The following is a 115,343-nucleotide window of genomic DNA, read 5'->3' on the forward strand; positions in this document are numbered from 1 at the left end:
CAGAATTGTTTTATCTAAAAAAATATACTTCTATTTTTGAGTTAGCTAAAGATATTAGAGAATATATAAAGTATTATAATAACGAAAGAATACGAATTAATTTAAATGGAATGAGCCCGGTGGAATACCGAGCTCATTATATCAAAAACATTGTATAAAGTCGTCCAACTTTTGGGGGTCAGTCCATTTGAAAGCCTTTTTTATTTTATTGTTTGTATAGAATCCTGAACTTAATTGAATTCTCAATTTCCTTCAATTGTTTGATAAGCTTTTTATCATAATTTGCATCAATATCTGTAACTACATAACCCAAATCGCCACGTGTCATTAGGAATTGAGATAAGATGTTGATATGATTATCAGCGTATATATTATTGATCTTAGCCAAAATACCTGGAACATTTTTGTGAATGTGCAGTAGACGGTGACCTTTTAATTTTTTAGGTAGTATTAGATGTGGGAAGTTACGACTTTGGTCTGTATCCCCGTTGTTGATAAAATCAGCCATACGGCGTGGTACAAATTCAGCATTTGTCTGTTTTTCTTTTTTATCATCAAAAATAACAATCCCCTTTTGTGCACATAATGTTCGGCTTACATAACCCTTCACGTCACCTAAATAACCTAGGGTTTTCAATTTGTCAGCACGAGATAATTGTTCATTAGAGATTTGTATACCATTACCTAATAGTAACATGCCTACATCTTTGGTGTATTTTTCTTCGAATGTATCTTTAATACGAATAGAAAACCCATCACGCTTTAATATGTGTGCTGATATTTCTGGAACATCACCAACGATAAGACAAAGAATGCGGTTTTTGGGGTATGATATAGCAGATGGTAAATGATTGACGTATAAGAATTCATCAAAGCTTGGGGTTACGTGATCCGCTTTATCGGTTACACTTTTGCGCGATATGTTTTCTGTGAAAGCGAAAAACTTCTCTATCAAACCTGATTCTTTCAGTTGAAAATCTGAGTATCCGTCGCCGATACCGAAAATTCGACCTTGAATGTTCAGGTCTTTTAATAACTGTACTTTTCCTCCTTCATTAGATAAAGGGTTTGTATCATCGTATCCAATAATATTTCCTTCTTTATCGAATTTAAATGTGTTCGCGTAGATATTCTCTTCTTTGATTCCATAAGGTGATACTACAGGAATAATGAATTCTTTGAAACCACCTGAAACAATCCATGCGGTATCTGAATTCTGTTTGAAAAACTCACGATTTCGATCAAATGATTTAGAAACTTTTTTCTTTAAATGCTTGATAAGCAATTGTAAGTGAGATTTATTTGCCTTAAGTAGAGCAATTCTACCAGCAAGAGCTTCTCTGAATGAAATCTTACCTTCCATGGCTAAGTTGGTAAAGCGCTCGATCTCCTTGTAAACCTTTTCTTGATCTGGACTACCTTCTAATGATATACGAGCCAATTCATCTAAGGCTTCCACCTGTGTGAATGTGCTATCGAAATCAATGATGTAATAATTTTTCACGATGTTTAGATTGTTTGTGTTTTGTTATAATATGTGTTAGCTATTTCTTTCAACGTACTATCCAATGGTATGAACGTATAATCAATAGCAGTGGTGATTTTTTCATTCGAGTAGGCTAGTAATTCGGATGCCGCTCGCGCAGACTCTTCAGTGATTACTGGTTTTTTGCCTGTTATTTTAGACATTATTTTTGCAGCTCTCCATGCTATAGAAAGCATCAGGCTATTTGCCTTGATTGTTGGTGGTTTTTTGTCAATTAGTACTGCAATACGACTTAATAAATCCTTATTGCTGATGTTTTCAGAATTTAGAATAAAGCGCTCGCCTGCGACACTACTATTCATCAATTGAATCATGATGTTTGTCACATCTACAACATCCACAATGCCTACAGAACCAGCTGTAAATATTTTTATACCATTGTTAACCAATTCGAAGATAGCTCCCGAACCTTTTTTATAGGATCCAATTCCCATAATGACAGATGGATTGACGATAACTGCCTCTAGCCCTTCATTGATACCACGCCAAACTTCCAACTCTCCTTTATATTTTGAAAGGGCATAGTTGGACATTTTTGGGTCATATTCCCATTTGTCGGCTTCGTTTACTGGTTTTTTATTTTTGCTTGAACCTAATGCTGCAATAGAACTTACATGTACAAGCCTTGCTCGGTGCTCAAGACATAGGTTGACAATATGTGAAGTACCATCAACATTGACAGAGTATAATTCTTGAATATCTTCTTTCTGATAGGACACCTTGGCGGCACAATGATATACTTGTGAGATGTCGTGAAATATATCTGCTAAAGCAAAATAATCAGTTACATCTGCATCTACCCATTGTATAAGCGACGAAGATTTCAAAAAATCTGGAATAGCAGAAGATGCTCGTTTAGTCGCCACAATGGCATTTCCTTGTTCGATTAACAATTTTATGAGCGTCGATCCTAAAAAACCTGTTCCTCCTGTTACTAATATCACGTGATTTTTGAATTATTTTTTTAGCTATTCAAATATAGATTTTTAGGCTATGGAAAGCAAACGATGGTGAAAGAATGTTAAATCTTAAAGTACGAGTTTTTTATTTCGTTTTTCTTAGTATTTTTACCTTAAAATCAAATTATATGAACTTAAGGTTTTTTCTGTTACTTTTTGTATTAATTCAGTTTAGCTGTAAGGATGATAAGGTTAAACCCAAGGAAGATAAAAAAGAACCAGAAGAATTGAATATTGAGCTTGCTGAAAAAGTGGTGACTTCAACCGAATTATATCCAGATGAAGAAACTTTTGAAAGCATATATCCTGGAAGTATACTAAATTTAAAGTCAAACAATAAAAGGTTAGAAATTAATGCGTTTAAAGATTTTAGTCCTCTTCCTGTTCGTTTGGTTTCTATGAATTCAAATAATAGTTTAGAAATTATACCTTCATTTATAGGAACGCAGGAATTTTTGAAAGGGATAAAGAAATCTTCTTATCCATTCTCTATATCTAGTCGTTCTTGGAGTAAAATAGTGGATTACAGGGTGTTGTTAAATGCCCAAATGCCAAGTAGTGATCTAGTAAGTTTTTTTAAGTTATTAGATCATAATGAACCAACTTATATTATCAAGCATGCAAAGACAACTTTGCTGAGTTTTGCGAAACAGATTGATAATACATTAATTATGGAGCTTCCACGAAAAACAGAATTAATTTCATTAGAAGAACAGAAAAAAAATGCGGAAAATGATTTGTATTATATTTCAATCGTGTCTTATGGATTGAGTTATGTTAAGATTGTAGAGTCTGATTTGCCTGAGGACAAACTAAAATCAGCTTTAGAAAAGCTAAGCTTATCGGAGATTTTAACGAATGATGATATTAAAGTCATTGAAAAATCATCCATGACAATATTACTTCGGACAAGTGCGTATAAGCATCCTTTGTTAAAAAAGGCAAAGGGATATAAGGAAATTCAAGCGCTCACTGCAGATTTCAACGAAATGCTTAAGAACTCTGTGGGTGTGCATACTTATCCAATTTATTATTTTGCTAGAAGCTTGAAAGATTTTTCTCCATTTAGTCATACCTACGCGAATCAGTTTTTTGTAGAAAAATAGTGATTAAAAGTTCTGAATACATATTTTAAAAAACAAGCTATTAAATGCATATTTGTATAGCTATATACCATTATATAGTTATCGTTATTAATAATTTCCAAATATGTCATTAGCAGATTTTTTTTCACCTATACAATTGTCTAATATTTCCTCCAAAGGGCAATACCTTAATTCTCAATTTGGCCAAGTTTTTCAAATCTATGAGGATGAGTTTCCAAATTGGGAGGAAGAAGAAAACAAACCGAATTTGGTAATTATAGGGATCGAGGAAGATCGTGCTGCTGTAAATAATAAGGGTACAGCTAAGGCACCAAATGCTGTGCGTAAACACTTGTATGATTTATATCAAGGGGATTATAAAATCAGAATAGCTGATTTCGGTAATATAAAAGCAGGTGAAACTGTTAACGATACTTATGCTGCCTTTAAGTTGGTTGTTGAAGAGCTAATTAAGAAGAATATCGTTCCGATTATTATTGGTGGTGGTCAGGATTTAACGTATGCACAGTACAGGGGGTACGAAAACCTCGAACAACGGGTGGAGGTTGCTGTTGTAGATGCAAAGTTTGATTTAGATCAAGAACATACTGAAGATATGCCGTTGAATTCGCAGACGTATTTGAATCATCTGATATTACATCAACCTGATTATTTATTCAATTTAAATAATGTCGCTTATCAGACATATTTAGTGAGTAAAGAATCTATCAATATGTACGACAAGTTGTTCTTTAATGCACAACGTGTGGGAATGATCGCTGGAAAATTAGATCAGGCAGAGCCAATCATTCGCGCAGCCGATATGGTAAGTTTTGATATAGGCGCAATACGTGCTTCTGAAGCTCCAGGGAATGCTAATGCGGTACCGAATGGTCTCTTTGGTGACGAAGCATGTCAATTGGCTCGTTATGCTGGTATGTCAGATAAATGTAGTTCAATAGGTTTTTATGAATTTAATCCTACATTTGACCCTATGGAGCAAACAGCTATGTTGGTTTCACAGATGATCTGGTGTTTCATAGATGGCTATTACAACCGTAAAAATGACGCTCCTTTAATTCCGAAATCTGCCTATATCATATATCGTACACCATTAGAAAATGAAGATCATGAGTTGGTATTTGTGAAGAGCAAAAAATCAGATAGATGGTGGATGCAAGTTCCTTATTTTGGTACTAAATCTGTCAATGAACGGTTCTATTTAGTACCTTGTAGATACGAAGATTATCAAATGGCGGTGGCAGGCGAAATGCCAGACCTATGGTGGCGAACTCATCAAAAATTACAATAATGCGGAGTGGTCTTAATTAAGACCATTTTTTATTTGTCTTATACTAAAAGTAATTTCTTGTCCAGAATATGGGCATCTAAAACATTCTCTGATATGGATACTATCTTAATAGCTATAATTATCGTATTAGCTTTACTTAATATTTTCTTGTTGTTGCAAAAGGCTAAATCAGTTTCAAGAGGTGAGCATGAGAATTTACGTCAGCAGAAACAAGAATTGGATATTGAGCATGCGAAAATACAACAGTTTGCAGATATACAAATGAAAGAAAGGGAAGACCTCAAACGTTTATTAGAGCGTGAAAAAAATGAACGTAATGCACTAGAACGTACATTGGAGGGAACGAATGCTTATTTGCAAGCGCAACAAGACAAATTTGAAGAACAAAAAATAGAAATAGAACGTACCAAATCTCAATTCAACAATGAATTTCAGTTATTGGCCAATAAAATTCTAGAAGAAAAGACACAGAAGTTTACGGCGTTAAACCAAGAATATTTGGGTATAATATTAGATCCACTAAAAGAAAAAATTAAGACTTTTGAAGAGAAAGTTGAGAAGTCATATATGCAGGAGTCTGCTGAACGGAATGTGTTAAAGGGAGTAGTAGAACAATTGATGCAACAAAGCTTGCAAATAAAGGATGAGGCTAATAATTTGACACGCGCACTGAAAGGAGATTCTAAAAAGCAAGGAAATTGGGGGGAAGTCATCTTAGAGCGTGTATTAGAGCGTTCAGGATTAACCAAGGATCAAGAATATAGACTACAAGTTTCTTTACAAGATGAGCACGGCAGAAGATCACAGCCTGATGCTATCATTGATTTACCCGATGATAAGCATTTGGTAGTAGACTCTAAAGTTTCTTTGCTGGCTTATGATAATTATATTAATGCTGAGTCGGAGGAAGAATTAAATATGCACTTAAAATTGCATGTGCAATCTATAGAAAATCATGTAAAAGAGCTTTCTGCTAAGAATTATCATACTTTGTACGGTATACATTCACCAGATTTTGTGTTGTTATTTATGCCTATTGAGTCCGCTCTGAGTTTGGCAGTCATGCACAGGCCGGAGCTGTTTTCAGATGCTTGGGATAGGAGGGTAGTAATTGTGAGTCCTTCGACTTTATTAGCAACATTGCGGACTATTGCTTCGATGTGGAAGCAAGAGCGTCAAAACCGTAATGTATTGGAAATAGCACGTGAAGCTGGGGCATTATATGATAAGTTTGTAGGGTTTTTGACGGATATGCAACAAATACAAATGCACCTGAATAAAGCATCCGAAAAGCACGAAGAAGCTATGAAAAAACTATCCACAGGCGCAGGAAATGTGGTGAGACGTGTGGAAAATCTAAAATCTCTTGGTGCAAAAGCTAATAAGCAAATTGATGATAAATACTTAGACTCTTAAATTGTCTAATTACGAACAATAGGACATATTGTGTTTCGTGAATATCGTTATATTGTAACTTTATGGTTGTTGACTATAACAATTTAGGCAATAGGAGTTTGAGTAGTCTAGTATAATAATATTACTTCTCAATAGAGATAAAGGAGAGACAGAGTTTCTCCTTTATCTTGTGTTTTTTAAGGATTTAATAATTTTTAATTAGTTCCCTGTAGATAAACTGAAACTGGAATATACCCTTGATTTTCTGGAAATGTAGCTTTTTCCACAAGAATTCTAAACGTATGAGTGCCAGCATTTATATTTCCAAGTTCAATTACTCTAATAGGAATAGCATCGCCAGGACACCAGTTGCTAAAAGAAGCCCACACTTCGTCTGTTCTTGGAAACTGGCTATATATACCATTCCCTTGGGTATTGTATTTACGGAAAGGTTCACACGATTTTCCGCCAGGTATGTAAGTCAATTTTAATTGATTATCGAAATAGATATTGTGAACACGTCTAGTATATTCTTCTCCATTTGCGTTTGCACCATGGTTAGAGGTGATTAAATAGAGTTTAGCATTTTTAATATCCTTATCCAATGTAATTGAAATAGTTTTTTCAGCACCTAATGATGTTTTGTTTTTGTGATTTAATTCATTGTCATTGCCATCTCCTTCCATTTTAATATAGGATAAACTGGTTAACTGTACAGCTGGGCTTTTTACAGCTGGACTAGGAGTAGAGCTGAATGTTAAGGTACCATAGAAAGTAGAATTATCGCCTTTACACCCTGCAATTTCATTATTGGCGGCATAGCTTACACCAAATACAGAAAAACCAACCCATATATCATATGTTGAGCGAATAATTTCGTCTTTTACGAGTTGACCAATATTATTAATACTGAATGAATAGGGTGCATAATTTGGTGTTTTATTTTTGTCCATGAATGGTGTGATAAATCTACCAACCTCGATATTTTTAGCTTCCGTTTCGCTGTATGGCTTGCCCTTTGGTACTAGGGATAGATATACACGTCCTATTCTATCATAATTATCACATGCAGCGACGATGCCAATGTCCATCTTTAAATCGTTGCCAATTTTGGTAAGTTCATCACTTGATAGTTTTTTGACATATAATGAATTATTTATTCTCTGTACTCCATTTGGGACAGCAGAAGTATTTAGTGCATCATATCCTGTATAGAACAAAATGTTGTCAAATACCTTGAAGGTTCCTCCTTTGCCTTCTAGCTGTCCTGTGGATGGTGTTGTGGCATCATTTTGAATTGTTTTGCCCTTCTCACATGAGAAAAGTAGCGTCAAACATACTGCATTGAAAATTGCTATCAGTCTTTTCATAATAAAAATTGTTAATGTAGTTAATTAAATTACTTGCTAAAATAATAAAAAAGTTAACTTTATGAAAAAAATATTTTATTATGTTATTATTTATAATTCCTTGTGGTTAACTGTTTTTTGTCAAAAAACAGTTATGGTATAAAGTGTTTAATTATGTCTGATTCTTCATTTTATTTATGATGATAGATTGCATAATGCAAAAATTAGAGATGAAGTGTTTTGTTGCTAAGGAAAAAATAAAAAACGAGTCAATGGTTATTAACCATTGACTCGTTTTTTAATAAAATTTGTACTGTTTTTTTAGTATCCCATTGCTATATCATCGCCACGGTGATCAGCTCCAGCTTGCAGCTTTCCATTAGGTAATACAATAATGTTTTCTACACGGCCGATATTGCCACGTTTTTGAAGCTTGTAACCATCTTTTTCAAGACTCACACGTGTTTTTTCGTCAATTGCCTTTGCTTCTATATCAATACGGTCAGGTTTCCATTGGTGGTGAAAACGTGGAGCGCTTACAGATTCCTGAGCCGTCATCCCAAACTCTAATACATTTAATATTGTTTGAAATACAGAAGTGATAATTGTCGAACCTCCTGGGGTGCCGACTACCATTTTCAATTTACCGTCTTTCTCTACAATTGTAGGTGTCATAGCAGACAACATACGTTTACTTGGCTCTACTGAATTAGCTTTTCCGCCTAGTAAACCATACATGTTAGGTGTTCCTGACTTTACTGAGAAATCGTCCATTTCATTGTTCAACAAGAAGCCTGCACCATCTACCCATACCAACGATCCATACGAACCATTGATGGTTGTAGTCAATGAGACTGCATTACCATCTTTATCGACGATACTAAAGTGTGTAGTTTCTTCAGATTCGTAACCTGGGAATTTACCAGCTTTTATAGTTTCACTATCTGTAGCTCTAGCAAGAGAAACATTCGCCATGCGTGATTGATTGTATGATGCTGAAGTCAAGTGCTCTATTGGTACTCTATAGAAGTCAGGATCACCCAGGTGTGTGGCTCTATCTGCATATACGCGTCTTTCGGCCTCAACCATAGCTCTGATTGTGCTGTCTGATTGGAATCCCCATTGTGCCAATGGATATTTTTCTACGGATTGCAACAGTGCAATCAATGCTATTCCACCACTAGATGGTGGAGGCATAGAAATGATTTTGTGACCTTTATATTCACCCACGATAGGTTTGCGCCATGTCGCTTGGTACTCTTCCAGATCTTTGTGCGTAATGATACCGTTTCCTCGCTTCATTTCTGCTACGATATAATCGGCAGTCTTTCCTTTATAAAAACCATCACGACCTGCTGTCGAAATACGCTTTAATGTTTGCGCTAATTCCTTTTGTATGAAGATATCACCTTCTTTCCATTCTGTATCTTTTATGATAGCTGCACCATTTGGATTGAATTTAATAAATCGCTCTTTATACCCATTAAACTCATGTGCTTGCATTGCTGTTATAGCAAATCCATGCTCTGCTAATTCAATACTAGGTTGTACTAACTCTTGCCAAGATAAAGTACCGTATTTTTTGAATGCTTCATCCATGCCTGCTACTGCCCCAGGTACTCCTGTTGCTAACTGACCATATAAGCTCAAATCTGTAATTGGGTTACCATTCTTGTCTAGATACATGTCCTTATGGGCTGCCAATGGTGCTTTCTCACGAAAATCTAGTGAGTTAATTTCCCCAGATTTGCTGCGGTATACCATGAAACCACCGCCTCCTAAGTTACCTGCATTAGGGTAAACCACGGCTAAGGCAAATTTTACCGCAATGGCTGCATCGACAGCATTTCCACCTTTTTTCAATATATCTACGCCTACTTTTGAGGCTACATGATGTGCAGTTACCACTGCGCCATTATCGTAGACAATAGTATTTATCGGTTTTAGTTCGCTTCGTTGAATAGATATACAGCTATGTAATGCTACAGCAACAAAGAATAAATAGATTAATTTCTTCATGGTTAGATGATACATTGTTTTGCAAAATATAAATACTACTAGATGTACTTTGGAAAGTAGTTCCTGCTATTCATAGTTCTAATATGAAATTGTTTTTTTTATAAATCTTACTTCAGTTTCTCATTATTGCGATGCCTATCCGTATCTCGTTTTGTTTTCTTTTCTAAGTTTTTGTGCAGAGCTTCTGTCAAGTTTACACCTGTCTGATTGGCTAGACAAATCAATACAAATAATACATCTGCCATCTCGTCTGCAAGATTGACGTCTTGATCTGATTTTTTGAACGATTGCTCCCCGTATTGACGAGCCATTATACGTGCGACTTCACCGACTTCTTCCATCAGCATCGCTGTATTAGTTAATTCATTGAAATAACGAACACCGGTTGTCGTTATCCATTTATCTACTATCTCTTGTGCTTCTTGTATCGTCATGGTTTTAATAATTGTCTTTATCTTTTGTATTCATTATAATGGTTACAGGTCCATCGTTGCGCAAGTCTATTTTCATATCTGCACCAAAAATTCCTAATTGTACTTTTTTACCGAGTAAATCACTAAGCAGCTTTGCCATGTTTTCATACATAGGTTTTGCTTTTTCAGGTTTACCCGCACGTATAAAAGAGGGTCTATTGCCTTTCTTAGTCTGTGCAAATAGGGTGAATTGGGAGATTAGAAGGATATTTCCGCCTATATCCTGAATGGATTTGTTCATTAAACCATTCTCATCTGAAAAGATACGTAAATTGGCAATTTTGTTTCCCAACCATTCCATGTCTTCTTTGGTGTCTTCATCTTCCACACCTAATAACACTAAAAAACCATCCTCAATCGCTCCTGTAATTTGATCATCTACAGTGCATGAGGCCTGTGTCACACGTTGTATAACTGCTCGCATAGTGTAAAAGTATAAATTTCAGCAGTTACAAAAAAGGACGGAATCACATTGATTACCGTCCTCTAAAAATATTTAGGGAATTCTTAAAATCTTAAATTCAAGCCGAACATAAAGTTTGTAGTCGCTTGAGGGTAGTAGAAGTTGTAAAAATCACGTTTACCTTGTGATTCGAATATCTGTCCCCATGTATAGCCAGACGTTTCATACTTTGCATTGAAAATATTATTTATTGAAGCCAATACATCTATGTTTTTGATACCTAACGCACTGAAAGAATACTGTGTCTTTAGGTTAGTGTAGGTAAATGGATCTATAGATCGCTCTTTGGCTGAGCTATTGTCCAAGTATACTCTCGATACATACTTACTCATTAAGGATATAGACCATTTATCAGTCGGCAAATATGTTAAGTTGTTAGACAAGATTGTGTTTGCGGCTTTAGCAATTTGGGTGCTTTTATAGTGAAACTGTTCTTCACGTACAAATTCCCAGTTGTCATCCAAAACGGATACATACTCCACAAAGTTCTTGATTTTATTGTCACTTAGTGCAGCTGTAGCAGACCAGATAAATTTCGGGTGTATAATCCAGGAGGCATCTAATTCCCAGCCTATACGGTAACTGTCCGGAATATTCATACGCAGTTCGCTACCTGTATCGTTCAATTGACCTGTAGGAACTAATTGATCTTTGTACAACATGGCATAGAAGTTGGTTCCAATATTGAAAGTTTCATTTCGGTATCTATAGCCAGCTTCTATGTTTTGCATACGTTCTGGTTTTGGGAATTCACTGCGCGGATTTTCGACATAATCCTTACGTACGGGCTCTTTGCTAGCGTAGGCATAAGAAGCATATAGATTAGCATTTGCGGATAGGAAATAGGTTGCACCCACTTTTGGATTGATGAAATGAAGGTTATCTTTGAACCCAAAATCTTTGATTTTGTCATCATCACCTTGCGATCTGTAATTGACATTTCGGTATTGTACATCAAGATTTATTAACCAATTGTTTCTTCTGTAATCCGCTTTTAGGTAAGTGTTGAAGTCTTTTTTTGTTGCATCGTTCAAGTAATATTTATCATTGAAAGAAGTATTAGGGTAGATGTCAACTTTGATGACTTCACCGTAGTGATCACCTTTGTATTCGTTGTAGGCACCTCCAAATGTTAAGTTCCACGTAGTAGAAGGTTTGAAATTGGCGGAGACTGTAGTGCCATAGAAATGATTGTCGAGCCACCTTCTACGCACCAAATTTGATTTTTCTATTGTCGTACTACCTTGCACTAAGTTAGGAATGCTATAGCGTGATAATCTGTCGTCCTCACGAAATTCTTCGTAATAACCTGCGCCACGTGTATAATGCAATGCGGCATTGAAATTCCATGCGTTGTTCATTACATAGGTATAATGGAGGTGTGAATGTGTTTGTTTGTAGTTGTCTGTTTGGTTGTCGTAAGTGTAATAGTTGTAGCGTCTATCTGCATTCATTAAACGCTCAAACTCAGCTCCAGAGTATAAGCCAAAGTTATTGTTAGCATAGCGTTCTAAATCCGTACGATCACCTTTTATTAAAGGCTCCGGCGTACCATACCAAGCTTGGTAAGTTTTTTCTTTACCTGTGAATACTGTCGCTTTCAGGATATGTTTGTTGGTATAGAGCCCTCCATCAAAATACATGGACTTTAGGTTTGATGTGGCTCTTTCTACATAACCATTTGAACTAATTCTAGACAATCTTGTGTTAAATGCAAATTTGTTGTTGATGAGTCCTGTCCCCGCTTTGATCGTGTTTTTCCATGAATTATATGACCCGTAGCTGTTATTGAACTCTGCATAAGGTTTAGTTTCTAAAGCATCGGTCTGAATATTCAATGAAGCGCCAAAAGCTCCAGCGCCATTAGTCGATGTACCAATGCCGCGTTGTATCTGTATACTCTCGGTACTCGAAGCAAAATCAGGTAAGTTGACAAAGAAAGATCCCATACTTTCGGCATCATTTAATGGAATACCATTTAAGGTCACATTTATACGTTGATTGTCCGAGCCACGGATTGTCATGCTCGTATAGCCAATCCCTGCGCCAGCATCAGATCCAATAATAACGCCGGGAGTTTGATCCAGTAAATATGGTACATCTTGACCTAAGTTATTTTTTTTGATTTCTTCTTTGTTTAGGTTTTTGAATGTTGTAGCAGCATTGTCTTTTGCACGTGTGGCATACACAAATACAGCATCTGTTTGAATCGTTGTGAGCTCCAGATGTATAGTCTGATAAGGAGGAAGTAGGTCATACTTTTTAGTATATTCCTTGTACCCTAGGTGTTTGACGCGAACTGTATGATCTTTGCGAGAATCGGTACTGAAGACTACTTCACCTTGATGGTTTGTCTTTTGAACTTGATTATGCAATATAACAGTTGCATTAGTTAGTGGTGAAGATTTTTCATCTACGACCTTAAACGTGGTTTTTTGTTGGGCAATAGCTACAGTCATCATCTGACAGATTGCCACAGAAGCAAATACATGCTTGAACATAAATTAATTAGTTTTTTGAGTTAAACCTTATTACTGCAAGGGGTTACAGTAACGTATATTTAACCGCCCTTTCCCTACGCTGGCATTATCCAGATCAGGTGTGTTTAATTTATTTCAATAAAATTAAACTGGGTATAATCTCAGCCCGTATTTGTGTTGCAAAACAAGGCACCCCTATTCGATAAAGCAAATCTAGTGTTTTTTTATGGTATCACTAAAAAAATGATATAATTATTGTTAAAAAATTGTATCTTTCTCAAAAAAATGAATATTTTCTTTTTTTTTACTAAAAATCACACAACACACAAAGATTAATGATACAATACTTTTCGGCTGATTATGTTATTCCTGTAACGTCAGATCCTATAAAAAATGGTATAGTAGCTATAGAGGATGGGAAGATAATAGGCGTCTATAAAGATTTGGACGCGCCTATTAAAACTGATGTTAAAAAATTTTCTGGAGTATTAATTCCGGGCTTTATAAACACGCATTGTCATTTAGAATTATCCCACTTATTAAATATTGTTCCTGAAAAGACTGGTTTAGTTGGCTTTATTAACAAAATCATGGAGTCAAGAGGCAATACTGATGAGACACATGTTATTAAGGCAATGGAAGATGCGGATAGCTATATGTTTGAAAATGGGATTCAAGCAGTAGGAGATCATGCAAATACATCGATATCTGCAGATGTAAAGAGTAAAAGTAAAATGACTTACCATACATTTGTGGAGGTTATTGGTATCAAGGAAGAAGTCGCATTGAGTAAAATCGATGAGGCTAAGGATATAGAGTTTTTCTTTAATCCAAATCATTCTTCTATTACTCCTCATGCTCCATACTCTTGTTCGAAGGCATTATTCAAAGCATTCAAGAAATCAGTTAGTGAAGACAATATAATTTCCATACATAATCAAGAGAGTGAAGAGGAAAATAAATTGTTTAGGTATAGAACTGGAGATTTTATAGATTTTTATAGCAATATAGGTATTGATATAGAGGAGTTTAAGGCGCAGGCGCGTAATTCCATTCAGTCTTACTTAAATTACTTACCAGCATCCAATCCAACGATTCTAATACACAATACTTTTACTTCGATTAAAGACTTGGATTTTATTGCTCGAATGGGAAGAAATGTGATATTGTGTTTATGTCCTAAAGCAAATTTATATATTGAGAATGCATTACCTAAAGTGCAGCTATTCAATAATCACAAATTTGATATTGCATTGGGTACGGATAGTTTAGCATCTAATAATACACTCAGTATTTTAGATGAGTTGAAAACTATGCACAATGCTAATCGGGATTTAAATTTTCTAGAAACAATCAAGTGGGCAACTATCAATGGAGCTAAAGCATTAGGTTTAGATAAAGAATTGGGCTCTTTGGAAGTTGGTAAGACTCCTGGTTTAGTTTTGTTAGGTAATATGACCAATTTGAAAATCACAGACGAGGTTACCGTACAACGAATTGTATAATTGTTTACTTTTGCTTTGATGAAACATATAAATATCAAAGTAAAGGGTAAAGTACAGAAAGTATATTTTAGAGCAACGACAAAAGCTGTAGCAGACCAATTGGGTGCTAAAGGTTTTGTCGTTAATCTTGAAGATGGCTCTGTATACATAGAAGCTGAGGGCGATGATTTTGCATTACAATCTTTAGTGGAGTTTTGCCACGAAGGAACGGATCGCTCAGAGATAGAATCAGTAGAGGTTCAAGAGTCTTTAGATATAAAAGGTTTCAGAAATTTCGAAGTATTGAAACGTCTTAAATAATCCTTTATCGTGTCTGGCATCAAAAAGTTCCTAAGTGATACTGTAATCTACGGTCTTTCGACTATTATTTCCCGAATGCTTAATTTTATTTTGACACCTATTTTAGTGTCAAAATTTGCTACAGCACAATACGGGATTTTCACCAAGTTATTTTCTTACGCGTCTCTTATCAATGCTTTTTTAGCATTCGGAATGGAGACTACCTATTTCAGATTTCTTCAAAAAGTAGACAAGGTAAATCAACCAAAGGTTTTTAATACTTCTTTCTTTGTGACTCTGGTGTTGGCTTGTGTTTTTTTGTTAAGCATGTTTGTATTCTCAGGGCAGATAGCCGCATGGTTTACTGTTGATAAACCCCAAGAATATAAGGATTACGTCGCATATGTACGGATGTTTGGTGTGATTTTGGCAGCAGATGCATTAGCCATTGTTCCATTTGCAAAGCTTCGTGCCGAAGGAAGACCATTGTATTATGCTGCACTAAAACTAATTAATATTTTTATTTTCGTAGGAGCAAATCTAGTTTTTCTTTATGTATTGCCATCTCTTAATTTCCATGCTTCATGGTTTGTGTCTGGTTGGATTGGTAATGTTTTTATAGCGAATTTATTGTCTAGCGTAGCAACATTGATTATGTTGTTACCTCAAATTTCAAATTTCAGGTTTACACTAGATTCTTCTCTCGTAAATAAGATGTTGATGTACAGCTTTCCCATTATGATTGCCAATATTTCATTTATTATCAATGAAAATATTGATAAAATAATGATTCCACAGCTTTTGCCTAGTGAACAAGGAGATAGTGATGTGGGTATATATGGTGCTGTCGCAAAGATCGCAGTATTCTTGAGTCTTGTTGTGACTGCTTTTCGTCTTGGTGCGGAGCCTTTTTTCTTCTCTTACGCAAAGAAGGATAACGCAAAACAAGTTTATGCTACTATTTTAGAATATTTCACCATAATTATGGTAGTATGTATGGTGGGAATCACGGTGAATTTGAATTGGCTGAAGTATTTTATTGAAGGTGAAAATGCTGCTGAACAAGCCTTGTATTGGTCGGGTTTATTTATTGTGCCTTTTATGCTTTTCAATTATGTGTTGTTAAGTATTTATATGAATCTTTCAATTTGGTACAAGTTATCTGATCAAACAAAATTTGGATTATATATCTCCGGAATTGGAGCAATACTTACAGTCGCTTTAAATTACGTCCTTATACCTACATACTCTTATGTGGCGGCTGTTGCAGTGACAAGTATAGTGTACTTAGTTATGATTGGGATTTCGGTGTGTTGGGGTCAAAAGTATTATCCTATACCTTATAAATTTGGTAAAATCGCACTTTACTTATTAGTTGGTATAGTTTTCTCATTATTAAGTTTCTTTGTTTTTGATAGTAATTTCTGGATAGGTAATGGTTTGTTGATCTCACTTATTTGTTTTGTTTTTTATTCAGAACGAAAATTTATTTCCCCATTACTGAGTGGGTTTGTGAAATAGTTGTATATTCGTCAAAACACAAACCTTATTATGAAGAGAATTTTATTCTGTGTACTATTTTTAATATCATTTATGGGCTCAAATGCTCAAGAGGTAAATAGTGAAATTTCAAATTTTAGAAAGAATGATCTATTGTTAGATCCCATAACATTAATAGCAGGGCCAATTATTAATGTAAGTTATGAAAGATTATTGTCTGCAGATCATGGGATTGGCATTAGTTTCATAGGTGGCAATGGTATTGATGTCACGCAAATTTCACCATTTGCACGTATGTATTTTGGTAGCAAGTATGCTAGTGGTTTTTTTATTGAAGGATTTATTCCTTTTACGAAGTCGAATGACTATAATTATGAAACTTCTCAAGATATTGAGGTGTCAACGGTTGGAGCAGGGTTTGGGTTAGGAGGTAAATGGTTTTTGAAGAAAAACTTTTTATTTGAATTGGGGGGAGGAGTAGCTCGTCGATTTGGAGCCAATGGAGCTGAAGAAAATGTAACAGGGAAATGGATGATTGGTGTTGGATATAGATTTTGATAAATAATAAAAAAATCGGAAATGTAATTTTTCCGATTTTTTTATTTAAGCCATTTCTTCAGAGAAATTATATTTTATATCCTCGAGCACTTCGAGGATATCTTTTTCAGAAGATAAACTAACCAATTTCATGCGTCGTTCTTTAAAATTCGGAATGCCTTTGAAATAATTGGAATAATGTCTTCGCATTTCAAAAATACCTAATTTATCACCTTTCCACTCAATGGATTTAGTTAAGTGCGTTTTACAAACTTCGACACGTTCAGCAATGGTAGGGCCTGCTAGTCGTTCCCCAGTTTCGAAAAAGTGTTTTATTTCTCTAAAAATCCAAGGATAACCAATAGCTGCGCGTCCAATCATGATACCGTCTACTTCATATTCTTTGCGCCATGCCGCTGCTTTTTCAACAGAATCTACATCACCATTTCCAAATATCGGGATTTTTATGCGTGGATTCTTTTTGACGTCACGAATCATGCTCCAATCTGCTTCGCCTTTGTAGAGTTGAGCCCTAGTTCGTCCATGTATAGCTAATGCTTTGATACCTACGTCTTGCAATCTTTCGGCTACTTCATAGACGTTTTTGGTATTGTCGTCCCAGCCTAAACGTGTTTTGACAGTAACGGGAAGATGTGTAGCCTCTACCACGGCTTTGGTCATTGCGACCATCCTATCAATGTCTTGTAATAGAGAAGATCCGGCACCTTTACATACTACTTTTTTTACAGGACAGCCGTAATTGATATCTATTAAATCTGGGTTAGCTTTAGTGCAGATCTCAGCGGATAGGCGCATACTTTCGATATCACCGCCAAATATTTGAATACCAATAGGTCTTTCGTACTCAAATATATCTAGCTTTTGAAGAGATTTTGCGGCATCGCGGATTAATCCTTCGGAAGAGATAAATTCTGTATACATTAAATCAACCCCACTTTGTTTACATACGTAACGGAAGGGAGGATCGCTGACATCTTCCATGGGAGCCAACAATAAAGGGAACTCACCAAGGTCAATATTTTCACCTATTTTCACTGACATTTGGCAAAAATAAGTAAATAAATATGTTTATGGTAAAGTTCCCTTTATTTGTGAATATTCTCTGACTTAGTATTTATTAGAGTTGATCTACGAATTCTCGGATTGCCAATACTGGATTAGTAGTTTTCATAAAATTTTCACCAATTAAGAAACTATTAAAGCCTTTGCTTTTTAAGTCTTTGATCGTAGATGGGGCAGATATTCCGCTTTCCGATACTTTAATGTACGAATCAGGAATCTGATTTACTAGTTCATATGAATGCTCTAAAGAAACAGAAAAGTCTTTCAAATTTCTGTTGTTAACTCCAATGGCATCTATTTCTGGAAAAATGTTTTGTAACAATTCTTCTTTATTATGTACTTCTAAAAGTACATTTAGTCCTAGAGATTTGGCATATTTAGAAAAAGACTGCACTTCATCAGGTGTTAGACATGCAGCGATTAGTAAAATGATGTCTGCTCCATAAGCCTTAGCTTCCGCGATCTGGTAAGTGTCAACTATAAATTCTTTTCTTAGTAATGGTATTGTCAATACTTCTCTTGCTTCTGTCAAATCATCTAATGAACCTTGGAAAAAGTCTGGATCAGTCAATACCGATATGGCTGATGCTCCAGCATCTTGATATCCTTTTACGACATCTTTTACTGTTGAAGTTCCATTGATGAGACCTTTTGATGGCGATGCACGTTTGTATTCGGCAATAATGCCCGTGCGTTCAGGGTTTGACACCGAATCTTTAAGTGAATAACAAGTCCTGTTGAAAAGTGGATATTGCTCCAGTTGATCTATTGACACCTTGTTTTTGGCCTCTGCAACCTCTATTTTCTTTTTTTCTACAATTTTGTCTAGAATAGTCATTGTACTTATTTTAACCAGTTAGCAATTAATAGTTTACCGTTATCCGTTAAGACTGATTCGGGGTGGAATTGCATTCCACGTACATCGTATTCTTTGTGTGTTAATGCCATTATAATTCCATTTTCGTCAACCGCAGTGATTTTGATCGTATCAGGTAGGCTTTTTTCTTCCACTGCCCAAGAATGGTAACGTCCTATTTTGGAATCGGAAGGGAAATTTTTGAACAATTTCTCTTCTTTGTCTGTGACAATAATGTTGGATGAGATGCCGTGAAGAGGTTTAGGAAGATTAAATAGTTTGCCGCCAAACACCTCTGCAATAGCCTGTTGCCCAAGGCAGATCCCTAAAATACTTTTTGTCGCAGCATAAGTTTTAATCACATCCATCAATAAGCCAGCTTCTTCTGGGATACCTGGGCCTGGGGATAATAATATTTTGTCAAATTGTTCCACGTAAGCGAGTTCAAATTTGTCATTACGTACTACTTCATACTCCTGATTAAGCTCTTGGAGTAAATGAACGAGGTTGTATGTAAAAGAGTCATAGTTATCAATGACTAGTATTTTATTTTTATTCATCTGCTGTAAAGCGTCTTTTTTTATTATAGAATCAATCTGTATGAATTCTTTTTGTTTTTTAGTGTATTTAGCTTTCAACTCTTCTAATTCAGCAATACGCTTTTCAATTGTCTCGAGTGACTGCTCAAAATGACTGACTTCTGTGCAATATTCTAATGGGCGGATCATATTGTTTCTGCTAATTGTAAGGCTTTTCTTAAAGCGGCTATTTTATTATTTACTTCTTGTAGCTCTTTTTCAGGATCAGAGTCTAAGACAATACCCGCGCCAGCCTGATAATGCAATAGATTTTTTTTGCTCAAAAAGGATCGAATCATGATCGCATGATTAAAATCACCATCGAATCCCATGTAACCTATAGCTCCAGAATAAAATGAACGTTGTAGACCTTCGTAACGGTCAATCAACGTTAGAGCCATGTGTTTTGGTGCACCTGATAAAGTCCCGGCAGGATAAGTGTCACCAACGACATCAAATGGGTTGGCATTTTCATTTAATTTACCTGATACCTTGGATACCAAGTGGATAATGTGCGAATAATATTGAGCTTCTTTGTAAGATTTAACCTCTACATTGTGGCAATGTCGACTAAGATCATTACGTGCTAGATCTACTAGCATCACATGTTCTGCAGATTCTTTTGGATCATTTTTCAAAGATTCGGCTATTTTTTCATCTTCCTCTAGATTGCCTGTTCGCTTGAATGTGCCGGCAATAGGATAGATTGTTGCTTCTCCTTTTTTGATGGTGATTTGTGCTTCTGGAGACGAACCAAAAAGTTTGAAGTCTCCATAATCGAAATAGAATAAGTACGGTGATGGATTTATCGAGCGCAAGGCACGGTACACGTTGAATTCATCACCAGAGAATGGGGTTGAAAAACCTCTAGAAGGAACAATTTGAAACACATCACCTCTTTGGATATGTGTTTTCATCTTATTAACCAATGATTTGAAGTTCTCGTCTGTCATATTTGAACCCTCATCGCCTTGGATTTGAAACGAGTACTCTGGGAAATTTTTGTTTTGAATTAAATATTCTAATCGTTCCAAATCTGAAGACTCATTGTCTAGTAAATTTTCGAAAATGTATAGTTCATTTCGAAAATGATCAATAGCTATTACGTATTTGTAGACATGGTATTGCATGAATGGAATTTGTCTCGCTTCATTGATTTCTGCAGTTAATTTGATGTCTTCAAAATGCTCAACAGTATCAAAGGTGAAATAACCGAATAGGCCATTGGAAATAATGTTAATATTGGGTAATTCTGTGTTTTGAAACGAGTTTCTAAATGCAGAAATTTCTTTTCTTAAGTTTATTTCAGTTGCTTTTTTTGTGTGCTTTGGTTGATTTGGATATGAAATGGTTAATTCTTGTTCATTTAAAATTATACTGGAAATAGATTCACAACAGATGTAACTGATATTGTTGTCACGACTATGGTATTCCGAACTTTCTAACAATAAACTATTCGGAAAAGTATCCCTCAATCTTAGATAAATACTTACAGGTGTGGTGGTGTCTGCCAGTATTTTTTTATAATTAGTTTTAAATGAGTATCTCATATTTTTATAATAAGTTATCAATAATAATAAAAAAGCCCGATGTATTATACATCGGGCTTAATGGTTTTGGTTGATTTAATAAAAATGTTATGTCAATTACCAATAATGTGCTTACCCGATGCTTATAGCTTCAGACCACCACGAAAATTGATATGTGATATTCGATTTCATTACTCTACAAATATTGAAATTAATTTTATAATTTCAAACAATAATTGAGAAAAAAATAAAAAATACTGTAATTAATTAATCATTTAATAAGTCGGGCCTTCTTTCACGTGTTCTTGCGAGTTGCTGCTCATCTCTCCATTCGTTGATTTTTGCTTCATTACCACTCAATAATATATCTGGTACGCGATGTCCTCTCCATTCTGCAGGGCGTGTATAAATAGGAGCATCTAGAAGACCGTCTTGAAACGAGTCTGATAATGCAGAAGTTTCGTCAGATAATACTCCGGGAATTAACCTTACTATAGCATCAACAACAATTGCAGCGGGAAGCTCACCTCCAGAAAGGACATAATCCCCTATGGAAATTTCTTTCGTAACAAAGATATCTCGAATGCGCTGATCAATTCCTTTATAATGACCGCAAAGTATTATGATATTTTTTTTAGTAGAAAGATCATTCGCAATTTCTTGGTTAAGCGTAGTGCCATCTGGAGTCATATAGATGATTTCATCATAATCTCGCTCACTTTGCAGTTTTTCAATACATAAGGCAAAAGGCTCTATTTGCATCACCATGCCAGAACCACCGCCATAAGGGTAATCGTCTACAGATTTCTGTTTGTTAATCGCGTAGTCGCGAAGGTTGTGTACATGAATTTCAGATATTCCTTTCTTTTGTGCTCTCTGCAATATGGAGTGTGCAAATGGACTTTCTAGTAAAGAAGGTAATACTGTAATGATATCAAATCTCATGATACAAAGATAGAAAAGATTGTAATGTAATTAATATGTCAAGATAGCAGAACTTGGAATTAACTTCTTAAAATGCTAATGTTTTGTTAATAATGAATTGTTCGAAATAAAATTCTGAATTTCCTCTATTTTGTCGAATGAATGTTAATTAATCTAATACTTACGTATTTGTTATTTATCAAATGCTTTTTATTGATTTATTATAATCAATGTGTTTTATTATTAAAAAACTTGCAATAACAACTTCTATGTTATACATTTGCTATCCATTCTGTTAAAAAATGTTAAACAGAATATCCCTGCACTAACTACTTATCTTATCTAGGTTAATGAAAAATGTATTATATATACAATTCATTAAATAGATTTTAGACTTTTTGACTACTCTTCTTAAATGTTGTATATGCAATTTTTTTAAAAGAAATTATTTAAAATAACTAATAAACACATGAAACAAAAGTTACTGAGTACTATGTTTGCGGTAGCTTGCATCGCAAGTTCATCGTATGCACAAGAACGTCAAGTGAGTGGTAAAGTGACTTCAGCAGAGGGAACACCTATTGGTGGCGTTTCTATTTCTGTTGTAGGCACTACTATAGCTACACAGACTGATGCGTCTGGTAGTTTTACTTTGATAGTGAGCCCTGGTGCAACTTTATCAGCTTCTTTTATAGGTTATGATTCGCAGCGTGTAAGCGTTGGTAATGCTTCTGTTATTTCTATTGTTTTAGAATCAGAAGATACGGCTTTAGAAGAGGTAGTAGTTACTGCATATGGTACGCAAACGAAAGAGTCTATTGCAGGGTCTATTTCTACCTTAAAAGCGAAAGATTTGGAGCAAATCCAATCAGCTAACGTTGTTCAGTCATTAGCAGGTAAAGTTGGTGGGGTTCAGATCAAATCGACAACAGGTCAGCCCGGTGCTTCAGCGACAGTTCGTTTTAGAGGCTTGGGTTCTATTTCATCTTCTAATGAGCCATTGTATGTAGTTGACGGTGTTCCTTTTAATGGTGATATCGCTTCTATTTCATCTCAAGATATCGAAGAGATGTCATTCTTGAAAGACGCTTCTGCAAATGCATTGTATGGATCAAGAGGTGCGAATGGTGTAATCATTATTACTACTAAAAAAGGGAAGAGAAAAGATGTGGTTGATATTAATTTTGAATCTCGCGCAGGATATAATTCAAGAGCAACTAAGGATTACGCTTTTATCGAAGATCCTTCTGAATACTATCAATTAAGATGGCAAAGATTAAGACTTGGTGGTTTAGTGAGTGGTAATTCAGATTTAGATTCTCGTAATGATGCAACAAATGGATTAGTTAAAGATTTAGGAATTAATATTTTTAATGTAGCAAATAATCAAATTGTTGATCCAACTTCAGGAGCTATAAATCCTGATGCGAAAGTTATGTACCAAGATAAATGGAGTGATTATTTATTTGATAACAGCATCCGTCACGAGCATTCATTAAATATCGGTTATGGTAATGATAAAGTTTCTACTTTCTTATCTGGTAGTTATTTAAATGATGAAGGTTATGTTGTTAATTCTGGTTTTGATAGAATTGCGGCTAGAGCAAATGTGGAATTCCGTCCTTATGAATTTATTAAAGTTGGAGCAAATGTAAACTTTGCAGGTACAAAAGCTAAAGATCCTCAAGCAGGTAAAGACTCTGGTACTTATTCAAACCTATTCTCTTGGTCAAGAAGTGTAGCTCCTATATATCCTATTTTTGCTAGAGATGCTCAAGGTAATATTATCAGAAATGCTGATGGAAGAGAAATGTACGATTGGGGTAAAGGTGAAACAATTAATCCAGATGGATCAGCTTCATCAAGACCTTATAGTACTAATATGAACCCTTATGGTACCACATTATTAAATATCCAAAATAATGATAATAAAAATGTAAGCTTAAGAGGTTATGCATCATTTGACTTTTTGAAGTATTTTAATTTCACGTACAATTTGGGTTATGATTATCAATCAGGTAACAGATTCAGATATGTAACAGGTGAAGGAGGTGATGGATTTGCGTATGGAGGTACAATAACGAATGCATTGACAAATAGTCAAACGTTGACAAACCAACAATTACTTAACTTCAATAAGAGCTTTGGTTTGCATACATTGGGCGTTATGGTTGGACATGAAACTTCTGATTATTCAAACAAAATGCTTTCAGGGTCAAAAACGAATATCGTAATTCCTGACGAAGTGTTCATTTCTAATGCAAGTAAATTTAGTTCATTGAATGGTTATGAAGATCTATATAAAGTAGAGGGTTTCTTATCTAAAGTAAACTATAACTATTCAAATAGATACTTCGTTAATGCTTCATTCAGAAGAGATGGATCTTCTGTTTTTCATCCGGAGCACAGATGGGGTAACTTCTACGGTTTAGGAGCTGCTTGGAATGTAAGTAATGAAGATTTTATGTCAAATATTGAAGAGATTTCTAATTTGAAAATCAAGGCTTCTTACGGTGAGCAAGGTAATGACAACTTATTCTATCCTGGATATGTAAGTATGGATCACAGATCTCATTTCGGATTTGGACGTAATTACACGCCATACATGGATCAGTATGAGATCACTGCAGATGCAGATGGTAACCCGTCTATCCGTCAGGTATATACAGGTACAAAAGATTTGAAGTGGGAAGTATCTAAAAACTTTAATACTGGTTTTGAATTAGGATTATTTAACAACAGATTGAATGTTGATGCTGAATTCTTCATTCGTAAAGTATCTGATATGTTGTACAATTTCCCTCAGGCACCGTCTTCAGGTATTCCAGCTATCTCAAAAAATATCGGTGATATGAAAAACACTGGATTAGAGATCGCAATTAGCGGTGATGTGGTACGTACTGATGACTGGAATGTGAATTTGTGGGCGAATGCGACACATTATAAAAACAAAATTACAAGATTGCCTCAACCTTTTGTGTCAAGTATCTTCAGGTTTGTCGAAGGACAAAGTGCTTATACCTATTACATGAGAGAATTTGCAGGTGTTGATGATGCTTCGGGATTGGGTTCTTGGTTTGTAGGTGAAACTGATGCTATATCAAGTTTGTCGACAGGTGAAAAAACAACTACACAAACACACTCTGCTGCAACTCAATTCTTGAGTGATAAAACAGCACACCCAGATGTATATGGTGGATTCGGTTTTGATGTAGCGTACAAAAAATTATCATTCAACGCAGGTTTTGCTTACCAACTGGGTGGGTATGTGTATGATAATGTATACCAAGGATTCTTCGGTGAAGGTACAGGTATGGGTAGCTCTGGTGCTAATTACCATAAAGACGTTTACAATACTTGGACTCCTGAAAATCCTACTGCTTCTATGCCAGTATTATCTAGTGTAGATAAAACTCAATACGGAACGTCAGATATGTTCTTGATTTCGGCTAACTACCTAAGTTTAGAAAATGTAGGTGTGAACTACGATCTGACAAATAGTACATTCGAAAGAATAGGTATCAAAAATGCGCGTTTAAGTTTAATGGGTAATAATCTATTCATGTTATCTAAACGTCAAGGTTTAGATCCAAGAATGATGCAATTAGGTGGCGCTTCAAATAATGGCTTATCATTAAATAGCTATTCATTATTGAGAAGTGTTTCATTAGGTCTAAACATTAAATTTTAATCACAATGAGAAAAAATAAAATTATATATACTTTTCTTTTGGCAGGGGCATTATTAAGTTCTTGTTCTAAAGATTATTTAGACGTAGAGCCTCAATCAGCAATAAATACTGAACAATTGGGGTCATCGTCAGCAGCTACAATGGGTACATTGAAAGGTATTTTAAGTAGTTTACGTTCATACGGTATAACTGGTTATGCAGGTCACGAGGATTTTGGACATAAAAGTATCTTGTCTGTCTTAGATTTAATGGGGCATGATGTGATGATGAACAATTTGAATTGGGGTGGTTTTAATTACAACTACACAGGTCGTGTGATGACAAATTCTAGAGCACACATGCCTTGGTTCATCTACTATACACAAATTAAAAATGCAAACACGATTGTGAATAGTGTGCCTGCGGATACTGATAATAGTGAACTAAAAGCAATTAGAGGTCAAGCATTAGCATTGAGAGGATATTTCCATTTTATGTTAGCTCGTATTTATGGTCCAACTTTCGTTGGTAATGAGACTAAGTTGAGTGTTCCAATTAGTGCGGCAGAGCGTTCGACAAAGAGAAATACAGTTGCAGAGGTGTATGCGCAAATTGAAGCAGATTTGAAAGCTTCGGTAGAGTCATTAGAGGGCTACAGAAGAGGTTCTAACCTTGAAATGATAGATAAAAGTGTCGCACAAGCTTTCTTAGCTGATGTTTACTTAGAGATGGGTAAATACGCAGAAGCAGCAGTTCAAGCAAAAGAAGCGCGTGAGGGCTATTCTTTACTATCTGCGTCAGATTGGCAAAATGGTTTTTATAATATCAGCCAAAATGAAACAATGTGGGGGGCAGACTTGAATGCCGAGTTAACTACATTCGTAGCAAATTTTTTCTCACACTTTGATAATACAAATGTTGGGTACGCAGAGGGTGGAAACATATCTATTGATAAGAGATTGTTTGATGCAATGTCGGAAACAGATATTCGTAAAGAAATGTTTGCTGGAGCTGATTCCACTGTGTTTGCTGTAGGTAACGATTCTTATAAATATGGACCTTATATTAGTTTTAAATTTAGGGATTTAACTGTTGATAGAACAGCTGGTGACTATATCTATCTGCGTTCTGCGGCTTTATATTATATTGAAGCTGAGGCTTTAGCTAGATCTGGAAATGAAAATGGAGCCAAAGATGTTCTTTTTGAGATTACATCTGCTAGAGATAGTGAATATGTGAAGTCATCAAAAATAGGTAAGGATCTTATCGATGAAATTATTCTTCAAAAAAGAGTTGAGCTTTGGGGAGAGGGGTTTGCATGGTTTGATATAAAACGCCTTAACGAGGGTGTAGTAAGAGACTATGTGGGTTCTAATCATCCAACGTACGGCAAATTTAATATTCCGGCAGGTGATAATAGATTCTTGTTTATGATTCCTCAAGCGGAGGTTGATGCAAATCCAGATATTTTGCCTAATAACCCACAATAATATTACATTATATACTTGTAAATATAATCCCATGAGCTAATACCTCATGGGATTTTTGTTTTGTAAAGAATTGCACTAGCAAAATTATATTTTGACTATTATTTATTTAATAAAATGTCTGTTGTAAAATAGTTGTTTATCTAATTTGTAATGTAATACTTATTATAGTTGCGTTGTTGCAAAGAAATCATTTTTTCATTTAAATACTTGCAATAACAACTTCAATATTTTAGATTTGCCCTCTATTCTGTTAAAAAGTGTTAAACAGAGTTGTTGTCACAATTACTAATTGTTGAAAAAGGTTATTGAAAAACATTATTAAAAACAATAAACAAGACTATATGTCTGCGTTTATCTTATTATTTAATAATAGTTGTTTTAATTACAATTAATTATGCAATTTTTACACAATTACTAAACATATGAAACAAAAGTTACTCAGTACTATGTTCGCGGTTGCTTGTATTGCAAGTGTATCGTATGCGCAAGAGCGTCAGGTGAGTGGTAAGGTTACTACTCCTGAGGGGGCACCCATTGTTGGTGTATCCATATCAGTAGCTGGTAAGTCTGCTGCTACTCAAACTGATGCATCAGGGAGTTTTACCTTAACATTAAGCCCAGGTTCTACAATTGTAGCCTCGTCAATTGGGTATCAAACTCAACGAATTAATGTTGGTAACTCTTCTGTTATCACAGTGGTATTACAGTCCGATGATACAGATTTGGAAGAAGTGGTAGTTGTAGCTTATGGTACAGCTAAGAAATCTGAGGTTACAGGCTCAATGGCGACAATGAGTTCTGCTGATTTAGAAAAACGTACAGTTACCAACGTCTCTACTGCATTAGCAGGTCTTGCTCCTGGTATTTCAGTTAGTTCAGGCAATGGTCAACCAGGTTCTGGTGCGAATATCAGATTACGTGGTATTGGATCAATGAACGCTTCTAGTGCACCATTGTATGTTGTAGATGGGGCAGTTTTTGATGGTAATATTGGTGATATCAATGCGGACGATATCGAAAGTATTTCTGTTCTAAAAGATGCGACATCAGCTGCATTATATGGTTCGCGTGCAGGTAATGGTGTAATCTTAATCACTACTAAGCGTGGTAAGGGAGCTCCTAAATTAAATGCATCTTTTATTCAAGGTGTTTCACAGCGTGGAATTCAAGAATACGAAACAGTAGGTACATTTGACTACTATCCATTAGTATTTGATGCGATTAAAAATTCAAAGATGTTTCCTACGTCAGGAGCGGCTATGAATGAAGCTGCAGCATCCCAATTTGCTTTAAATAATATCTTAAAAGAATTAGTATATAATCCGTTTAATGTTGCTGATAAAGAGATTTTAGATGCAACTGGAAAATTGAATCCTAATGCACAATTAAAGTATGATGATTTTAATTGGTATGATGCAATTCAAAGAGCAGGTAAGCGTTCAGATGCTAACCTAAGCTTGTCAGGAAGTGCGGATAAGTCTGATTATTTCGTGTCTTTAGGTTATTTGAATGATCAAGGTTATGTTTTGAATTCAGATTTCAAAAGATTCAATGGGCGTGTAAATGTTAATACTCAGGTGAAAGATTGGTTGAAGACAGGTGTAAACCTTACTGCTGCTTCATCTACAGGGTCTTTAGCTGCTGATGCTTCTTCAGGAAATGCGGCCTCTTTTGTGAATCCGTTTAACTTTATTAGAGGGTTAGGTTCTATTTATCCAGTACACGCTTATGACCATAGCACAGGTGAGCCTATTTATAACTCAGTAAATGGTGAGCACTATTACGATTATGGTATGCATCCAGGAGCGAAAAATAGACCTAGTGGTGCTAGTCAAGGTCGTCATGTAGTATATGAGACTTTGTTGAACAATAGACTGAATGTACGTAATGTATTGGGTGGTCGCGGATACATCGAAATCAAATTTTTAAAAGATTTTACATTTACACCATCAGTGAGTGTTGATGTAACGAATAGAAACTGGGATTACACATACAATAGTACTGTTGGTGACGGTGTGTCGTATAATGGTTTGATCAATAGCGATAATACAATTACTACATCTTATACGTTCAATCAAATACTAGCGTATAAAAAAACTATAGGTAGTCATAATATCTCTGCTATCGCTGGTCATGAGAATTATGATTACAGCTATAAATATAGATCGGGATCAAAAACAGGTCAAATTACATCAGGGATAACAGAGTTTGCAAACTATGTGACTCCTCGTTCAGTATCAGGTTACCTAAACGAAAATAAAATAGAATCATATTTCGCTAAGGGATCATACAACTATGATCAAAAGTACTTCTTTGATGGTTCATTCCGTAGAGATGGTTCTTCAATCTTTGCTGAAGATAACAGATGGGGGTCATTCTTCTCAATAGGTGGAGCATGGGCATTATCTAAAGAGAATTTTATGCAAGATGTAAATTGGGTTAATGATTTACGTTTGAAAGCTTCTTATGGTCAGGTAGGTAATAATCATTTATTAGATGCTGATGGTAATAGAATGTATTATGGTTACCAAGCATTATATAGCCTAGGGTACAACAATGGTTCAATGCCTGGTATTTCATTGTATAATTTAGCTAATCCTGACTTAACATGGGAGACTTCTAATACATTTAATGTAGGATTGAACTTTGCGATCTTGAATAACAGACTTCGTGGTGAATTGGAATACTTCAAAAGAGGATCTGATCAATTATTGATGTCAGTACCACTTCCTTTGTCGGCATCTGTTAGCTCTCAATTCCGCAATGTGGGGTCGATGTATAATAAAGGTGTAGAATTGTCTTTGACTGGTGATGTTATTCGCAAAGAAGGGTTTGGCTGGACAATCACAAAAAATATTTCATTCTTTAAGAATGAGATTACAAAAATGCCTTCTCAAACACCAGTTATTACATCAGGTACAAAACGTAGAGAAGAGGGTAAGGATTTCTATGCCTTTTGGTTAAGACAATATGCGGGCGTTGATGCGACAGATGGTTCTGCGCTATATATTCCTGTTGATGGAACTGCCGCTGCAAATATCAGAACAGTAAATGGCGTTGATTATGTAACAAATCAAAATAATGCAAAGTTTGCGTATTCTGGTTCTGCTATTCCTGATTTCTCAGGATCAATTATGAATAACTTCGATTATAAAAGATTCTCTTTGTCATTCTTAATTAACTACCAAGTTGGTGGTAAGATTTATGATAGCCAATATGCTGGATTAATGGGTACTGCTAGTTATGGTAAATCATACCATGTGGATGCTTTAAAGGCATGGACAACAACTAATACTGCTAGTGATATTCCAAGAATGGATGCCGCAAATAGTGTGAATATTAATGCTGCTTCAACAAGATGGTTAATTGATGCTTCTTATTTGAGCATTAGTAATTTAAACTTGGCTTATAGATTACCTTCTAATGTTTTGGATAAGTTGGATATGTCTGCTGCTCGTGTGTTTTTCACAGGAGAGAACTTAGCTATTTTCTCAAAACGCAAAGGGCTAAATCCTTCAGAAGGTTTTGATGGTACAAATAATACGACATATTTACCAAGCAGAATGTTCAGTTTAGGTGTTAACGTATCATTTTAATATTTAAAGTTATGACAATGAAAAAAATTAAACTATCTATATTATCAGCTGCTATTTTGTTGACATCAGCTAGTTGTAGCAAAGATTATTTAGAAACATCGCCTACAGATAAAGTTTCATCAGAGGTTGCTTTTAGTTCTATTACTAGTGCAAAAGCTGCATTAAGTGGTGTTTATAGATTTATGTTCGAGCGTACTGATGTGGTATCTGTAAATTTACAAAATAAACCAGGTATTACGGGTATCTTGTTGGGAGCGGACTTTATGGGCGAGGATATTGGTATTAGTACTGGTAACTGGTATGGTGTTACTGGCGAAGGTAACTGGCAAGGAGGTCGTACTGATAACCATAATATTACACAATATTATTACCGTACATATTACAAAATGATTGGAGATGTTAATCAAATTATCGCTAATATCGATAATATTGTTGCTTCTCAATCGGATAAAGATGCTGTTTTAAGCCAAGCTTTAACATTAAGAGCTTATGCTTATTCGTATTTAGTTCAATTTTATGGCAAACGTTATGATGCTACTAAAGCTGTAAATGATCAATTGGGAGTTCCTTTGGTGCTTAAGCCAGAAGATTTGACTCTTCCTAGATCTACAGTAAAGGAAGTTTATGACGTGATTATTGCTGATTTGGACAAGGCAATATCTTTAGGGGTGACTTCTCGTACAAATAAATCTTTGACAAATGTATTCGTCGCTAAAGGTCTTCGTGCTCGTGTTGCATTAACTATGCAGGATTACACTAATGCTAAGAAATACGCTAAAGAGGTGATCGATAGTAAATCATTTCCTCTACTTTCTGCTGAAGATTACCAAAAAGGATTTAATGATGCTTCATTAAGTGAATTTATGTGGGCAACAATGCCAACACAAGATCAAGATGATGCATTTGGATCATTCTTCGCACAAATAGCCTATAATGCAAATACGTCATTTATGCGTGCAAATCCCAAAAGAATTAATGCTGAACTTTATAATTTAATTTCTGCTACAGATATTAGAAAAAAAATGTGGGAGCCAAAGCCGACGGCTGAAAATTTCCCTCTTCCTACTGCTAACTTTGCAAGACAAGAATATATGTCTAGAAAATTCGCTGTAAAGGCAGCTGGAACAGCATTAGGAGATGTGCCGTTAATGCGCTCAGCTGAAATGTATTTGATCCTAGCAGAGGCTCACGCTAGTTTAGGAGAGACTACTCAAGCGCAAGATGCATTATTTGATCTAGTCAAAGTAAGAGATGCACAGGCTATCAAATCTACTAAAACAGATAATGCTCTATTAGAAGAAATCTGGGTGAATAGAAGAGTTGAGCTTTGGGGTGAAGGGTTTAGATTCTTTGACTTAAAACGCTTGAATCAAACTATGGATCGTAATGGAGTATCGAACTTTGTTTCAACATCAGTTAGCAATTTGATGAAAGTTGATGCTGGCGATGAAAAATGGCAATTCTTATTCCCAAGAGCTGAATTGGATGCAAATCCTGAAATCGTACAAAACGATTAAAATAGTTCTTGTATAAAATTTTTTAGCACAAAAGGCGACAACCATTAGGTTGTCGCCTTTTGTGTTTTAGTGTTGTTTTACATAATTAGTCTAGTATGAGATATGTGAAAAACGTAATGGCAAAAGTTGTGGCTTGTGACTTTTCATTAATATTATTAATTATATGTGTAAAATATATCTCTATGAAAATGTATGTTAGTTGTTGAATTATTGTTAATTCTTTTTTTTTAAAGAGTTTTCTTTTTTGAATATTTTTTTGTTTAAAAATATATTGCCGTATAACTTTCGTAAAAAAAGTTAAAAAAAGTTAAATCTTGTAAAATATTTTATATGTTTGCATAGTACCATACGAATTTATGATTACTAAGTTGTGTCTACAACGCTAACAATTACTAAACAAAAACAATAACTTATGAAACAAAAGTTACTCAGTACTATGTTTGCAGTGGCATGTGTTACTAGCATGTCTTATGCGCAAACTCGTGAAGTGAGTGGTTTGGTTACCTCTTCGGATGGAACTCCAATTAGTGGGGCTTCTATTTCTGTAGTAGGAACTAATACTGCTACGCAAACCGATGGATATGGTCGATTCAAAATCTCTGCAAGTTCAGGTGCAACATTAAATGTCTCGTATATAGGATATACAAGCCAGCGAGTATCAATTGGAAATTCAACAAATCTTTCTATTGTATTAAAAGGTGGAGATCAAGCATTAGATGAGGTTGTTGTGACTGGTGTTTTGGGTATTGAGAGGCAGAAAAAGGAGATCGGCTATGCAACAGCCAAAGTAGACAAGGAGGCTTTAACGGCGACTAAAGCTGTAAATGTAGCGAGTGGTTTGCAAGGTAAGGTGTCTGGCTTAAACATTACACCAATTAATAACGGGGTTTTTGAAGATATCAAAATTAATCTTCGTGGTATTAGATCTCTTACAGGAAATAACAACCCAATGTTATTGTTAGATGGTGTTCCATCGGCAATAGGTTATTTATCTTCAATAAATCCAAATGATATTGAAGATGTTCAAGTTTTGAAGGGTTCTTCTGCTGCTGCAATTTACGGACCTGATGCTAGAAATGGTGTAATTGTTGTTACTACAAAGAAGAGCTCTACAACTCCTAATATATCACTTAGTCAATCAACGCAGTTTTCACAAATTTCATTTTTCCCTAAATTACAAGAGAAATTTGGTAATGGAGCTTATGGCGAATATACTGGTTATGAAAACTGGTCTTGGGGTCCTGCATTTGATGGCAGTCAGGTTGAGATTGGAGACATTTTGCCAGATGGTACTATTCAAATGGTACCTTATACAGCCAATAACGATAGACAAGACTTTTTTAATACGGGTAAGACCTATCAAACAGATGTATCTTATTCTACTAATGACGTGTATTTTAGTGTTCAAGATGCTTTGGTTAAAGGTATTGTTCCTGATGATAAAAACAGAAGAACAGGTCTACGTTTAAATACGGCAAAAGAATATGGTATTTTTAAAATTAGCTTAAATGCAAACTATATTAACTCGGATTATAGTGTCTTTAATGATGCGGGTATGGCATCATGGAATGCGGCTAACAATGTGGGATTAAATAGTGGTCTAATGAACTTGATTTTTAATACTCCAGCTCACATTCCGTTGACTAAGTATAAGGACTTTTTGACTGATCCATACGCTGAATACAATACCTACTTCAATCATTACGGCCTTAACCCTTATTTTGCAATTGATAATTGGAGAAATGATGGTAAAAGGACAGATTTACTTTCTAATTTGGAAATGACTTTGAAGCCAACTGATTGGATGTCTGTGACTTGGAGAGGTGGTGTTACATCACGAGCGATCGATGAAAATACAACTTCAAAAGGAGAAGTACCTACTAGTTATGGTTTAAATAGAGGAGCGACTCTAATCCCAGGTACTGTTTCTGAACGTGCTTATTATTCAAGAAGATACTCATCAGAGTTGTTTGCTAATTTCAATAAACAATTAAATGAAGACTTCAAACTTGGAGGTGTTTTAGGTACTTATGTGAGGAGTACTAATACTAGAGATGCTTCTGTGGGAGCTAGTAATTTGGTAGTACCTGAATTATTTAATACAGGTAATAGAACAGGTGAGTTGACAGGTGGATCCAGCATGTCGGAATCTAGAATGTTTTCTATTTATGGAAGTGCTAGTTTGAATTATAAAGGCTGGGCTAACATAGAGTTTGTTGGTAGAAACGACAAAACTTCTGTATTACCAATTGATAATAATTCATTCTTCTATCCTGGTGTCAATGCCGCTTTAGTTTTAACGGATGCACTACCTCAAATCAAAGGCGAAGCTTTAACTTTCTTAAAATTTAGAGGTGGATGGAATGAAACAGGTAATGCCGATATCAATCCGTACTCCTTAGAAGCGACATTTGGTCAAGCTAGTGGATTTCCTTACGGTTCATTAGCTGGTTTTACTGCGGGTAATACCACTTACGATGCAAAACTTAAACCAGAGTTTATTAGCAGTACTGAATTTGGATTCGATGCCGGATTTTGGGGAGGTCGTGTCAATTTAGAAGGAACAGTTTATCGTTCGTTAAATGAGAATCAAATCGTTGGAGTGTCTGTTTCTTCGGCAACAGGTTATACCTTAGCGAATGTAAATGCAGCTAGTTTTATAAATAAGGGATTTGAGTTAGATTTGAAATTGAGATCAAACACAACTGCTGCTTTTAAACCTAAATTTGCAGTTAACTTATCTTATAATGATAACGAGGTGACTCAGATTTATGAGGGACTGGATGAGTTAGCAGTATCAACTGGAGGTTTAGCACAAAATTATGCAATTAAAGGGCATCCTGCTTATGTGTTAAAAACTACAGATTACAATCGAGATCCACAAGGAAGAATCATTGTAGATGCGATTACAGGCTATCCAACGGCAGACCCCAATACTAAAATATATGGAAGAACTTTGCCAAAATGGATTATCGGTTTAAACCCTTCATTTGATTATAAAAATTTTAACTTTTCAACGTTATTTGAATATAAAGGTGGGCATTATGCATACGCAGATATAGGAAATGCAATGGCTTGGACTGGTGTTTCTGAAGCTTCAGCGTCAAATAATAGAGAACGTTTTGTGCTACCTAATTCATCTTATGCTGATCCAGCTAATGCAGGACAATATATTGCGAATGAAAATGTTACTATAGCAAATGTTAACGATTTTTATACAGGTGTATATAGAACAGTAGGTACTAACTTTTTAACAAGCGCATCTGCTTGGAGGTTGAGAGAAGTAGCTTTGTCGTATCAATTGCCTCAAACTCTGTTAAGTCAAGCGGGATTTATTAAATCGGCAGCAGTTTCTTTAACTGGTAGAAATTTGTTCTTGTGGGTTCCTAAGACTAACAAATTTCAAGATCCTGATTTTAACTTTACAAGTGGTAATGCTGCTGGTATTTCAACTTCGCAGATTAATCCACCCGTTAGGACATTTGGAGCCAACTTAACTGTAAACTTCTAAAAGTAAAAAAAATGAAAAAACTATCATATTTAATTATTGGGTTGTTAATGGTGTCGTTAGTAAGTTGTAAAAAGGAATTTTTTGATATTAATGAAAATCCTAATTCACCAACTGCTAATTCAATAACGCCTGAGTTGTTATTGCCTAGATCATTACACTTAACAGCTGCCCGTATGTCTGTAAGCATGGACTATGCAGCACATTGGACAGGTTATTGGGCAAGAGGAGGTAACTACGGACCTACTAATCCACAAGAAGATTATGCAATCACAAATGATTATCAAGCGGGACAATGGTCTGGTTGGTACGATTTACTTTTTGATGTTGATCTCATGGAAAAAAAAGGGACAGCTTTAAATCAGCCTTTTTATACAGGTATAGCTAAAGTGCTAAAGTCTATTGGGTTTATGTATTTGGTAGATCAATACAATAATGTGCCTTACTCTAAAGCTTTTGATTTGACGAATAACATACTACCTTCTTATGATAAAGGAGATGCTATTTATGCTGATTTGATTAGTCAATTAGATACTGCTGTTACTATCTTTAAAAGTATTACACCTGCTAATTTATCAGACAATAAAGGTATTGCTTCAGCTGATATAGTTTACAAAGGTGTTGCTGCGAATTGGATTAAGTTTGCTAACACTCAGCGTTTGAAGTTGATTTTACGTCAATCTCAAGTGTCAGGATTTAATGGTGCTGCTGAAGTTGCAAAAATTGTGACAAATGGTGGTGGTTTTATAGATGCTGGCCAAACAGCTAATGTGCAACCGGTTTATGTAGTTGATAATGGAAAGCAAAATCCTTTTTGGAATGCCTATAAAACTCTTTATACAGGAGCTGTTGCTGATGATTATAACCGAGCAAACAACTATGTGTTAGGGAGATATGAGGATAATAATGATGTAAGATATCAATATTTCTTTAGTAAGGCGACAACTGTTGTAAGTGGAAATACTTATTATGGTTATAATTTTGGAGAGATTTTACCAAGTTCTGATCCTTTTAAATCGATAAATTCTTCAGACGTTGCTGGTCCTGGTTTAGCAAAATCTGCTGGTCAGCCTCAATGGTTTTTTACTTCAGTAGAAAGTTTGTTTTTACAAGCAGAGGCTATTCAACGTGGATGGCTTACTGGTGATGCGAAGACAGCATATGAGAATGCAGTCAAAGAATCATTTGCTTATTTAGGCGTGACAAATGCAGCTAGTACATATTTAGCTAGTGGATTACCAATTGTAGATTGGGCTTCATCAACTAACAAAATTAACTTAATTGCTATGCAGCAATACTTAGCTTTAACAGGTATAAATAATTTTGAAGCATATTCAAATTACAGACGATTGGGGGTGCCAACTGATTTGCCAATGTCATTAGCGCCAGGCCGTAGCGGTAGAGTCATTCCAAAAAGATTATTATATCCAACTTCGGAATATAATTATAATGCAGAGGCAGTTAAAGCAGAAGGTACTATAGATGCTCAAACTTCAACAGTATTTTGGGACAAATAAAAATAATTATGAAAATGAAAAAGATATTTAGTTTATCGTTAATAACGATTTTTATATTTAGTCTTTCATCATGCTTGAAGGATGAGCTAGTTGAAAACCAAGAGTATGGATTGATTAATTTGAACGCAAACAAGTTTATTGGATTTGAAGAAAGAAGTCAGGTGAATTCTATGACCTCTGAGGACAAAACTTTGACTATTGAAGTTCCAGTCCATTTGGCTGCAGAAGAAGTTGCAGAATCTGATTTAGTAGTTAATTTAGCAATATCTAATGATGAAAGTTTAAGGACTGCTTACAATATTACAAATAAGTCAAATATCATACTTTTCCCTACAAATCTTTATACCGTAGATTCATATAAAATAACAATACCTAAAGGATCAAAAACTGGTTTTTTTAAAATGCAGCTTAATCCTTCTAAATTGAATCCTGCGGATGTTTATGGACTTGGTATAACTATTAATTCTATTGAACAAAATGGTTATATCATTAGTGGCAATTATGGTAGCACTGTATCTATATTTAGTGTTAAAAATATATATGATGGTATATATTCAATGGAAGATGGGTTTGTGCAGAGGTACAGCGCGCCAGGTGTTCCAACTACAGGAGATGCACTAAATGGAAGTATGAAAGGAAATCCAAATATTACATTATCATCAATTGATGGAACTACAGTAGAGGTAACTAATTTGAGATGGGCAGGTGGGGCATCAGGAATTGCAGGTATAGATAATTTGAGGTTTAGAGTTAATCCAGCGAATAATTTAGTGACTGTATTTGCTTTGGGTAATGCTTCAGCAGCTAATATCCCAGGAGCAGTTAATAAATATGATCCTGCGACAAAAACATTTACATTAAATTTTCACTGGAATCCAACAGCAAATAAGAGGGAGGTGACAAATCTTGTAATTAAATATAATAAATCGAGATAAATTAATTGATATTAAAGGGAGGAAGTTTTAACTTTTCTCCCTTTATTTAAACAATTATTATTTATTCGCCAAGATACTCAATTCTTGTGCCACTCGGCCAGCGATGGATTTGTAAGCATCAGCGATTGATTCCGAATCGTCAGGTATGATTGGGAAACCGTTCCAGCAACAGATTTAACAAGAGGAATTTCGCCTAAGAAAGGAACTTGATTACTTTCTGCTAATCGTTGTCGGTCATATCCTTTTCGTTAAGTGGTTGTATTGATTAGGTCATAGTTTTTTCGCATATACATCTCTATTTGCTTATTGCTCTGAAAAAAATGCAATTAGCTTAATCAATAGCCTTCATCTGTTAAATTAAAATTGTTAAATAAGTTATAAGTTTAAATATTAACTTTTGTTACATAAGTTAATAATCTGAAATTTTCTTACTCCATTGTTTTCTTTTGAAAGGTGTTGTTATACCTTGTTTTTAAAAATGATATATATCAATTTCTTTTGGTTTTTTTCTTAAAAAAAATTTGATTGAAAATATCACTAAGGGAAATAAATTATCTTCATATATGTTTATGTGCTTTTTAAGATTAATTTATAAATTATAAGGAAAATTATTGAAAATAATTATTATGTTAGTACTGATATTAACTTAATAATATTTTATGAAAGGAAAATTACTCAGTACTATGTTTGCAGTAGCATGTGCGACAAGCATGTCTTATGCGCAAACTCGAGAAGTGAGTGGTGTGGTGACGTCTTCAGACGGTACTCCTATTAATGGAGCTTCCATTTCTGTCGTTGGAGCTAATACTGCTACACAATCAGATGCGTCTGGTCGGTTCAAAATTTCTGTTTCTTCAGGGGCTTCACTTAACGTATCTTATATAGGTTATACTGCTCAGAGAGTTTCGATCGGTAATTCGACTAATCTGTCTATAGTTCTTGCTTCGGATAATCAGACTTTAGAGGAAGTTGTTGTAGTTGGATATGCTGTTAGCAACAAAAGTGTTGTTGGATCTTTTTCACGTGTAAGTGCTAAAGATATTGAGGGGAGGCCTAATGCAAATGCTTTGGAAGCTTTGCAAGGAAAAGTACCGGGATTACAAGTATTTACTTCTACAGGTGAACCTTCTGCTACACAGTCAGTTCGGCTGAATGGAGTAGGCTCGATAAATGGTGGAACTACACCTTTGTATGTATTAGATGGGATACCTGTTGCTGATGGGTCTATTGTATCCATGAATCCTAATGACTTTGAGAGCGTGACTGTATTAAAGGATGCTTCCGCAACCTAAATTTACGGTGCAAGAGCTGCGAATGGTGTAATTTATATTACTACAAAAAAGGGGAAAAAGGGAGAACGTGCTGTTATTAATGCCAGGACGCAATGGTCAGTGTCTAATTTAGCGCGTTCTGAGTCTCAAAAAGAGATGATGAATTCGGAAGAATTGCAACAATATTGGTTAGAATCAAGTTATCGTACACAGGCACAAATTGATCAAATCAAAAAGGATTGGCCTAACGATACTTATTGGGCTGATGTATATTTCAAGCAAGACGTGCCGATGAAACAATATGATATGGATATATCTGGTGGTTCTGATAAAACAGAATATTTTGTTTCTGCGTCTTACCTTGATCAAGAGGGAGTAATGTATCGATCAGGATTTGATCGTATAACTTTGCGATCAAACATTACTACTACGCTGAATAATTGGGTTAAATTAGGCTTAAATCTTGGAGGTGGATATGATAGAAGACAAACTAATCAGCACATAGAAAATTCATTAAATGGTGGTTTGTCATTATTAGCATTACCATGGTATACGCCTTATGATGAAAATGGTAAAGAATATACAGGACGACAAATTCCTGGGTTAGCTCTTTATCATCCTCATTATTTGGCTGATATGTTTCCTTCAAAAGTTAAAACTCAGAAATTTAATCCAACAGGATTTATTGAAGTTAAGCCTATTTCAAATTTGATTTGGCGAACTCAAGGAGGTATGGATTATTATAATTATAGAACAACTTCTCGTCGCTTAGCTTCTTACGTTGGAAATTTGAATAACGGAACAGCTGGAGAAGATTGGTCGCAAGGTGTATCCAGAACACTAACCAACACTTTAGAATATAAATGGAATGTTAATGAAATCAATCGATTAACATTTTTGGCTGGACAAGAATATACTGATTTTCAATCAGATTTATTTAGTGCCTCTGGAACAGGAGTGGCAGATGATAGGTTGAGTCAATTAGCAAATGTTACATCAGGACAAACAATCAATCAAAGAAAAACAGAATATGCCTATAACTCCTACTTTGGAAGAATCGGCTATGATTTTAATGATAAAATTTTTGTTAATGCTACAATAAGACAGGATGCTTCATCTCGTTTTGGTAAAAATAATCAAAAAGCAGCTTTTTGGTCATTAGGAGCCAACTGGAATATGGAGAATGAAAATTTTATAAAAGATCATACTTGGGTTAATGCTTTAAGACTTAAGGCTTCGATTGGTACATCTGGTAATTCTGGGGGATCAGGACCTTCATGGAACTATCAACATTTAGCTACGGTTAGTTCAGGTCAATACAACGCAAGTTCTGCATGGGGGCTTAATGTGGCTGGTAACCCCGATTTGACGTGGGAAAATCAAATGATGGCTAATATTGGTTTTGATGCGCGATTTTTTAAGAGATTGAATATTGAGTTTGAAGTATATGATCGTAATACTACAGACTTGTTAATGGATGTTCCTTATCCTTATACAACTGGTTATGCAAGTATCTTATCAAATGTAGGGAAATTAAATAATAGAGGGCTTAATTTTCAAATTAGTTATGATGTTTTTAGTTCTCCTGATTACTATTTAACGCCAGTTATAAACTTTGGATATGTTAAACAAAAGTTTAAAGAATTATTTCAAGGTAGAGATTATTGGATAATACCGAATACAGGTGTAAGCTATGTAGTTGGAGATCCAATTTCATTTTTTTATCCTATGTTAAAAGGTGTAAATCCTGATAACGGCAATTTAGAATGGTATGTACCTGGCGAGGATAATACAAAAACAAATACCGATCCTGAAAATGTTACATCAACATTTAGTTCTGCAGCATTACAACAAAACACTGGAATTAAGCGATATGCTCCTATTAACGGAGGATTTGGATTAAATGCAGGATATAAAGGCATTTATTTAGAGTCATATTTTACTTTTTCACAAGGAAAGTATTTGATTAACAATGATTCTTTCTTTTTTTCAAATCCATCTCAATTCCCAGGGGTGAATCAAACAAGAGCGGTGAGAGATTTTTGGAAAGCGCCAGGTGATGTAACTGCTTTCCCTAAAATAGGAGTTACAAGACAGTTTGATGATTCCTTGATTGAGAATGCTTCGTTTTTGAGGTTAAAATCTTTTACTGTTGGTTATGCATTGCCTAAATCGATATTAGAGAAGTCAAATTTCTTTAAAGGAGCAAAGTTTTATTATACGGGCAGAAATTTGTTGACTTTTACGAAGTATTCAGGAGCTGACCCAGAAGTTGATTCAAACTTAACAACTGGCGTAAACCCCAATACAAAACAATCAGTATTTGGGCTACAATTAACTTTTTAATCTTAATGTGTGAACAATGAAAAGATATAAATATATATTAGTCGCTCTAATGATATCCACATTTCTTAAATCATGTGATTTGGAGAGGTTTCCGATGGATAGTATTGAGCAATCACAATCTTTCGACAAGGTAAGTGATGCCGAAAAATGGAGTAATAATTTTTATGCACAGTTACGAGGTAGGGTGTATGGCACTTATACTCAGGTGTCGGATGTTCAATCTGATGTATTGAATGCGACTATTGAGTTTGGAAATAATATAGGATCTCCGCACCGATGGAGTGATGATTTCAATTCTGATAGTTATGAAATCAGTAATGTTTGGTTAGGTTACTATGGAGCTTTAAAAAATATTAATCTATCCATAGGAAATTCCCTAGTATTCCAACGACTACAGATGCTGAAAAAGCTAAAATGAATCAGTATTTGGGTGAAGCTCACTTGGTGAGAGCGTATTATTATTTGAATTTAGTTTTAAGATACGCCAAAGCTTATAATGCTACAACAGCAGATGCTGATTTAGGGGTTCCGTTAGTTACCTCTTTTGATTTAAATGAGCTTCCTAAAAGAGCGAGCCTAAAGGAGTCATATACATTAATTTTGGATGATATCACAAAGGCAAAAACTTTATTGAGTGGCGTGAATGGAGTTGCAGGCTCTAATAAATTCACAATTGACGCTGTTTTTGCATTAGAGGCGCGGGCGAAGTTGTATATGGGCGACTTAGAAGGTGCTAAAAATGCAGCTGAAACTGTTTTGAAGGGTGGTAAATATAAATTGTTTAACACAGATGCAGGTGTAAAGTCTATTTGGGCAGTAGATGCTACTCAAGAAACAATTCTACAACTGTTTGCTAGTAAAATTGAACGTCCTAATCAAAACAGTATTTATTATGGTTACGAAGCAAATTCAAAAACCTATCGACCAAATTTTGTGCCCTCGCAATGGGTAATTGATTCGTATTCTGCTGGAGATTTTCGAAAAGCTGCATATTTTAAAGAAGTTAAAATATATAAATCTGGAAAAGAGCATACTGGTACTATTGTAAATAAATATCCAGGAAATCCTGTATTAATTAACAGCGAAATAGATAACCACAATGCACCTAAGGTGTTTCGTGTTGCAGAATTATATTTAATTTCTGCAGAAGCATCAGTTGTTAGTGATCCGGCAAATGCATTGGCAAGACTTAATGAGTTGAGAGTTGCTAGGGGCTTGTCTGCTTTGTCAGGTTTGTCGGGTACGGCATTAATGAATGAGGTAAAGGCAGAACGTTTCAGAGAACTCGCTTTTGAAGGTTTTCGACTTGATGATTTGAAGCGTTGGAATGAGGGAATGACTAGGAAGTCTCCTCAATCGACAGACTTTCTAGAGACAGGTGTTGGATATATCAATTTGTCAATACCTGCTGGTCATGATAAGTTTGTATGGGGAATTCCTTCTTATGAGATCACTTTAAATTCTAATTTATCGCAGAATAAAGGATGGTAGTTTTTTCTTTGTAAAATAAAATAGGGTTCAATAATTATTGAACCCTATTTTATGATATAAATTTTGTTTTATTATATGTTAACTTGCTAGTTTCTGTATAAGAATAAATGCAATTTAAAGGGTCTTATTATTAATTAAGAACTGATATTAGCCAAGATGCTCAATTCCTGAGCTACTCTTCCAGCGATGGATTTGTAAGCATCAGCTATTGATTCCGAATCATCAAGAATGATTGGGAAACCGTTATCACCTGCATCAGCAACAGCTTTTACTAATGGAATTTCACCTAAGAATGGAACGTTGTTTGATTCTGCAAGGCGTTTACCGCCATCTTTACCAAAGATGTAATATTTATTGTCTGGTAATTCTGCAGGCGTGAAATAGGCCATATTTTCAACAATACCTAGTATTGGTACATTGATTCCTTCCATTTGATACATCGCCATACCTTTGATAGCATCAGCTAATGCAACTTGCTGTGGAGTTGTGACTATGACAGCTCCAGATATTGGGTACGTTTGCGAAACTGTAATATGGATATCACCTGTGCCAGGAGGCATATCTACAACCAAATAATCTAATTCACCCCAGTCTGCATCATTAAACAATTGTTTGATAGCAGAAGTAGCCATCGGCCCTCGCCAAGGAATAGGTTGATTAGGATCCGTAAAGAAACCAATTGAAAGTAATTTTAATCCAAATTTTTCAATCGGTTCAATCTTTGTTGAGCCATCAGGTAATTGTGAGGCCATAGGCTTAGCACCTTCAAGCCCAAACATAATAGGTAATGAAGGACCATAGATGTCAGCATCTAAAAGACCTGTTTTAGCACCTGTATTTGCTAAAGCTAATGCTAGATTGCTCGCAACTGTAGATTTTCCGACGCCACCCTTACCGGATGAAACTAAAATAATATTTTTTATGCCCTTAAGCTGGTTTGGGTCGACACTTGTAACTCTGGAAGTCATGTTGATATCCACTTCTATCTCCTTACTAATGAATAACGCTATAGCATTGCGACAGGCATGCTCAATATGGCCTTTTAATGGGCATGCAGGTGTTGTTAATACAACGTCAAATTTTATTTTATTTGGAAGGATTTCTATATTTTGAATCATGTGAAGTGTTACCAAATCTTTTTTAAGATCAGGTTCTTCTACATGACTAAGTGCATGTAATATTTGTTCTTTCGTAATAGTCATGGTTTGCGAAATCTATTTTTACAAAACTAATCATAACGTTAGAAAATCTTGTCATTTATATGTTTGAATATATAGGTGGAGCTTTTTTTATTTGTAATTCAACTATTCCACAATAAAAGTCTATTTTTATTTCAAATTACAAATGTGAAGATCCATGAGGAATTTTTTTACAGTTCGTAGAAGGAAATGGTTGGTCATTATTGGAGCTAGTTTACTAATAATTATAGGGATTGGATTTGCCGTAGGAATGTCCAAGCGACAGGGCTATTTGGATAGGGCTATTGCTAGTGTTAAAAATAAGCTAAAGAGAGATTCGGATGTGAATTTCTCTGTTGATAAGTGTTATTTTAAGGGATTAACAACAATAGAATTCGAAAATCTTCTGGTGGTACCAGAGGGCAGGGATACATTGGCTTCAATGGATAGACTGTCTGTTTCTGTTCGTTTATTTCCTTTATTATTTGGAGATGTAGAAGTAGGGGATATTGGTGTTACAAATGGTGCGCTGTCTTTCGTGAAGTCAGATAGCTCCAGTAACTATGATTTTTTATTCAAAAAGAAAAAATCAAATTCGCCTGAGCCTAATACATCTTCAAAGGGATTTGCTGATTTAGCTGAAAGGTTGAGTAATCAGTTTTTTGCATTAGTTCCGGATGATTTGGATCTTACAAATTTTGCTGTTTCATATAAGGACGAAAAGATAGCACAGCGTATTCATATCCCTGAGGCAAAGATGCGTTCTGGCGATTTTAAGTCGTCTGTACTACTCAATGATCATGAGGCAGAATGGGTGTTGGAGGGTGAGGTCAATAGAGCAAATAAACGAATGCGTATAGAGGTTTCATCCAAAGATAAAGATGTAGAACTACCTTTTTTACGTAGTAAATATGGGCTGAGTGTGAGTTTTGATAAGCTGATATTTGACCTTAAAGATGTAAAAAAGATAAAGAAAGAATTGTTAGAAGTAGATGGAGTGTTTGCTTACGAAAATCTGCAGATTAATCATCGCAGGTTATCAGATTCTACTATTGTTCTGACCCAAGCTGAAATGCATGGGGGAATCCAAATAGCGGATAATTATTTTGCATTGAAGGATAATTCTACAATTCGAGTTAAGGACTTCTCCATATCACCAAATATAAAATGTACGTTAAAGCCTTCCAAAAGGATTGATCTAGCTATACACACAGGTATGTTTCAAGCGCAAGATTTTTTTGACGCTTTACCAAAGGGGTTGTTTCAGAATGTTGAAGGTGTCAAAGTTGAAGGGAGTATTGCTTATGATTTGGACTTTTCTATAGATCTTGATAATCCGGATGACCTTGTCTTTGCGTCTAAGATTGATGATGAGGATTTGAAAGTTATCTCCTGGGGTGGTGCTAATATTGACTCATTGAATACATCGTTTGTATATGATGCCTATAATGATACCATCTTAGCCAAACAATTTGTTGTCGGGCCAGAGAATCCTAATTTTAGGAGGCTGGACCAAATCCCTTACGTGTTAAAAACTACAGTTCGAAATACAGAAGATCCTTTTTTTTATCAGCATAATGGTTTTGAAGAAGAAGCGTTTAAATTGTCTATAGCTACGAATGTGAAAGAGAAAAAATTTAAACGGGGTGCGAGTACAATCTCTATGCAATTGGTTAAAAATGTTTTTCTGAATCGTAAAAAAACTATGAATCGCAAGTTCGAAGAAATTCTTCTTGTGTGGTTAATGGAAGCTTCTGGTCGAGTGAGTAAGGATAGACTTTTTGAAATATATTTGAATGTAATCGAATGGGGACGTAATGTATATGGTATTACTGAGGCTGCTGAATATTATTTTAAAAAGAAGCCAGAAGAATTAAATTTAGGGGAGAGCTTATTTCTTTCTAGTATTATTCCGAGACCCAAAACAGGTATAACATCATTTGAGCATACTGGACATTTAAAAGGTTGGGTTCAGCGCCATTTTAATACGTATGGCTCGATTATGAATAAAATGGGTGAGTTAAAAGAGGTGTCTGTACCTGAGAATTACGGTTTTTATCAAGTCGTTCTACAGCCTTCGTTGCGTCCCAAAGCACCTATTGCTCGGGATTCTACATTTGACATTTTTGGAGAGCACGAGTTGATTATTCAAGAGATAGAAGCGGAAGAAAAGGCACGTAAATCTATTTTGGACAAATTAATTGGAGGAAAAGATGAAAATAATTGAAATTGATGAATTGAGGTTTGAACCTTTCATCAGTTATGAGCAGATAAAAAAAAGAATTCGTCTTATTGCTATAGATATCAATTTAAAATATGAAGACAGAAATCCTGTTTTTGTTGGTGTCCTAAATGGCTGCTTTATGTTTATGGCAGATCTGATGAAAGAAATAAATATTGATTGTGAAATGAGTTTTGTGAAGTTAGCCTCGTATCATGGGACTGCTCAAGGTCATATTTCACAATTGATAGGTATAGGGGTTGATCTTACAGATAGAGAAGTTATCATTGTCGAAGACGTCATAGATACAGGGAATTCATTAAAACATACTATTGTAGCATTGCAGCAGGAAGGTGCTAAACATATTTCTGTTTGTTCCCTTCTGATGAAGCCATCATGCTTGCAATATGATTTTGATAATATTGAGTATGTAGGATTTGAGATTGACAAGGAGTTTGTGGTGGGGTATGGATTAGATTATAATGGTCACTTCCGGAATTTAAAAGATATATACAAAGAAGTGACTTTAGGAGATTAATTCCTAAAGTCACAACTCAATAAGTGGTCATTGACCATTCCGACAGCCTGCATATATGCGTAACATATCGTACTGCCAAAAAACTTCATACCTCTCTTTTTTAGATCTTTCGCAATAGCCTTGGATTCCTCCGTCTCTGCCGTTACATTTTTCATTGATTGTACGCTATTTTCTTTACGTTGTTGATTCGGTAAAAAATTATACAGATAGTTGTAGAATGATCCGAATTCTTTTTGAATTTCTATAAAAATTTGTGCGTTTCTTACGGTAGCACTTATTTTTCCACGATGTCTTATTATTGCTGGATCTAGTACTATTCGTTCTATATCTTCTTCAGTGAATGCAGCTACTTTTTTAACATCAAAATTTGCGAATAATTTACGGTAGCCTTCTCTTCGCTTTAGGATGGTGAACCAGCTTAGCCCAGCTTGAGCGGACTCTAATACCAAGAATTCAAATAATGTTTTATCATCTTTTACTTGTTTACCCCATTCTTGATCATGGTAGGCAACATAAAGTGGGTCATTTCCACACCATGGACATCGATTTATAGTACTTGTCATATAGTATTTAAAATTTTGGTGTAAAATCCTACCTTTGGCATTGTATGGTAGGAAGAATACTTTTAGAGCAAATTATAAAAAATAAACAATATATCTTATTGATTTGTTCGCTTCTGTATTTATTACCTATCAAAGCTTTTCAGTCAGACACTATTCGAGATATATCAGGGTCATTAGTTTCTAATTCGCATATTGATTCAGTTATGCCGTCTGATGCAAATGCGACATCATTTAATTATATCTTTATAGATACTACTGTGCATGCGCAACAGAATGTCTTGCAAGATAGTTTGCTGTCTCTCATAGAAATTGAATATACCGATTTATCAGCTTGGTTCAATAAAATGGATAAGCTGAAGAGGCAAAAATCAGTATCTCCGACAGTAGACAAATTTCACAGGCCTGTCTGGTTGGTGGTAGCTTTAGTACTGATTTTAGTAGGGCTTGCTTTAGTACGTATTTTCTTTAGCGTTACTTTTTTGAATGTTGTTTATGGGTATTTTAATGAAAGGGTGCTGGCGCAGATAAGCAAGGAAGATAATATGCTCACATCTTGGCCTTACATATTTTTATATATCATATTTAGCTTTTCATTAGGTCTTTTTGTAGTCATATATGTAAGTGCAAAGGAAGATTTACTGTTCATGACGATTAGCAATTTCACTAGGTTATCACTTGTGATAGGTGGACTATTTGTAGCGAAACTTCTACTCATTCGAATAATTTCGGTAATTTTTGAAGCTAAAAGAATGGCTAGAGATTATATCACTGTATTGTACATTGTTTATTTCAATACGATGTTAATCCTCATCCCAATATTAATTTTAGCTATATTTTTACCATTTTATTATTTAGATTATTTAGCAGTTATATTGGGCATAGGTGTACTTTTGATCTTTTCTTATCGAATATTACGTACAGCTTTAAGTTTATTAGGTCATCTAAAGTTTTCAATCTTTTATTTAATTCTTTATCTTTGTGCCTTAGAAATAGCACCGATTTTGATATTAGTGAAATCACTAAACAATTAAATAAATTTTTATGCAGATTGATGTTGCTAGAGCTAAGAAAGTTAAAAGCATCTTAGTTACGTTACCAAGACCAGAAAATGACAAGTCACCATACTTCGCTTTAGCGGAAAAATACAACTTGAAATTAGATTTTCGTGGTTTTATTCATGTGGAAGGGGTTCCTGCAAAAGAGATTAGAAAAGAACGAATCAACTTTGCAGAACACACGGCGGTTATTTTTACAAGTAAGAATGCTGTGGATCATTTCTTTAGAGTTTGTGAAGAAATGCGTTTTGAGGTTTCTGCAGAAATGAAATATTTCTGTATTTCTGAGGCGATTGCACTCTATTTACAAAAATATATACAATACCGTAAGCGAAAAATATTTTTCGGAAAGCAGACGGCTAAAGATTTGGAAGAGGTTTTGAAGAAGCATAGCAAAGAGAAATTCTTATTCCCATGCTCTGATGTTGCTAATGAGGAAACTCAGAAATGGCTGCAAGAGAATGGTTATGATTTTACGCCTGCAGTTTTGTTTAAAACAGTAATTAGTGACATTACAGACTTGAAAGATGTTTTTTATGACATTATAGTTTTCTTTAGCCCGTCGAGTGTACAATCTTTGTACGAAAACTTTCCTGATTTCATACAGAATAACACGCGTATTGCCGCTTTTGGCTCTTCTACTCAACAAGTCTTATTGGAAAAAGAATTAATTCTTGATATTCCTGCGCCGACCCCTGTTGCTCCAAGTATGACCATGGCAGTGGAACAATACATTAAATTAGTGAATAAATAAGTATAACATTTGTTATAAATAAGTAGAAGAGGGATGGTATAATATATACCATCCCTTTTTTATTATGATGTAGATAAAAGTTTAAAGATTTTATAATTAATTTTAATTAAACTTTTATTAAAAGCTTTAATTACATATTTTTATGTGCTTTTCAACGTGCATGTTACATGTTGGACTAACCTTTTTTGCTATAAACTTATGATTAACAATCATTTGAGACTTTTAAAACAACTATTCGGACTATTCCTTATTGTATTAATTATTGGCTGTAAGACATCTACACAAAATGGAGAATTAGTAGGTGTACGATTAGATAAATTAAAAAAAAATAAAACACCCTATGGGATGGTGCTTGTGCCTGGTGGTACATTTATCATGGGGCAGTCCGATGAAGATATTACGTTTTCCCAAACTGCACAGAATAGACAGGTTACAATTGCGCCATTTTATATTGATGATTCAGAAATATCAAATAGTGAATATCGTCAATTTGTAAATTGGGTGCGTGACTCGATTCTTATTACTGACTATTTGGGTGATCCAACCTATTTTATCCAAAGTCAAACTCAAAGTGCGACTAAACATATCGATTGGGAGAAGCTACGTAGACAATCTCCATGGAAATCAACAGCCCCTGACGTACGAGCAAGAATAGATGCTATGTATTATCAAGGAGAGGATAAAGTGTTTGGTAAAAATGAACTTGATGTTAGGCTAATAAATTACCATTATGAATGGTATGATTTTGAAAATGCCATTCGCCATAAAAATGATAAGACTAAAAAGCGTTCGGATTTTATCTATAGAGAGAAAATAGGTATATATCCAGATACAACGGTTTGGATGTCGGATTTTCATTATGCGGCAAATGAACCATTGGTCAAAGGATACTTTTCACATCCCTCGTATGAAGATTATCCTGTAGTGGGAATTTCATGGAAGCAAGCCCAAGCTTTTAATAGTTGGAGGACTCAATTGTACAATAATCAAGCTGTTAAAAGCAAAAAATCGCAACGATTTGATTATCAGCTTCCGACAGAGGCGGAGTGGGAATATGCTGCTAGGGGAGGACGTGTGGGGAGTCAGTTTCCGTGGGGAGGACCTACTGCTCGTAATGCTCGTGGCTGCTTAATGGCCAACTTTAAACCTGGTCGCGGGAATTACATGGACGATAATTATGCATATACTGCTCCTGTTTATTCCTATTTCCCAAATGACTATGGTCTTTATAATATGTCTGGAAATGTGTCTGAATGGACGCAATCGACTTATGATGAAGCTGGATATTCGTATGTTCATGATATGAATCCAACTTATAGCTATTCAGCAAGAAATGAAGATTCAGAGACGTTGAAGCGTAAAGTTGTCCGTGGTGGATCTTGGAAAGATGTTGGGTTTTTCCTTCAAAATGGGACTAGACAATACGAATTTCAAGATACGGCAAAATCATATGTAGGATTTCGGTCTGTAACACGTGTTGCGGGATCTGTAATGAGATAAATAATTAACATAAGAAATTAACTAATTAAATAGACTTAAATAGAGATGGCAAAAAAAAGCAAATTTGGTTTTGGCATTAACACATTGATAAACTGGGGAGCGTCAGTGGTAATTGTTGGATTGATGTTTAAGATACTTCATTTCAAGGGTGGAGAGTGGATGATAGGTATTGGACTTGCTGTTGAGGCTTTATTATTTTTTATAATGGGCTTCATGGCTTCAGAAAAGGATGTAGATTGGACTCGCGTATACCCAGAATTGGATGAAAATTTTAATGGCGAATTACCGACGCGTAGTGTTCAGCCTGTTGCAATTTCTCAACCTGTAGCTGTAGGCAATACAGCAGCATTGGATAGATTGTTACAAGATGCAAAAATTGATGAAAACCTTATCGGTAATTTGGGGGATGGCCTGCGTTCATTCGGTGATAAAGTTGCTTCGATTTCAAAGGTAGCTGATACAGCCGTAGCCACTAACCAATTTGCAGATAAATTAAATGCAGCTTCTAATGGTGCTTCTCAGTTAAGTAGTGCTTTTGAGCGTGCAGCTGCAGATTTACAAACTTTCAATGAAGCTTCTGCCGATATGCAACAGTTTAAAGAGCAAGTGTCGACTTTCAATAAGAATTTGTCATCACTAAATGCGGTATATGGCAATATGTTGTCAGCGATGAATATCAATAATCGTTCATAATTGTAGTGAAATCTAATTTTTAGTAGAGAAATTACAAGATATGGCAGGACATAAGGAAACTCCGAGACAACGGATGATTGGAATCCTTTATTTAGTGTTACTTGGTTTGGTAGCACTCAATGTAAGTGATTCAATTTTAGATGCATTTAAAAATCTGGGTAACAGTTTAAGTACTTCAACTCAAAATACACAATCGGGTATTGATAATATGTTTTTGGCTTTCAGGGAAACCAAACTGAAAGAAAACCCTGAAAGAGCCCAACCTATATTGGATAAAGCTGAACAGGCAAAAGCAGTTATTGCAAAATTAACTAACCAAGTATCGGAATACAATAAATTGTTAGCTTCTGAAGGTGGTGGTATTGACGAAGAAACAGGTGATGTAAAATTTAGAAGTAGTACAGATATTTCTGCTCGATTGATGATCAACGAGGGGCGTGGAAAGCAATTGCGCGATGCTATTAATTCTACTGCTGCTGAGTTGAAAAAAATAACCAACAATGAGGTTAATTTTGCACTCGATGCTACAGACCCTGCTCCTCGAGGAGGTGTGAAAAAATCATGGGAGCAGTCAAATTTTGGAGATGGTATCCCATTAACGGCAGCAATCACTGCTTTGGAAAAGATTAATGCCGATGCTAAGAATGCTGAATCGGCTGTGGTGAAGCATATCTTTGGAAAGATGGATCAAGCTGTAGTCAATTTGGATAAATTTGCGGCTGTAGCGGTAGCTCCTACGTCCTATTTGATCGCAGGTCAACCCTACACAGCAAAGGTGTTTTTAACAGCATACGATTCAAAATCTAATCCAAAAATTTCCGTTAACGGTTCTTCAATTCCTGTTACAGATGGACAAGGAGCTTATTCTTATACACCGGGTGTGGGTACACATACTTGGAAGGGTTCGATTTCTGTGCAACAGACAGATGGGACAGTAAAGGTTTATGAAACTGAGCCAATGACATTTCAGGTATCAAAGCCCTCAGCTGTAGTATCACCTGATGCAATGAATGTAATGTACATTGGAGTGGACAACCCACTTTCTATTTCAGCTCCTGGTGTACCTGTTGAATCATTAAAACTATCAGGATCTGGAGTAACATTATCATCGAAAGGCGGTGGAAAATATTCTGCTCGTGTATCTAGTCCTGGTGAGGTGACGCTAAATGTCGCAGCGACAGTAGATGGTAAAACTCAGAATCTTGGTGTCTCTAAATTTCGTGTGAAACGTATTCCAAAGCCTACCGCGAAAGTTGGAGGTAAGGATGGCGGTCGTATATCTGCGGCACAACTTAGGGGGCAGTCTGTTGTATCAGCATCATTAGAAAACTTTGATTTTGATGCTAAATTTCAAGTGACTAAATTTAATATGTATATCTCGAAGCCAAGAGTAGATCCTATAGGACCTTATTCATCGTCTGGAAACTCATTTAGCGGTCAGATGAAGACAGCTTTATCTGGTATAACATCTGGATCAGTAGTGATGATATATGATATAGTGGGTGTTGGGCCAGATGGTATGGCTCAAAATTTAAATGCAATTACTTTTCAAGTAACTAATTAATAGAATTAATATTCTATGAAAAAGAAAATATTATTTGTGCTGACTGGATTAGGATTCTCACTAGTGTCTCAGGGGCAGGTGGGGAATCTTAATAACAGTACAACACCTGTGCAAGAAAAAGAGCCTCCAATCGATGGATATGTCATTAAATCGGATGTAGCAAACCGTAAAGTGATACCCTATGCTCCAATTCGGCAAACGGATGTAGCCTTTAGTAAACGAGTTTGGCGTGAAATTGATTTGCGTGAAAAAATGAATCAAGCTTTTGGCTCACCAAAGGCAAGATTGATGGATATCATTGTGGAAGCAATTAAGAATGGAGAATTGACAGCCTATGATCCAACATCGACTAAAAATGATCCTAATGGTGACAGTTTCAAAAACATATTACCAATTGATCAAGTGTTAGCTAGATTAGGAGGAGACAGTGTTTTGGTTGAACAATACAATGAAAATAATGAAGTAGTTGGTTCGCATTACGAGAAACGTGATTGGAGTGGTGAAAGTGTTTTGAAGTTTAGAATTAAGGAAGACTGGATTTTTGATAAACAACGTTCCGTTTTTGAACCTCGTATTATAGGAATTGCTCCTTTGATTACACCACAGATACCAGGAGTTGATGCGTTTTCTGCAACACCTCAGTCGCCTGGGGCAAGTAATGTTGATCCTTTTGATCCATTTGCTGTTCAGGCGTCGGGAGAGGTAACAGAAGCCAACCAGCCACCTGTAGTGACTCCGGTAAATAGTTTTGGTCCCCAAGTGGATGCCACACCTGCTTTCTGGATATATTTCCCAGAAGCAAGGCATGTGTTGGTTAATAAAGAGGTCGTTAATAGAAATAGTGACGCAACAGGTTTGAGTTACGATGATGTTTTTATGAAACGACTATTTAGCAGCTATATTATCAAACAGTCAAATCCAGATGACTTACGTATTAAAGATTATATAACGGATGATATAGATCGGTTGTTAGAATCGGAGCGTATCAAGAAGGCTTTGATGGACTATGAGCAAGATCTATGGTCTTATTAATTAGTGATTTATATCACCTCAAATTATAAAATATTTTTACAGATTTGATCTAAAGATTTTATCTCTATTAGATATAGATATAAAATATAGAAAGAGATAAAAATGTAGAAATATTTTTTTTTATGTTTGTACTTACTGTTAAAACTAAAAGCTTGTGAAACTAAAACCTGTTGATAGCATTTCGGGAATTTCTCCTAACGATTTTGTAAGAGATTATCTAAATAAAAGTCAGCCTGTTATCTTGAAAGATTTTATTAGTAAAGATAGTGCTTGCTGGACAAAATGGAGCTATGACTATTTCAAAGAAATAGCAGGAGATGTACTGATCGATGTCTACGGAAGAGAAGAAGAAGGTCATAATTACGTAGCGAGTCCACCCGTTGGAAAAATGACTTTAGGGCAATATCTGGATAAAATTAGTAGTGAACCTACTGAGTTGCGTCTGTTTTTGTTTAATTTATTAAAAATTAGACCAGAACTAAAAAAGGATATTGTGTATAATGATGTAACAGGTGGTAAGGTTATTCAAGGTCTTCCTTATATGTTTTTTGGTGGCGAGGGATCAGCAACACGTAATCACTTTGATATAGACATGTCTCACGTGTTTATTTCTCAGTTTCAAGGATACAAGCGTATTTGGTTGTTTCCAAATGATCAGTCGGATTTGATGTACAAACTGCCTTATAATTGTCATAGTATCGCGAATCTAAAGACAAGTAGTTTAGAAGAATATCCTGCATTGAAGTATTTGAATGGATACGAGGTTGTCATCGGTCCAGGCGATACATGTTACATGCCTGCAGGTTGGTGGCATTATATTCAATACGATACAGAAGGTTATTCTATCTCTGTACGTGCATTAGCAAATTCAGTAGGTGAAAAATTAAAGGGAGCTCGAAATTTATTTATAACGCGTCATTTTGATGATACCATGCGTAAGATTTTTAAAAATAAATGGCTTCAGTTTAAAATTGACAAAGCAACAAAAAGAGCTGAAAAGGCTATAAAAAAATATAAATAAATAAAAGGCTCGAATTTGAATTCGAGCCTTTTATTTATTCTTTAGTCTCTTCTTCCTCGTTTATTGCGTTCCGATAGAATAAAGTGTATGGGTCTGTTTCATACACCTGTGCATCAGGATTATGCTTGAATGGAATTTCAGTATTGAATATTTCTTCCAAAGTTTCTTGCATGAATTTTACAAATTCATTTTTCTGTTCAGTCAAAAATTCATCCTGCATGACAGCGCCTCGACTTCCGTGGAAAATAGTCCCTTCTTCTCGCATTTTTCGTGCGACGTACAAATTTGGTTCTAAGTCTTTAATGCCAGTTTTTTGTTCAAAAACGTAGGCGTAGAATAATGTTTGAACTAAAGCCTTGTTTTCTGTATTGGACGAAAATACTTTTTCTATGCTTGAAAATTTGACTGAGTCACCACCGGTTTTATAATCGACAATTCGTTTTTTGACCTCACCCAAATCTGTTACCACTTCATCTACACGATCAATGATTCCGTAAATTTGTACCACTTCTTCTTTTCCATTGATCACTATTGGGAAGTCAATGCTATAGTCTTTATCGTTCTCTAATTCAATAATTCGTATAGCTTGAAAGTTTTCAGCATCATACTCTAAATACATTTTAATGTATTCTGTTGCGATTTTATGCATGATGCGTTGTAGACTATTCAATTCGTTGATTTCTTTTATCTCAGGATTGTATTGGCGAGCAATTTCTAATAGCACAAGCCCGTCTACATCATTTACTTTCTCTAACAACTGTTTTGTAGGCGTGAAGTCTTCTAGTCCTTTCAAAGGCTTTAGAATGGTTTCCATTACATTATGAATGACAGTCCCAAGTAAGTTCATCTCAAATTCTTGAGAAATACGAGGCGGTTCTTTAATTTCAGCGACATGTTTAAAGAAAAATTGTAGAGGAGACTGTAGATAAGTCGTTAAAGCTGTCGCTGAAATTTTCGCTTTGCCTTCAATATATTTTGCCCGCATATAATTCCATACGTCACCTGATTTTGGAATGATGAGTTCTTCTTCTTGAGGAGGGAAAAGTATGGGTTGCTGTTGTTGTTTTTTGATGAAATTGAACTTGCTTTCAAATTCTAATTGACGGATAAATCGACTTTCTTCCCCACTGCTGCTTTCGTCTACGATGCTGTTATAAAACAAATGTATGCTGTTACTATATTGCAAATGACGGTAAAATAAATAGGCTGAAAGTGCATCTTGGTTTTCTAAAATTGGAAGCCCATAAGCTTTTCTAAGGGTATTCGGTAGGAATGTAGCAGCATTCGATGTTTTGGGTAAGATACCCTCATTTGCACCTAAAATATAAATGTTGTCAAAGTTAAGGCATCGACTTTCGAGTAGTCCCATGATTTGTAAGCCCTCTAATGGATCACCTTCGATTGCTGAATTGATAGGAGCAATCGCTTTACGAATTAGGCCTATTTGAAACAAAATACTAAGCTCAGGTATTTTTTCAAATCCAAGATGCAATTGATTCAATACCTTTTTGGTTTCAATTAAAAGGTTTGCGTCTATCTGTTTGATTTGTGTGTCTTGAGCTAATGATGCTAATAACAAGTCAAGTATATGAATCAATGTAGGGATGACCTCTTTCGTAGAGGATAGTGGCTTGAAGAAATTGGGTAGTACCGATGATTTTATCTGAATATCTTCAATGTTGATTTCAAATAGTTGTTTTTCGTTAATGAATTTTTGGTTTTCCATTTTCTCTGTAGCAGAGATTTTCGTTAATGGATTATTCAAAAATGTTTCCACATCTTGATACGTAATTTTTGTTTTTTTTTGATGTGAAATTTGTTCTTGTGTTTTCATCCACAAATCCATAATTCCAAAAATAGGTGATTGTATCAGTGGGAAGCCTGTGGTGATATTTACTTTTGTCTCTGGTAAAGATTGTAATAATGGTACTAATAGCGATTCATCTGCTAATAAAATTGCGGAAGTCTTTTCTGCTTGTTCATTATTTACCAATATATCGTATAATAGCTTTGTTTGGTTTATTTTTCCGGTGGAAGCATATAGATGTATCGTATCACTACGATTTCCGATGATATTAGGCGCTTCTCCTAAAGCATTCAAGAGTCCATTCTGTAAAATGTTGCGGCGAATAAATAATCCGGCCTCTTGTTGATTGTCGTCTAAATAGTAAGTATCAGCATCAAAATAAAATAATGCTTTGCCTTTTTCCTGCCAATTTTTAAAAAGCGTTGCTTCGGCATTATTTAATGCATTGAAACCTACAAAAAGGATTTGTTGGTACGGATCCGTTAAAGCTTTGTTGTCCAATTCTCCTTCAGCCAATTGTCGATAGATGGTTGGGAAATTGGTATGGTTATGCGCTGCAAGTTTTTCTTTGAAGGCGCGATATAATACAGGCAATCTTTTCCAAAGTTTGAGAAAACGTTCTTGGACACCTGTATGTCCAGTGATGTTAAAGGATTGCCAAAATTGTTTTATAAAATCTTGTTGTTCTTTGGTTAAATGTTGAAATTCAATATCAATTTTACTCGTGTCAAAGAGCTCCATATAAATATGGTCTATATTCACTAAATCATAGTCCAATTGGCTAAAATCACTTAAGATTATCTCTGCAATAGGATAGAATTCTTCTAGGGTTTCTGGCTCATGACCTTCTTTTACTAATAATTCATTGTGCAATTCGTACAGGTAAAAGAATTGAGTCAATTGACTAACTTGATCTGCTTCGGACGCTAAACTGAAAAACTCCTGTATAGTGAAAAATTGAGGCGACCATATCGCATGACCATATGTGTCTGCTAGATGTTTTTTTAGATAAGTAATAGGACGCTTGTTGTTGAAAACAACGGCTATATTTGACAAATCTGTACCAAAGCGTTGTTTGATATCTTGTGCTACTAAGGCTAAAAATGAACTCATTTTATGATCTTTTTTCTATATTTTTAGATATCTCCCTGTGGTCGATATTACATTTTGAAATAGTCGTTACTTCGACGAAAGGACAAGCTTAACAACTTTGACTATTTCTAAGCATCTACTTTACCTCTACTAAATCGCCTCCTTTGGCATAAAACAAAAATCCTTTTATATTTTTGAGTCCTATATTTTGCAATGCCTTCATATATTGATCTACTTGTGTTTTGTGTTCTATATAGTTGTCTCCTGTGAACTTGAAGTCCAAGATAATGGTTTCATTCACATTAGTGAATACTTTATCAGGTCTTAATGTATGTCCATCTGATGTGATGATTGCAGACTCATTCCAGATTTTATAATCACTGGTCAGCCACTTGTTGATTTGTGGGTGATGCCAAATTTTATTTATCTGTTGTTCAAGTATTTCTTTGTTTTCTAAAGTCAGAATACCTTCATCAATATACCTGGTAATAATTTTTTGGATATCAGCTTCTTTTGAAGCTTCCGCCATTACTTCGTGTGCCATAATACCAAACTGAGATGCTTTTTCTAGCATTAGAATTGTGTTGATGGTGCGCTTGCTGTTTTTGTCTAAGGCTTGCTCCATGGCAAAAGAAATAGGGTATCTATCTAATGCGATCTTATTTTCTTCTGAATGTGTGTGTTCTTTTGTTTTGGATATAGTTTGATCGATGGAAGCCTTATTCTCTTTCAATTGAAATGGTGCATTGGGATGATCCAATGTTTGATAAACTACGTCAGATATAAGTTCGTTCTTAATGTCAATGTATTTGCCGAGTTTTTTGTCTTCTTTTTCTGGGAAAGAAGGGGCAGTAATGTACAAGTGCTCTATGGCTCTAGTCGTCGCTACATAAAGTGTGTTTAATGCATCCATAAAATTGAACAATTTTTCTTCGAAATATTGTTTGTAAAAAATGGATTTTCCAACGGAACTAGTATACTTAATTGGAATTTTTACTAATTGTTCAAATGATGTATTCACCGTGTTGATCCAAAAGTCACCATTAGTCATACCATCGAGAGTCCATGAACAGAAAGGAATCATGACAACGTCATAAGCCAGTCCTTTAGATTTGTGTATCGTGGTGACTTCGATAGCGTTTACTTTTCCATTGGAAGGCAATACGGCTTTATTGCCATCTTCATCCCAAAATTCTAAAAATTGATTAATTCCTCTTTCTCCGCTTGCAGTGAAGTTGCCTACTATATCTTTAAAAGCTAATAAATATGGTAGGTGGATATTGTTTTTAGAGGTGAAACCATATATTTCAATGAGTTTCTCAACTAAATGTACTAATGGTAATTTTTGCCAAATATCCCAGTCTTGAATCAATCGTTTTGGTAATATACCTTCGAATTTTTTGATCTCGTTGTTCTTAAATTGTAACCACATGTCAGCATCAAAAAAAGTTTCATTTTCAATGATTTGATATAAATAGGCCATCCGAGCGTGATGGATCACGTGCTGCTCACTGTTGTAGACAAAGGCCTTAAGTGTCTCGATTAGGAGATTTACAGAATCATTGGAATTTAAGGAAAGCGCATCACCGGAAATAACATCAAAATTCAATCCCGTAGAATTTTTATATTCCATTAACTTTTGAATAATGAGCATAGCCTGTTTATTGCTACGGACCAAAATTCCTATCTGTTTAGCTGCGTAACGACCCGAGGAAATCCATTCTCCTATTTTACTACATAGCTTTTCTGTGGATTCTTCCTGCACTTGATTTGATCTGAATCGACTATTTTCTACCGTAATGTATTCAATTTCAATTGAACCTTGATTTGCAGCATCATTTAATTTAAAATCGGGAATTTCTTGTGTGCTATTTTCATACGCACGAATGAGCATGGTATCATTATGAGCTTGTTTCCACCATCTCAATCCTTCTTCAGATAATTCCTCATGAGCAATATCATTTAATACATTTTGCATATGTGTTGGTATGCTCTGGTAAATGTAGTTGTTGAAGCGTATGATGTTAGGCAAACTACGGAAGTTCGTTTCTAAGTTTCCATTTTGGATAAAATGGTGTTTAGTTTCTTCATCTAGGTGAAAGGCGTCAGTGACTTGCTCTTCAACTTGTTGTAGTAAAATACGCCAATCACCATTGCGCCAGCGGTAGATACTTTGTTTGACATCACCTACAATTAAATGCTCATTCTGCTTGGCATCCGTATTACTTAGTGCATTCAATAGAAGTGGACTATAGTTTTTCCATTGAATTCGTGATGTGTCTTGAAACTCATCAAATAGAAAGTAATTGTATCTATTGCCGATTTTCTCCCAAATGAAGGTAGGATCATTATTTGCATCCAATCCCAATTTGTTTAATAGTATTTGTGAGTCTGAGATTAGTTGAGCTGAATTTTCTTTTCGCCAGACGCTTAATAAATCGGACATCTCTTTCAACAAACGTAAATAGTATAGATTACCTTGTACTGCTTGGTAGGCGATGTGGTTAGGTAGCAATTGTTGTACTATTACGAATTGCTCCAGTATCGGTTTGAATCCCGCTATTAAATCATATCTTATATTTTTATCAGAATCTGTAAAGGCTTCTTCATTCTCCAAAAGACTACTAAATTTATCCAATAATTTGATTAAATCTGAAGTCGATAATTTATTGACTTGAGGAGATGTTTTATTTGTTGACACTAATGCATTTCTAGATTTACCCTTCATTTCATTTGGATCAACAAGTAAAGATTTGAAAGTTTCTTGAAACGATTGAATTGCGATACTTAAAGTACTTAGGTACGATTGTGTTTTTTCACCTATCTCTTTGTTCAGCAAATTGAAAACCTGATTCGTGTCTGCAGTAGCTAAAGCGCCATCAAACTCTTGAAAATTTTCGCTGAAAATTAGTCCCGCCAATTGACTTAATTGTGTGCGGTAGTTCCAATTTTCGTTGTTATTGATTTTTTTCTCTGCGTATTCAATTATCCATTCCAATAGCTCTGGCTTGTCGTCCAGCAATTGATTCAACATGACAGTCAATTCAGTTTTGACCTTATTGGTGTTCATCTCAATTTTGTATCCCGCGTCTAAATTCAATTCATAGGTAAAAGAGCGGATTACCTTTTGTGAAAATCCATCAATCGTACTAATTGTGAAATGACTGTAATCGTGTAATATTTTTCTGTATACTCGATGTGCTTTTTCTTGAATAAGATGAGCAGACCATAAAGTATTGTGATTTAATATTAATTTTCTAAAGCTTTCTATTTTATTTGAGTTATCACCAACAGCTAGACCCTGTAGAACCGATAGAATACGTTCTTTCATTTCAGCTGTCGCTTTATTAGTAAATGTTACAGCTAATATTTCTCTATAGCTATTTTCATTAGTAAGTAATAAAGAAATATAATGCAAGGTAAGGCTGAATGTTTTGCCAGAGCCTGCGGAAGCTTTTAGAATTTTTAATGGAGCAACTTGCGTCATTTTGAATCGCGATTTGGAACCTTGAAAATACATTAAAATTGTGGGTTAATCAAGAGTAAAGCTAATAACGCTCATTTAAAGCTTTTTAGTTTCAGAAAATCTTTTTATCTTTGCGTCCCCTCATGCATGAAGTACGGGGGATATGTTGAATACATAAATAATAAAAAGACATGGCAACTAAAATCAGATTGCAAAGACATGGTAAAAAAGGACGTCCTTTCTACCACCTAGTAGTAGCAGATTCACGTGCTCCACGTGATGGTAAATTCATCGACCGTATCGGTTCTTACAATCCAAACACAAATCCAGCGACTATCGTTTTGGATTTCGATAAAGCTTTGGACTGGGTGAACAAAGGTGCGCAACCTACAGACACAGCTCGTACTATCCTTTCTTACAAAGGTGTGTTGTACAAAAAACACTTGCAAGGTGGTTTGAAAAAAGGTGCTTTTGATGAGGCTGCTTTAGAAGAAAAATTTGCTGCATGGACTGCGTCTAATGAAGCTAAAATTTCTGGTAAAAAAGATGGTCTAGCTAACGCTAAAGAAGAAGCTAAAAAAGCTGCTTTAGTTGCTGAGGCTGCTAAAAAAGTTGCTAAAGCTGCTGCTATCGCTGCTAAAAATGCTCCTGTTGCTGAAGAAGCACCAGTTGAAGAAGCGGAAGCTACTGAAAACACTGAAGAAACTGAAGGTTAATCCTTTCATACAGTATTCAAGAAAGCCGATTCATGATTTGAATCGGCTTTTTTATTATGCCGACTTTAAAGATTGTTTATTGTTAAAATGTAAGTCTCATTCCTACTTGGGGAAATTTGTGAAAGGGTGCCTGCGTGTAAGAGAAAGTAGGTTGTAATTGACCCATTTTCTTTTTGTCATAATACGTGTCGATGTAGAAGGGGATACTTATTAAGCTAGTGATACTACCTGCTGAGATGAAAGCTATACCACCGACTAATGCTCCAGTAGATTTCATAGCATTATCAGAGGGGGGTGTTACGGCTAATAATGTGCCTAACAAAATACCAGCCCCTCCTGCAATAAGAAGTGTATTGGCAGTTTTCTTTTTTTTCTTTTGAGCATTTAATTGATTTTCAACCTGATTAAATGTCTTCGTTTGTGCACAAAGATGGCTTGTGCTCCATATTAAAAGCACAGCAAGGATAATAACTGGTTTCATTCAGAATTGATTATTTTCTTTAAGTTAATATTTTCTCTTTGAAAATCATAGTAATAAATTCATTTTTTGAATTTACTTTAGTATAACAACATAGTGTTTTTTATTTTTTAATTTTGGCTTTTTAATTTGAAATATGACAATCGAAGAAAGTTTTTATATCGGATATATTAGTAAGACACGAGGTCTTAAGGGTGAGGTGCAGTTGTATTTTGAATTTGAAGATTATGAAGATCTTGATTTGGATATCATTTTTGTAGAAGTCAATAAAAAGCTGGTTCCATATTTCATCGAAACAGTAAAATTGCATAATAATAGTACGGCTTATGCGACTTTCGAAGATGTAGATCATATCGATAAAGCGAAAGCATTGGTGCATAAGAAAATGTATCTACCCAATGATAAAATGCCTGAACGTGATCCAGATGATTTCCGCTGGACGGATTTGGTCGGATTTTTAGTCGTAGATGAGGAGCATGGTGAATTGGGTGAAATTATCGATGTAACAGAGATGCCGCAACAATTCATCGCAACAGTAGAATTGGAAGAGGGAAAGAAGCTGATGTTTCCATTATCTGAAGATTTGATTTTGGGAATTGATGGTGAAGAAGAGATAATCGAGGTCGATTTGCCAGAAGGTTTGGTTGATTTGTATAAAGAGTAAATATTCTTAAAGTATGTTAAAGCGAATTGGGATTCCCAATTCGCTTTTTTATTTTTGGAGAATAAACCGAAATAATGAAAATACCTTTATTATATTTTACCATATGTTCTGTATTGTTCTCTAGCTGTGAAGATAAAGTAACACCTAATATTTCTCCAAAACTTACATCGATTGAATTTATAAATGAGGGAATCCCAACATATTCTAGTAAAATGAAGGTGGAGTATGATGGTGAGCGAATTGTAAAAGTTAGCAACTCGACCTATCATTATGGTGCGGATGGAAGGGTGATAAAGGAGTTACAGCGAGTTTCTCATGAAACTGATCCGAATTACTTATCAGGTACCACAGAATTTGATTTAGTTTATGAGTATACTTACGATCAAAAGAATAGACTCTCTGAGGTAAAATTAGTGACTGAATTATCTACTGTCTTTATTCTACCTTCTTCAATTTATCGTTTCAATATTAAATATTTTTATCAAGGAGATGAAATATCCAAGATGGAATATATCTATACATTTGATCTGCAGGCTAAAAAAGTGGTGAATTATTTTCATACGGGTAAGAAATTGGATTCGGTGAGTGTTCAAAATATCGGAAAAAGACCGCTTCAAGATCGATGGCTTGTGGATTCGTTATTTAGTCGTAATGTTTCGAAAATATCATATAAAATCGAACAAGATAATAAACCCAACCATATAAAAGATATTTTTCGCTCATTAGGATTTGTACCTAATGATGTTTCCTTTGCAAACTTTGATATTAGTAGTTTATCGTATGCTGTTAAATCGTATAAAAGTCTGGATTCATATGGTGTTCATAGTGAACTGAATTATATTGTTGGATCTAATAATTTAATAGAAAGAATTGAGAATCATATGAAAATAGGAACTTCTGTTTTTCCACGGAACTCCGGTTATATCACTAAATTCAATTACGAATAGTAATTAGTTAGAGCTAAATATTTTATTCTATATTATTCCAACTAAATAATTCGAATAGGACTGTATCGCTCTGATTTTTTGCAATAAAACTTACACTTATTAATCTATATTAAGATCTATAGCGCACTTTCTTCTTAATTTTATCTATCTTAAATAATAGATCATTAAAAATAAAGTAAAATTAATATGATTAGGAAAGTTGAACATATTTTCACTCCCAAAACTCCACATTTTGTAGGAGATGGCTTTAGAGTACATAATTTTATTCCCAGCTACCCTCAATTGAATCAAAAAAGAATGGATCCATTCATTATGCTGGATTACAATTCAAAGTATGTATTTCCACCAAGTGAGATTCCAAAAGGTGTTGGTGTACATCCGCACAAAGGATTTGAAACGGTGACGATTGCTTATCACGGAAAAGTCGAGCATGGGGACAGCAGTGGTGGAGGTGGAGTAATAGGCGAGGGTGATGTGCAGTGGATGACTGCTGGTAAAGGTGTCTTGCACAAAGAATTTCATGAAACAGAATGGAGTAAAGAGGGAGGTGTGTTTCAGATGATCCAACTTTGGGTAAATCTTCCCGCAAAAGACAAAGTATCACCTCCGAAATATCAGAGTGTGTCGAAAGAAACAATCAAATGTAAAGCTTTAGAAGATGGATTAGGAGCAGTGGAAGTCATAGCTGGAAAGTATAAAGATGTAGAGGGTTCAGCAAGTACATTCACTCCCATCGAAATGTATAATTTGAAAGCGCAAAAAGGTGCTCATGCTAGTTTTAGTATTCCTGCTTCCTATAATACTTTTATATTGGTGGTAGAAGGAAATGTGCTGGTGAATGGTGGGGATGAAATTAAAGTAAATCATTTAGCTTTGCTTGAGAATCAAGGCGAAGAATTCACATTGGATATACAGGAAGATGCGGTTGTATTTATTGCCGGTGGAGAGCCAATCAATGAGCCAATTGTTCACTATGGCCCATTTGTAATGAATACTGAGCAAGAAATCGAGGAAGCTATACAAGATTTTCAAAATGGTAAATTTGGTGATTTAGTATAGGAAGTATGAAACCAGAATTTGAAAACATTCCCGTAGTTAAGAATGAAGAAGCGAAGCAATTCCAATTGACTGTAGAGGGGTATACAGCGTTTATCGATTATAAAGAGCGAAATCAGGTAATCAGCTTGATTCATACGGAAAGTCCTGAAGAACTCGCTGGGCGTGGAGCTGCAACAGCCTTAATAGAAAAGGTATTAACCTATTTAAAGGAAAATGCCTATGAATTAGTACCGCTTTGTCCTTTGGTATTTGCATACATCAAAAGACATCCTGAGTGGGTGAGTATTGTACGAGAAGATTATAAACAAAAATTTATTTAATCCAAACATATGGACTCAACAGAAAGACAATCGGTCAATGCAGAAGTTGTTGCATCCATAGGCCAAGTCAACTACTTAACAACAATCGTGGCTGATGGAAAAGAAATTCTAGGTGATGAACCTGAATCTTTAGGTGGAGAAAACAAGGGTTTTAATCCGTATGAATTATTAGCGTCCTCTTTGGCCATGTGCACGGCTGCTACGTTGAAGATGTACGCAGAGCGTAAGGAGCTTAATTTGGGAAATATAGATGTCAAAGTAGTAGTGAATCATTTTACATCGGATAAATCAGCAGTATTCAAAAAGTATATTTCTTTTGAGAATAAAAATATAGAAGGGAAGGATATGAAGCGGTTAAAGGCAATTGCCGAGGCTTGTCCTATCAATAAGTTGTTGAGTAATGAGATTCTAATAGAAACAGATTTTGATTAACATAGTTTCATTATTTCGAAGTTTTTTTATAAATAATTTTAACTTTTCAGTTTATACACCGATATTAGTAGAGCTTATAGAGAAAGGCAGAGGGAATAGACCCGTTGAAGCCTTAGCAACCTGACACTGTTCAAGGTGCTAAATTCTACCCCTGACGGGAAAGATAAGTTTTAAGGATAAACCATACCTCTGGTGTCTCTTCTCTAGGCCTAAACGTAAGAAATATCATGAAAATCGTAGATCATATCAAGAACGCTAAAGGGAAACCTTTATTCTCTTTCGAATTATTGCCTCCGGCTAAGGGGCAGGGTATTCAAAGCATTTTTAAAACAATGGATGAGTTAATGGAATTCAATCCTCCATTTATTGATGTTACATACCATAGAGAGGATTACCTATATAAGCAGCATTCAAGTGGTTTATTAGAGCGTGTGGCTTATCGTAAACGTCCTGGTACTGTAGCCATTTGTGCAGCAATCATGAATAAATATAAGGTAGATGCTGTTCCGCATTTGATATGCGGAGGCTTTACGAAGGAAGAGACAGAAAATGCCTTAATCGATTTGGATTTTTTGGGAATTGATAACGTTTTGGTATTACGTGGAGATGCTAGAAAGGAGGATTCTGATTTTGTTCCGACGCCTGGAGGCCATTCCTATGCGACAGACTTGTTGCAACAAGTGAAGGATATGAACAGTGGTAAATATTTGCACGAAGATATTGAAAGCAGTTCAAAAACAGATTTTTGTATTGGTGTAGCGGGGTATCCAGAGAAGCATTTTGAAGCACCAAACTTTAATACGGATTTCAAGTGGTTGAAAAAGAAAGTAGATATGGGAGCTGAATTTATTGTAACGCAGATGTTTTACAATATTGATAAGTACAAGGAGTTTGTCGTTAAATGTCGTGAGAATGATATTCATGTGCCAATTATTCCTGGCTTAAAGCCTTTGACCACCAAAAAACAACTAATCGCTTTACCAAAAATCTTTCACTTGGATATTCCAGAAGAATTGAGCGATGCGGTGGAGGATTGTAAAACAAATGCTGATGTACAGAAAGTAAGTACAGAATGGATGGTAAATATGTGTAAGGAGCTTATAGATTTTGGAGCTCCCGTATTACATTTTTACACGATGAGTAATCCCGGCCCAACCAAACGAATTGTAGAAAAATTATTTTAGATAAAAAAAGCTTTCCCACAGGAAAGCTTTTTTTATTGTTAAATTCTGTTAATTAACATTTTAGCTCTACTTAAACCTTTAGATTTATAATAGTTATTTCCAATGAACGATAATTTACTATTATGAATTACAATAAAATCAATAATCTTCTAGGTTGGCTATGTGGTATGATTGCTACGATAGTGTACATAATTACTACTGATCGTTTTAACAGTTGGTGGGACACAGGTGAATTTGTGGCATCCGCATACAAATTGCAGGTTGTGCACCAACCAGGTGCACCTCTGTTTCTGATGATTCAGAATTTGTTTTCCAATTTAGCGATGGGTGATGTGAGTAAGATTGCTTTTTGGATGAATGTAGGATCGGCTGTTTGTAGTGGGGTGACAATTACTTTTCTATTCTGGACAATTACAGCTTTAGCTCGTAAAATTCTAATAAAAGAATCTATAGTCGATTCTTTTGATCTTCTGAAAATCTTTGGAGCAGGTATTGTTGGATCTTTGGCTTACGCATTCACGGATTCATTTTGGTATTCTGCGGTAGAGAGTGAAGTGTATGCGATGTCTTCGCTATGCACGGCTGTAGTATTTTGGTTGATTTTGAAGTGGGAGCGAAGAGCTGATCAAGCTGATTCTAATAAATGGTTGCTGGTTATAGCTTTTGTAATGGGCTTATCTATTGGGGTGCATTTATTGAATTTGCTCACTATTCCAGCATTGGCCTTGGTTGTGTATTTCAAAAAAGCACAGAAAATTACGGTAAAAGGAGTTTTGAAAACCTTGGGAATTGGAGTAGGAGTATTAGCATTTATTCTTTGGGGTGTTATTCAATACAGTGTCAAGCTCGCCGCCTATTTTGATTTATTTTTTGTGAATAACTTAGGCTTAAGCTTTGGATCGGGGATTTTGTTTTTTATTGTTCTGCTTATAGCTACTTTGGCTTACGGACTTTATTATGCATGGAAAAGAAACAAAGGTGTTCTTCAATTAGCTGTCTTGTCGCTTTGTTTTGTACTATTTGGTTTTAGTTCATATACCATGATATTGATTCGTTCGCAATCGAATATTTCACTGAATAATAATTCCCCTGATAATGCCTTTTCTTTCCTAGGCTATCTGAGTCGTGAGCAATATGCTTCAGAGCCATTAATTAAAGGCCCAGTGTATTCATCCAAAGTGATAAGCGCTGAAGAGAATTATACATACCGAAAAGATGATAAAGGATATACTAAAATTGACGCTCCTCCTACATATACGTATGATAAGGAAATGCTGTTTCCTCGTGTTTGGAGTGCGGACAAAGGTCATTTTTATTCGTATTATACAGGTTTAGGACAAGGAGAGAATCCTACAATGTGGGATAATTTGAAGTTCTTTTTTACCTATCAAGTGAATCATATGTATGTACGGTACTTCTTGTGGAATTTTGTCGGAAGACAAAATGACGAACCAAGTCATGGAAGTACAATTCATGGCAATTGGATTTCGGGGATATCGGCTATAGATAACCAGAGGTTGGGCGATGAATCAAGTAATTCGTCCAATGATCCTACTCAGAATATGTATTATTTTCTTCCGCTGTTGTTGGGGATTGTGGGCTTAGTTTGGCAATATAAAAGGAACAAGCGCGATGCGTTAATTGTCGGATTGTTGTTTTTCTTTACTGGTTTAGCAATAGTCATCTATTTGAATCAAACACCGATGCAACCACGAGAAAGAGATTATGCTTATTCTGGATCTTTCTATATGTTTAGTGTATGGATTGGACTGAGTACGATAGCTATTTTGGATATATTGCGTCGTGTATATGCGAATAAAATTGTTGCTACTACGGCATTGTTTTTCGTTTTTGCCGCTGGGCCAGGGATTCTAATCTATCAAAATTGGGATGATCACGATCGCTCCGATCGCACTTGGACGCGCGATATGGCGTATAATTATTTACAATCTTGTGAACCTGATGCTATTCTGTTTACTTATGCGGATAATGATACATTTCCATTGTGGTATCTCCAGGAAGTTGAGGGTATACGAACCGATGTACGTATAGTAAATTTGAGTTATCTGCAGTCGGATTGGTATGTTAAACAGGCTATGCATGATATTAATCAAGCTAATGCAGCGCCTATTCAAATAGATTCCGAAAAGATCAAAAAGGGTGTGCGGGATGTCATTCACTATTACGATATGCAAGTGGAGGGGCATGTAGACCTAGATACATTAATGGAAATTATGCTTTCGGATAATCCCAATAATCAAATGCAAATGTCTAACGGTACTTACGCAAACGTATTGCCAACTAAACAGATTCAAATGGTAATTGATAAAGATTCAGTCTTGCGTAATAGGGTTGTGCCAAAATCGTGGGAAGAGAATATAACGTATGTGATGCAATGGACATACAATAAGCCATATGTCACAAAAGCTGAATTGAGTATGTTGTCTATTATTTTGAATAACAATTGGGAAAGACCAATATACTTTGCAAATATGCTAGGTGCCGATAATTTTATTGGTTTGGATAAATATTTGGTCAATGAAGGCTTGGTCTATCGCTTAATGCCTATTGAAAAAGGTCAGGCTCAAGATGAAATATCTCTGATCAATACGGACACACTTTACCGTAATATAACCACGAAATATGCATATGGCAGTATTTCGACAATGAAGCATTTTGATGTGGATTATCGTCGTTTTGTCCAAAGCTATTTATTTGATAAGACTATAAATATGGCTTTGGATACTTTGATTAAAGAAGAAAAAATGAATGAAGCGAAAGAAATAGCTTTGCTTACTGTGCGCGAAATGCCAAGTCGCGTAATCAATATTCAACAGGTGTATTCTAATGCTGTAGTCGTGGACACATTAATAAAAGTAGGTGAGCGCAAATATGCTGAGAAACTCGCAAAACGTGATATTGCATATATTGATAAGCACTTAAACTACCTTTCGGCAAAGGTTGATAAACTAACTGCTTTTGATCGATTTGAATTAGAAACTACGGTAGACTCGTTAAATCGTTATAAAGTAATTTCACTCGCTCTTGATAATAAGCAACTCATAACACAAGTACAACGAATGGAAGATAGGTATTTGAGTAATTAATAAAGGAGGTCAATGAGACCTCCTTTATTCGTATGTTTTATCCTTTTTTGACTTCTTTCGCCCAAGAATCTTTTAACGTTACTGTTCGGTTGAATACCAAATGTTCTGGAGTTGATTTTGTGTCCACATTAAAGTATCCTAAACGGATAAATTGATATCCTTTTCCTGGAATAGCATTGACTAAATCGGGTTCGATATATGCTTTTGGAATGATTGTCAAGCTGTTTGGATTTAATGAAGCTTTGAAATCTTCTTCAGCCACAGGGTTTTCCACTTGGAAAAGACGATCGTACAAACGTACTTCCGCTTCTTTGGCATGTGTCGTAGAAACCCAGTGAATTGTACCTTTCACTTTTAGTCCAGATGTGTCTTCACCAGATTTTGAATTAGGAATGTAGTTACAGTGTACTTCTGTTACATTTCCATTATCATCTTTTTTGAAATCATGACATTCTACGATATATCCATGTTTTAGACGAACCGAAAGACCTGGTCCAAGACGGAAGAATTTCTTAGGCGCATCTTCCATGAAATCGTCACGTTCAATCCATAATTCTTTTGTAAATGGAATAATACGCGAACCTTCACCGCCCTCTACCTCAGGATTGTTTTCACCTACTAATTCTTCAACTTGTCCATCAGGATAGTTGGTGATAATCAATTTGATTGGGTCTAATACTGCCATTCTACGCCAAGCCGTTTTGTTCAGGTCCTCACGGATACAGAATTCTAACAAGCTCACATCAATCATGTTTTCACGTTTTTGAATACCGATGCGTTCTGCGAAATTGCGAATACTTGCAGGTGTATAGCCACGACGACGTAAACCCGAAATAGTAGGCATACGTGGATCGTCCCAGCTTTCTACATGACCTTCATTTACTAATTGCAATAATTTACGCTTGCTCATCACAGTGTACGTCATGTTCAGACGTGCAAATTCATATTGCTTAGAAGGGAAGATGCTCAATTGTTCAATCAACCAGTCGTATAATGCGCGATGTGGTATAAATTCTAACGTACATACCGAATGCGTGATTTTCTCTATAGAGTCTGATTGACCATGTGCGAAATCGTACATAGGGTAAATACACCATGTGTCACCAGTGCGGTGATGGTGTGCATGCTTGATGCGGTAAATGATAGGATCACGCATGTGCATATTTGGACTAGCCAAATCAATTTTTGCACGCAACACTTTTTCCCCATCAATATACTTTCCATCTCGCATGTCTTGGAAAAGCTGCAAATTCTCTTCCACCGACCTGCTACGATTAGGTGTTGGTACACCTGGTTCTGTAGGTGTGCCTTTAGCAGCAGCAATTTCTTCTGCGGTGCTATCATCAACGTATGCTAAACCGTTCTTAATTAATAAGACGGCATATTCATATAAAGTTTCGAAATAATCTGATGTATAAAGTTCTTCAGACCACTGGAATCCTAACCATGAAATATCTTTTTTGATGCTTTCTACATACTCAATATCCTCAGTTACTGGGTTAGTGTCATCAAAACGAAGATTAGTTTTTCCATTGTATTTTTTTGCCAATCCGAAATTAAGACAGATGGATTTGGCATGGCCAATATGAAGGTAGCCATTCGGCTCAGGAGGAAATCTTGTCAATACACGACCATCATGTTTTCCAGTTCGAAGATCTTCTTCGATGATTTCTTCAATAAAATTTAATGATTTTTCTTCCTCTATCATAATACAAAGTTAATTATAACTTGCTAAATAATTGTTACAATGGATATAAAATATATAGGCTGATGTGGCAATAAGTCTAAAATTGTTTTTAATTTAGAATATGAATATTTTGCATAATATAAGATATTGGATCATTCTCATATTTTATCTACCCGTGTTTCTTTTTGCTAAATCTCCAAAACCCAAATTGTTAGTGTATGGTAGTACGCTAGAGGCGTATGTGGCTGCTTTACAGTCTGCCGCATCAGGTGTGCCTACGCTTTGGGTTAATCCACAAGACTATTCATTTGAACAAGATAGAATTCGTATTCATGATTTTGAGGGAGATTTATTAGATGGTGGTGTGATGCATCAATTTTCTAATAATAGAGAGAATGAGATTGATACAGCCTCTAATTTTTTTAATGTAGGGAGTTTTGTCAAAAAAAACTCTTTAACTGAAGCTAATCCGTTGTTAATTATTGTAAAGGGGGAAGATATTGTAGAAATAGAACGAAAAAAATCATGGAGGTTTACATTATCGAATAAAAAATCTTACGAAGTTCCTGTAGTATTGGATGCTAGCCAGGGAAATTCTTTAATATACAAAGCAAATCTTTCCAATATTCCAAAGCCTAGATTAAACAAAGCAAAGGATCTAAATTTGGCAGAATCAAGAAGTGTTGTGTTTTTAGGAGAATCTAGAGGTGATGTGTATGTTGCATTGCTACCAGATTTGTTGACGCAGAAGGATAGTTTTTATGTATTGAACTCGAATGCTTTGATGCCTAATCTTGATATTTCTGTCCGTTTAGCCTATGGGCAGGTCATGTCTACTATTGCTGGTTATTGTGCCTTTTTTAAAACTACACCCGATAAGATCGATCTTCGTACATTACAGAGTGAGATCATTGGCTTTAAAGGTAGGTTATTGCCTTTGATAGATATCAGTGCCGCAGATAAGCATTATGAGACTATTCAGCGCATGTTTTTGTCAGGTATTCTACCGATTAAAAATGATGGTGTAAATCTGTTGTTTGATGGTACAGACTCTGTACGAGTAGTAGATATTAAACCATTCATTAATCAATATTATTCACGTGCTCAATTATGGTTTGTGGATAACAGTCCTGAATATCTAACAGTACAAGATGCTTTAAATCTTATAAAATATACAGCCTTCCGTGCTGATGAATTAGATATAGAAGTGAAGAAGAAATGGGACAAAGAATTATCTTTTCAAGCGTCCTTTGATCCCAAAAAATTGATAACAAAGTATGAATTTGCTGTGTTATTCGAAATGTTTGCGTCACCTTATGCTAAAAAAATAAGCCAAAACGGAGAGGCTATTTATCGTTAATCAGTCACGTTTAATAAACGGTCTCTTAACAACAAACATGCTCCATAGGACGCTAAATTGTCATTTTTAGATGAAAGTATGATTTTAGTATCTCTGTTTACAGTGGATAACGAATATTTATTTACTGCATTTTTAAGTGGTAAGCTTAAGTATTCTTCTGATTTTGCTACGACACCTCCGATAATTATCAGTTCAGGGTTAAAGATGTTGATAAGTGAAGCAATACCTCTTCCTAATTTATCACCTATATAATTAATAGCTTCTATACATAAGTTATCATCTTTTTTAGCAGCAGCAATTATATCACTTAGTTTAATGTCTTCAATTTTTTTGAATTTCTTTGTTAATATACTTGTCGCTCCATCAGAAATTTGTTGGGTGATTCTGCGAATCAACGCATAACCAGATGCTTCGGTTTCAAGGCATCCTTTTTTACCACATTTACATATTATGTCATTATCAAATAGCGACATGTGCCCAAATTCTCCTGAGAATCCGGATTTTCCATAATATAATTTGCTGTCAATAAGAATTCCGAGGCCTATCCCGTTGTCGACATTAACGAATAATGCATCTTTTTCATTCGTTAGAATTCCACTACTAAATTCTGCATAGGCAAGGGCTTTGGTGTCGTTTTCAAGAAATGTTGGGATTCCAATGTTCTCTTCAAATAGTTTTGAAAGGGGATCTTCATAAAAATTAAAATATGAGTATGAATATCCTGTAGTGTAATTGATACGTCCTGAAAGATTAATGCCAACGCCTAGTATCTTTTCTTTAACTATGTTGTGTTTCTCGATAAAATCATTGATTTCTTTACAAATGCTTACCAATGATTCTTCGTTGTTTTCTAAGGTGTAGGCTATATTATCTTTTTTGGATACAATATCCTTTTTCATGTTGATCATGGATATACTCAAGTTGTCGATACCAACTTGTACACCTATAAAGTAGGCTGAATTTGCAACTAGTCCGTAAATATTGGGTTTACGACCTATTGTAGAGGCTGTTTTTCCATAATCTTTTACGAGTTCATCTTCAATAAGTTCTCCAATGCACTCGTTGATTTTAGGTATACTTATATTGAATTCTTTGCTTAGCTCAGCAATAGTAGCTGTTTCATGCGTTGCAAAGTAAGCAAGTGTTTTCTTTTTAAGACGGATGTTTTTGTAAGCCACCCCATTTTTATTGGCGTCGTGTATATCTTTAAAAAAGTTTGAAGTCATAAAGAATGATATAACCGTTTAAATATTGCGATTTAATAAATTTAAAACAGTAGTTTGTAAATATATTTACTAATATAGTTTTAATTATTGATTTTTTTTAATATAATTGATCTCAATTTATGATAAAGCTATATTATTTTAAACTGAAAACCTAATTTCTTAAAAAGTCATTATTATCTAACTATCTGTGAAAAGAGGAAACAATTCAAAAGCTATTCATCCGATGAGATGGATATCCACCACTTGGTTTGCTATGGGGCTGCCATTTGTAGCATTATCAGGAGCAAGTTCTATTATGTATAAAAACATGGGTGTTTCGGATTCTAAAATAGCATTTTGGACATCTTTGATTATGTTGCCTTGGACTTTGAAGCCTTTATGGGGGCCTTTCTTGGAGATGTATAAAACGCGCAAATTTTTTGTATACATCACACAAATATTTACAGGTTTATTGTTTGGATTGGTAGGGATTACGTTGCAATTGGATTATTTCTTTAGTATTTCAATTGCTGTTTTAACAATTATTGCGCTGAGTGGAGCTACACATGATATAGCTGCTGATGGTGTCTATTTGAATGAATTGAGCGCTAAGGAGCAGGCCAAATATGTTGGCTGGCAAGGAGCATTTTATAATATAGCTAAAGTGTTTTCTGGGGGTGCGTTAGTTTATCTCGCTGGCGAACTAGAAAAAAGTGCTGGTGTATCGACTGCTTGGATGATTGTAATGTTCGTATATGGAGCTATTATGATTCTTTTAGGATTTTATAATATGCGAGCTCTTCCTTCTGAAGAAGATGTGGAAAAAAGGCCATCCTTTAAAGAAGGGCTTAGTACATTGAAAGATGTGATAATTAGTTTCTTTCAGAAGAAATATATATGGTTTAGTTTAGCGTTTATTGTTTTCTATAGATTTGCAGAAGGTCAAGCTATTAAAATTATCCCATTATTTTTTAAAGCTTCTCGTGCTGAAGGTGGTTTAGAGTTGACCACATCTCAGATAGGTCTTTTATATGGTGTGTTTGGGGCAATAGCCTTTGTTTTGGGTTCTATTGTCGCGGGTAACTTTATAGCGAAGAGGGGATTGACCAGATTTTCTTTATTAGTTCTATGTGCGTTTTTTAATATTCCTTTTATCGCATACGCCTACTTAGCGATTGCTATGCCAACAGATTTATACTTAATTGGTACCGCTGTGGTGATAGAATATTTTGGTTATGGATTTGGTTTTGTAGGGTTAATACTATTTATGATGCAAAATATTGCACCAGGTAAATATAAGATGGCTCATTATGCTTTTGGGAGTGGGTTAATGAATTTGGGATTTATGTTGCCTTCTATGGTAAGCGGTGTTTTAAGTGATTATTTAGGATATAAAGAATTCTTTATATGGGTAATGATCGCAACTATTCCTGCCTTTCTTGTTACGTTTTTTGTTCCTCTGCGTAAACCTGATCCAAATGAAAATATAGAAGAGTAGTGTTTGATACCACTATAGTTATTAATTTTTTTTAATAACTATAGTGGTGTTTTAAAATTATGTTTCTATATTAGACTTTGTTTAGAAATAATTGTCTTTATCCAGTTCTTTTGTTTCTATTTATTTTAAATAGCCTATTTAATGATAAACATTATGAAATTATTAGTCTCGACTTTAGTAGTCATCTCTATTTTTATTAGTGGGTGCACTAAAGATATAGAGAGGTATCAGTCTCCTTATGTTAAGGATAAGGACGAGGAGAGTGTTGATGTGAAATTGCCTTCTCATTGGGTGGAGCATTCGGGGTCTATGAAAGATATCGGTTTTCATGTTTACCGATCGGAGAGAGTTTTTAATAATAAGAAGACGCGATTGATTGCACTTGTGTTCAATCCCTCAAAAGTGGAATTTAAACCTGTAATTTCTAGTTCAGCAAAAACTGTATCACAATTTTATGCTAGTGAGCAAGGGGTGATCGCAAGTGTTAATGGCGGGTATTTTGGTGCTGGAACATCATATAGTTTAATACTACAAAATGGTGTCAATCTTGCTGATAATATTCGTTCTCTTTCTCGTGCTTATAATGGAAGTAATACGCCTTATTATCCGACAAGAGCAGCTTTTGGTTTAGATATTAGTAATAAACCTAGCGTGGCATGGGTTTATTCATTGACGTCAAAAGGCGCTATTTATAGTTATCCTACTCCAAGTCCAAATATTGAAGGGCAAGTTCCTCAGGCTGTGCCTAGTGCCTCGTTCCCTTCTGGAGGTCAGGTATGGGGTATGGATCAGGCTATTGGAGGTTCTCCTATGTTGATTAAGGATGGTAAAATAAATATCACAGATAAGGAAGAGTTGATTTCTGTTGATAATACAGCAAATAGACCCCGTACAGCAATTGGTTATTATGATAATGGTTTTATTACGTTGTTAGTCGCTGAAGGTGGGAATACTGCTGAAACGATTCCTGGCTTGACCCTGAATGATGTAGCAAATATTATGTTAGATATGGGGTGTGAGGGGGCTATAAATCTTGATGGTGGAGGTTCTTCTATGATGGTTGTGAATGGTGAAAAACAAATAAGACCATCTGATGCGGCGGGTGAGAGAGCCGTAATTTCAGCTGTATTAATTAAGAAAAAATAGATAATGAAGAGATTTTTTGGTTTAATAATTTTATTTAGTGCGCTAGTTGTATCTGCAAAAGCGCAAATGAAGACGGATGTCGTTATTGTGGGGGGGGGTGCTAGTGGTACGACTGCTGCAATTCAGATTTCCAGATTGGGAGTTAAATGTATTGTGGTTGAAGAAACAGAATGGCTGGGCGGTATGTTGACATCGGCAGGCGTTTCAGCTATTGATGGCAATCATCGTTTACCATCTGGATTGTGGGGAGAATTTCGCAAGCATTTATACGATTATTATGGTGGTCCAGTAGCGGTAGAAACTGGTTGGGTGAGCAATACATTATTTGAGCCTTCTGTAGGTAATGCTATTTTGCAAAAGATGGTCAAAGCAGAATCTAATATTCAGGTTTTGTTTAATACCAAATGGGTCGATGTAAATAAAGTTAATAATGGCTGGGATATTAAAATCAAAGGTGCAGATTCTAAAATCAAGCATATTGAATCTAAGGTTGTAATTGACGCGACTGAATTAGGGGATATTATGGCGCACTTGAAGGCTCCTTATTATTTAGGAATGGATTCAAAGTCATTGACTAAAGAGCCTTTCGCATTAGCAGAAGCGAACGATATTATACAGGATTTGACCTATGTTGTTACCCTAAAAGATTTTGGTCCAAAAGCTAATAAAACAATAAAAAAACCGAAAAACTATAACAAAGAAGAATTTGATGGTTGCTGCGATGTTTCGGACCCTGCGACATTCAATAAGGATAATAATGATTGTTTCAAGATGTTGACATATGGAAAACTTCCTAACAACAAATTTATGATCAACTGGCCTAGAAAGGGTAATGATATTTATTTGAATATCATTGAAAAATCTCCTGAGGAAAGACAAAAGATGTTGGAAGACGCGAAGCAGATGACTTTACGTTTTGTGTACTATATCCAGAATGAATTGGGCTTCAAAAATCTTGGTATTGATTATAATGAATATCCAACTAAAGATGGTTTTCCGATGATCCCATACCATAGAGAGTCTCGTAGGTTGAAAGCAAAATCGTTGTTTGCACTACAACATGTAATGACTCCGTTCGATACAGAAGAAGCATACTATAGAACAGGTGTGGTAGTCGGTGATTATACCATCGATCATCACCACTACAAATATGGTAATATCCCTGAAATTGATTTTGTTAAAATTCGTGTTCCATCATACAATGTTCCATTAGGTTCATTTATTCCTGAAAATTTGGATGGGTTAATTGTTGCCGAAAAAAGTATTGGTGTAACAAATATTGTGAATGGAGCAACTCGTCTTCAGCCAGTGGTATTAGGAATAGGACAGGCTTCGGGTGTGTTGGCGGCATTGGCTGTAAAAAAGAATGTTCAACCCTCTCAAGTTTCGATTAGAGATGTACAATCTACATTGTTAGAGAATAAGGCGTATATCATGCCGTATATAGATGTACCAACTACGGATCCTCAGTTTGTTAAAATTCAACGAATAGGTGCTACAGGAATTCTTAAGGGAACAGGAATTCCATATAAATGGGCAAATCAAACTTGGTTTTATCCTGAGAAGGAAATAAGTGAATTTGAATTAATGCAAGGCCTAAGACTGTATTATCCAATTTTAAATGATAATTGGGATGCATCTGGTGAGTCATTGACAGCGAAATCTCTCATTGAGATCTTAAAATATATTGATGTAACGATTTCCGTAGAAGCGATTGGTGAAGTCATCAAAACCAATGGTATATCAAAACCAGTAGAATTATCAACGAAGTTAAATCGCAGAGATGTAGCTGTATTGTTGAATGATGTATTGAAAGTTTTTGAGAGAGAATTGGATTACAAAGGAAAGTTAAAAGAAGAAAACAAGAAGTAGTGAATTTCTAACTGACTAAGTAAGAAAAGTAATTTGAAGATATGTTAAGGTTTATTTATTTAATTATTGCCGTAAGTATAAGTGTTGTTTCATGTTCGACCAAAAAAGAAGTGGACGACAAGAGTAAATATTTTGTGGATAGAAATATTTTATGGTTTGATGCCACTGCAAATTTTGATCGTTTTTGCGATAAAGATTCTATAGTCTATTATCTAAATAAATCTAAAGAAGCAGGTGTGACTGATATTGTAATTGACGTAAAGCCTATCACAGGAGAGGTTTTGTATGCGAGTAAAATCGCCCCAGTTATGAAGTCATGGGGGAAAGAAGGTACGACCAAGGATTTATCGTGGGATATGCTTTCCGTATTCATCGAAGAGGGACATAAACTTGGTTTTAAAGTACATGCTTCTACTAACGTTTTTGTGGCTGGACACAATTATTATGATAGAGGCGTAGTCTATGAAGATTCTACTAAATCTGACTGGCAGACATTATCTTATTTACCAAAAGGAATGGTCAAAATTACAGATCAGAAAAATAAATATTCAGCTATGATCAATCCCGCATTAAAGCAGGTTAGAGATTATGAATTGTCGATTTTGAAAGAGTTAGTTTCCTCTTATCCTAAGTTGGATGGTATTATTTTGGACCGTGTGCGTTTTGATAATTTAAATGCTGACTTTTCAGATTCATCTAAGATCGTATTTGAAAATTACATTGGACAAAAAGTTGAGAATTTTCCATCCGACATCTACACATTTGAAGGTGAAGAACGTAAAGATGGTAAATTGTATAAACAATGGTTGGAATGGCGTGCAAGCATCATCCATGACTTTATTTATACTGCCCGTGAAGAATTAAAATCAATTAATCCAAATATCATTTTTGGTGATTATACAGGTTCTTGGTATCCATTATACTTTGATGTGGGGGTTAATTTCGCAAGTAAAGAATATGATCCAAGTGGAGAATTTGATTGGGCTACAGCTAACTATAAGAATTACGGTTATGCTGAAGCGCTGGATTTATTTACCACTGGTAACTATTATTTCGAAGTTGAGAAGTCTGAATTGACTGCTCACAATGATACTACGAAGAAAACTTTAGAATCAGGTCTGGTGGTTGCAAAAGAAGATTGGTACACTGTAGAAGGTTCTGCTGAATTGGTGAATAAGGTTACCATGGGCAAGACTCCAGTCTATGCTGGTCTATTTGTCGAGCAATACAAAGATAATCCTGCGCAATTTGTGAAAGCATTAAAAATGTGTAGAGCTAAGTCTCAAGGGGCAATGATTTTTGATATTGTGCATATCATCAATTATGGTTGGTGGGATGAATTGAAAGAAGGTTTAGCAAAATAAAATTTATCATGGTTAAAATTTTAGTTTCTCTAGTACTTTCTTCGTCTTTCTTTTATGGAGTAAATGCACAGGTAAATACCGAAGGTATTTCTGAGATATTAAGAAAAGCTAAAGAAGGGCAAGTTGTTTTATTAGATGGTTTTCTAGATCCTAATTTTAGGAAAGTAGATTATAAACAAACGATAAAGCCTGGGCCTCAGTTCATCATTTCAGATGATCCTGAGTACATACGTGTACCAGAGGCTATAGCTATGCAAGAAGAGGTGAAGCCAGGTGCTGTACGATTGTATTTGTACAATGTGAATGGAGTCAAAGTACCTCAGCAGATGCCTAGAAAGATTAATGCTGTTATTAAAAATCTAGGTACAGAGGATATGCATTTGCGCATGCTTAAGTATTCATCTCAAAAACCGAGTGGTAATTATTTTCAAATAGGAAAGCAAGGGTTAGAAGATTACTTCTCATCTGAAGTAAAGGGTGATGTACGTATTGTAAAACCAGGTGAAGTTATTTCCATTGACAAAAAATTCGATGAGCATATTGTAAAATATGATGAACTCGTTCATGGTTTTTACGAATTCGTTATTGATCAAACTGCTCAAATTAGTGTTCTACAATTTGATCCAAATAAAACTGCAGCACAAGCCTTTGCTAAAATAGATACTATCATTCCATTTAGTCATGCTAATGCGGGAAGGGGTATTTTTCCTGTGGCTAATTACAAGGTTGTTACTACAGATACAATTAAAACTTCTCAGGGAGTAAGTCAATTGATAGTTGCTGATGGTAAAGATGATCCTTGGATAACAGGAACTATTGGTCCTGATAAACAAGATGCCAAGAATGCAGGCAATTATGGTGTTATGTATGATACCAATATTAAATGGAAAAGTGATGATGGACAGGCGTTGGCATTAATTACATGGAACAGTCGCTCTGCAGATAATCAATGGTGTGGTGGTATGGGGTTAACTATGGAAATCTTTGAGAATGATAATCATAAGTCCGTAGTACAGTTGCCTAATGATAGATTAATAACAAAAGCAGCTCCTGAAGCTATCTTGATAAAGGTTTTCAAACCCGATCCTATTAAAGATATTCAAGAGATCAAATTTACGTATTCGCCTCCGGGGGCATCTTGTTTACCTACACCTTTAGTATTAGTTCCTATAAAATTGGAGGATTAATTATGAAAAAATTTTTTATTTACGCTTTTTTAATGACTGTTGCTACGTCATGTGGTTCTAAATCTGATGATAGTGAGCCACTTCCGACACCAACTAATGAAATTGAAACTTTTTTTAAAACGGAAGTAAAGCCAGCAGCTTCGTTACCTTGTTTTCAGGGGGCGTACTACAGAAAAGTAGTGTCAAGTAATGATTATTGGCTGGGCATAAATGGTGAAGTTTCCTTACCTACGATTCAGTTTGACGAAGACCGTAAAAATCCAAATAAAGCACAACAATACTTGGATAATCCATCAATTTATATGGGCGGTAATATGGATGGGCAAGAGACAGATATTGGTCTTACTTGGGAAGTAATTCGTGATGAGAATGGAGTTGTATCACAAGATCGTAGAGCTTTTCGTCCGTTTATGAGAAGAACTGGACATAAGTCTGGTCAGGCTGCATTATATGCAAATGCTCCTGCTCAAGCAGAATATTATTGGTACCCTGGTGATAAAATAAATATGTCTATAGAGGTTATCGAAAATGGTAAGGTTAAGTTTATTGTAGAAGGTGCTGGTAAGAAGTTTGAGACTATTTTTGAATGTGCTGGATATACCCTAACTAGACAAGGTGAGTTTAAGCGCGTGAATGCAATTGACCAAGTCAGTAACGAAGGAAAGCCTGCACAACTATCAAAAACTAGCGTGTCAGGCTCAAAATGGTTTAAAACAAATTTAGTGCGTTACCAGAATGGAAAACGAGTGCATGCTCCGATGCACAATGAGCGTTTCACTTCAATGCTATGCCCTGCTGTCAAACACTTTGCAATTACTCAAACAGCAGACGAAAAAAAGATAGGTGCTGAGGCTATAAATATTAATGCTGGCGGATTCTAATTATGACAATAGATTTTAAATACTCATTAGGCGCTGCATTTTTAACAATATTGACATTAGGATGTACTACGCAATCACATACTGTTACACATAATGATAAGAAAGCTTTTGAGGCTTCAGAGCTATTCTTTAAGAATGAAGTAAAGCCAAAAGCTCACTATCCATGCTTTCCAGGAGCTTATTATAGAAAAGCTGTTAGTAGCAAAGATTTGTGGGTAGGTGTTAAAGGAAAAGTCACTTTACCAACAATCATATTTGATGAATCTCGTAAACATCCAAACAAATCAGGTCAGTATTTAGATAATCCTTCTGTATACATGGGGGGACTAATGGATAAGCAGGAAACAGATATTGGTTTGACTTGGGAAGTTATTAAATACGAGGATGGTACGGTTTCGAAAGAAAGAAAGGCATTTCGTCCTTTTTTCAGAAGAACAGACCATAAATCGGGACAGAAAAGCATTTGGGTAAATGCTCCCGCAAGTAAAGAATATTACTGGTATCCAGGTGAAGAAGTAGAGATGTCTGTAGAAGTGGTTGCTGATGGAATGGTAAAAATTGTAGTAGATGGAGCAGGCAAACGCTATGAAGATACTTTTGAATGTGCGGGTTATACTCTGGATGGTATTGGTGAATTTAAGCGTGTAAATGCTATTGATCAATTTAGAAACGAAGGAAAACCTGCTCAACCGACTAAGACTATTGTTAAGGATGCGAAGTGGGAATACACTACATTAATACGACAAGAGAATGGAAAACGTCTGGATGTGCCCATGCATACTGGGCGTATGACAGATATGAGATGTCCAGAAATTAAATTCTTCAATATAATTACTACGGAAGCAAATGCATCGAAAGGTGCTGAGGTAATTAATATCAGTGGCCAAGGTTACTAAATTTTAGTTTATGTCGAATAATAGAAACTTATCTATTGATTTTTTACGAGGCTTAGCAATTATCGGAATGGTGCTTGCTGCGGTTATTCCTTGGACAAATGACTTTCCTGGCTGGATGTTTCACGCACAAGTAGGACCACCAGATTTTAAGTTTAACCCCAATAATCCAGGAATTACATGGGTAGATTTAGTATTCCCATTTTTTCTTTTTGCTATGGGAGCTGCTTTTCCATTGGCTTTACGAAGCAAGTTGGATAGGGGAGAGTATGCGGTAATATTGCAAGGATTATTACGTAGGGGTGTTCTTTTGGTATTTTTTGCGATTATTTTAGCTAATCTAAATCCTGAAAATTTAAGCTCCTCATCGACCTTTAATTATCTAACAGGCATTGCGACGTTTGGGGCCTTCTTTTTGGTATTTATGCGTTTCGAAGGTACAGCATTAAGAAGATATGGACTACAATTATTGGGGTTTTTGATTATTGGAGCACTTATATACTTCCAATATGAATACCAAGGAAGTAGTTTAAGCTATCAAAAGAATAATATCATACTATTGGTATTAGCTAATATGGCTGTATTTGGGTCTATATGTTGGTTGCTGACAGCTAATAGTCATTTATTGCGTTTGGCAATCATTGTAGCATTCATAGGAGTATGGTTCACGCGAGATATCGAAGGAAGTTGGACTTCAGAATTATGGAACTTTCATCCTGATATTAAGTGGTTTTATAATTTTTCATTTCTTAAATACTTGTGTATAGTACTTCCTGGGTCTATTTTGGGAGATTTACTCTTGAAAAATAAGGTGATTGTTCAAGAGTCATATAAAGACAAGGAGAAAAGTCAGGCTATTACAATAGCTGTAATCGGTTTAGCCTTCGTTATTTTTCATGTTGTAACACTCTACTTAAGAGAATTAAATATCAACCTTATAGGTCAAGGGCTATTTGGCGTATTATTCTTTTTGGCTCTTAACAAATATCGTGATGGTCAAGGTTCATTCTATCGTACTTTAATTGCCTGGGGATATGTGTTGACATGTGTTGCTTTGTGTTTTGAACCTATGGACGGAGGTATTAAAAAGGACCCGTCATCATTTAGCTATTGGTTTTTAACAAGTGGATTAGCTTTCATTTTTTATGTAGTGTGTGATTATTTAACTAGAACATTCAAAACTAACATTGTGGTACTTGCTATAGTGCGTAATGGTCAGAATCCTATGGTCGCATATTGTGTTACAGCATTTTTTATCACACCAGTTTTAGGGCTTCTACACGTATTACCATTGCTCAATGATTTGGTTGCAAGGGATGCTTATTTAGGGTTGATTAAGACTGTTGTGTTAATAGGATCAATGATTGTTATCACAAATTACACAACTATTAAAAAATGGTTTTGGAGATCTTAAACGCAGAATAGGATGAATAAGAAAGGAATTACATTTGCGACTGTATTTTTAGGATTGACATCGTTACTTTCAATTGATACAATGGCACAATCTGCAGTGGATAGCAATTATATATTTTCTGGATATACAGATAGATTGGCTGTTTTTAATGCGATGCCTAAGACAAAGGGCCCTATTATTTTTTTAGGTGATAGCCTAACCGAGGCGGGGCGATGGAAGGACATTTGTCCAGAACTACCCGTACTAAATAGAGGAATCAGTGGTGATATATCTTTCGGTGTATTAGCTCGTTTAGATGAGGTGTTACGTCACAAGCCATCAAAAGTGATTTTGATGATAGGTGTTAATGACCTAAAAAAAGGGATTCCTACACCATATATCATTCAAAACTATTATCGCATTATACAAAAAATCAAGACACAATCTCCTAAGACGAAGATTGTTTTAAATAGCTTATTGCCTGTGAATACATCAAAATTGATTAATGGTTTTGAGAAGGTTACGAACGAGGATTTAATGACGCTAAATTTAGCCCTTCGCAACTTAGACAACGAGTTCTCAGGAGTTCAATTTGTAGACTTGATGCCTGTTGTAGGCGATACTAATGGTGAATTAAGGGCAGAAATGACTCCAGATGGTATTCATTTAGAGATGAAGGCATATGTAGAAGTGGTTAATTTTTTGAAAAATAAAAAAGTGTTGTAAGATGAAGTACTTTCTAATACTATTTTCTTTAACTGTTATGACTGCTTCTTCATTCGGGCAAGCAAGAGATATGTCTAGAGATAGTTCCTACAACAATTGGTATTACCTATCTCGTAATAAACTGTATTCAGTTTTACAAGATGTGAAATATGATATTGTCTTTTTTGGTAATAGTATTACCGAAAGGGGGCCGTGGTCAGAGTTAATAGGAGTAAAATTTAAGGTTGGGAACAGGGGGATAGGTGGTGACAATACGTTTGGCATGAAGGCACGTATTCAAGATGCTATAAAATCTTCTCCCAAAAAGATATTCCTAATGATGGGGATAAATGACGTGGGGCGTAATCTACCTACTGAATGGAGTTTGAATAATTATGAGGAAATCATTAAAACCATCAAAAAGAATAGTCCTAAAACGAAGATTTATATACAAAGTGTCTTGCCTCTAAATGAAAAAATATCCCCATACGAGTATCATAAGGGACGAGAGTCTAAAGTGGTGGCTTTGACAGAAGGAGTTGAAGCATTAGCTAAAAAATATAAATTAACATACGTGAATTTGCGAGAAATATTCGCAGATGGTTATGTACTGAAGAAAGCTTACACGATGGATGGAATACATATCAATACACAAGGATATGTTGATTGGGTAAAATATTTAAGAGAAAAGAAGTATTTATAATGAAGATAACAGGAACTTTTATTGATGAAATAAGTCACGATATTCCTCATCAAAATTGGGGTCGTGAAGAGTGGGATAGAGATTTTGCCTATATGAAAGCTGTAGGAATTGATACTGTAATCATGATTAGGAGTGGTTATCGCAAGTTTATTACCTATCCATCTACTTGGTTGTGTGATACACATGGATGTTATGAGCCACCGGTTGATTTAGTAGAGATGTTTTTACAGTTAGCAGATAAGCACGGATTGAAATTCTATTTTGGTTTATATGATAGTGGTAAATATTGGGATACTGGAGATATGCAGCATGAAATTGATGCAAATCGCTATGTTATTGACGAAGTGTGGGCTAAATATGGAAAATATAAGAGTTTTGGCGGCTGGTATTTGAGTATGGAGATAAGTCGTCAAACTAAAGGTGCAGCAAGTGCTTTCCGCATTCTTGGTGAGCAATGTAAAGCTGTAAGCGGAGGTTTACCGACATTCATTTCTCCATGGATTGACGGCAAGAAGGCGGTAATGGCTGCGTCTTCTTCTTTGTCAAAAACAGATGTAGTTTCAATTCAAGAGCATGAGAAGGAATGGAATGAGATCTTCCACGAGATTCACCATGCTGTAGATGCGGTAGCATTTCAAGATGGACACATTGACTATAATGAACTAGACGACTTCTTTAGTGTGAACAAGATGCTGGCTGACCGTTACAATATGCAATGTTGGACGAATGCGGAATCTTTTGATCGCGATATGCCGATTAAGTTTCTTCCAATCAAATTTGAGAAACTGAGATTGAAATTAGAGGCGGCACGTCGTGCGGGATACGATAAGGCTATCACTTTTGAGTTTTCTCATTTCATGAGTCCGCAATCTGCCTATCCACAAGCAGGGCATTTATATAATAGATACAAGGAATATTTAGAATCATTAAAAGCATAATATTAATAATACAATATGCAACATTTTGCAGAAAAATATAAAAATGAATTAGTCCAAAATGTAATACCATTTTGGGAAAAACATTCTGTTGATAAAGAATGTGGTGGGTTTTTCACGTGTTTAGAAAGAGACGGAAAAGTGTTTGATACGGATAAGTTCATGTGGCTGCAAGGAAGACAAATATGGACTATGTCGATGTTGTATGACAAACTTGAAGCTCGTGAATCTTGGAAGGAAATGGCCGTACATGGTGCAGATTTTATCCTAAAAAATGGACGCGATGCGCAAGGAGATTGGTACTTTTCGTTAGATCGCAAAGGAAATCCTTTGGTTCAGCCATACAATATTTTTTCAGATTGTTTTGCGACAATGGGGTTAGCGTCTCTTTATAAGATTACTGGTAATGATGAGTATGGACAAGTAGCGCATGATACCTTCAATAGAATTATTGCAAGGCAAGATAACCCTAAAGGTAAATATTCAAAGGCTTTTCCAGGAACTAGAAATCTTAAAGGATTCTCTTTACCAATGATTCTAAGTAATCTATCACTTGAGCTAGAGCATATTGTAGGTTCTCAATTGGTGGATAAATTGATCGATGAAGTCATTCATGAAGTGATGGAAGTGTTTTATCAACCAGAAACAGGATTGATCATGGAGAGCGTTCACTTGGATGGTTCCTTCTCTGATACTTTTGAAGGTAGACTGGTGAATCCTGGTCATATCATTGAAGCTATGTGGTTCATGATGGATTTGGCTGATAGAAGACAAGATAAAGTTTTGATGAGTAAATGTGTGGATATTGCTATTCGTGCATTGGAATTCGGATGGGATGATAAGTATGAAGGTATTTTATACTTCAAAGATATTCTGAATAGACCTCCTCAACAACTGGAGTGGGATCAAAAATTGTGGTGGGTTCATCTAGAGTCATTAGTCTGTATGGCTAAAGGATATGCTTACACGGGAGACGAGAGATGCAAAGACTGGTTTGAAAAACTGGATGCTTATTCTTTCAAGCATTTCGCTGATCCTGAGTTTGGAGAGTGGTACGGTTATTTGAATCGTCAAGGCGACCCATTATTAACATTAAAGGGTGGCAAATGGAAGGGATGTTTTCATGTGCCACGTGCCTTATTTAAAGTTTATGAAACTTTAAAATAGAATACTTAGTATAAAAAAATGTATAATCTACCTATTATAATTTTACTTACTATAGTTTTCAATAGCTGTACTCATCATCGTATGAGTACAGAGAAAACTATTTTAGATTATGTTGATCCACTTATTGGCTCTGGAGGTCATGGGCATGTGTTTGTGGGGGCATCTGTGCCTAATGGTATGATTCAACTTGGTCCAAATAATCTTTCCAAAGGTTGGGATTGGTGTTCAGGATATAATGATGCCGATTCAACTATTGTAGGATTTGCACATACACATCTATCGGGTACAGGAATAGCAGATTTGGGTGATATTCTGTTTATGCCTATTGTAGGTGATGAACAGTATACTCCAAAAGACTCTTCAATATATTTTTCTCGCTTCTCTAAAAAGGACGAAAAGGTAAATCCTGGATATTATAAAGTTAAATTGGATACTTCAGATATTGAAGTTGAATTAACAGCAAGTACGCGTGTAGGCTATCATAGATATCATTATCCCGATGCTGTAGAAAATAAGCAAGTATTAATCGACTTACATGAAGGAGTTAAATCTTTAGAGGCGAGAAAGGGTGCTTTGGAATCTTATGTTGAGGTATTGAATGATTCTACGATTGTAGGTTATCGTTATTCGGATGAATGGGCTAAGAATCACAAGGTGTTCTTTTACAGTGTGTTTTCTTCAAAAATAAAATCATTCAAAAATTATGATTCAAATAAATTTATAGATTCTAACATACTTCGTGGTGAGGATATAAAAACTGTTTTATTGTTTGGTGATGAAGTCGATGTTTTGAATGTTAAGACTGCAATTTCATATGTTTCCATTGATGGTGCCAAATTGAATTATGAGGTAGAAGCATTAGGACGTGATTTTGAGGAGATTCTTAAGGAGTCAGAGCGCTTGTGGTTTGATAAGTTAAGTGCTATACAAGTTGAAAGCAAAGATGAAGAAACGTTGAAAAAATTCTACACATCTATGTATCACGCTGCTATAAGCCCCTCTATTTTTTCAGATGTAAATGGACAGTATAGAGGTGCTGATGATCAGATTCATGAAGAAGAGAATTATAATACGTATTCTATATTTTCATTTTGGGATACCTATAGAGCCTTTCACCCATTGATGACTTTAATAGACACAACTGTTGCAGATTATTCAAATAGTATTATGAATATTAGTAATCAGCAAGGAAGAATGCCTGTCTGGCATTTAGTGGGTAGTGAGACAGATTGTATGACGGGAGTTCATTCTATTCCAGTACTGGTGGATGCTGTTCTTAAAGGTTTATACGACCATCCACATGATGTATTAAAGGAGGTAAGTCAATTCTCAGATTACAATTATGCTGGATTACCTTTCATAAATAAGTATAATTATATACCTGCTGATAAAGAAGTTTGGTCAGTTGCTAAAGGTTTAGAATATGCGGTTGACGACTATGCTATTGCTCAATTGGCGTTGAAATTAAATAATCAAGTATTATATGAAAAACACCTAGCAAGGTCTATCTTTTATCAAAACTATTTTGATAATAAGTCGGGCTTTATGAGAGGTAAATTGGCTAATGGAGATTTTAGAACTCCTTTTGATCCTAGTCATAGCTTACATCTTGAGGATGATTATGTAGAAGGTAATGCGTGGCAATATACTTGGCTTGTTCCTCATGATGTGGAGGGATTGATAGATTTATTTGGAGGTAAATCAAATTTTGTTAACAAGCTAGATAGTCTATTTACAGTTGATTCAAAGTTGAATGAAGGAGCTTCTGTAGATATCACAGGTATGATTGGGCAGTATGCGCATGGTAATGAGCCTAGTCATCATATAACATATTTATATGCCTTTGCGGGGCAACCTTGGAAAACAGCGGATTTAATTAGAAAAATTGATAAGGAATTTTATAAAACTACAGCTGACGGCTTGATCGGAAATGAGGATTGTGGTCAAATGTCTGCTTGGTATATTTTTACATCAATAGGGTTTTATCCTGTCAATCCAAATAATGGTGTTTTTGTGTTTGGCTCACCATTGGTTGATAAGGCTTCTATACGTCTTAATAATGGTAAAACATTCAAAATAGAAGTGGTAAATAATTCTAAGGAAAACAAATACATACAGTCTATAGAATTGAATAATGAAAAACAAAATAAATTTTTCATAACGTATAATCAAATTATGAAAGGAGGAAAATTAGTAATCAATATGGGGGATACACCAAATTATGATGTGGAATCAAAAAGAGAGAATTATGCTACATCACCGCAAACCCTATTCTAAATAGTGGTTTAATTAACAAATAAATATTAAAAACAATTTAATAACGTAATCAATGAAGAAAAACCTATTATTTATTGTATTTTTTCTTCTTACAGCCAATCTCTTTGCTCAAGAGGTGACTGTAAAAGGACAAGTTGAACATAATGGAGTTTATTTGGATGGAGTTTCTGTACTTGTTCAAGGAACAAATAAGGGAACTTCTACGAATAAGAACGGGGAATATTCCATTAATGTGAAAAACGGAGAAGTTATATCTTATACTCTTGTTGGGTATCAAACGACTAAGATAACTTTTGCTGGACAAAGTGTATTGAATGTACAGCTAGCTGTCGAAGCAATCGTCCTTGAAGAAACTGTAGTTGTCGGCTATAGTACACAAAAGAAGGCAACATTGACAGGAGCCATTTCTACATTGTCTGGTGAGAGTGTAAAGGAGAGAAGTGTAGCTTCTTTGTCAACAGCGCTTCAAGGTAAGATGCCAGGTGTTACTGTTCAACAAACATCAGGACAACCAGGGGCTGATGGGGCTAACATTAGGATTCGTGGTATTGGTTCTATTAATTCCAATACTTTCCCATTAGTATTAGTAGATGGTATAGAAATGGATATCAATCAAGTTGATATGAACTCTGTAGAGTCAATCTCAGTATTGAAAGATGCTGCATCATCATCTATCTATGGTTCAAGAGCGTCTAATGGTGTTGTTTTAATTACAACAAAACGCGGGAAAGAAGGTAAAATTGTCACCACATATAGTGGCTATTCTACGCTTCAAAAACCAACTAATATGCCAGAAGTAGTTTCTGCGTATGAGTATTTGCAAGCAGAGCTAGATGCAATGGATAATGCGGGTATTTCCGTTTCTCCAGCACAAAGAGAACAGCAATTAAAACTAATTGAAGACCAAAGAACTCTAAAGCCTGATAATTGGAATAGATATGATACCGATTGGAAAGCGGAGACGATGAAAGATTTTGCAATAATGCAAAATCATAATCTTTCTTTAGCTGGCGGAAGTGATAAGTTGAGTTTCTTTGGATCAGGTACATATATGCATCAAGATGGCTTAATTCCAAATAATAATTTCAATAGATTTAATATCGTCCTGAATGCTGATGCAAAAATTTTGCCTTGGATGAAGTTCGGTATGAACACTATCTTAAGAGATGCAAAAACATTAGAGCCTTCTATCTCATCACCTAAGAGCATTATTAATAAGTCATTATATATGCTTCCTACCTTGTCTGCAGCTCGTGAATTAGATGGAAATTGGGGGTATGGTAAAAATGGAGATAATCCTACGGCACAAGCAAATGCAGAAGGAGAAGATAGAAATAGAAGTTCTGAACGTGTATTGAGTGGTACATTAACATTGACTCCATTGGAAGGTCTAGAAATTATCGGTCAATACTCAAATCGCTCTGTACAGGGACGAAATCGTAATTTGATAGTACCTTATAAAACATCATTGAAAGGTACTGTATTGGGTATTTATCCAGGTCAAGATAATTTGACTGAATCGTGGAGTGAAAATATCCGAAATTACTATAGAACTCAAGCTTCTTATGAGAAATCTATTGATCAGCATTATGCAAAGATTTTAGTAGGTTTCCAAGCTGAGGATCACACAAGTACATCTTTCTTTGGTAGTAGAAGAGGATTTGATTTAAGCAGATATTATTTGAATAATGGTGATGGCGCTACTGCTACAGCTGGCGGCGGTGCTAGTAATTGGGCTATGCAATCTGGATACGCGAGATTGAACTATACATTTGATGATAAATATTTATTCGAAGCGACGGGTAGATATGATGGTTCGTCACGCTTTACACCTTCTAATCGTTGGGGATTCTTCCCTTCGGTATCTGGTGGTTGGGTAGTGTCTAAAGAGTCGTTTATGGAGTCCACTTCTGATGTTATTGATTTCTTGAAGATCAGAGCTTCTTATGGTTTATTGGGTAATCAAGATATTGGTAATTATCCATATACAGCGACTATCAATACTGGTTATGGATATTATTTAGGTGATGGAAAAGAATTGGCAGCAGGTGTTGCACAGACAAATTTGTCAAATAGTAATATCAGTTGGGAAAAGTCTGAACAAATTAATGTTGGTCTAGATTTGAATTTGTTTAAGAACAAATTGCAATTGACAGCTGATTATTATGTAAAAAATATCTACGATATGTTAATGACGTTTCCTCTTCCATATTATGCAGGTATGCAACCTGCTTATTCTAATGCGGGAGATATGGAGAATAAAGGTTGGGAAGTAGCATTGACTTACAACAACAAGATTAACGACTTTAAGTATGGTGTCACATTATCATTGAATGACAACAGAAATAAAATCACCAATTTGAATGGATTAAATTCTCAAGACCGTACAATGGTAGAGGGGTATCCTAACAATGGTTTGTGGGGATATCTAACTGATGGTTATTTCCAAGATTGGGATGATGTAGCAACATCTCCTAAATTGAGCGCTTCAGCGAGACCTGGTTTTGTTAAATATAAGAAAATACACGAAGGTGAGGGGGTTGATCCTTTATTAATAGACTCACGTGATTTAGTGTATTTAGGTGATCCTTTCCCACACTATGAATTTGGTGTTAATTTCAATTTTGCCTATAAAAACTTTGATTTATCTGCTTTTATTCAGGGAGTTGGCGAACGTGCAGCATATATGAGTGGCGTTGGGTTGAAACCATTTGCTAATGGTTCAAATTTATTCCGTCATCAAATTGACTATTGGACTCCAGAGAATCCAAATGCTGCTTACCCTATTCTTGTTCCTGAAGCAAATTCAGGTGACAACTTTGCAAGATCTGATAAGTGGATTCAAGATGGTTCATATGCTAGACTAAAGAATGTCATTTTGGGCTATAATTTACCTCAAAACAAACTTGCTAAGTTAGGATTGAATAATCTACGTGTTTATGTAAGTGGACAAAATTTATTCACAAGAAGTAATTTCTTCTCAGGATATGATCCAGAGGTAAGTTATGGTGGTGGTGTTGGAGGAGAATTTTATCCAATCATGCAGACGTATACATTTGGATTAGATTTTAAATTTTAAATTATTTCAATTTTATTGATTATGAACTTGAAAAAGAAGTTTTTCGCTAAGAATACATTAGTTACACTTGGATGTATATCGGTTTTATCATTAGCGAATGTAGGATGTAAGAATTATTTGGATAGAGAGCCTTTAAGTGAATATTTGTCATCTAATTTTTATAATAACGAAGGAGCAATAAGGCAAGGGGCTAACGGATGTTATCAACGGTTGAAAATGAACCACAGTAGCTCTAGTAATATACCATTTTCTGTGTTGTGGGATATGTATACCCCATTCGGTATAGAGCGTGCAGATAATGCATCCATTGGGGCAGGAACGGTTGACTTGAGAACGAATTTCACACAGGAACTTACTTGGTCAATTCTTTACACATCCATTGCAAGATGTAATGCCGTGCTTTCGGGAGCACAGCCTTATTATAACGATTTAAATGATAACGCTAGACGAATTTTAGCTGAAATTAAGGTTTTGCGTGCTCATTTTAATATTCAGTTAGTCAGCTTATATGGTGATGTGCCATATTTTGCTGAGCCTGTCTCGGAGGAACAATTAAGATCTACTGAAAGGAAAAATTGGTCTGAAGTGGTTGATTTAATTATTCAAGACTTAGATGAGGCAGCAGCAATACTTCCGTGGCAAAATACTGAATGGGGTAGAGTTGACAAAGCAGTTGCATTAGGACTAAAATCTAGGATAGCTTTATACGCCGGTTCGTGGAGCAAATTTGGTCATGGTATCAATGCTGCCAAAGATGAGCAGAAAGCAAAAGAATATTTTCAATCTGCCGCGACTTCTTCAAAAAGAATAATAGATGAGGGAGGTCGAGTATTAGCAAAAAACTATAACGATTTGTTTACACGTGTTGGGCAAATGAAACCAGATGCTAAGAGTGAGAATATGTTGTTCATGATGTTCTCTGATTTTGGAGAAAAGAGTACTCAATATATGTCTTTAGGTGAGCAAGTGCGTATGATTGGCCAAAGTGGTAGATTCCCTACGGGACAGTTGGTGGATACTTATGAGACTAGTAACGGTAAACGTATTGATGATCCGACTTCAGGATATGATCCTAAAAAGCCATTCCAAAATCGTGATCCGCGTTTGAAATATACTATTTATACGCATCAGGATACTATTATAGGTAATACAGGAGGGAATAAGAAGAAATTCTTAATGGATGTATACAATCCGAAGACTAAGCAATGGGATGAGCAAGGTAATATGCAACTGGTTGAGAATATAGATTATATAGGTTCTGTTGCACAATATGGATATATACAAAGTGGTGTGGGATATGCATGGAAGAAATACAATCATTTTGATGATGAAGCTTCTGCACTGCCAACCTATAATATTGTAATCATGAGATATGCAGAGGTATTATTAAATTATGCTGAAGCAAAAATTGAGTTAGGAGAAATTGATGCTACTGTTGTAAACGCAATAGATCAGGTAAGAGCACGTGTGGGTATGCCAGGAGTATTACAATCAGATCCATCTCGTGCGGGTAATGAATCAAAATTAAGACAAATAGTTCGTCGTGAGCGTAAAGTAGAATTAGCCAAAGAGGGTTTGTACTTATTTGATATGCGTAGATGGCGCTTAGGAGCAATACAAAATGCAGAACCAACATACGGTTATCCTAAAGCTATCGGCGTTAGTGCTGCACAAAATATTTATCCTGATGGATACACTCAAGTTACACCTGATATGGTTCCTAACTATGGTGCTGTTGGGTCAGAAAGAGATCTTAATGATGTAGCTAGCTACCAAGCATACGGTTCAAAACTTCGTTCTCGTGATATAAGTAGAAACTGGGAAGACAGATTTTATTTGTGGCCAATACCACAAACAGAGCGAAATAAAGCGCCGTGGTTGACTCAAAATCCAGGTTATGGTGAATAATCCTAAATCTTTAATTATGAAAACAAATATTATAAAAAATAGTATACTGGCATCCCTTCTTATTTGCGTAGGACTAATGTTCTTTTCATGTTCAAAGGAAAGTGAATTAGATAGAGCGTATGAAGAGGTAAAGATTGTTGGTGTTAAAATCAATGATGTACTTCATTATCCGACATATGATGGTGATAATACCATTGTAGATATGCCAGCAGGAACAGATGTGTCTAATGTAGCACTTGAATTATTAGTTGTAAATGGTGAATTACAAGGTTTTCCTCAACAGCTAAAATATGATGCTCGTAAGCCAATGGATGTTAGTTTAGTTGGTAAGAATGGGGTGAATAAACAAGGTAAATTACTTGTTAAATCGGCGCCTTTATTAAGAAATTTAATCATTGAAGGACTTATCATCCCTCAAACAGATATTCACTATAGTGCAAGTTCAATTGTGGTTCAAGTACCAGAATTAACTGATTTGAAAAATTTGAAATTAACACTAGAATTCGTCAATGGCGAGATGGTTGATTTTCAAAATGGTGTTGAGAAAGATTACACAAATAGTGTTCCAGTTAAAGTCAAAGGTATTGATGAAACTACAATCTATAATTACGATTTAATCGTGACTAGTGAACAAGTAGGACCTGCATTAATTAAGGGGATGACTATTAATGGTATCGAAACAGATTCAGTACAAGTTCTTGCAAATAATGTAGTTGTTCCTTTTGTAAAAGGCCTTTCCAATTTCTCTAATGCAAATTTATCAATGGAAACAGGATTTGCCAATGTAGTTGACCCTTCTTTTGTTGGAACAGGTTTGAACTTAATGAGTGGTAATAATAAAGTGAAAATAACTGGTTCTGATGGTATACAAATGGAATTTACTATCGCACAACCTAAGCTGTCATTAGTGCCAAAAACTGAAATTTTATTTAGTAGTCTTGGCCTAGGTGCAAATGATTTGATAGGTTCAGCATTTTCAAATGGTAGTATTGTTATCCCTTCACATACAACTAATGTCGGTATGCATGTGTATGGATTAAATGGAGTGCGTTCCAAAATATTAAGTATTCAAGGATTAACTTTCAATCATAGTTTGCGTCAAGTTGCTTCAGATGAAAAAGGAAAAATATTGGGTATCGCCCTAGGGGTAAATGGAGCTGCTGTCAATGTATACAAATGGGATAATGTTGATGCTACACCTTCACTATACCTATCGCACACACAACAGAGTCTTGGCTTGAGTTATCAACCAAGAACTGCGGGTATAACTATTACGGGAAGTTTGGATGGTGACGCTACAATTGTAATCACTTTAGCCGGTAAAACTGATGTAGTGGTGTATAAAGTGGCAGGTGGGGTGTTGAATACAACTCCACAAAAGCTAAGTATACCTGCAGCAGGTACTAACTATTTTGAGGTTTCAGCATTGCCTAATGGTCGCAGTGGATACATTGGTACTTGGGTAAATAGCGTCATTGCTAATTACGGGTTGTTCTCGTTAAATAATACGATGAATGAAAACTTTAAAATATCAGGCCAGTACACTACAGCTAATAAGTTCTTTACATACAAGGGTAGAGATTATGTTTCATATACTATATTTCAAGCTAATAGAGGGATGATAATGCGTTTGATAGATTTTACCAATGGTGAACTTAACGCATTCCAAAACCCTATTCTAGATGTATTAATGCCATCTAATGCGGCTAATGGTAATGCAACAATGGATACAGATATTGCAATTATAAATAATAAATTACATGTCATGTATAGTTGTTCTAACATTGGAATTCGTGTTTATCAAGTAGAAGAATAGATTTTTAATTAAGTTTTAGTTAGGGAGGAGTGATCCTCCCTTTTTATTGTAATGAAATGAATAAAGCTATATATATATTATTATCTGTATTAGTTCTTTGTCAGTCATGTGCTGCCAAGGATATACTACCCAAGCCTAACCCAGATAAAAGTGAAAAACCTTTTAAAGGTGTTTGGATTACGAATGTAGCTAGTGATGTTTTAAATGATAAGCAGGGTATAGAGCGCGCAGTTTTACATTGTAAATCATTAGATATTACGGATATATTTTTAGTTGTATGGAATGGTGGATATACACTATATCCTAGTAAGATCATGTCAGATCATTTTGGTCAACCTATCATGAAAAAATTTGAAGGAAGAGATCCTTTACAAGAAATGATAGTAGTAGCTCACCAACATGGTTTAAAGGTACACGCTTGGTTTGAGTATGGCTTTGCTTCTTCCTATAATGCAAATGGAGGACATATTATTCAAAAATATAATCATTGGCAAGCAAAAGATCAACAGGGGAATATTTTAAAAAAGAATAATTTTGAGTGGATGAATGCTTTTCATCCAGAGGTACAAGGGTTTGTTAAATCTTTAGTACTTGAAGTCGTTAAGAATTATAATGTTGACGGTGTCCAAGGGGATGATAGATTACCTGCATTACCTTCTACGGGGGGATATGATGAATATACAGTGCAATTGTATAAAAATGAGCATAATGGTAATGTTCCCCCTTCAGATTATTTGAATAAGGAATGGGTGGAATGGAGAAGTTCAAAATTAACCGTTTTTCTGAAGGATCTATATCAAAGTGTAAAAAAGGAGAAACCTCAAGTATTAGTAACAAGCGCTCCTAGTGTACATCCTTGGGCGAAAACTGAATATTTGCAAGACTGGCCTAAGTGGCTGAATGATGGAATAATTGATTATGTGTTTCCACAAATCTATCGATATAATATAGAGGCTTATAAAGCGACTTTGAGTGAACAAGTGAGTTATCTTAATAATTCTACTCGAAACAAGTTTTTTCCGGGAGTATTAATTAGAAATGCCGATTATACACCTACTAAAGAGTTTTTTGATCAGATGATTATCTATAATAGACAGTTGGGGATTAGAGGAGAAGTTTTTTGGTTCTACGAAGGCTTGAAGAGTAACCTTTTTGAGTCGAAGAAATAAAAATTTACTATATCTAGTAATGTAGAATAACTAATAAGCCACTTTTCGTAAGTGGCTTTATTGTTTTATTTTGTATTGAGATTAGTCATCGTTAGACCTATACCAATGCTTACAAAAGAGTGAATCATCTTTACTGCGTGCTCAATTAGTGCAGGTAGGTCTTTTTGTTCATCTTTATCAAATGCTCCCAAGACATAATCTACTTGTCTTCCTTTAGGATAGTTGTCTCCAATTCCAAATCGCAGGCGCGGATAGTTTTGTCCTCCACATAAAGCTTCAATAGATTTTAGTCCATTGTGTCCTGCAGCAGAACCCTTTGGTTTAACACGTAGTGATCCGAATGGTATAGCTAAATCATCTACAATCACCAGTACATTATCGATAGGAACTTTCAAATTCTGCATATAGTAATTGACGGCTTTTCCGCTTAGGTTCATATATGTAGTCGGTTTGATGACATAGACATTGTGCCCGCGCATTTTGAATTCCGTATAATATGCATGTTTCAGTAAGGACCATGAACTATTGGCTTGATTGGCTAACTCATCAGCGACCATAAAACCAATATTGTGTCGAGTATCTTCATACTCTTTGCCTATATTCCCAAGTCCTACAATAAGATAATTCATGTTGCAAAGTTAAAAAATGATTTCATAAGCCAAGAAAAAAGGGCATCGAAATATCGATGCCCTTCAAATTTGCGGTGAAGCAAAAATTATTTTTTCTTACCACCTTTAGCAGCTTTAGCAGCTTCTTGTTCAGCTTGACGTAATGCACGAGACATGATAACTGAAACGATTGTATCGTCACTGTTGTTCAATACTTTAGCATTCGCTAATTCTACTTGACGTACGCGGAAAGATTTACCAACTTCCAAAGATTCCATAGGAACTTCGATTACTTGAGGCAAGTTGTTAGGCAATGCTTTAACACGTAGGTTACGTAATTTTTGAACTAATTTACCCCCCATTTTAACACCTGGTGATGTACCTGTTAATTTGATAGGGATGTTTAATGAAACTTCTTTATCATCAAATAACTCTAAAAAGTCAATGTGAGTAACTAAGTCAGTTAATGGGTGGAATTGAGCGTCTTGAACGATAGCCTTTACAGTTTTTCCATCAATGTTTAATTCTACGAATACAACATCAGCAGTGTAAAGAACTTGTTTCAAATCAGCTGCGGATACAGAAAGGTGTGTTTGTGTAGTACCACCGTAAAGAACTGCAGGTACTTGACCTTCGTAACGCAATTCCTTTGCATCTCTTTTCCCTACGCTCTGTCTTACAGAACCGCTAATAGCAATTGATTTCATTTTGATAATTTTAAAAATTGAGTTGCAAAGATAATGATTATATATTTTGTTAGCAATATATAATTTACCTTTTTGAAAGGAATCCTTGTGAAGAATATGTTTTTGATTATAAGTGAATTAAATTGAAGGTGCAAAATGCTATTTATGTGTTAATAATTAGGTAATCATAAGGGACTTGATTAAAATTTTTAGTAAAGTTTTTGTTATATGTATATTTTTTTTGAATTGTTTAATGTGTTTTATTATTTTTGAGTATAATCTAATTTATGAGTTTACTAGAAGATTTGTTGGAGGAAGTCAGCTCAGCAAAAACAACAATAAAACGCAAATCAGCTTTAAATAAAGTAAAGCTGATGATGACGCTTTTTGATAAAGAGATGCTGTCCTTAGGAGAACTTGTTCAGGATGTTGGACTAAGCTTTCCAACAATGAATAATCTTATATTAGACCTACATCAGAGAAAGCTATTAGTACCAAAAGAGAAGGGAGAATCAATAGGAGGAAGAAAGCCTGTGCTTTATCAACTGAATGACGGCGTATTTAATGTATTGTGTGTTGAGGTTGAACGTTTTGCTCTTCATCTTGTTGTAATGGACAATAATAATAATATATTGTTCGGAAGAAAATCTTATCCTTTTGAAATTAGTACTAATAATGGAGATATTGAGGATCTCATCCAAGTAATAAAACAATATTATGAGGATTTTGGTATTGATGAGCGCAATATTTCTGCCATAGGATTAAGTATGCCTGGACTTATAAACTACAAACTAGGAACTAATCAAACATTTTACAATAAAAACTCTTTTAATATTTCTGAATACCTGCAAAAAAAACTTGGGAAGCATGTCGCAGTGATAAATGATGTCAAAGGCGCAGCTTTGAGTGAGTTGGCTTATGGTGCTGCACAGAACAGGGAGAATGTATTGGTGATATTGATGGACTGGGGGATTGGATTGGGAGTAATCATTGATGGGAAAGTCTACATGGGTAATGAAGGGTTTGCGGGGGAAATGGGACATATGGCATTTGTAGAGGAGGGAGAACTTTGTTATTGTGGTAAACGTGGTTGTCTAGAGACAATAGCCTCAGGAATATTTCTCGTTAATCAAGCTCGTCAGGATATTGAAAGGGGAGAGCCTACTTTATTAAAGAACTTACCAAACTTGGCAGATCTTCAACCTCAACATATAATTCAAGTTGCGAATCAGGGAGATCAATATGCTATAGATTTAATCGCAAATCTCGGTTATAATCTAGGGAAGGCGATATCCTTATTAATTCAGATACTGAATCCAGAATCTGTCGTATTGAGTGGCAAATTTGCTAAAGCAGGTTCGTTGATTACGATACCAATTCAACAAAGTTTAAATAAATATACCATGAATGCTATCCGTCAAAAATGTGAGATTCATTTGTCTTCATTAGATGAGAATGGTTATGCACAAGGATTGGTTAGATATACTGTTGTAGATTATTTTAAAAGTAATCTAGATGTATTAAATATGAACAACTAACACATTTTATATAATTAATTATTTTAAGATATGGACAAACAAAATTCTTCAAGACGTGATTTTATAAAGAAATCATTGATTGGAGCTGCTGCCTTTACTATCGTCCCAAGATTCGTACTGGGTAAAGGGTATTTGGCTCCTTCCGATCATCTTACAAAAGGAGTGATTGGAGTAGGTTCTATGGGAAGAGGTCACTTTGGTTATGCAGGTACAAAAACTGTAGCTATTTGTGATGTAGATACGAGACATCTAGCCCTAGCTCAAAAGGCTTTAGGTGGAGGAATTAAAGAACATCATGATTTTAGAGACTTAATACAAAATACAGAAGTAGATATCGTTCATATCGCTACACCTCCACATTGGCATGGTCTTATGGCATTAGAAGCAGCAAGATCTGGTAAAGATATTTGGTGTGAAAAACCAATGACTCGTACTATTGGAGAAGGTAAAAAGGTAAAAGAAGCAGTGGCTCAACACGGCAATATTTTCAGATTGAATACTTGGTTTAGATTTGATTCCAATTTTTATGGTATGAATGTACCAGTGAAGAAAATCAAGAAAGTAGTTGATACAGGAATGTTAGGCTGGCCTTTGAAAGTTACAATTAGTAAACATACAGGTTTTGATTGGAAGTTTTATTGGGTAGGTAAAGAAAATTTACCAGTTCAACAAGCTCCAAAAGAATTGGATTATGAAATGTGGTTAGGCCCAGCACCATACAAACCTTATAGTGATCACCGTGTACATACTACTTTCCGTGGTTACTGGGATTATGATGGTGGTGGTCTTGGTGATATGGGACAACACTATTTGGATCCAGTTCAGTATTTCTTAGGAAAAGATAATGAAAGTCCAATAAAAATTGAAGTTGATGCACCTCAACAGCATTCTGATGCCGTAGGGACTTGGCGTAAAATAACATATACTTATGCCGATGGTTGTCAAATCATATTGGATGGAGAAGGTACTGAAGTCGGAAAAGCATATATAGAAGGACCAAAAGGAAAATTATTTAGAGGATTCAAATCCGATATTCCTGATTTGGAACGTAAGCTAGCACAATATCCTGAACCCGCAGCACAAATGACTGATTTTGTTGAGGCTGTTCGTACACGTGAAAAATTTGCATTGAATGAGGAGAATGGATACTATTCTTGTACGTTGGTGAATTTAGGGTTAGCGGCATTACGTCTAAACAGAACTTTGCACTTTGATTCTGACAAACAGGAGTTTGTAAATGATGAAGCGGCAAATAGATTAATTAATCAACCAATGAGAGGTCCTTGGACTATGTAATTTTATTCTCCGATGAAAAAGATTTTTAATACGATATCTATATTATTGCTGTTGCAAACAGCATCATACGCCCAACAACCTGCTGGACGTACAGCAGAAACTAAAATCGCTGATGTGTTGGCACAGCAGCCTGCAGCTGAGCAGGGTAAATTTCTCTTAGCGATGGGAGAGTTAGAAAACTTCACTTCAGAAGATGTAGCTCAACTATTGTCAAAATTACGCCCACAGGGACAAGATAATGCGACTATTGAATACGCTACTAATTCTTATGCCTTTTATGTCATGCAATCTGGTAAAGAAGCTGTTCGCGAGAAATATGTAAAAGGTATTTTGTTGGCTTTGGATAAATTAAAAGATAAAGACAACAAAGGGTATGCATTGGAATTATTGAAATTCTGTGCTAAAAATGAAGCCATAGAGAAAGTATCGTCTTATTTGACGGACGAATATTTGGCAGAAAAGGCTGCTCGTGTACTAAGTGCCATACATACCAAAGAGTCATCTTCTGCTCTAAATAAAGCGTTAGCTGGCAATGTCACAGAAAAGACTGCCACGGCTATCATCGGTGCTTTAGGTGAAGTGAAAAATTCGGAAGCCGAAGACCGTATTTTAGAATTAATAAAAACGTACCAGTCTGACAATTTTCAACGAAATGCTTATTCCGCATTAAGTAAATTAGGTACAGCAAAATCTTATGATACGCTTTATGCTAAAGCAAAGTCTGTAGATCTAGGTTTTGATAGAACAAATGTTGCTGCACTACTGTTAGAGTATGCTAATAATCTAGCGAAGAACGGTGATTCAAAATTAGCTACTTCAATTGCTTCACGTGTATATACAGAAGCTTCTGCTGATAAAGGTATAGGAGCTAAAGTTGCAGCTTTAGAACTTTTGGGGCGCTTAGATCCTAAGAAACAGCGTAAGAATTTATTAAAGCTTACAAATGATAATAATGCTGTTTTGAGAAACGTAGCTTTAGGTTTGCTAAGTAAAGGCACATCAGCTTCAGAAATGAAGAAAATTGCTTCTTCTTTGGTGAAATTAAATCCAGAAGCGCAAGAAAGTGTCTTGAATTTTTTGAAAACTAAAGATGCATCGGCATCTATAAAAGTATTAGAAAAAGGACTTCCAAAAATCAAAACAGAAGAATCTCGCATTGCAGCCTACAATACATTGTCAGCTTTGACAAAGGGAGGTAATACAGCTTTCGTTGTTAAACAATTGAGTTCAGCATCGGATAAAGAATTAGCAACACTAAAAGCTTTATTGTTAACGTCTAAAGATAGTAATACGATTAATGTAGTAAATAGTTTATTAGCGACCACAGACGAGAAGTCACAATTGGCATTATTAGATGTACTATCAAAAAGATCAAATGAGAATTCTTCGGCAGAGATTTTCAAATTGATTAATAGTGGTAGTCCGGCAGTAAGAAGTGCAGCGTTTGTCGCATTACCTAATGTGGTAAAAGATAGTGATTTTGATACCATAGCAGAGTTGTTAGGTAAGGCAAGTGATAGTGAAGTGAAATTAGCACAACAAGCCGCTATTGTAGCTTTGCAAAACAATACAGCTAAAGAAAGTATTGTGAAGAAACTTTCTGCAAATATTTCGAGATCTTTAGCTCCATCTTCAGTGCGTTATTTCCCAGTTTTTGCTGGTGAAGGTAGCGTAGAAGCACTACAAACAGTTAAGAATTATATTGGTAAGGATAACCCATTACGTGCCGAGGCTATTAAATCATTGGCAAGTTGGTCAAATCCATCTTCATTAGATGCTTTGACTGAATTATTGCGTACAGAAAAGGAGCCCTCAATTTTTAGTACAGTATTCGACGGTTTCGTTAAGCAATTGAATGCGAGTTCGGTTAATAATGATCAAAAAACAATTTTGTTGAAAGATGCTTTTGCTTTTGCGCAAAACAACAAACAAAAGAATACCGCATTAGGAAGTTTAAAATCTACAAATACATATTCTGCTTTAGCTTTTGCGAGTAAATATCTAAATGATAAAGATCTTAAAGGGGTGGCTACTGATGTGGTGATGAATATAGCTTCGGATAATAAAGACTTTATCGGTAAAGATGTTCGTAATTGGTTGGAGAGCGCTATGAACAATCTTTCAGGTAGTGAAAGCTCCTATTTGCGTGAGGCTATTGTTCGTCATTTGGCAGAAATGCCAAAAGGTGAAAGTTTCGTTTCTATGTTTAATGGTAAAGATTTGACAGGTTGGAAAGGATTGGTTGAAAACCCAATTAAACGTGCCCAAATGTCTGCGAAAGAACTTGCCTCAAAACAAGTAGAGGCGGATAAAGCTATGAATAACACATGGGCAGCAGAAGACGGAAGTTTGGTGTTTTCGGGTCATGGTCAAAATATTGCTACACAAAAACAATATGCTGATTTCGAGTTGATATTAGATTGGAAATTAGACAAAAATGGTAAAGAACCAGATGCAGGTGTATATTTGAGAGGAACACCTCAAGTACAAATGTGGGATATCTCGCGTACTAATGTTGGTGCTCAAGTAGGTTCTGGTGGTTTATACAATAATCAAAAAAATGAATCGAAACCTTCTAAAGTAGCAGATAATCCACTAGGCGAATGGAATAACATGAAAATTCGTATGGTAGGAGAGAAAGTGTGGGTATGGTTGAATGGTGAAAAAGTTGTTGACAACGTTACTTTAGAAAATTTCTGGGATCGTAGTCAACCGATTTTTCCAATTGAACAAATTGAATTGCAAGCTCACGGCTCGAGAGTGTGGTACCGCGATATTTATATCAAGGAAATTCCTCGTAAAGTAACGTTTACGTTGAATGAGCAAGAGAAAAAAGAAGGATTTGAGATGTTATTCGATGGTAAAAACTTGAATAAATGGACTGAGTCACCAGCATATGAAATCGATTCAGAAGGTTCTTTAAGATCAAATCCAGATGCTAAATTTGGTAAAAACATATATACGAAAGAGCAATATGGAGATTTTGTATACCGTTTTGAGTTCAAATTGACTCCGGGTGCAAATAACGGTGTAGGTATTCGTACGCCGATTGAAGGGGATGCTGCCTACTTAGGTCACGAAATTCAAGTATTGGATGATGATGCGGATGTTTACAAAAATCTAAAACCTTATCAATATCACGGTTCGGTATATGGTATCATTGCATCAAAACGCGGTGCATTAAAGCCTATGGGGGAGTGGAATCAGCAAGAGATCCGTGTTCAAGGATCTAAAATCAAAGTAACATTGAATGGTAAAGTGATTGTTGACGGTGATATTAAGGAAGCATCTAAAAATGGAACTGCAGACAAGAAGGATCATCCTGGATTGAAGCAAACAAAAGGCCATATTGGGTTCTTAGGACACGGTACTGAAGTTTTCTTCAGAAATATTCGTGTGAAACAGCTTTAATCTCAAAAGTGGTTAATAAAGAAACCCCAATTACTTTAGTAATTGGGGTTTCTTATTTTTTATAAAATATGATCGATTAATCTACATCAAATAAATCAGAAATTGATGAGTGTTGATTCACACTTTTTATCGCTTTTGCAAATAAATCTGCTGTAGACAAGACTTTAATTTTAGTTGAGTTTTTAGCTTTTTCAGCGTCTAATTTAATTGTATCTGTTACAATCATTTCAGCTAAAACCGAATTTTCAATAGTTTCGTAAGCCTTCCCCGACAATACGGCATGTGTACAAACTGCTCTAACAGAATTAGCGCCATTTTCCATGATCAAAGCTGCTGCTTTTGATAGAGTACCTGCTGTATCACAGATGTCATCAATTAACACAACGTCTTGACCTGTTACATCACCTATAATAGACATTGATTCGATTTCGTTAGCACGTTTACGACGCTTGTCACAAATGATAACTTCCGCATTGAAGAATTTAGCAAAAGTACGCGCGCGGTATGAACCACCCATATCAGGAGATGCTATTGTTAAATTAGGAAGATTCAACGATTTGATGTAAGGGACAAAAATAACCGATCCATCCAAATGATCTACTGGAATGTCAAAGAAACCTTGTATCTGAGCAGCATGCAAATCCATTGTCATAATACGACTTGCACCAGCAGCGGTAATCAAGTTTGCAATCATTTTGGCGCCAATAGCTACACGAGGCTTATCTTTACGATCTTGACGAGCAAATCCAAAATAAGGAACTACAGCAGTAATATAGTGAGCTGAAGCTCTCTTCGCTGCATCAATCATCAATAATAATTCAAAAAGATTGTCGGTAGGTTGGTTGGTCGATTGGATTAGGAATACGTCACTTCCTCTTACAGATTCATTGTAGAACGGTTGAATTTCGCCGTCACTAAATTTAGATAGTGTTTTTTCTCCTAAAGCTTTCCCGTACGACTGGGCGATTTTTTCTGCTAGTTCTTGCGTTCCTGAACCTGCAAATAATTTAACCGTGTTAAATTGCAAAGGCATGGTGTTGTAGTATTTATATGTTTTGTGAATGATGCACAAAGTTAGATAAATGAAATTGAAAATAAAAAGACTATAATAAGAAATAAAACTATAGAAATTAAGTTGTTGGATTGGTATATAAAGAAAAAAGAGAGTTATTTATATAACTCTCTTTTTGTTGTCCGACCTGGATTCGAACCAAGACAAACAGTACCAAAAACTGTCGTACTACCCTTATACTATCGGACAATCATACAATCAAAATGCTAGATTTAAACCTTGTTTTTTCAACTGCTGTGCAAAGATAAAAACTAAAATTAAAGATTCAAATAAAAAATAAAATATTTTAAAATAAAAAAAGGAGTTACAATTTGTAACTCCTTTTTGTTGTCCGACCTGGATTCGAACCAAGACAAACAGTACCAAAAACTGTCGTACTACCCTTATACTATCGGACAAACATTACCAAACTTTATGTGTCCCTGTTTCATCGTTTGATGATGCAAATATACGCTGATTTTTGAACCCGTCAAATTTTTTTTGCTTATAGAGTCTATTTTGCTTGATTTTCAAGGGAATATTTTTTTTGATATTTTTCGAAAAGGCTTTAGTTTGGGTAAAAAGTACTAAACTGTGTTAAAATGTTATTTATTTATTCATTAGTAGAAATGTATTCCTTATTTTCGAAGCAGGTTTGTAATCATTTAACCTAGATAAGGCTAAGTATAAATATTTCAGTATTAAATTTTACTTAGTTGTAGATCAATAATGCAATTAACATATATGATGAATTATAATAAGATTAACAATTTGCTTGGATGGCTTTGTGCTGTCGTAGCTACACTTGTTTATGTCGTTACTGCTGAACGTACAGCTAGCTGGTGGGACTGTGGAGAGTTTATCGCATCTGCATATAAGATGCAGATTGTGCATCAACCTGGTGCGCCTCTATTTTTAATGATTCAAAACATATTCTCTAACATGGCTATGGGTGATAAATCACAAATCGCATTTTGGATGAATGTTGGTTCTGCTGTCAGTTCGGGTTTAACTATTCTATTTTTATTTTGGTCAATTACAGCTTTAGGGAGAAAGATATTTCTTGGTAATGCTGATTTATCGCATACTTTAAATCCTACGCAGACTATTGTAGTGATGGGCGCAGGTTTAGTAGGTGCATTAGGATATGCTTTTACAGATACATTCTGGTATTCAGCGGTAGAGTCTGAAGTATATGCCATGTCTTCTTTGTGTACGGCAGTTGTGTTCTGGGCGATTTTAAAGTGGGAAGTGCGAGCTAATGAAGAGGGAGCTGATCGTTGGTTGATATTAATAGCCTACGTGATGGGACTTTCTATAGGTGTTCACTTGTTGAATTTATTAGTTATTCCAGCGATAGCGTTAGTCGTTTATTTTAGAAAAACAAAGGAGGTAACGAAAGGAGGTGCTTTCAAAGCATTCTTAATCGGGGTTGTAATATTAGGATTTATTTTATGGGGTGTGATCCAGTATTTAATCAAGTTTGCTGCATTTACAGATTTATTATTTGTGAATTCATTAGGCTTAGGATTTGGTACAGGTGTTGCATTTTTTGCTTTATTGGTAGTTGGTGGTCTAGTATTTGGTATTTGGTATTCTATTAAGAAAGTTAAGCCTATTTTGAATATTGCTCTTGTGTCATTGGGTTTTATCATTTTTGGATATAGCTCATTTACTATGATTACGATTAGGGCGAAAGCTGACCCGACATTGAATAATTCTGATCCTGATAATGTATTTACATTTTTAAGTTACCTGAATCGTGAACAGTATGGAGATGAACCATTATTCAAGGGTAAGTATTTTGATGCTAAGCCGACTGATGCTTTTGATGCGGGTAATGTTTATCGTAAGGATAATGATAAATATGTAGTAGCTCGTAAGAAAACAAATTACACATATGATAGAGAGACTGTATTCCCACGAATATATAGTGATAGGGCAGAGCATGCTAGTTTTTATAGACAGTATCTTGGTTTAGGCCCTGAAGAACAGCCTACTTTCTCAGATAATTTAAAATTTTTCTTTGGCTATCAAATTGGCCATATGTACTTCCGTTATTTCATGTGGAATTTCGTAGGTAGACAGAATGATGTACAGGGGCATGGGTCTGTGCTAGAGGGAAATTGGATTTCAGGTATCAAGCCTATCGATAATACATTTGTGGGTGGTCAAAGCAATTTGTCAGAGTCTGAAAAGAGTAACCCTTCGCGCAATACCTATTTCTTCCTACCATTAATTATAGGTCTAATAGGTGCATATTGGCATTTTGGAAAAAATCAGCGTGATGCACTTGTGGTTATGTTATTATTCTTTTTTACTGGTTTGGCGATAGTGCTGTATCTCAATCAAAATCCACTACAACCACGTGAGCGTGACTATGCATATGCGGGTTCGTTCTACGCTTTCTCTATTTGGATTGGTTTGGGAGTAATTGCAATTTGGGATTTTGTATCAAAAAAAGTAAACGCAAAATCTGCTGCAATAGGTGTTACAGCATTAGGTTTATTAGCTGCTCCAGTCTTATTTGCTTCACAAAATTGGGATGATCACAATAGATCAGAAAAATTATTATCTCGTGACATGGCACAGAATTATTTAGAATCTTGTGCACCTAATGCAATTTTATTCTCTTATGGTGATAATGATACCTATCCATTGTGGTATCTCCAAGAGGTAGAAGGTATTCGTACAGATGTAAGAGTGGTAAATTTGAGTTTATTGTCTTCGGATTGGTATATGCGTCAAATGATGAAAAAAGTCAACGATGCAGATGCGTTACCTATCAATATCGATCCAGAGAAAATCAAGGATGGTGTTCGTGATGTTATTTATTATTACGATTACAATATCCCAGGAAATATTGAGGTTAGTGATGCTTTGCAGGTGATGTTGTCGGATGATGCTGAAAACAAAATGCAAACGCAGTCAGGTGAAAGTGTAAATATTTTGCCTACTAAAAATTTAAAGTTGAATATTGACAAGCAAGCGGTGTTAGCGAATAATGCTGTTCCGACCATGTTTAAAGATTCAATAGCCGATTCTTTGAGTTTCGTATATCCAATGGGGTATGTTTCACGTGCAGAACTTTCTGTGTTGTCTGTATTAGCTAATAATAATTGGAAGCGTCCAATTTACTTTACAACAACAACTCCACAGCAGTATTATTTGGGATTGGATAAGTACTTAATATCTGAGGGATTTGCTTTGCGATTAATTCCTGTTGATACAAAAGTTCAAGATGCGGAGCAGGGTGCTATACAGGATACAGATTCAGTGTATGACAAAATAATGAACAAATATAAATGGGGCAATATTGGAAATGCTAAATATTTGGATCCAGATACGTATCGTTATTTGACGTTTTATTTGAGTTCGATATTTGGTGAGACAGCTCAAAATTTATTAAATGACGGTAAGAAAAAAGAAGCACACAATGTAGTGATGAAGGCTTATGACAATCTTCCTAAAAGGATTTTTCAAATGAGCGAAGCTATGAGTTATATTCCGTTATTGGATGCCATGTACCAAACAGGAGAGTCTGCAAAGGCTAAAGAGATTGCATTACGTAATTTATCTTACATAAAAGATAATATGCAGTATTTTGAAGGTAATCAATACATAAAAGATATATCTGCTGAGCGTAATGTTCGTTTAGCTTTAGTTGGAATGCAACGAATTAAAATGTTAGCAGAGCAATATAAGGATGCGGATGTTAAAAAGGCATCAGATGAGCTTTGGAAAAAATACGGCTATTTCTTTGGAGAGGAATAAGCTATTTATTAAATCTATCTAGTGTTTACATAAACTAGACTTTTAATTTTTATATAAAAAGGTGCATTAGCGATAAATAAGGCTAATGCACCTTTTTTGTTGACGATGAGATACGATTAATATTATTGCTAATTAAATATAGTCTATGATATTGCTCAGTTATTTATTATTATTCTGTTCATGTATTTGATTACAATGAGCAGCTAGGTGTCTGCTTCTTCTTGGTTTGTGTACTGAGTGTTTATATTATGGTAGTTTAATAGGATTGGTAGAAGCACATGTTATATTTAGACGCTTATATATCTTGGAATAATAGATTTAAATATCGTGCTATTTGATAGGTTTGGGTGATTAATCCAATAGGCGTTTGTCTTAATAATAAATAAGGTCCTGTATACAATTATACAGGACCTTATATTATTTTATTAAAGCTTTTGTTAACTAGGCTATGGGTTATATCTCCATGGTCTAATGCCTTTAAATTCTGCTAGTTCTGCTGCCCATAGCATTAGGTTTCCTGCTATGATACTATTTTGAGCATCTTGACTTCTAGCAACATAATTTTTTGGACTATAAGCGTTTCCATATGGTTTTGCCTTAGGTCTGCCTGTCGTTGCATCAAATTCAAAGGGACATGCAGTAGAGGATGTGCCTCCGTCATAGGCCGTCAAACCGCCGTCTCCTAGATAGAAAAAGTTTTTTGTCTTATGACTAAACATTGAAGGTGTTATAGCGTCTGTAACGTCATCTGCTCTGTTGATCGCCTGTCCGTAAGAATAGATAGTTACCTCACTGCTTGGGACACCAAGTAGACCAACTGAGGTTGAACTGTCCTCACCCCAATACTTACCTCTAACATCTCCAAAAGGGCCATTTAAGACTCTGTCATTAACATTTAAAAGTGGATACATAGCCCCAGATGTTGATAGGAATCTAGGTGTAATCGTACCTGTGGGAAGTGCGAATAGTTTGTTTAGTAATGCACCAACCCCTGTAGGGTGGATGTATTCATTCATCAATATAAAAATTCCACCAGCATTTACATAGTTCACGATTGCATCTTGGAGTGCTGTAGTGTAGGTAAGCTGGTCGAACGCAAATATCACAATATCAGGTCTAAGTGTCGCGTCTGTTGGATTAAGTTTGGCTAAAATAGTCGCTGTAGTATTAGCATTTACATAGTTTGCTGTATTGTCAGTCGCAGTGCCCCCTATCCACACACCTTTGCTAGGTGTTGCTGCATCCCAAGGCACCATCCTAACTAAACTGTTGTCTAGGTTTCCAAAATTGCGTAGATCACTAAGCATTTTCCAAGGTGCATTTCGTTCCATCGCGTAACCCCATACACCACCACTAGAAACATGAAGTATTCGTTTTGAAGGTAATGTATAGGAAAGTCCAACATTAGCAATAAGTTCATCGCCATAAGTAGGTGATGTATATTTGAATAGAAATTTGATATCTTTCACAACTGGATAATTAGCATTAGTAAAGGTCGCTAAGTTTATTGATGCTTTAGATGGATCTACTGACTTGAAAGTGACTGGAAGATGGGATACTTTAATTTCGAATTCATCCATTATGGATGGATCAGCTGTGTAATAGCTAAACTCCCAAGTGTTTGATGGATTGACTGCGTTTGCATCCAAAAATTGACTTACTGGAACATTCTGTAAGTTAGAAAATGAGTTTTGCTTAACATCAAATGTTGCGCTTTTAAAATTATTTTGATCTATAAAATGTGCTTTAATTCCGTTTACTGTAGCATACATTCCCAATTTAGTAGCATCTACTTTGACAGTTACTTTTGTCATTTTGTGCTTAAATAAAATTGGGACATTATAAGTTTTGATGTTGCCTGTTGGAGTACCTGTAGGTATATTTAAGGTGCCCTGTGCATGTAATAAATCCTTGTTAATAGGAGCTTCTACAGTAGGGTTTTGCAAATCAGCTATAGCGGGTAATGGCTGATCTTCATTATAAGAGTAGGCTATCCATTGATAGGAATCACCTTTGGATACGTCGAATTTAATAGGAGTCCCGACGGTGCCATCGAAAGTTTTCCAGACAGTTGGGGAATTGTTTTTATAGAACAATATACGATAAGTATGACCTGGGGTCATATTCGCTGCAGTTTTCCTTGTTGTTCTATTTTTTATTTTGTCCCTTAGTGATGTCTTGTTATCAAAAGAGGATATACCGTTTCCAATTGAAGTTTGTTCAGCAATAGCATCTACGGTAAATCCAACCTCATTAGTATAGGTGGTACTTACTGAAACAGTTTCTTGACCATCACTTGAGTATTGTGTGTTTAGACTTGCTAATTTAATAGGGTCGGGTGATTGAGATTTTGAATCTTCTATACCAGTAACGGTAAATGAAACGGTTGTTTCGCCATCTTCGGATCCAAATTCATCCTTGTCTTTAGAGCAACTACTTGAAAATAAGATGAATGCAGTAAATATGGATAGCTTTATGTGTTTAAAAATATTGTTCATTTTCAGTAAAATAAGAAATTAAAAATCAAAAAATTCTGTGTCTTCTTTTTTAGTCCAATCCTCTACCTGAATATCTGTTGGAGCATTTCCAATTATTCCTTGTGTAGAAGCAGTTGCTATAGAATTTTCAATTTCAAACAATGCAACATGCATTGTTGGAGTGAGGTATTTTTTTAATGCAATATACTCATTTCCAGTTTTTATAGTATTATTTTCTCTCATTTTGATATAATATTTCGCATCGTTTCTGCTCAAATTGTCAGTTTTCGTGCTTTTACTTAAAAAGATAAATTATAATAGAAAGCTGTTTGTGTAGCTGTAAGTTTACTTTCTAGTTAAGATTTTATTCTTAACTATTGTTGGGTCAAAGGTATGGATGAGTTAAATCTCTCGTATTCAATTCTGCCTTTATTTTATTTAACTTGTGGCTTTACAATTACATTGATTTTTTCTTTTTGTAAAAATATTTTTTTTTGTTTTGCGTTTTTTTAAAAAAATGAGATGGCTCTTTTTGTGCTGTTGGTAGTATGTTTGTGTCGAGTATAGTGTGTTTAACGCTTGTTTTTAGAAAAGTGATTTGTCATTATTCGGGATGCTTGATTGTTATTTTTGTAAATATTTCTTTTATAACGCAATGTTTTTTATTGATTAAGTTTCTTGAAAAAAATAAAAGGGTATATCAGCAATTGATAGGAGTTCTCATTTGCTTATGGATAAAGGAATTTTATACATTACTATATTGGTTTGTATTGAAGATTGTTTGTTAAATATAATGGGGTTTAAGATTCAATGATTTGTTCTGATTTTAATTAGGGAGGTATTTGGTTCGCTTTAATATATTTTGTATTAAAAGAAGAAGGTTCTGTTTGTTGAAAACAGAACCTTCTTCTTTTAACCTTTTTTTAAAATCTTATGGTCTATACCTCCATGGCGTTATACCGTTAAATTCTGCAAGTTCACCTGCCCACAGCATAATGTTTCCTGCGATGATTCCATTATATGCATAATCACTTCTTTCGTTGTAACGAGGTCTTGGATCACTAGCAGGGGGTATGTATAGATTACCGAATAATTTTGGTATAGGTCTAGCGGTAGTAGGATTGTAATCAAAAGGGCAGGCTGTTGGTGAGACGGCTCCATCGTAAGAAATTAATCCACCATCACCTAAGAAAAAGAAGTTTTTTTCCGTATGTCTAAACATCGTAACATAAGATGCATTTGTCGCATTAGGGAGTCTGTTAACTGCTTGACCATAGGAATATATCTCTACTTTATTAAGTGGTAATCCTGTTACTCCATGCGTTACGGAAGCGTCTTCTCCCCACAACTTACCTCTAGCATCACCAAAAGGACCATCTAATACACGATTACCATCCGCTATGCCGTCTGTTTTGCTTAGCAATCGATACATAGCTCCGCCATCACCAAACCCATGTACTTTGATTGGGTTGTCAGCTACTAAAGGTTGATCTGTACCAAACAATTTATTTAAAAATAATGGGATAGTTGGATCATGAAATTCATTCATCCAAATAAAGACACCGCCAGCATTTACAAATCGAAGAAGTGCATCACTAACTGTGGTTGGTAAAGATACCTGATCGTAAGCGAATATGATTATGTCGGGTCTTT

General features: G+C 35.4%; 83 protein-coding genes and 1 riboswitch (1 of these 84 running past the window's edge). Of the genes, 58 read left to right on the forward strand and 25 right to left on the reverse strand.

Annotated elements, in window-relative coordinates:
• The first annotated feature begins 5 nt into the window (after window positions 1-5).
• Window positions 6-158, forward strand: a complete 153-nt coding sequence (locus IPZ78_RS04020) for an IS3 family transposase (RefSeq protein ID WP_262903833.1) — start codon at window positions 6-8, stop codon at window positions 156-158.
• A 47-nt stretch (window positions 159-205) separates the two neighbouring features.
• Here IPZ78_RS04020 and IPZ78_RS04025 read toward each other — a convergent pair whose 3' ends face one another.
• Both IPZ78_RS04025 and IPZ78_RS04030 read right to left on the reverse strand, forming a co-directional pair.
• Window positions 206-1,504: an HAD-IB family phosphatase gene (locus IPZ78_RS04025; RefSeq protein WP_225551650.1), complete on the reverse strand. Its 1,299-nt coding sequence runs from the start codon at window positions 1,502-1,504 to the stop codon at window positions 206-208.
• A 5-nt stretch (window positions 1,505-1,509) separates the two neighbouring features.
• A complete protein-coding gene (locus tag IPZ78_RS04030; RefSeq protein WP_225551651.1) occupies window positions 1,510-2,490 on the reverse strand; it encodes an NAD-dependent epimerase/dehydratase family protein in 981 nt (326 codons plus the stop codon).
• Window positions 2,491-2,633: 143 nt separating this feature from the next.
• Between IPZ78_RS04030 and IPZ78_RS04035 the strand changes: the two genes are divergently transcribed.
• The 3 genes from IPZ78_RS04035 to IPZ78_RS04045 all read left to right on the forward strand — a co-directional run bounded on the left by IPZ78_RS04035 (window position 2,634) and on the right by IPZ78_RS04045 (window position 6,318).
• Window positions 2,634-3,611, forward strand: a complete 978-nt coding sequence (locus IPZ78_RS04035) for a hypothetical protein (protein ID WP_225551652.1) — start codon at window positions 2,634-2,636, stop codon at window positions 3,609-3,611.
• A 103-nt stretch (window positions 3,612-3,714) separates the two neighbouring features.
• A complete protein-coding gene (locus tag IPZ78_RS04040; protein ID WP_225551653.1) occupies window positions 3,715-4,902 on the forward strand; it encodes a formimidoylglutamase in 1,188 nt (395 codons plus the stop codon).
• Between the two features lie 93 nt (window positions 4,903-4,995).
• Window positions 4,996-6,318 carry a DNA recombination protein RmuC gene (locus IPZ78_RS04045; protein WP_225551654.1) on the forward strand — a complete coding sequence of 441 codons (1,323 nt, stop codon included), beginning with the start codon at window positions 4,996-4,998 and terminating at the stop codon, window positions 6,316-6,318.
• A 194-nt stretch (window positions 6,319-6,512) separates the two neighbouring features.
• Here the strand turns inward: IPZ78_RS04045 and IPZ78_RS04050 are convergent, their stop codons facing one another.
• The 5 genes from IPZ78_RS04050 to IPZ78_RS04070 form a co-directional block, all read right to left on the reverse strand.
• The gene (locus IPZ78_RS04050; RefSeq protein ID WP_225551655.1) at window positions 6,513-7,667 is read right to left on the reverse strand and encodes a peptide-N-glycosidase F-related protein; all 1,155 of its coding nucleotides are present in this window, start codon (window positions 7,665-7,667) and stop codon (window positions 6,513-6,515) included.
• Between the two features lie 300 nt (window positions 7,668-7,967).
• On the reverse strand, window positions 7,968-9,665 hold the full coding sequence (ggt, locus tag IPZ78_RS04055) for a gamma-glutamyltransferase (protein WP_225551656.1): 1,698 nt from the start codon (window positions 9,663-9,665) through the stop codon (window positions 7,968-7,970).
• Window positions 9,666-9,772: 107 nt separating this feature from the next.
• The gene (locus IPZ78_RS04060; RefSeq protein ID WP_225551657.1) at window positions 9,773-10,099 is read right to left on the reverse strand and encodes a nucleotide pyrophosphohydrolase; all 327 of its coding nucleotides are present in this window, start codon (window positions 10,097-10,099) and stop codon (window positions 9,773-9,775) included.
• Window positions 10,100-10,103: 4 nt separating this feature from the next.
• On the reverse strand, window positions 10,104-10,562 hold the full coding sequence (gene dtd, locus IPZ78_RS04065) for a D-aminoacyl-tRNA deacylase (RefSeq protein ID WP_225551658.1): 459 nt from the start codon (window positions 10,560-10,562) through the stop codon (window positions 10,104-10,106).
• 83 nt (window positions 10,563-10,645) lie between these two features.
• Entirely contained in the window at window positions 10,646-13,102 is a 2,457-nt protein-coding gene (locus IPZ78_RS04070; RefSeq protein ID WP_225551659.1) for a TonB-dependent receptor, read from the reverse strand.
• A gap of 314 nt (window positions 13,103-13,416) precedes the next feature.
• On the opposite strand from IPZ78_RS04070, the gene IPZ78_RS04075 reads away from it, so the two are divergent.
• From IPZ78_RS04075 to IPZ78_RS04090, 4 genes are read left to right on the forward strand one after another with little or no spacing between them, the layout of a single operon-like run.
• Entirely contained in the window at window positions 13,417-14,586 is a 1,170-nt protein-coding gene (locus tag IPZ78_RS04075; RefSeq protein WP_225551660.1) for an amidohydrolase family protein, read from the forward strand.
• An 18-nt stretch (window positions 14,587-14,604) separates the two neighbouring features.
• Window positions 14,605-14,886 carry an acylphosphatase gene (locus tag IPZ78_RS04080; protein ID WP_225551661.1) on the forward strand — a complete coding sequence of 94 codons (282 nt, stop codon included), beginning with the start codon at window positions 14,605-14,607 and terminating at the stop codon, window positions 14,884-14,886.
• A 9-nt stretch (window positions 14,887-14,895) separates the two neighbouring features.
• Window positions 14,896-16,386, forward strand: coding sequence for a lipopolysaccharide biosynthesis protein (locus IPZ78_RS04085; RefSeq protein WP_225551662.1), 1,491 nt, complete (start codon window positions 14,896-14,898; stop codon window positions 16,384-16,386).
• Window positions 16,387-16,416: 30 nt separating this feature from the next.
• Window positions 16,417-16,923, forward strand: coding sequence for a hypothetical protein (locus tag IPZ78_RS04090; RefSeq protein ID WP_225551663.1), 507 nt, complete (start codon window positions 16,417-16,419; stop codon window positions 16,921-16,923).
• Window positions 16,924-16,968: 45 nt separating this feature from the next.
• Here the strand turns inward: IPZ78_RS04090 and dusB are convergent, their stop codons facing one another.
• The 5 genes from dusB to trmD all read right to left on the reverse strand — a co-directional run bounded on the left by dusB (window position 16,969) and on the right by trmD (window position 21,893).
• Window positions 16,969-17,964: a tRNA dihydrouridine synthase DusB gene (gene dusB, locus IPZ78_RS04095; RefSeq protein WP_225551664.1), complete on the reverse strand. Its 996-nt coding sequence runs from the start codon at window positions 17,962-17,964 to the stop codon at window positions 16,969-16,971.
• Window positions 17,965-18,040: 76 nt separating this feature from the next.
• Window positions 18,041-18,823, reverse strand: a complete 783-nt coding sequence (gene trpC, locus IPZ78_RS04100; protein WP_225551665.1) for an indole-3-glycerol phosphate synthase TrpC — start codon at window positions 18,821-18,823, stop codon at window positions 18,041-18,043.
• 5 nt (window positions 18,824-18,828) lie between these two features.
• The gene (locus IPZ78_RS04105) at window positions 18,829-19,401 is read right to left on the reverse strand and encodes an anthranilate synthase component II (RefSeq protein WP_225551786.1); all 573 of its coding nucleotides are present in this window, start codon (window positions 19,399-19,401) and stop codon (window positions 18,829-18,831) included.
• A gap of 164 nt (window positions 19,402-19,565) precedes the next feature.
• Entirely contained in the window at window positions 19,566-20,969 is a 1,404-nt protein-coding gene (locus IPZ78_RS04110) for an anthranilate synthase component I family protein (RefSeq protein ID WP_225551666.1), read from the reverse strand.
• Window positions 20,970-21,215: 246 nt separating this feature from the next.
• On the reverse strand, window positions 21,216-21,893 hold the full coding sequence (trmD, locus tag IPZ78_RS04115) for a tRNA (guanosine(37)-N1)-methyltransferase TrmD (RefSeq protein ID WP_225551667.1): 678 nt from the start codon (window positions 21,891-21,893) through the stop codon (window positions 21,216-21,218).
• A 448-nt stretch (window positions 21,894-22,341) separates the two neighbouring features.
• Between trmD and IPZ78_RS04120 the strand changes: the two genes are divergently transcribed.
• The 11 genes from IPZ78_RS04120 to IPZ78_RS04170 all read left to right on the forward strand — a co-directional run bounded on the left by IPZ78_RS04120 (window position 22,342) and on the right by IPZ78_RS04170 (window position 43,213).
• Window positions 22,342-25,563 (forward strand): SusC/RagA family TonB-linked outer membrane protein, encoded by a 3,222-nt coding sequence (locus tag IPZ78_RS04120; RefSeq protein ID WP_225551668.1) that lies wholly within the window; start codon window positions 22,342-22,344, stop codon window positions 25,561-25,563.
• A gap of 5 nt (window positions 25,564-25,568) precedes the next feature.
• Window positions 25,569-27,032, forward strand: a complete 1,464-nt coding sequence (locus tag IPZ78_RS04125) for a RagB/SusD family nutrient uptake outer membrane protein (RefSeq protein WP_225551669.1) — start codon at window positions 25,569-25,571, stop codon at window positions 27,030-27,032.
• A gap of 422 nt (window positions 27,033-27,454) precedes the next feature.
• The gene (locus IPZ78_RS04130; RefSeq protein WP_225551670.1) at window positions 27,455-30,628 is read left to right on the forward strand and encodes a SusC/RagA family TonB-linked outer membrane protein; all 3,174 of its coding nucleotides are present in this window, start codon (window positions 27,455-27,457) and stop codon (window positions 30,626-30,628) included.
• A gap of 17 nt (window positions 30,629-30,645) precedes the next feature.
• A complete protein-coding gene (locus tag IPZ78_RS04135; protein WP_225551671.1) occupies window positions 30,646-32,145 on the forward strand; it encodes a RagB/SusD family nutrient uptake outer membrane protein in 1,500 nt (499 codons plus the stop codon).
• A gap of 412 nt (window positions 32,146-32,557) precedes the next feature.
• Window positions 32,558-35,656: a SusC/RagA family TonB-linked outer membrane protein gene (locus tag IPZ78_RS04140; protein ID WP_225551672.1), complete on the forward strand. Its 3,099-nt coding sequence runs from the start codon at window positions 32,558-32,560 to the stop codon at window positions 35,654-35,656.
• Window positions 35,657-35,667: 11 nt separating this feature from the next.
• Complete coding sequence (locus tag IPZ78_RS04145) at window positions 35,668-37,170, forward strand: SusD/RagB family nutrient-binding outer membrane lipoprotein (RefSeq protein WP_225551673.1); 1,503 nt, start codon at window positions 35,668-35,670, stop codon at window positions 37,168-37,170.
• Between the two features lie 14 nt (window positions 37,171-37,184).
• Complete coding sequence (locus IPZ78_RS04150) at window positions 37,185-38,105, forward strand: DUF1735 domain-containing protein (RefSeq protein WP_225551674.1); 921 nt, start codon at window positions 37,185-37,187, stop codon at window positions 38,103-38,105.
• Window positions 38,106-38,764: 659 nt separating this feature from the next.
• Window positions 38,765-39,397 carry a carboxypeptidase-like regulatory domain-containing protein gene (locus IPZ78_RS04155; RefSeq protein WP_225551675.1) on the forward strand — a complete coding sequence of 211 codons (633 nt, stop codon included), beginning with the start codon at window positions 38,765-38,767 and terminating at the stop codon, window positions 39,395-39,397.
• Complete coding sequence (locus IPZ78_RS04160; RefSeq protein ID WP_225551788.1) at window positions 39,398-41,722, forward strand: SusC/RagA family TonB-linked outer membrane protein; 2,325 nt, start codon at window positions 39,398-39,400, stop codon at window positions 41,720-41,722.
• 16 nt (window positions 41,723-41,738) lie between these two features.
• Window positions 41,739-42,140 (forward strand): hypothetical protein, encoded by a 402-nt coding sequence (locus IPZ78_RS04165; RefSeq protein ID WP_225551676.1) that lies wholly within the window; start codon window positions 41,739-41,741, stop codon window positions 42,138-42,140.
• Window positions 42,137-43,213, forward strand: coding sequence for a RagB/SusD family nutrient uptake outer membrane protein (locus IPZ78_RS04170; protein WP_262903832.1), 1,077 nt, complete (start codon window positions 42,137-42,139; stop codon window positions 43,211-43,213). Before IPZ78_RS04165 ends, IPZ78_RS04170 begins: the two co-directional genes overlap by 4 nt.
• 134 nt (window positions 43,214-43,347) lie before the next feature.
• Here the strand turns inward: IPZ78_RS04170 and IPZ78_RS04175 are convergent, their stop codons facing one another.
• A complete protein-coding gene (locus tag IPZ78_RS04175; RefSeq protein ID WP_225551677.1) occupies window positions 43,348-44,415 on the reverse strand; it encodes an Mrp/NBP35 family ATP-binding protein in 1,068 nt (355 codons plus the stop codon).
• Window positions 44,416-44,569: 154 nt separating this feature from the next.
• On the opposite strand from IPZ78_RS04175, the gene IPZ78_RS04180 reads away from it, so the two are divergent.
• The gene (locus IPZ78_RS04180) at window positions 44,570-46,618 is read left to right on the forward strand and encodes a transglycosylase domain-containing protein (RefSeq protein WP_225551678.1); all 2,049 of its coding nucleotides are present in this window, start codon (window positions 44,570-44,572) and stop codon (window positions 46,616-46,618) included.
• Window positions 46,605-47,150: a hypoxanthine phosphoribosyltransferase gene (gene hpt, locus IPZ78_RS04185; RefSeq protein WP_225551679.1), complete on the forward strand. Its 546-nt coding sequence runs from the start codon at window positions 46,605-46,607 to the stop codon at window positions 47,148-47,150. Before IPZ78_RS04180 ends, hpt begins: the two co-directional genes overlap by 14 nt.
• Here the strand turns inward: hpt and IPZ78_RS04190 are convergent.
• On the reverse strand, window positions 47,147-47,713 hold the full coding sequence (locus IPZ78_RS04190; protein WP_225551680.1) for a DNA-3-methyladenine glycosylase I: 567 nt from the start codon (window positions 47,711-47,713) through the stop codon (window positions 47,147-47,149). The genes hpt and IPZ78_RS04190 overlap by 4 nt on opposite strands.
• A 44-nt stretch (window positions 47,714-47,757) precedes the next feature.
• On the opposite strand from IPZ78_RS04190, the gene IPZ78_RS04195 reads away from it, so the two are divergent.
• The 7 genes from IPZ78_RS04195 to IPZ78_RS04225 all read left to right on the forward strand — a co-directional run bounded on the left by IPZ78_RS04195 (window position 47,758) and on the right by IPZ78_RS04225 (window position 55,332).
• Complete coding sequence (locus IPZ78_RS04195; protein ID WP_225551681.1) at window positions 47,758-48,744, forward strand: DUF4271 domain-containing protein; 987 nt, start codon at window positions 47,758-47,760, stop codon at window positions 48,742-48,744.
• A 10-nt stretch (window positions 48,745-48,754) separates the two neighbouring features.
• Window positions 48,755-49,522, forward strand: a complete 768-nt coding sequence (locus IPZ78_RS04200; RefSeq protein ID WP_225551682.1) for a uroporphyrinogen-III synthase — start codon at window positions 48,755-48,757, stop codon at window positions 49,520-49,522.
• Window positions 49,523-49,720: 198 nt separating this feature from the next.
• Window positions 49,721-51,022 (forward strand): T9SS ring complex lipoprotein PorK/GldK, encoded by a 1,302-nt coding sequence (gene porK, locus IPZ78_RS04205; protein ID WP_225551683.1) that lies wholly within the window; start codon window positions 49,721-49,723, stop codon window positions 51,020-51,022.
• Between the two features lie 45 nt (window positions 51,023-51,067).
• Window positions 51,068-51,715, forward strand: a complete 648-nt coding sequence (porL, locus tag IPZ78_RS04210; protein ID WP_225551684.1) for a type IX secretion system motor protein PorL/GldL — start codon at window positions 51,068-51,070, stop codon at window positions 51,713-51,715.
• Between the two features lie 40 nt (window positions 51,716-51,755).
• Window positions 51,756-53,279 carry a type IX secretion system motor protein PorM/GldM gene (gene porM, locus IPZ78_RS04215; protein ID WP_225551685.1) on the forward strand — a complete coding sequence of 508 codons (1,524 nt, stop codon included), beginning with the start codon at window positions 51,756-51,758 and terminating at the stop codon, window positions 53,277-53,279.
• A gap of 15 nt (window positions 53,280-53,294) precedes the next feature.
• Window positions 53,295-54,311 (forward strand): type IX secretion system ring subunit PorN/GldN, encoded by a 1,017-nt coding sequence (gene porN / locus IPZ78_RS04220; protein WP_225551686.1) that lies wholly within the window; start codon window positions 53,295-53,297, stop codon window positions 54,309-54,311.
• A 154-nt stretch (window positions 54,312-54,465) separates the two neighbouring features.
• A complete protein-coding gene (locus IPZ78_RS04225; protein WP_225551687.1) occupies window positions 54,466-55,332 on the forward strand; it encodes a cupin-like domain-containing protein in 867 nt (288 codons plus the stop codon).
• Between the two features lie 34 nt (window positions 55,333-55,366).
• Here the strand turns inward: IPZ78_RS04225 and IPZ78_RS04230 are convergent, their stop codons facing one another.
• Both IPZ78_RS04230 and IPZ78_RS04235 read right to left on the reverse strand, forming a co-directional pair.
• A complete protein-coding gene (locus IPZ78_RS04230; protein WP_225551688.1) occupies window positions 55,367-58,252 on the reverse strand; it encodes a PD-(D/E)XK nuclease family protein in 2,886 nt (961 codons plus the stop codon).
• A gap of 115 nt (window positions 58,253-58,367) precedes the next feature.
• A complete protein-coding gene (locus IPZ78_RS04235) occupies window positions 58,368-61,751 on the reverse strand; it encodes a UvrD-helicase domain-containing protein (RefSeq protein WP_225551689.1) in 3,384 nt (1,127 codons plus the stop codon).
• A 137-nt stretch (window positions 61,752-61,888) separates the two neighbouring features.
• On the opposite strand from IPZ78_RS04235, the gene IPZ78_RS04240 reads away from it, so the two are divergent.
• Window positions 61,889-62,413 carry a 30S ribosomal protein S16 gene (locus tag IPZ78_RS04240; protein WP_225551690.1) on the forward strand — a complete coding sequence of 175 codons (525 nt, stop codon included), beginning with the start codon at window positions 61,889-61,891 and terminating at the stop codon, window positions 62,411-62,413.
• 82 nt (window positions 62,414-62,495) lie between these two features.
• On the opposite strand, the gene IPZ78_RS04245 is transcribed toward IPZ78_RS04240, so the two are convergent.
• Window positions 62,496-62,894 carry a hypothetical protein gene (locus IPZ78_RS04245; protein WP_225551691.1) on the reverse strand — a complete coding sequence of 133 codons (399 nt, stop codon included), beginning with the start codon at window positions 62,892-62,894 and terminating at the stop codon, window positions 62,496-62,498.
• 133 nt (window positions 62,895-63,027) lie between these two features.
• Here IPZ78_RS04245 and rimM point away from each other — a divergent pair, with 133 nt between their 5' ends.
• The 7 genes from rimM to IPZ78_RS04280 all read left to right on the forward strand — a co-directional run bounded on the left by rimM (window position 63,028) and on the right by IPZ78_RS04280 (window position 70,604).
• Window positions 63,028-63,555 carry a ribosome maturation factor RimM gene (rimM, locus tag IPZ78_RS04250; protein ID WP_225551692.1) on the forward strand — a complete coding sequence of 176 codons (528 nt, stop codon included), beginning with the start codon at window positions 63,028-63,030 and terminating at the stop codon, window positions 63,553-63,555.
• A gap of 74 nt (window positions 63,556-63,629) precedes the next feature.
• The gene (locus IPZ78_RS04255) at window positions 63,630-64,502 is read left to right on the forward strand and encodes a hypothetical protein (protein ID WP_225551693.1); all 873 of its coding nucleotides are present in this window, start codon (window positions 63,630-63,632) and stop codon (window positions 64,500-64,502) included.
• 186 nt (window positions 64,503-64,688) lie between these two features.
• The gene (locus IPZ78_RS04260; protein WP_225551694.1) at window positions 64,689-65,561 is read left to right on the forward strand and encodes a pirin family protein; all 873 of its coding nucleotides are present in this window, start codon (window positions 64,689-64,691) and stop codon (window positions 65,559-65,561) included.
• A gap of 5 nt (window positions 65,562-65,566) precedes the next feature.
• On the forward strand, window positions 65,567-65,881 hold the full coding sequence (locus IPZ78_RS04265) for a GNAT family N-acetyltransferase (protein ID WP_225551695.1): 315 nt from the start codon (window positions 65,567-65,569) through the stop codon (window positions 65,879-65,881).
• Between the two features lie 9 nt (window positions 65,882-65,890).
• Window positions 65,891-66,313, forward strand: coding sequence for an OsmC family protein (locus tag IPZ78_RS04270; RefSeq protein WP_225551696.1), 423 nt, complete (start codon window positions 65,891-65,893; stop codon window positions 66,311-66,313).
• A gap of 71 nt (window positions 66,314-66,384) precedes the next feature.
• A riboswitch (SAM riboswitch) is annotated at window positions 66,385-66,483 on the forward strand.
• Between the two features lie 57 nt (window positions 66,484-66,540).
• Entirely contained in the window at window positions 66,541-67,497 is a 957-nt protein-coding gene (gene metF / locus IPZ78_RS04275) for a methylenetetrahydrofolate reductase [NAD(P)H] (protein ID WP_225551697.1), read from the forward strand.
• 122 nt (window positions 67,498-67,619) lie between these two features.
• A complete protein-coding gene (locus tag IPZ78_RS04280; protein ID WP_225551698.1) occupies window positions 67,620-70,604 on the forward strand; it encodes a glycosyltransferase family 117 protein in 2,985 nt (994 codons plus the stop codon).
• Window positions 70,605-70,641: 37 nt separating this feature from the next.
• Here the strand turns inward: IPZ78_RS04280 and IPZ78_RS04285 are convergent, their stop codons facing one another.
• The gene (locus IPZ78_RS04285; protein ID WP_225551699.1) at window positions 70,642-72,312 is read right to left on the reverse strand and encodes a glutamine--tRNA ligase/YqeY domain fusion protein; all 1,671 of its coding nucleotides are present in this window, start codon (window positions 72,310-72,312) and stop codon (window positions 70,642-70,644) included.
• 100 nt (window positions 72,313-72,412) lie between these two features.
• Between IPZ78_RS04285 and IPZ78_RS04290 the strand changes: the two genes are divergently transcribed.
• On the forward strand, window positions 72,413-73,651 hold the full coding sequence (locus tag IPZ78_RS04290; RefSeq protein ID WP_225551700.1) for a hypothetical protein: 1,239 nt from the start codon (window positions 72,413-72,415) through the stop codon (window positions 73,649-73,651).
• Here the strand turns inward: IPZ78_RS04290 and IPZ78_RS04295 are convergent.
• Window positions 73,648-74,877: an ROK family transcriptional regulator gene (locus tag IPZ78_RS04295; protein ID WP_225551701.1), complete on the reverse strand. Its 1,230-nt coding sequence runs from the start codon at window positions 74,875-74,877 to the stop codon at window positions 73,648-73,650. The genes IPZ78_RS04290 and IPZ78_RS04295 overlap by 4 nt on opposite strands.
• Before the next feature lie 187 nt (window positions 74,878-75,064).
• On the opposite strand from IPZ78_RS04295, the gene IPZ78_RS04300 reads away from it, so the two are divergent.
• The 17 genes from IPZ78_RS04300 to IPZ78_RS04380 all read left to right on the forward strand — a co-directional run bounded on the left by IPZ78_RS04300 (window position 75,065) and on the right by IPZ78_RS04380 (window position 98,849).
• Window positions 75,065-76,354, forward strand: coding sequence for an MFS transporter (locus tag IPZ78_RS04300; protein WP_225551702.1), 1,290 nt, complete (start codon window positions 75,065-75,067; stop codon window positions 76,352-76,354).
• Window positions 76,355-76,507: 153 nt separating this feature from the next.
• Window positions 76,508-77,500, forward strand: coding sequence for a phosphodiester glycosidase family protein (locus tag IPZ78_RS04305; protein ID WP_225551703.1), 993 nt, complete (start codon window positions 76,508-76,510; stop codon window positions 77,498-77,500).
• A 3-nt stretch (window positions 77,501-77,503) separates the two neighbouring features.
• Window positions 77,504-79,372, forward strand: a complete 1,869-nt coding sequence (locus IPZ78_RS04310; protein ID WP_225551704.1) for an FAD-dependent oxidoreductase — start codon at window positions 77,504-77,506, stop codon at window positions 79,370-79,372.
• 41 nt (window positions 79,373-79,413) lie between these two features.
• Complete coding sequence (locus IPZ78_RS04315; RefSeq protein WP_225551705.1) at window positions 79,414-80,736, forward strand: alpha amylase family protein; 1,323 nt, start codon at window positions 79,414-79,416, stop codon at window positions 80,734-80,736.
• Between the two features lie 8 nt (window positions 80,737-80,744).
• On the forward strand, window positions 80,745-81,923 hold the full coding sequence (locus IPZ78_RS04320; RefSeq protein WP_225551706.1) for a copper amine oxidase: 1,179 nt from the start codon (window positions 80,745-80,747) through the stop codon (window positions 81,921-81,923).
• 2 nt (window positions 81,924-81,925) lie between these two features.
• A complete protein-coding gene (locus IPZ78_RS04325) occupies window positions 81,926-82,804 on the forward strand; it encodes a hypothetical protein (protein ID WP_225551707.1) in 879 nt (292 codons plus the stop codon).
• 2 nt (window positions 82,805-82,806) lie between these two features.
• Window positions 82,807-83,700, forward strand: coding sequence for a hypothetical protein (locus tag IPZ78_RS04330; protein WP_225551708.1), 894 nt, complete (start codon window positions 82,807-82,809; stop codon window positions 83,698-83,700).
• A gap of 10 nt (window positions 83,701-83,710) precedes the next feature.
• The gene (locus IPZ78_RS04335; protein WP_225551709.1) at window positions 83,711-85,111 is read left to right on the forward strand and encodes a DUF5009 domain-containing protein; all 1,401 of its coding nucleotides are present in this window, start codon (window positions 83,711-83,713) and stop codon (window positions 85,109-85,111) included.
• A gap of 12 nt (window positions 85,112-85,123) precedes the next feature.
• The gene (locus IPZ78_RS04340; RefSeq protein WP_225551710.1) at window positions 85,124-85,816 is read left to right on the forward strand and encodes a GDSL-type esterase/lipase family protein; all 693 of its coding nucleotides are present in this window, start codon (window positions 85,124-85,126) and stop codon (window positions 85,814-85,816) included.
• Between the two features lies 1 nt (window position 85,817).
• Window positions 85,818-86,498 (forward strand): GDSL-type esterase/lipase family protein, encoded by a 681-nt coding sequence (locus IPZ78_RS04345; RefSeq protein ID WP_225551711.1) that lies wholly within the window; start codon window positions 85,818-85,820, stop codon window positions 86,496-86,498.
• Window positions 86,498-87,436, forward strand: a complete 939-nt coding sequence (locus IPZ78_RS04350) for a DUF4434 domain-containing protein (RefSeq protein ID WP_225551712.1) — start codon at window positions 86,498-86,500, stop codon at window positions 87,434-87,436. The genes IPZ78_RS04345 and IPZ78_RS04350 overlap by 1 nt, the downstream gene beginning before the upstream one ends.
• 15 nt (window positions 87,437-87,451) lie before the next feature.
• Complete coding sequence (locus tag IPZ78_RS04355; RefSeq protein ID WP_225551713.1) at window positions 87,452-88,600, forward strand: AGE family epimerase/isomerase; 1,149 nt, start codon at window positions 87,452-87,454, stop codon at window positions 88,598-88,600.
• Between the two features lie 18 nt (window positions 88,601-88,618).
• Window positions 88,619-90,877 carry a GH92 family glycosyl hydrolase gene (locus IPZ78_RS04360; protein WP_225551715.1) on the forward strand — a complete coding sequence of 753 codons (2,259 nt, stop codon included), beginning with the start codon at window positions 88,619-88,621 and terminating at the stop codon, window positions 90,875-90,877.
• A gap of 52 nt (window positions 90,878-90,929) precedes the next feature.
• Window positions 90,930-93,956 (forward strand): SusC/RagA family TonB-linked outer membrane protein, encoded by a 3,027-nt coding sequence (locus tag IPZ78_RS04365; RefSeq protein WP_225551716.1) that lies wholly within the window; start codon window positions 90,930-90,932, stop codon window positions 93,954-93,956.
• 21 nt (window positions 93,957-93,977) lie between these two features.
• A complete protein-coding gene (locus IPZ78_RS04370; protein WP_225551718.1) occupies window positions 93,978-95,864 on the forward strand; it encodes a RagB/SusD family nutrient uptake outer membrane protein in 1,887 nt (628 codons plus the stop codon).
• A 16-nt stretch (window positions 95,865-95,880) separates the two neighbouring features.
• Window positions 95,881-97,680, forward strand: a complete 1,800-nt coding sequence (locus tag IPZ78_RS04375; RefSeq protein ID WP_225551719.1) for a hypothetical protein — start codon at window positions 95,881-95,883, stop codon at window positions 97,678-97,680.
• A gap of 56 nt (window positions 97,681-97,736) precedes the next feature.
• Window positions 97,737-98,849 carry a glycoside hydrolase family 10 protein gene (locus tag IPZ78_RS04380; protein ID WP_225551720.1) on the forward strand — a complete coding sequence of 371 codons (1,113 nt, stop codon included), beginning with the start codon at window positions 97,737-97,739 and terminating at the stop codon, window positions 98,847-98,849.
• A gap of 65 nt (window positions 98,850-98,914) precedes the next feature.
• Here IPZ78_RS04380 and pth read toward each other — a convergent pair whose 3' ends face one another.
• Window positions 98,915-99,478 (reverse strand): aminoacyl-tRNA hydrolase, encoded by a 564-nt coding sequence (gene pth, locus IPZ78_RS04385; RefSeq protein WP_225551722.1) that lies wholly within the window; start codon window positions 99,476-99,478, stop codon window positions 98,915-98,917.
• A gap of 86 nt (window positions 99,479-99,564) precedes the next feature.
• Window positions 99,565-100,164, reverse strand: coding sequence for a 50S ribosomal protein L25/general stress protein Ctc (locus tag IPZ78_RS04390; RefSeq protein WP_225551723.1), 600 nt, complete (start codon window positions 100,162-100,164; stop codon window positions 99,565-99,567).
• 266 nt (window positions 100,165-100,430) lie between these two features.
• Here IPZ78_RS04390 and IPZ78_RS04395 point away from each other — a divergent pair, with 266 nt between their 5' ends.
• The 3 genes from IPZ78_RS04395 to IPZ78_RS04405 are packed head-to-tail and all read left to right on the forward strand — an operon-like array spanning window position 100,431 to window position 106,388.
• Window positions 100,431-101,681 carry an ROK family protein gene (locus IPZ78_RS04395; RefSeq protein WP_225551724.1) on the forward strand — a complete coding sequence of 417 codons (1,251 nt, stop codon included), beginning with the start codon at window positions 100,431-100,433 and terminating at the stop codon, window positions 101,679-101,681.
• A 30-nt stretch (window positions 101,682-101,711) separates the two neighbouring features.
• Complete coding sequence (locus IPZ78_RS04400; RefSeq protein ID WP_225551725.1) at window positions 101,712-102,977, forward strand: Gfo/Idh/MocA family oxidoreductase; 1,266 nt, start codon at window positions 101,712-101,714, stop codon at window positions 102,975-102,977.
• 12 nt (window positions 102,978-102,989) lie between these two features.
• Complete coding sequence (locus tag IPZ78_RS04405; RefSeq protein ID WP_225551727.1) at window positions 102,990-106,388, forward strand: family 16 glycoside hydrolase; 3,399 nt, start codon at window positions 102,990-102,992, stop codon at window positions 106,386-106,388.
• 76 nt (window positions 106,389-106,464) lie between these two features.
• Here IPZ78_RS04405 and IPZ78_RS04410 read toward each other — a convergent pair whose 3' ends face one another.
• Window positions 106,465-107,421: a ribose-phosphate pyrophosphokinase gene (locus IPZ78_RS04410; RefSeq protein ID WP_225551728.1), complete on the reverse strand. Its 957-nt coding sequence runs from the start codon at window positions 107,419-107,421 to the stop codon at window positions 106,465-106,467.
• A gap of 762 nt (window positions 107,422-108,183) precedes the next feature.
• Between IPZ78_RS04410 and IPZ78_RS04415 the strand changes: the two genes are divergently transcribed.
• Complete coding sequence (locus tag IPZ78_RS04415; RefSeq protein ID WP_225551730.1) at window positions 108,184-111,213, forward strand: glycosyltransferase family 117 protein; 3,030 nt, start codon at window positions 108,184-108,186, stop codon at window positions 111,211-111,213.
• Between the two features lie 446 nt (window positions 111,214-111,659).
• Here the strand turns inward: IPZ78_RS04415 and IPZ78_RS04420 are convergent, their stop codons facing one another.
• From IPZ78_RS04420 to IPZ78_RS04430, 3 genes are all read right to left on the reverse strand, one after another.
• The gene (locus IPZ78_RS04420) at window positions 111,660-113,711 is read right to left on the reverse strand and encodes a hypothetical protein (RefSeq protein ID WP_225551731.1); all 2,052 of its coding nucleotides are present in this window, start codon (window positions 113,709-113,711) and stop codon (window positions 111,660-111,662) included.
• Between the two features lie 18 nt (window positions 113,712-113,729).
• Window positions 113,730-113,933, reverse strand: coding sequence for a hypothetical protein (locus IPZ78_RS04425; protein ID WP_225551732.1), 204 nt, complete (start codon window positions 113,931-113,933; stop codon window positions 113,730-113,732).
• Between the two features lie 688 nt (window positions 113,934-114,621).
• Window positions 114,622-115,343, reverse strand: partial view of a fimbrillin family protein gene (locus IPZ78_RS04430; protein WP_225551733.1) — the final stretch only. 1,399 nt of this gene lie beyond the right edge of the window; 722 of the gene's 2,121 nt are visible here — the last part of the coding sequence; its start codon lies off the right edge, out of view; its stop codon occupies window positions 114,622-114,624.

The sequence above is a fragment of the Sphingobacterium bovistauri genome (genome assembly GCF_020295405.1).
GTDB classification, from domain to species: Bacteria; Bacteroidota; Bacteroidia; order Sphingobacteriales; family Sphingobacteriaceae; genus Sphingobacterium; species Sphingobacterium bovistauri.

Bases quoted from the DNA above. Each gene is read 5' to 3' on its own strand.
- IPZ78_RS04035 (WP_225551652.1), top strand. From the start codon at position 2,634: ATGAACTTAAGGTTTTTTCTGTTACTTTTTGTATTAATTCAGTTTAGC.
- IPZ78_RS04040 (WP_225551653.1), top strand. From the start codon at position 3,715: ATGTCATTAGCAGATTTTTTTTCACCTATACAATTGTCTAATATTTCC.
- IPZ78_RS04045 (WP_225551654.1), top strand. From the start codon at position 4,996: ATGGATACTATCTTAATAGCTATAATTATCGTATTAGCTTTACTTAAT.
- IPZ78_RS04050 (WP_225551655.1), bottom strand. From the start codon at position 7,667: ATGAAAAGACTGATAGCAATTTTCAATGCAGTATGTTTGACGCTACTT.
- ggt (WP_225551656.1), bottom strand. From the start codon at position 9,665: ATGAAGAAATTAATCTATTTATTCTTTGTTGCTGTAGCATTACATAGC.
- IPZ78_RS04060 (WP_225551657.1), bottom strand. From the start codon at position 10,099: ATGACGATACAAGAAGCACAAGAGATAGTAGATAAATGGATAACGACA.
- dtd (WP_225551658.1), bottom strand. From the start codon at position 10,562: ATGCGAGCAGTTATACAACGTGTGACACAGGCCTCATGCACTGTAGAT.
- IPZ78_RS04070 (WP_225551659.1), bottom strand. From the start codon at position 13,102: ATGTTCAAGCATGTATTTGCTTCTGTGGCAATCTGTCAGATGATGACT.
- IPZ78_RS04075 (WP_225551660.1), top strand. From the start codon at position 13,417: ATGATACAATACTTTTCGGCTGATTATGTTATTCCTGTAACGTCAGAT.
- IPZ78_RS04080 (WP_225551661.1), top strand. From the start codon at position 14,605: ATGAAACATATAAATATCAAAGTAAAGGGTAAAGTACAGAAAGTATAT.
- IPZ78_RS04090 (WP_225551663.1), top strand. From the start codon at position 16,417: ATGAAGAGAATTTTATTCTGTGTACTATTTTTAATATCATTTATGGGC.
- dusB (WP_225551664.1), bottom strand. From the start codon at position 17,964: ATGTCAGTGAAAATAGGTGAAAATATTGACCTTGGTGAGTTCCCTTTA.
- trpC (WP_225551665.1), bottom strand. From the start codon at position 18,823: ATGACTATTCTAGACAAAATTGTAGAAAAAAAGAAAATAGAGGTTGCA.
- IPZ78_RS04105 (WP_225551786.1), bottom strand. From the start codon at position 19,401: ATGAATAAAAATAAAATACTAGTCATTGATAACTATGACTCTTTTACA.
- IPZ78_RS04110 (WP_225551666.1), bottom strand. From the start codon at position 20,969: ATGAGATACTCATTTAAAACTAATTATAAAAAAATACTGGCAGACACC.
- trmD (WP_225551667.1), bottom strand. From the start codon at position 21,893: ATGAGATTTGATATCATTACAGTATTACCTTCTTTACTAGAAAGTCCA.
- IPZ78_RS04120 (WP_225551668.1), top strand. From the start codon at position 22,342: ATGAAACAAAAGTTACTGAGTACTATGTTTGCGGTAGCTTGCATCGCA.
- IPZ78_RS04125 (WP_225551669.1), top strand. From the start codon at position 25,569: ATGAGAAAAAATAAAATTATATATACTTTTCTTTTGGCAGGGGCATTA.
- IPZ78_RS04130 (WP_225551670.1), top strand. From the start codon at position 27,455: ATGAAACAAAAGTTACTCAGTACTATGTTCGCGGTTGCTTGTATTGCA.
- IPZ78_RS04135 (WP_225551671.1), top strand. From the start codon at position 30,646: ATGAAAAAAATTAAACTATCTATATTATCAGCTGCTATTTTGTTGACA.
- IPZ78_RS04140 (WP_225551672.1), top strand. From the start codon at position 32,558: ATGAAACAAAAGTTACTCAGTACTATGTTTGCAGTGGCATGTGTTACT.
- IPZ78_RS04145 (WP_225551673.1), top strand. From the start codon at position 35,668: ATGAAAAAACTATCATATTTAATTATTGGGTTGTTAATGGTGTCGTTA.
- IPZ78_RS04150 (WP_225551674.1), top strand. From the start codon at position 37,185: ATGAAAAAGATATTTAGTTTATCGTTAATAACGATTTTTATATTTAGT.
- IPZ78_RS04155 (WP_225551675.1), top strand. From the start codon at position 38,765: ATGAAAGGAAAATTACTCAGTACTATGTTTGCAGTAGCATGTGCGACA.
- IPZ78_RS04165 (WP_225551676.1), top strand. From the start codon at position 41,739: ATGAAAAGATATAAATATATATTAGTCGCTCTAATGATATCCACATTT.
- IPZ78_RS04170 (WP_262903832.1), top strand. From the start codon at position 42,137: ATGAATCAGTATTTGGGTGAAGCTCACTTGGTGAGAGCGTATTATTAT.
- IPZ78_RS04175 (WP_225551677.1), bottom strand. From the start codon at position 44,415: ATGACTATTACGAAAGAACAAATATTACATGCACTTAGTCATGTAGAA.
- IPZ78_RS04180 (WP_225551678.1), top strand. From the start codon at position 44,570: ATGAGGAATTTTTTTACAGTTCGTAGAAGGAAATGGTTGGTCATTATT.
- hpt (WP_225551679.1), top strand. From the start codon at position 46,605: ATGAAAATAATTGAAATTGATGAATTGAGGTTTGAACCTTTCATCAGT.
- IPZ78_RS04190 (WP_225551680.1), bottom strand. From the start codon at position 47,713: ATGACAAGTACTATAAATCGATGTCCATGGTGTGGAAATGACCCACTT.
- IPZ78_RS04195 (WP_225551681.1), top strand. From the start codon at position 47,758: ATGGTAGGAAGAATACTTTTAGAGCAAATTATAAAAAATAAACAATAT.
- IPZ78_RS04200 (WP_225551682.1), top strand. From the start codon at position 48,755: ATGCAGATTGATGTTGCTAGAGCTAAGAAAGTTAAAAGCATCTTAGTT.
- porK (WP_225551683.1), top strand. From the start codon at position 49,721: ATGATTAACAATCATTTGAGACTTTTAAAACAACTATTCGGACTATTC.
- porL (WP_225551684.1), top strand. From the start codon at position 51,068: ATGGCAAAAAAAAGCAAATTTGGTTTTGGCATTAACACATTGATAAAC.
- porM (WP_225551685.1), top strand. From the start codon at position 51,756: ATGGCAGGACATAAGGAAACTCCGAGACAACGGATGATTGGAATCCTT.
- porN (WP_225551686.1), top strand. From the start codon at position 53,295: ATGAAAAAGAAAATATTATTTGTGCTGACTGGATTAGGATTCTCACTA.
- IPZ78_RS04230 (WP_225551688.1), bottom strand. From the start codon at position 58,252: ATGAGTTCATTTTTAGCCTTAGTAGCACAAGATATCAAACAACGCTTT.
- IPZ78_RS04235 (WP_225551689.1), bottom strand. From the start codon at position 61,751: ATGTATTTTCAAGGTTCCAAATCGCGATTCAAAATGACGCAAGTTGCT.
- IPZ78_RS04240 (WP_225551690.1), top strand. From the start codon at position 61,889: ATGGCAACTAAAATCAGATTGCAAAGACATGGTAAAAAAGGACGTCCT.
- IPZ78_RS04245 (WP_225551691.1), bottom strand. From the start codon at position 62,894: ATGAAACCAGTTATTATCCTTGCTGTGCTTTTAATATGGAGCACAAGC.
- rimM (WP_225551692.1), top strand. From the start codon at position 63,028: ATGACAATCGAAGAAAGTTTTTATATCGGATATATTAGTAAGACACGA.
- IPZ78_RS04255 (WP_225551693.1), top strand. From the start codon at position 63,630: ATGAAAATACCTTTATTATATTTTACCATATGTTCTGTATTGTTCTCT.
- IPZ78_RS04260 (WP_225551694.1), top strand. From the start codon at position 64,689: ATGATTAGGAAAGTTGAACATATTTTCACTCCCAAAACTCCACATTTT.
- IPZ78_RS04265 (WP_225551695.1), top strand. From the start codon at position 65,567: ATGAAACCAGAATTTGAAAACATTCCCGTAGTTAAGAATGAAGAAGCG.
- IPZ78_RS04270 (WP_225551696.1), top strand. From the start codon at position 65,891: ATGGACTCAACAGAAAGACAATCGGTCAATGCAGAAGTTGTTGCATCC.
- metF (WP_225551697.1), top strand. From the start codon at position 66,541: ATGAAAATCGTAGATCATATCAAGAACGCTAAAGGGAAACCTTTATTC.
- IPZ78_RS04280 (WP_225551698.1), top strand. From the start codon at position 67,620: ATGAATTACAATAAAATCAATAATCTTCTAGGTTGGCTATGTGGTATG.
- IPZ78_RS04285 (WP_225551699.1), bottom strand. From the start codon at position 72,312: ATGATAGAGGAAGAAAAATCATTAAATTTTATTGAAGAAATCATCGAA.
- IPZ78_RS04290 (WP_225551700.1), top strand. From the start codon at position 72,413: ATGAATATTTTGCATAATATAAGATATTGGATCATTCTCATATTTTAT.
- IPZ78_RS04295 (WP_225551701.1), bottom strand. From the start codon at position 74,877: ATGACTTCAAACTTTTTTAAAGATATACACGACGCCAATAAAAATGGG.
- IPZ78_RS04305 (WP_225551703.1), top strand. From the start codon at position 76,508: ATGAAATTATTAGTCTCGACTTTAGTAGTCATCTCTATTTTTATTAGT.
- IPZ78_RS04310 (WP_225551704.1), top strand. From the start codon at position 77,504: ATGAAGAGATTTTTTGGTTTAATAATTTTATTTAGTGCGCTAGTTGTA.
- IPZ78_RS04315 (WP_225551705.1), top strand. From the start codon at position 79,414: ATGTTAAGGTTTATTTATTTAATTATTGCCGTAAGTATAAGTGTTGTT.
- IPZ78_RS04320 (WP_225551706.1), top strand. From the start codon at position 80,745: ATGGTTAAAATTTTAGTTTCTCTAGTACTTTCTTCGTCTTTCTTTTAT.
- IPZ78_RS04325 (WP_225551707.1), top strand. From the start codon at position 81,926: ATGAAAAAATTTTTTATTTACGCTTTTTTAATGACTGTTGCTACGTCA.
- IPZ78_RS04330 (WP_225551708.1), top strand. From the start codon at position 82,807: ATGACAATAGATTTTAAATACTCATTAGGCGCTGCATTTTTAACAATA.
- IPZ78_RS04335 (WP_225551709.1), top strand. From the start codon at position 83,711: ATGTCGAATAATAGAAACTTATCTATTGATTTTTTACGAGGCTTAGCA.
- IPZ78_RS04340 (WP_225551710.1), top strand. From the start codon at position 85,124: ATGAATAAGAAAGGAATTACATTTGCGACTGTATTTTTAGGATTGACA.
- IPZ78_RS04345 (WP_225551711.1), top strand. From the start codon at position 85,818: ATGAAGTACTTTCTAATACTATTTTCTTTAACTGTTATGACTGCTTCT.
- IPZ78_RS04350 (WP_225551712.1), top strand. From the start codon at position 86,498: ATGAAGATAACAGGAACTTTTATTGATGAAATAAGTCACGATATTCCT.
- IPZ78_RS04355 (WP_225551713.1), top strand. From the start codon at position 87,452: ATGCAACATTTTGCAGAAAAATATAAAAATGAATTAGTCCAAAATGTA.
- IPZ78_RS04360 (WP_225551715.1), top strand. From the start codon at position 88,619: ATGTATAATCTACCTATTATAATTTTACTTACTATAGTTTTCAATAGC.
- IPZ78_RS04365 (WP_225551716.1), top strand. From the start codon at position 90,930: ATGAAGAAAAACCTATTATTTATTGTATTTTTTCTTCTTACAGCCAAT.
- IPZ78_RS04370 (WP_225551718.1), top strand. From the start codon at position 93,978: ATGAACTTGAAAAAGAAGTTTTTCGCTAAGAATACATTAGTTACACTT.
- IPZ78_RS04375 (WP_225551719.1), top strand. From the start codon at position 95,881: ATGAAAACAAATATTATAAAAAATAGTATACTGGCATCCCTTCTTATT.
- IPZ78_RS04380 (WP_225551720.1), top strand. From the start codon at position 97,737: ATGAATAAAGCTATATATATATTATTATCTGTATTAGTTCTTTGTCAG.
- pth (WP_225551722.1), bottom strand. From the start codon at position 99,478: ATGAATTATCTTATTGTAGGACTTGGGAATATAGGCAAAGAGTATGAA.
- IPZ78_RS04390 (WP_225551723.1), bottom strand. From the start codon at position 100,164: ATGAAATCAATTGCTATTAGCGGTTCTGTAAGACAGAGCGTAGGGAAA.
- IPZ78_RS04395 (WP_225551724.1), top strand. From the start codon at position 100,431: ATGAGTTTACTAGAAGATTTGTTGGAGGAAGTCAGCTCAGCAAAAACA.
- IPZ78_RS04400 (WP_225551725.1), top strand. From the start codon at position 101,712: ATGGACAAACAAAATTCTTCAAGACGTGATTTTATAAAGAAATCATTG.
- IPZ78_RS04405 (WP_225551727.1), top strand. From the start codon at position 102,990: ATGAAAAAGATTTTTAATACGATATCTATATTATTGCTGTTGCAAACA.
- IPZ78_RS04410 (WP_225551728.1), bottom strand. From the start codon at position 107,421: ATGCCTTTGCAATTTAACACGGTTAAATTATTTGCAGGTTCAGGAACG.
- IPZ78_RS04415 (WP_225551730.1), top strand. From the start codon at position 108,184: ATGATGAATTATAATAAGATTAACAATTTGCTTGGATGGCTTTGTGCT.
- IPZ78_RS04420 (WP_225551731.1), bottom strand. From the start codon at position 113,711: ATGAACAATATTTTTAAACACATAAAGCTATCCATATTTACTGCATTC.
- IPZ78_RS04425 (WP_225551732.1), bottom strand. From the start codon at position 113,933: ATGAGAGAAAATAATACTATAAAAACTGGAAATGAGTATATTGCATTA.